The sequence below is a fragment of the Sinorhizobium medicae genome (genome assembly GCF_007827695.1).
In the GTDB taxonomy this organism is placed as follows: Bacteria; Pseudomonadota; Alphaproteobacteria; order Rhizobiales; family Rhizobiaceae; genus Sinorhizobium; species Sinorhizobium medicae.
The window spans coordinates 1-114,840 of sequence record NZ_VITA01000005.1; the positions used below are offsets into that span (position 1 = coordinate 1).

The 114,840-nt window shown below is 62.6% G+C and carries 101 protein-coding genes and 3 pseudogenes (1 of these 104 only partly in view); 56 read left to right on the plus strand and 48 right to left on the minus strand.

Annotated features, from left to right (window positions below; translation table 11 throughout):
* The 6 genes and pseudogenes from purU to FB009_RS09670 all read left to right on the plus strand — a co-directional run.
* Positions 1-93 (plus strand): annotated as a pseudogene (gene purU, locus FB009_RS09645) (formyltetrahydrofolate deformylase); the annotation flags it as partial.
* 193 nt (positions 94-286) lie between these two features.
* Positions 287-1,420, plus strand: coding sequence for an aminomethyltransferase family protein (locus FB009_RS09650; RefSeq protein ID WP_127580422.1), 1,134 nt, complete (start codon positions 287-289; stop codon positions 1,418-1,420).
* 11 nt (positions 1,421-1,431) lie between these two features.
* Positions 1,432-2,037 carry a dimethylamine monooxygenase subunit DmmA family protein gene (locus FB009_RS09655; protein WP_012067515.1) on the plus strand — a complete coding sequence of 202 codons (606 nt, stop codon included), beginning with the start codon at positions 1,432-1,434 and terminating at the stop codon, positions 2,035-2,037.
* Positions 2,034-2,999 (plus strand): PDR/VanB family oxidoreductase, encoded by a 966-nt coding sequence (locus FB009_RS09660; protein WP_012067516.1) that lies wholly within the window; start codon positions 2,034-2,036, stop codon positions 2,997-2,999. The genes FB009_RS09655 and FB009_RS09660 overlap by 4 nt, the downstream gene beginning before the upstream one ends.
* Before the next feature lie 110 nt (positions 3,000-3,109).
* Complete coding sequence (locus FB009_RS09665; RefSeq protein ID WP_012067517.1) at positions 3,110-4,150, plus strand: heme-dependent oxidative N-demethylase family protein; 1,041 nt, start codon at positions 3,110-3,112, stop codon at positions 4,148-4,150.
* 69 nt (positions 4,151-4,219) lie between these two features.
* Positions 4,220-5,557 (plus strand): NAD(P)-binding domain-containing protein, encoded by a 1,338-nt coding sequence (locus tag FB009_RS09670; protein ID WP_012067518.1) that lies wholly within the window; start codon positions 4,220-4,222, stop codon positions 5,555-5,557.
* 117 nt (positions 5,558-5,674) lie between these two features.
* Here FB009_RS09670 and FB009_RS09675 read toward each other — a convergent pair whose 3' ends face one another.
* The gene (locus tag FB009_RS09675) at positions 5,675-8,044 is read right to left on the minus strand and encodes a DUF1989 domain-containing protein (RefSeq protein ID WP_145161573.1); all 2,370 of its coding nucleotides are present in this window, start codon (positions 8,042-8,044) and stop codon (positions 5,675-5,677) included.
* A gap of 229 nt (positions 8,045-8,273) precedes the next feature.
* On the opposite strand from FB009_RS09675, the gene FB009_RS09680 reads away from it, so the two are divergent.
* A complete protein-coding gene (locus FB009_RS09680; protein ID WP_018209160.1) occupies positions 8,274-10,058 on the plus strand; it encodes an APC family permease in 1,785 nt (594 codons plus the stop codon).
* Positions 10,059-10,135: 77 nt separating this feature from the next.
* Here the strand turns inward: FB009_RS09680 and FB009_RS33900 are convergent, their stop codons facing one another.
* The 5 genes and pseudogenes from FB009_RS33900 to araD all read right to left on the minus strand — a co-directional run bounded on the left by FB009_RS33900 (position 10,136) and on the right by araD (position 14,208).
* Complete coding sequence (locus FB009_RS33900; protein WP_408021736.1) at positions 10,136-10,348, minus strand: phosphoketolase family protein; 213 nt, start codon at positions 10,346-10,348, stop codon at positions 10,136-10,138.
* A pseudogene (locus tag FB009_RS33905) lies at positions 10,320-10,385 on the minus strand (hypothetical protein); the annotation flags it as partial. The pseudogene FB009_RS33905 and the gene FB009_RS33900, both read right to left, overlap by 29 nt.
* 88 nt (positions 10,386-10,473) lie before the next feature.
* A pseudogene (locus FB009_RS33660) lies at positions 10,474-11,377 on the minus strand (phosphoketolase family protein); the annotation flags it as partial.
* A gap of 260 nt (positions 11,378-11,637) precedes the next feature.
* Complete coding sequence (locus FB009_RS09690; protein WP_102045013.1) at positions 11,638-12,423, minus strand: NAD-dependent epimerase/dehydratase family protein; 786 nt, start codon at positions 12,421-12,423, stop codon at positions 11,638-11,640.
* A 60-nt stretch (positions 12,424-12,483) separates the two neighbouring features.
* A complete protein-coding gene (gene araD / locus FB009_RS09695; protein ID WP_012067522.1) occupies positions 12,484-14,208 on the minus strand; it encodes an L-arabinonate dehydratase in 1,725 nt (574 codons plus the stop codon).
* 77 nt (positions 14,209-14,285) lie between these two features.
* Between araD and FB009_RS09700 the strand changes: the two genes are divergently transcribed.
* Together FB009_RS09700 and FB009_RS09705 are read left to right on the plus strand one after the other, a co-directional pair.
* Positions 14,286-15,008, plus strand: coding sequence for a FadR/GntR family transcriptional regulator (locus tag FB009_RS09700; RefSeq protein WP_102045012.1), 723 nt, complete (start codon positions 14,286-14,288; stop codon positions 15,006-15,008).
* 232 nt (positions 15,009-15,240) lie between these two features.
* Positions 15,241-16,125 (plus strand): SMP-30/gluconolactonase/LRE family protein, encoded by an 885-nt coding sequence (locus tag FB009_RS09705; RefSeq protein WP_012067524.1) that lies wholly within the window; start codon positions 15,241-15,243, stop codon positions 16,123-16,125.
* 20 nt (positions 16,126-16,145) lie between these two features.
* Here FB009_RS09705 and FB009_RS09710 read toward each other — a convergent pair whose 3' ends face one another.
* The 7 genes from FB009_RS09710 to FB009_RS09740 are packed head-to-tail and all read right to left on the minus strand — an operon-like array spanning position 16,146 to position 23,152.
* Positions 16,146-16,787, minus strand: a complete 642-nt coding sequence (locus FB009_RS09710) for a glutathione S-transferase family protein (RefSeq protein ID WP_012067525.1) — start codon at positions 16,785-16,787, stop codon at positions 16,146-16,148.
* A 24-nt stretch (positions 16,788-16,811) separates the two neighbouring features.
* Positions 16,812-17,891 carry an ABC transporter ATP-binding protein gene (locus FB009_RS09715; RefSeq protein WP_012067526.1) on the minus strand — a complete coding sequence of 360 codons (1,080 nt, stop codon included), beginning with the start codon at positions 17,889-17,891 and terminating at the stop codon, positions 16,812-16,814.
* Between the two features lie 22 nt (positions 17,892-17,913).
* The gene (locus FB009_RS09720) at positions 17,914-18,987 is read right to left on the minus strand and encodes a Gfo/Idh/MocA family protein (protein ID WP_012067527.1); all 1,074 of its coding nucleotides are present in this window, start codon (positions 18,985-18,987) and stop codon (positions 17,914-17,916) included.
* 1 nt (position 18,988) lies between these two features.
* On the minus strand, positions 18,989-20,005 hold the full coding sequence (locus FB009_RS09725) for a Gfo/Idh/MocA family protein (protein WP_018209159.1): 1,017 nt from the start codon (positions 20,003-20,005) through the stop codon (positions 18,989-18,991).
* A 19-nt stretch (positions 20,006-20,024) separates the two neighbouring features.
* Positions 20,025-20,912: a carbohydrate ABC transporter permease gene (locus FB009_RS09730; RefSeq protein WP_012067529.1), complete on the minus strand. Its 888-nt coding sequence runs from the start codon at positions 20,910-20,912 to the stop codon at positions 20,025-20,027.
* Positions 20,905-21,861, minus strand: a complete 957-nt coding sequence (locus FB009_RS09735) for a carbohydrate ABC transporter permease (RefSeq protein WP_012067530.1) — start codon at positions 21,859-21,861, stop codon at positions 20,905-20,907. Before FB009_RS09735 ends, FB009_RS09730 begins: the two co-directional genes overlap by 8 nt.
* A 4-nt stretch (positions 21,862-21,865) precedes the next feature.
* Positions 21,866-23,152, minus strand: coding sequence for an ABC transporter substrate-binding protein (locus FB009_RS09740; protein ID WP_012067531.1), 1,287 nt, complete (start codon positions 23,150-23,152; stop codon positions 21,866-21,868).
* Between the two features lie 188 nt (positions 23,153-23,340).
* Here FB009_RS09740 and FB009_RS09745 point away from each other — a divergent pair, with 188 nt between their 5' ends.
* From FB009_RS09745 to deoA, 13 genes are all read left to right on the plus strand, one after another.
* The gene (locus tag FB009_RS09745; protein WP_012067532.1) at positions 23,341-24,018 is read left to right on the plus strand and encodes a TetR/AcrR family transcriptional regulator; all 678 of its coding nucleotides are present in this window, start codon (positions 23,341-23,343) and stop codon (positions 24,016-24,018) included.
* 123 nt (positions 24,019-24,141) lie between these two features.
* Positions 24,142-25,290 (plus strand): Gfo/Idh/MocA family protein, encoded by a 1,149-nt coding sequence (locus tag FB009_RS09750; RefSeq protein WP_012067533.1) that lies wholly within the window; start codon positions 24,142-24,144, stop codon positions 25,288-25,290.
* 3 nt (positions 25,291-25,293) lie between these two features.
* Positions 25,294-26,457 (plus strand): dihydrodipicolinate synthase family protein, encoded by a 1,164-nt coding sequence (locus FB009_RS09755; RefSeq protein WP_012067534.1) that lies wholly within the window; start codon positions 25,294-25,296, stop codon positions 26,455-26,457.
* A 9-nt stretch (positions 26,458-26,466) separates the two neighbouring features.
* On the plus strand, positions 26,467-27,888 hold the full coding sequence (locus FB009_RS09760) for an enolase C-terminal domain-like protein (RefSeq protein ID WP_012067535.1): 1,422 nt from the start codon (positions 26,467-26,469) through the stop codon (positions 27,886-27,888).
* Between the two features lie 19 nt (positions 27,889-27,907).
* A complete protein-coding gene (locus tag FB009_RS09765; RefSeq protein ID WP_012067536.1) occupies positions 27,908-28,741 on the plus strand; it encodes a sugar phosphate isomerase/epimerase family protein in 834 nt (277 codons plus the stop codon).
* A 155-nt stretch (positions 28,742-28,896) separates the two neighbouring features.
* A complete protein-coding gene (locus FB009_RS09770; RefSeq protein ID WP_012067537.1) occupies positions 28,897-30,186 on the plus strand; it encodes a Gfo/Idh/MocA family protein in 1,290 nt (429 codons plus the stop codon).
* Between the two features lie 79 nt (positions 30,187-30,265).
* Entirely contained in the window at positions 30,266-32,500 is a 2,235-nt protein-coding gene (locus tag FB009_RS09775) for a heavy metal translocating P-type ATPase (RefSeq protein WP_012067538.1), read from the plus strand.
* 271 nt (positions 32,501-32,771) lie between these two features.
* Positions 32,772-34,307: an ABC transporter ATP-binding protein gene (locus FB009_RS09780; RefSeq protein ID WP_012067539.1), complete on the plus strand. Its 1,536-nt coding sequence runs from the start codon at positions 32,772-32,774 to the stop codon at positions 34,305-34,307.
* Positions 34,304-35,437, plus strand: a complete 1,134-nt coding sequence (locus tag FB009_RS09785) for an ABC transporter permease (RefSeq protein ID WP_012067540.1) — start codon at positions 34,304-34,306, stop codon at positions 35,435-35,437. The genes FB009_RS09780 and FB009_RS09785 overlap by 4 nt, the downstream gene beginning before the upstream one ends.
* Before the next feature lie 2 nt (positions 35,438-35,439).
* Positions 35,440-36,411, plus strand: coding sequence for an ABC transporter permease (locus tag FB009_RS09790; protein ID WP_012067541.1), 972 nt, complete (start codon positions 35,440-35,442; stop codon positions 36,409-36,411).
* A 66-nt stretch (positions 36,412-36,477) separates the two neighbouring features.
* Positions 36,478-36,873 (plus strand): cytidine deaminase, encoded by a 396-nt coding sequence (locus FB009_RS09795; protein ID WP_311319485.1) that lies wholly within the window; start codon positions 36,478-36,480, stop codon positions 36,871-36,873.
* Entirely contained in the window at positions 36,870-37,667 is a 798-nt protein-coding gene (locus FB009_RS09800; RefSeq protein ID WP_012067543.1) for a purine-nucleoside phosphorylase, read from the plus strand. The genes FB009_RS09795 and FB009_RS09800 overlap by 4 nt, the downstream gene beginning before the upstream one ends.
* On the plus strand, positions 37,668-38,984 hold the full coding sequence (gene deoA / locus FB009_RS09805) for a thymidine phosphorylase (protein WP_012067544.1): 1,317 nt from the start codon (positions 37,668-37,670) through the stop codon (positions 38,982-38,984). It begins immediately after the preceding gene.
* A gap of 30 nt (positions 38,985-39,014) precedes the next feature.
* Here the strand turns inward: deoA and upp are convergent, their stop codons facing one another.
* The 6 genes from upp to FB009_RS09835 all read right to left on the minus strand — a co-directional run bounded on the left by upp (position 39,015) and on the right by FB009_RS09835 (position 43,967).
* Positions 39,015-39,644: a uracil phosphoribosyltransferase gene (gene upp, locus FB009_RS09810; protein WP_012067545.1), complete on the minus strand. Its 630-nt coding sequence runs from the start codon at positions 39,642-39,644 to the stop codon at positions 39,015-39,017.
* 162 nt (positions 39,645-39,806) lie between these two features.
* Positions 39,807-40,781, minus strand: coding sequence for an adenosine deaminase (locus FB009_RS09815; protein WP_012067546.1), 975 nt, complete (start codon positions 40,779-40,781; stop codon positions 39,807-39,809).
* Positions 40,778-41,998 (minus strand): phosphopentomutase, encoded by a 1,221-nt coding sequence (locus FB009_RS09820; RefSeq protein WP_012067547.1) that lies wholly within the window; start codon positions 41,996-41,998, stop codon positions 40,778-40,780. The genes FB009_RS09815 and FB009_RS09820 overlap by 4 nt, the downstream gene beginning before the upstream one ends.
* Before the next feature lie 171 nt (positions 41,999-42,169).
* Complete coding sequence (locus FB009_RS09825) at positions 42,170-42,754, minus strand: TadE/TadG family type IV pilus assembly protein (RefSeq protein WP_012067548.1); 585 nt, start codon at positions 42,752-42,754, stop codon at positions 42,170-42,172.
* A gap of 7 nt (positions 42,755-42,761) precedes the next feature.
* Positions 42,762-43,376: a TadE/TadG family type IV pilus assembly protein gene (locus FB009_RS09830; RefSeq protein ID WP_024311313.1), complete on the minus strand. Its 615-nt coding sequence runs from the start codon at positions 43,374-43,376 to the stop codon at positions 42,762-42,764.
* Between the two features lie 168 nt (positions 43,377-43,544).
* Positions 43,545-43,967 (minus strand): pilus assembly protein N-terminal domain-containing protein, encoded by a 423-nt coding sequence (locus tag FB009_RS09835; RefSeq protein ID WP_012067550.1) that lies wholly within the window; start codon positions 43,965-43,967, stop codon positions 43,545-43,547.
* A gap of 251 nt (positions 43,968-44,218) precedes the next feature.
* On the opposite strand from FB009_RS09835, the gene FB009_RS09840 reads away from it, so the two are divergent.
* From FB009_RS09840 to FB009_RS09880, 9 genes are all read left to right on the plus strand, one after another.
* On the plus strand, positions 44,219-44,404 hold the full coding sequence (locus FB009_RS09840) for a Flp family type IVb pilin (protein ID WP_012067551.1): 186 nt from the start codon (positions 44,219-44,221) through the stop codon (positions 44,402-44,404).
* Positions 44,405-44,491: 87 nt separating this feature from the next.
* On the plus strand, positions 44,492-45,004 hold the full coding sequence (locus FB009_RS09845; protein ID WP_012067552.1) for an A24 family peptidase: 513 nt from the start codon (positions 44,492-44,494) through the stop codon (positions 45,002-45,004).
* A gap of 149 nt (positions 45,005-45,153) precedes the next feature.
* Complete coding sequence (cpaB, locus tag FB009_RS09850) at positions 45,154-45,963, plus strand: Flp pilus assembly protein CpaB (RefSeq protein WP_012067553.1); 810 nt, start codon at positions 45,154-45,156, stop codon at positions 45,961-45,963.
* A 13-nt stretch (positions 45,964-45,976) separates the two neighbouring features.
* Positions 45,977-47,512, plus strand: coding sequence for a type II and III secretion system protein family protein (locus tag FB009_RS09855; protein ID WP_024311312.1), 1,536 nt, complete (start codon positions 45,977-45,979; stop codon positions 47,510-47,512).
* Positions 47,513-47,568: 56 nt separating this feature from the next.
* Complete coding sequence (locus FB009_RS09860; RefSeq protein WP_024311311.1) at positions 47,569-48,249, plus strand: CpaD family pilus assembly protein; 681 nt, start codon at positions 47,569-47,571, stop codon at positions 48,247-48,249.
* A gap of 24 nt (positions 48,250-48,273) precedes the next feature.
* Positions 48,274-49,560, plus strand: coding sequence for an AAA family ATPase (locus tag FB009_RS09865; RefSeq protein ID WP_012067556.1), 1,287 nt, complete (start codon positions 48,274-48,276; stop codon positions 49,558-49,560).
* Positions 49,561-49,621: 61 nt separating this feature from the next.
* Positions 49,622-51,088, plus strand: coding sequence for a CpaF family protein (locus FB009_RS09870; protein ID WP_153423480.1), 1,467 nt, complete (start codon positions 49,622-49,624; stop codon positions 51,086-51,088).
* Positions 51,089-51,149: 61 nt separating this feature from the next.
* Entirely contained in the window at positions 51,150-52,160 is a 1,011-nt protein-coding gene (locus FB009_RS09875; protein WP_012067558.1) for a type II secretion system F family protein, read from the plus strand.
* Positions 52,161-52,173: 13 nt separating this feature from the next.
* Positions 52,174-53,157 carry a type II secretion system F family protein gene (locus tag FB009_RS09880; RefSeq protein WP_012067559.1) on the plus strand — a complete coding sequence of 328 codons (984 nt, stop codon included), beginning with the start codon at positions 52,174-52,176 and terminating at the stop codon, positions 53,155-53,157.
* Between the two features lie 278 nt (positions 53,158-53,435).
* On the opposite strand, the gene FB009_RS09885 is transcribed toward FB009_RS09880, so the two are convergent.
* Complete coding sequence (locus FB009_RS09885) at positions 53,436-54,251, minus strand: tetratricopeptide repeat protein (RefSeq protein ID WP_012067560.1); 816 nt, start codon at positions 54,249-54,251, stop codon at positions 53,436-53,438.
* Positions 54,252-54,387: 136 nt separating this feature from the next.
* Here FB009_RS09885 and FB009_RS09890 point away from each other — a divergent pair, with 136 nt between their 5' ends.
* The 3 genes from FB009_RS09890 to FB009_RS09900 all read left to right on the plus strand — a co-directional run bounded on the left by FB009_RS09890 (position 54,388) and on the right by FB009_RS09900 (position 57,065).
* On the plus strand, positions 54,388-55,785 hold the full coding sequence (locus FB009_RS09890) for a leucyl aminopeptidase family protein (protein ID WP_012067561.1): 1,398 nt from the start codon (positions 54,388-54,390) through the stop codon (positions 55,783-55,785).
* A 72-nt stretch (positions 55,786-55,857) separates the two neighbouring features.
* A complete protein-coding gene (locus tag FB009_RS09895) occupies positions 55,858-56,202 on the plus strand; it encodes a MarR family transcriptional regulator (protein WP_012067562.1) in 345 nt (114 codons plus the stop codon).
* 8 nt (positions 56,203-56,210) lie between these two features.
* Positions 56,211-57,065 (plus strand): C40 family peptidase, encoded by an 855-nt coding sequence (locus FB009_RS09900; protein WP_024311310.1) that lies wholly within the window; start codon positions 56,211-56,213, stop codon positions 57,063-57,065.
* A 109-nt stretch (positions 57,066-57,174) separates the two neighbouring features.
* Here FB009_RS09900 and FB009_RS09905 read toward each other — a convergent pair whose 3' ends face one another.
* From FB009_RS09905 to FB009_RS09925, 5 genes are all read right to left on the minus strand, one after another.
* Positions 57,175-58,134: a 2-hydroxyacid dehydrogenase gene (locus FB009_RS09905; protein ID WP_012067564.1), complete on the minus strand. Its 960-nt coding sequence runs from the start codon at positions 58,132-58,134 to the stop codon at positions 57,175-57,177.
* A gap of 11 nt (positions 58,135-58,145) precedes the next feature.
* Positions 58,146-59,774 carry an ABC transporter ATP-binding protein gene (locus FB009_RS09910; RefSeq protein WP_012067565.1) on the minus strand — a complete coding sequence of 543 codons (1,629 nt, stop codon included), beginning with the start codon at positions 59,772-59,774 and terminating at the stop codon, positions 58,146-58,148.
* 8 nt (positions 59,775-59,782) lie between these two features.
* The gene (locus FB009_RS09915) at positions 59,783-60,913 is read right to left on the minus strand and encodes an ABC transporter permease (RefSeq protein ID WP_012067566.1); all 1,131 of its coding nucleotides are present in this window, start codon (positions 60,911-60,913) and stop codon (positions 59,783-59,785) included.
* The gene (locus FB009_RS09920) at positions 60,913-61,995 is read right to left on the minus strand and encodes a microcin C ABC transporter permease YejB (protein ID WP_012067567.1); all 1,083 of its coding nucleotides are present in this window, start codon (positions 61,993-61,995) and stop codon (positions 60,913-60,915) included. Before FB009_RS09920 ends, FB009_RS09915 begins: the two co-directional genes overlap by 1 nt.
* 180 nt (positions 61,996-62,175) lie before the next feature.
* The gene (locus FB009_RS09925; RefSeq protein ID WP_012067568.1) at positions 62,176-64,035 is read right to left on the minus strand and encodes an extracellular solute-binding protein; all 1,860 of its coding nucleotides are present in this window, start codon (positions 64,033-64,035) and stop codon (positions 62,176-62,178) included.
* A 244-nt stretch (positions 64,036-64,279) separates the two neighbouring features.
* Between FB009_RS09925 and mepA the strand changes: the two genes are divergently transcribed.
* From mepA to FB009_RS09955, 6 genes are all read left to right on the plus strand, one after another.
* Positions 64,280-65,347: a penicillin-insensitive murein endopeptidase gene (mepA, locus tag FB009_RS09930; protein WP_012067569.1), complete on the plus strand. Its 1,068-nt coding sequence runs from the start codon at positions 64,280-64,282 to the stop codon at positions 65,345-65,347.
* 244 nt (positions 65,348-65,591) lie between these two features.
* On the plus strand, positions 65,592-65,972 hold the full coding sequence (locus FB009_RS09935; RefSeq protein ID WP_012067570.1) for a methylglyoxal synthase: 381 nt from the start codon (positions 65,592-65,594) through the stop codon (positions 65,970-65,972).
* Between the two features lie 252 nt (positions 65,973-66,224).
* On the plus strand, positions 66,225-67,244 hold the full coding sequence (locus FB009_RS09940) for a glucokinase (RefSeq protein WP_012067571.1): 1,020 nt from the start codon (positions 66,225-66,227) through the stop codon (positions 67,242-67,244).
* Between the two features lie 108 nt (positions 67,245-67,352).
* A complete protein-coding gene (locus FB009_RS09945) occupies positions 67,353-69,158 on the plus strand; it encodes an ABC transporter ATP-binding protein (RefSeq protein ID WP_012067572.1) in 1,806 nt (601 codons plus the stop codon).
* A gap of 34 nt (positions 69,159-69,192) precedes the next feature.
* On the plus strand, positions 69,193-70,011 hold the full coding sequence (gene dapB / locus FB009_RS09950) for a 4-hydroxy-tetrahydrodipicolinate reductase (RefSeq protein WP_012067573.1): 819 nt from the start codon (positions 69,193-69,195) through the stop codon (positions 70,009-70,011).
* A 27-nt stretch (positions 70,012-70,038) separates the two neighbouring features.
* A complete protein-coding gene (locus FB009_RS09955; protein ID WP_012067574.1) occupies positions 70,039-70,674 on the plus strand; it encodes a 2,3-bisphosphoglycerate-dependent phosphoglycerate mutase in 636 nt (211 codons plus the stop codon).
* Between the two features lie 146 nt (positions 70,675-70,820).
* Here FB009_RS09955 and FB009_RS09960 read toward each other — a convergent pair whose 3' ends face one another.
* Positions 70,821-71,693: a methylated-DNA--[protein]-cysteine S-methyltransferase gene (locus FB009_RS09960; protein ID WP_012067575.1), complete on the minus strand. Its 873-nt coding sequence runs from the start codon at positions 71,691-71,693 to the stop codon at positions 70,821-70,823.
* Positions 71,694-71,772: 79 nt separating this feature from the next.
* The gene (locus FB009_RS09965) at positions 71,773-72,270 is read right to left on the minus strand and encodes a DUF2244 domain-containing protein (protein WP_012067576.1); all 498 of its coding nucleotides are present in this window, start codon (positions 72,268-72,270) and stop codon (positions 71,773-71,775) included.
* A gap of 22 nt (positions 72,271-72,292) precedes the next feature.
* Between FB009_RS09965 and nth the strand changes: the two genes are divergently transcribed.
* The gene (gene nth, locus FB009_RS09970; protein WP_024311308.1) at positions 72,293-73,093 is read left to right on the plus strand and encodes an endonuclease III; all 801 of its coding nucleotides are present in this window, start codon (positions 72,293-72,295) and stop codon (positions 73,091-73,093) included.
* Positions 73,094-73,153: 60 nt separating this feature from the next.
* Here nth and FB009_RS09975 read toward each other — a convergent pair whose 3' ends face one another.
* A complete protein-coding gene (locus FB009_RS09975; RefSeq protein WP_145161576.1) occupies positions 73,154-73,747 on the minus strand; it encodes a TetR/AcrR family transcriptional regulator in 594 nt (197 codons plus the stop codon).
* Positions 73,748-73,815: 68 nt separating this feature from the next.
* Between FB009_RS09975 and FB009_RS09980 the strand changes: the two genes are divergently transcribed.
* Positions 73,816-74,241, plus strand: coding sequence for a VOC family protein (locus FB009_RS09980; protein WP_012067579.1), 426 nt, complete (start codon positions 73,816-73,818; stop codon positions 74,239-74,241).
* A 126-nt stretch (positions 74,242-74,367) separates the two neighbouring features.
* Positions 74,368-75,360, plus strand: coding sequence for an adenosine kinase (locus tag FB009_RS09985; RefSeq protein ID WP_012067580.1), 993 nt, complete (start codon positions 74,368-74,370; stop codon positions 75,358-75,360).
* 147 nt (positions 75,361-75,507) lie between these two features.
* Here FB009_RS09985 and FB009_RS09990 read toward each other — a convergent pair whose 3' ends face one another.
* On the minus strand, positions 75,508-76,011 hold the full coding sequence (locus FB009_RS09990; RefSeq protein ID WP_050563409.1) for an SH3 domain-containing protein: 504 nt from the start codon (positions 76,009-76,011) through the stop codon (positions 75,508-75,510).
* 251 nt (positions 76,012-76,262) lie between these two features.
* Here FB009_RS09990 and FB009_RS09995 point away from each other — a divergent pair, with 251 nt between their 5' ends.
* On the plus strand, positions 76,263-77,267 hold the full coding sequence (locus FB009_RS09995) for a 2-hydroxyacid dehydrogenase (RefSeq protein WP_024311306.1): 1,005 nt from the start codon (positions 76,263-76,265) through the stop codon (positions 77,265-77,267).
* A gap of 227 nt (positions 77,268-77,494) precedes the next feature.
* On the opposite strand, the gene polA is transcribed toward FB009_RS09995, so the two are convergent.
* Positions 77,495-80,509, minus strand: a complete 3,015-nt coding sequence (gene polA / locus FB009_RS10000; RefSeq protein WP_028054327.1) for a DNA polymerase I — start codon at positions 80,507-80,509, stop codon at positions 77,495-77,497.
* Between the two features lie 453 nt (positions 80,510-80,962).
* On the opposite strand from polA, the gene FB009_RS10005 reads away from it, so the two are divergent.
* The 3 genes from FB009_RS10005 to FB009_RS10015 all read left to right on the plus strand — a co-directional run bounded on the left by FB009_RS10005 (position 80,963) and on the right by FB009_RS10015 (position 84,193).
* Positions 80,963-81,406, plus strand: a complete 444-nt coding sequence (locus tag FB009_RS10005; protein WP_012067584.1) for a MarR family winged helix-turn-helix transcriptional regulator — start codon at positions 80,963-80,965, stop codon at positions 81,404-81,406.
* Between the two features lie 82 nt (positions 81,407-81,488).
* A complete protein-coding gene (locus FB009_RS10010) occupies positions 81,489-82,880 on the plus strand; it encodes a M20/M25/M40 family metallo-hydrolase (RefSeq protein WP_012067585.1) in 1,392 nt (463 codons plus the stop codon).
* A gap of 365 nt (positions 82,881-83,245) precedes the next feature.
* Complete coding sequence (locus FB009_RS10015; protein ID WP_012067586.1) at positions 83,246-84,193, plus strand: lysylphosphatidylglycerol synthase transmembrane domain-containing protein; 948 nt, start codon at positions 83,246-83,248, stop codon at positions 84,191-84,193.
* Between the two features lie 51 nt (positions 84,194-84,244).
* On the opposite strand, the gene FB009_RS10020 is transcribed toward FB009_RS10015, so the two are convergent.
* The 3 genes from FB009_RS10020 to FB009_RS10030 all read right to left on the minus strand — a co-directional run bounded on the left by FB009_RS10020 (position 84,245) and on the right by FB009_RS10030 (position 86,458).
* Positions 84,245-84,736 (minus strand): hypothetical protein, encoded by a 492-nt coding sequence (locus FB009_RS10020; protein WP_012067587.1) that lies wholly within the window; start codon positions 84,734-84,736, stop codon positions 84,245-84,247.
* Between the two features lie 114 nt (positions 84,737-84,850).
* Positions 84,851-85,738 carry a DMT family transporter gene (locus FB009_RS10025; protein ID WP_012067588.1) on the minus strand — a complete coding sequence of 296 codons (888 nt, stop codon included), beginning with the start codon at positions 85,736-85,738 and terminating at the stop codon, positions 84,851-84,853.
* A gap of 288 nt (positions 85,739-86,026) precedes the next feature.
* Positions 86,027-86,458 carry a pyrimidine dimer DNA glycosylase/endonuclease V gene (locus FB009_RS10030; RefSeq protein ID WP_102045011.1) on the minus strand — a complete coding sequence of 144 codons (432 nt, stop codon included), beginning with the start codon at positions 86,456-86,458 and terminating at the stop codon, positions 86,027-86,029.
* A gap of 279 nt (positions 86,459-86,737) precedes the next feature.
* Between FB009_RS10030 and FB009_RS10035 the strand changes: the two genes are divergently transcribed.
* The 3 genes from FB009_RS10035 (at position 86,738) to dnaJ (ending at position 92,539) form a co-directional block, all read left to right on the plus strand.
* The gene (locus FB009_RS10035) at positions 86,738-88,990 is read left to right on the plus strand and encodes a transglycosylase domain-containing protein (protein ID WP_012067590.1); all 2,253 of its coding nucleotides are present in this window, start codon (positions 86,738-86,740) and stop codon (positions 88,988-88,990) included.
* A 232-nt stretch (positions 88,991-89,222) separates the two neighbouring features.
* Positions 89,223-91,148: a molecular chaperone DnaK gene (gene dnaK, locus FB009_RS10040; protein ID WP_012067591.1), complete on the plus strand. Its 1,926-nt coding sequence runs from the start codon at positions 89,223-89,225 to the stop codon at positions 91,146-91,148.
* Between the two features lie 263 nt (positions 91,149-91,411).
* Positions 91,412-92,539, plus strand: coding sequence for a molecular chaperone DnaJ (gene dnaJ, locus FB009_RS10045; RefSeq protein WP_012067592.1), 1,128 nt, complete (start codon positions 91,412-91,414; stop codon positions 92,537-92,539).
* 173 nt (positions 92,540-92,712) lie between these two features.
* Here the strand turns inward: dnaJ and FB009_RS10050 are convergent, their stop codons facing one another.
* From FB009_RS10050 to FB009_RS10065, 4 genes are all read right to left on the minus strand, one after another.
* On the minus strand, positions 92,713-93,579 hold the full coding sequence (locus FB009_RS10050; RefSeq protein WP_012067593.1) for a DUF2182 domain-containing protein: 867 nt from the start codon (positions 93,577-93,579) through the stop codon (positions 92,713-92,715).
* Between the two features lie 3 nt (positions 93,580-93,582).
* Positions 93,583-94,218, minus strand: a complete 636-nt coding sequence (locus FB009_RS10055; RefSeq protein WP_012067594.1) for a DUF1326 domain-containing protein — start codon at positions 94,216-94,218, stop codon at positions 93,583-93,585.
* Between the two features lie 115 nt (positions 94,219-94,333).
* A complete protein-coding gene (locus tag FB009_RS10060) occupies positions 94,334-95,338 on the minus strand; it encodes an inorganic phosphate transporter (RefSeq protein WP_012067595.1) in 1,005 nt (334 codons plus the stop codon).
* Positions 95,338-95,982 carry a DUF47 domain-containing protein gene (locus tag FB009_RS10065; RefSeq protein WP_012067596.1) on the minus strand — a complete coding sequence of 215 codons (645 nt, stop codon included), beginning with the start codon at positions 95,980-95,982 and terminating at the stop codon, positions 95,338-95,340. Before FB009_RS10065 ends, FB009_RS10060 begins: the two co-directional genes overlap by 1 nt.
* A gap of 226 nt (positions 95,983-96,208) precedes the next feature.
* Here FB009_RS10065 and recF point away from each other — a divergent pair, with 226 nt between their 5' ends.
* Both recF and FB009_RS10075 read left to right on the plus strand, forming a co-directional pair.
* Positions 96,209-97,333: a DNA replication/repair protein RecF gene (recF, locus tag FB009_RS10070; RefSeq protein ID WP_028054329.1), complete on the plus strand. Its 1,125-nt coding sequence runs from the start codon at positions 96,209-96,211 to the stop codon at positions 97,331-97,333.
* A gap of 39 nt (positions 97,334-97,372) precedes the next feature.
* Positions 97,373-98,149 (plus strand): molybdopterin-synthase adenylyltransferase MoeB, encoded by a 777-nt coding sequence (locus FB009_RS10075; RefSeq protein WP_186447664.1) that lies wholly within the window; start codon positions 97,373-97,375, stop codon positions 98,147-98,149.
* Between the two features lie 45 nt (positions 98,150-98,194).
* Here the strand turns inward: FB009_RS10075 and FB009_RS10080 are convergent, their stop codons facing one another.
* From FB009_RS10080 to FB009_RS10125, 10 genes are all read right to left on the minus strand, one after another.
* Positions 98,195-98,863: a TetR family transcriptional regulator gene (locus FB009_RS10080; protein ID WP_012067599.1), complete on the minus strand. Its 669-nt coding sequence runs from the start codon at positions 98,861-98,863 to the stop codon at positions 98,195-98,197.
* Positions 98,864-98,924: 61 nt separating this feature from the next.
* Entirely contained in the window at positions 98,925-102,071 is a 3,147-nt protein-coding gene (locus tag FB009_RS10085) for an efflux RND transporter permease subunit (RefSeq protein WP_012067600.1), read from the minus strand.
* 10 nt (positions 102,072-102,081) lie between these two features.
* Complete coding sequence (locus FB009_RS10090; protein WP_012067601.1) at positions 102,082-103,302, minus strand: efflux RND transporter periplasmic adaptor subunit; 1,221 nt, start codon at positions 103,300-103,302, stop codon at positions 102,082-102,084.
* Positions 103,303-103,672: 370 nt separating this feature from the next.
* A complete protein-coding gene (locus tag FB009_RS10095) occupies positions 103,673-104,683 on the minus strand; it encodes an ABC transporter ATP-binding protein (RefSeq protein WP_012067602.1) in 1,011 nt (336 codons plus the stop codon).
* A 16-nt stretch (positions 104,684-104,699) separates the two neighbouring features.
* A complete protein-coding gene (locus FB009_RS10100) occupies positions 104,700-105,764 on the minus strand; it encodes a Gfo/Idh/MocA family protein (protein ID WP_012067603.1) in 1,065 nt (354 codons plus the stop codon).
* Positions 105,761-106,600 (minus strand): carbohydrate ABC transporter permease, encoded by an 840-nt coding sequence (locus FB009_RS10105; protein WP_012067604.1) that lies wholly within the window; start codon positions 106,598-106,600, stop codon positions 105,761-105,763. The genes FB009_RS10100 and FB009_RS10105 overlap by 4 nt, the downstream gene beginning before the upstream one ends.
* Before the next feature lie 12 nt (positions 106,601-106,612).
* On the minus strand, positions 106,613-107,560 hold the full coding sequence (locus FB009_RS10110) for a carbohydrate ABC transporter permease (RefSeq protein ID WP_012067605.1): 948 nt from the start codon (positions 107,558-107,560) through the stop codon (positions 106,613-106,615).
* 17 nt (positions 107,561-107,577) lie between these two features.
* On the minus strand, positions 107,578-107,739 hold the full coding sequence (locus tag FB009_RS10115) for a hypothetical protein (protein ID WP_225996767.1): 162 nt from the start codon (positions 107,737-107,739) through the stop codon (positions 107,578-107,580).
* Positions 107,740-107,797: 58 nt separating this feature from the next.
* Positions 107,798-109,057, minus strand: a complete 1,260-nt coding sequence (locus FB009_RS10120; RefSeq protein ID WP_012067607.1) for an ABC transporter substrate-binding protein — start codon at positions 109,055-109,057, stop codon at positions 107,798-107,800.
* A gap of 57 nt (positions 109,058-109,114) precedes the next feature.
* Positions 109,115-110,011, minus strand: coding sequence for an N-acetylmuramic acid 6-phosphate etherase (locus FB009_RS10125; RefSeq protein WP_012067608.1), 897 nt, complete (start codon positions 110,009-110,011; stop codon positions 109,115-109,117).
* A gap of 197 nt (positions 110,012-110,208) precedes the next feature.
* On the opposite strand from FB009_RS10125, the gene FB009_RS10130 reads away from it, so the two are divergent.
* Genes FB009_RS10130 through nagA form a run of 4 tightly spaced genes read left to right on the plus strand, consistent with a single transcriptional unit; the run spans position 110,209 to position 114,076 of the window.
* Positions 110,209-111,093 carry an N-acetylglucosamine kinase gene (locus tag FB009_RS10130; RefSeq protein WP_018013283.1) on the plus strand — a complete coding sequence of 295 codons (885 nt, stop codon included), beginning with the start codon at positions 110,209-110,211 and terminating at the stop codon, positions 111,091-111,093.
* The gene (locus tag FB009_RS10135) at positions 111,090-111,854 is read left to right on the plus strand and encodes a GntR family transcriptional regulator (RefSeq protein WP_012067610.1); all 765 of its coding nucleotides are present in this window, start codon (positions 111,090-111,092) and stop codon (positions 111,852-111,854) included. Before FB009_RS10130 ends, FB009_RS10135 begins: the two co-directional genes overlap by 4 nt.
* A 42-nt stretch (positions 111,855-111,896) precedes the next feature.
* Positions 111,897-112,919: an SIS domain-containing protein gene (locus FB009_RS10140; protein ID WP_026183532.1), complete on the plus strand. Its 1,023-nt coding sequence runs from the start codon at positions 111,897-111,899 to the stop codon at positions 112,917-112,919.
* The gene (gene nagA / locus FB009_RS10145) at positions 112,916-114,076 is read left to right on the plus strand and encodes an N-acetylglucosamine-6-phosphate deacetylase (protein WP_012067612.1); all 1,161 of its coding nucleotides are present in this window, start codon (positions 112,916-112,918) and stop codon (positions 114,074-114,076) included. The genes FB009_RS10140 and nagA overlap by 4 nt, the downstream gene beginning before the upstream one ends.
* Before the next feature lie 102 nt (positions 114,077-114,178).
* On the opposite strand, the gene FB009_RS10150 is transcribed toward nagA, so the two are convergent.
* Positions 114,179-114,840: the 3' portion of a copper homeostasis protein CutC gene (locus FB009_RS10150; RefSeq protein WP_012067613.1), read on the minus strand. Its footprint extends 76 nt past the window's final position; the window shows 662 of its 738 coding nt (coding positions 77-738); its start codon lies off the right edge, out of view; its stop codon occupies positions 114,179-114,181.

A 114,840-nucleotide genomic window follows, 5' to 3' on the forward strand; every position in this document is an offset into this window, starting at 1 on the left:
GCCCATATCCACCACCGCTGCTTCATCAACGGCAACCGCGTCGTCGTCTTCCCGCCGAGCCCGGGAAGCTACGCCTCCGAACGGATGGGCTGAGGCTGGTTCAGGTCGCGGCCCGCCGGATCGGCTGTCTCGTGGCGCCCGTCGCCCCGAGCTCGAAGCCGTCGAAACCGTTGAGAAGCGGTGCCGCGCCGGGCCGGGAAAAATAATCGGGCTGGCTTGCCTCCACGTGGAATTCTGAATATATTCAGGAAATAAATATTCCGTATGGGAAAAAAGAGGGAACGAAATGGCTTTATCCTGGCGTTTCTCCGCCTTGGCGGATCGACATCGCGCTCTCGGATCGAAACTGGAGGACTGGAGCGGCATGGGGACCGCCTGGACCTATGAAAAGGACATGTCCGAAGAGCATGTCGCGATCCGTACGAAAGCCGGGATCATGGATGTTTCCGGCCTGAAGAAAGTGCATCTGGTCGGTCCGCATGCCATTGCCGTGCTCGATTACATCACCACCCGCGACATGACGAAAATTTATCCCGGCCGCTCCGTCTATGCCTGCATGCTGAACGACCGTGGGCATTTCACCGACGACTGCATCGTCTACCGCACCGGCCCCAATTCCTGGATGCTGGTCCACGGCTCCGGTTCCGGCTACGAGGAGATCGTGAAGCAGGCTGCGGGCCGTAACTGCGCAGTGCTGTTCGACGACGATCTGCATGATCTGTCGCTGCAGGGGCCGCTTGCGGTCGACTATCTCGACAAACACGTACCGGGCATCCGCGACCTCAAATATTTCCATCACATGCAGACGACGCTCTTTGGCGCTCCGGTCATGATTTCGCGCACCGGCTATACCGGAGAGCGCGGTTATGAAATCTTCGTGCGCGGCCAGGATGCGGTCATGGTCTGGGACCGTATCCTCTCGGAAGGCAAGGAGATGGGCATCATCCCCTGCTGTTTCAGCGTGCTCGACATGCTGCGGGTGGAAAGCTACCTGCTCTTTTATCCCTACGACAATTCGCAGATGTACCCCTTCGCCGACCAGCCGCCGGGCGACAGCCTATGGGAACTCGGCCTCGATTTCACCGTCAGTCCCGGCAAGGCGGGCTTCCGTGGCGCCGAGGAACATGCGCGGCTGAAAGGCAAGGAGCGCTTCAAGATTTTCGGCATGCTGATCGACGCCGATGGCCCGGCCGATCTCGGGGACGAGGTCTATGCCGAAGACAGGAAGGTCGGCGTAATCACCTGTCCGAGCTATTCGACACTGACGAAGAAGTCCATGGCGATCGCCCGTTTGGACGTCGACAAGGCCGTCCAGGGCGCGAAGCTGGAGGTGCGCGGCAAGAACCTCGACGCTAGAGCGATCGCCCACACGCTGACATTCGACGATCCGGAGAAGAAGAAGAGAACGGCCGTCAGTTAGGAGAGGCGGCCATGCTTGTCGAAGGCATTAAGAGCCGTCCGGTCTATATGGGACTTTCCATCCAGCCGCGCGCCCGGCGGCACATCTTCGCACTGGAAGGGGAGGGCGCCCATGCCCTTCTCGATCGTAAGGCGGCACTCGACAGCACGGCGCTATCCCGCAGTGAGATCCTCTATGCCCCGCGCGGCTCGCAGGGCAAGGGAAATGACGAGGCGCTGCGCGCGCTTGGCGCCGACATGTTTTTCGCAGCCCCGACAATCGCGACGCTGCTCTTCCGCCTCAGGGGGACGTTGACGACCGCTCATATGGGAACACGGCTTTATATCGCCGGCACTGAGGGCTTCATCGGCCAGGCGATGATCGTGGCACTCGATCACGGCATGGATCATGCCTCGGTCATCACCGAACATCGTGGCTCATTGGCGCGCCGCGTGCAATGCGTCCACTGCAAAGGCGTCACCGAGGACGTCACTCACAGCCCCTTTCCCTGCGGCCATTGCGGTCTGCCGCTTCTCGTACGCGACCATTACTCGCGGCGCCTCGGCGCCTTTCAGGGCGTCAATATCGATGCGGAAGAACCCGGCAGCGCACCTGACCCGGAGGAGTTGTTCCTGTGAGCGGTGGTACCGAAATTCCCGTCCGCGTGACCAAGGTGACGCCCGTTGCGCATCGCATCAAGCGCTTCCGCTTCGAGCGCCTGGATGGCCGGCCGATGCCGTACTTCTCCGGTGGCGCTCACGTCATCGTTTCGATGAACGACAATGGCCACCTCCGGCGCAACGCCTACTCGCTGATGTCGCCGCCATATGATTGCTCGGCCTACGAGATCAGCGTTCTGCATGTCGATGATTCGCGTGGCGGCTCGTCCTTCATGCACGAGAAGGTGCGCGAAGGCGACGAGATGAGGGTCTCCCATCCGGTCAATCTGTTCCAGCCGGATTGGCGCGGCCGCAAACATCTGCTGATTGCCGGCGGCATCGGGATCACGCCCTTCATCGCCATGATGGAGCAGTTTTCCCGCGAGGGTGCCCAGTTCGAATTGCATTATGCCATTCGGTCGCGCGACCGCGGCGCATATTGCGAGGACCTCGTCGCCCACTACGGACGGCATCGGGTGAAGATCTATTGCGATGCCGAAGACAATCGCATTCCGGTCGCCCGCTTGCTCGACAGCCAACCGCTCGGCACGCATCTCTATGTCTGCGGTCCCGCGGGCCTGATCGACGGCGTACTCAAGTCCGGGCTGGAGTCTGGCTGGCCGGAGCAGAACCTGCATTCCGAGCGCTTTCTGTCCTCCCAGCCCGGCAAGCCCTTTTCGATCGAGCTGACGCGCTCCGGCAAGACCGTCCATGTCGGTCATCATGAGAGCATGCTGGAGGCGATTGAGTCGGCCGGCGTCGATGCGCCCTTTCTCTGTCGCGGCGGTGCCTGCGGGCAATGCGAAACAAGGGTCGCACTCTGCGACGGCAAGCTGCTGCACAACGACGTCTATCTGACCGACGAAGAAAAGGCTTCCGGCCGAAAGGTGATGCTCTGCGTCTCTCGATTCGAGGGAAAGGCCTTGCATCTCGACCTCTAGAGCCGTTCCGGGAAAACCGTCCAACAGTTTTCCGCCCAGAAATGTGTAGCTTCAAAGACTTGGATTGTTCGACGAAACAATCCATCGGGCCGACGAGGAGGAGAACGGGCATGGCAATCGCCTTCAAGCAGGAAACATTCCGGGATGATTTCAGCTATCGCAACAGTGCGGAAAACATTCGGCGCTTCCCGTTTCCGTTCGACCGCGACGAGTACATGTACGCAGTCAACATGGAACCGCATGTGAAGGGGCAGAAGGGCACCGCCTTCGAAAACCTGATCGACATCGATGAGCATTACGTCGCCGAGATGCGAGACCGGGCTCTGGTTCTCAAAGAGGACCCGCTGCGCTATCAGGCCCTGCCTCATATGATGGCCGCGCAATGGGATACGCTCGAACTTCTGATGGAGGAGCAGGCCGTCGGATTTCCCGAGCATTTCACGCTCGCCAGGAACGGCGATCAATGGCGCTGGATCAACCGGCCGCTCGGCATCGACGACACCTTCACCTTCGGCGATCGCTCGACGCTTCCCTGTGAGCCGCTCGAATACATCACCCGCCAAGCCCAGGGGGACTTCTGCATCGTCGATCAGCGCGACGGCAATCTCTGGATGGATGCCGGCATGGTCACGACCCAGGCGGACTGGTCGCTCGATTTCGATATCGGCATGAATTTCATGGAATGGCACGGACCGGTGCCGCTCGCCCATCAGATGGGGGTCTTCGACCGCGCGCTGAAATTTCTCCTGAACCTGCAGCAGGGCAAGCCTACGCGCCGCTTCAACTGGACGATGACGATCAATCCGCGCCTCGATACCAGTCCGGAAAACTATCATAAATGGGGTCCGGACCGTGCCACCGTCACGACGGGAAATGTCGGCGACAAGGTGCATCTGCGCGTCGAGGTGCAGAGCCTCTGGCGCCTTCCGCGCTCGAACGCCATCCTCTTCGTCATCCGCTGTTATCTGATGAATATGAATGAGCTCGTGACGGTACCGAAATGGGCGCGCCGCTTTCCGCGCGTGCTCAGAACGCTGCCGCCGGAGCTTATCGATTACAAGGGCCTTACGCGCTATCGCCAGACCACGATCGACTGGCTTTCGAAATTCGACGACGGCGAGCCGACCAGTCCCGGCACCTTTCCGGATTGACGCCCTATCCAGCGCCAAGACGACTGCATGCAACAGCAACTTCCACCAAAATCAAAAGGGGAATGCTTCATGACAAGAGTTGCCGTCATCGGTGCCGGTCCATCGGGCCTTGCTCAATTGCGGGCCTTTCAGTCGGCCGCCCAGAAGGGCGCCGAGATTCCGGAAGTCGTATGCTATGAAAAGCAGGCCGACTGGGGAGGACTTTGGAATTATACCTGGCGTACCGGACTGGACGAATATGGCGAGCCCGTGCATGGCAGCATGTATCGCTACCTCTGGTCGAACGGCCCCAAGGAGTGCCTCGAGTTCGCGGACTATACCTTCGAGGAGCATTTCGGCAAACCGATCGCTTCCTATCCGCCGCGCGCGGTGCTGTGGGATTATATAAAGGGTCGCGTGGAGAAGGCGAATGTGCGCCACTGGGTGCGTTTCCACACGCCGGTTCGCATGGTGCGCTTCGACGGAGAGACGAAGAAGTTCACGGTGACCGCTCACAATCGTCTCGAAGACCGCATGTATGACGAAGAGTTCGACTATGTCGTCGTTGCGAGCGGTCACTTCTCTACACCGCAGGTCCCCTATTTCGAAGGCGTGAAGACCTTCAACGGCCGGGTGCTGCATGCGCATGACTTCCGCGATGCGCTGGAGTTCAAGGGCAAGGACGTTCTCATCGTCGGCCGCAGCTATTCGGCCGAGGATATCGGCTCGCAATGCTGGAAGTATGGGGCGAAATCGGTGACGACGAGCTATCGCTCCAAGCCGATGGGCTTCAACTGGCCGGAAAATTTCGAGGAACGGCCACTGCTGACGAAGCTCGAAAACACGACGGCTCATTTCGCGGACGGCTCGACAAAGGAAGTGGACGCGCTGATCCTGTGCACCGGCTACCAGCACCACTTTCCCTTCCTGCCCGACGAACTCAGACTCAAGACCGCAAACCGCCTTTGGGCCGACCATCTCTACAAGGGCGTGGTCTTCGATGGGAATCCGCAGCTCTTCTACATCGGCATGCAGGATCAGTTCTATACCTTCAACATGTTCGACGTGCAGGCCTGGTGGGCGCGCGATGTCATGATGGGCCGCATCGAGCTGCCGCCGGAAGAGGAACTGAAGGCGAATTTCGACATGTGGCGTGCCCGCGAGGAAACGCTCGAGCATGCCGAGGAGATGATCTGGTACCAGGGCGACTATGTGAAGGAACTGCTCGCTGAAACCGATTATCCGAGCTTCGATATCGAAGGGGTCAACCGGACCTTCATGAAATGGGAGCACCACAAGGCTGAAAACATCATGGGTTTTCGCAACCATGCCTATAGGTCGCTGATGACGGGCAACATGTCGCCCGAACACCACACTCCCTGGGTCGAAGCGCTTGACGATTCGCTCGAGGAATATCTGCGCGAGTGACGCTCTCCGATAATCCCGCGAAATCGCTTCGCCCTTCATCCGTATGCCGGATGAAGGGCGAAATTGTTTAGATCACGTTCATGTTTTTAGATCGATCCCACGTGAAAACGTCGCGGTCTACGAGCGCGGCCGCTTCTTCTGGGGATCGTAATGCGACAGCGGCACGACAGCCGCCGGCAGGCGTTTTTGCTGGCCGTCGAGTTTGCCGATCTCGACCTGCGTACCGACCGTCGCATGCGTGACGTCGATCCGGGCGAGTGCGATCGTCTTGCCGAGGACCGGCGAACGGGTTGCACTGGTGACAACGCCGATCTGCGCGCGTCCGACATGCACGCAATCGCCATGGCCGATCGCCTCGTTCGCCAGAACGTCGAGCCCGACCATCAGCTGGCGTGGGCTTTCCTTGCGGCGCATCAGCGCTTCGCGGCCTATGAAATCGTCCGGCTTTGATTTCAGCGGCACCGTGAAGCCGATACCGGCCTCGAACGGGTCGGTCTGATCGTCGAAGTCGTAATGGGCGAAGATCAGGCCCGCCTCGATGCGAACCATGTCGAGCGCTTCCAACCCCATCGGCTTCATCCCATGCGGCTCTCCAGCCTGCCAGACCGCGTCGAATACGGTCAGTGCATCTTTCGGATGACAGAATATTTCGTAGCCGAGTTCGCCGGTATACCCGGTGCGGGAGACGACGACAGGTGCGCCTTCGAACCCCCCGATGCGACCGACCGCAAAGCGGAACCATTCGAGCTCGCTGATCGTGGACTGACGGGGTGCTGTCCAGATGATCTCCCTGAGGATATCGCGGCTCTTCGGCCCCTGAACGGCAATATTATGCATCTGGTCGGTCGATGAGCGCACCCAGGCCCTGAAGCCCTTCTTCTCCGCCTGCTCTCGCAGCCAGATGCCGCTGTAATCGTCGCCGCCGATCCAGCGGAAGTTCTTATCACCGAGGCGGAAGAGGGTTCCGTCGTCGATCATGCCGCCATGCTCGTAGCACATTGCGGAATAGACGACCTGGCCCGTGGAAAGCTTGCGTACGTCGCGCGTCAGGCAATATTGCAGCAATTCCTCGGCATCCGGGCCCGTGACCTCGAACTTCCGCAGCGGCGAGAGGTCGATGACTGCGGCTCTCTCGCGGCAGGCCCAGTATTCCTCGATCGGTCCTTCCGACGAAAACCGGTTCGGCAGCCAATAGCCGCGATACTCGGCGTAGTCCCGCGTGAGCGCCGAGAAGCGGGGATGGAAGGCTGTTTCGCGCGTCATTTCGGGATCGGCATCGGGTGTCATGCGATAGGCTACCGCTCGTGAGAATTGCTCGTTTCCGGAAAAGGTCCGGACGTGAATGTCGGTCGGATCCCAGCCGTTTGCCGCATCGATGTCGTCTGGGCAGGAGGACGAGACGCAGATCAGGTCCGTCACGGCTCGCATCAGCACATAGTCGCCCGGACGAGACCAGGGCTCATCGAGATAGAGCTGGTTGTTGTGATCGGTACTGGTGTTGTAGAAATAATTGAGCGCTTCCCAGCCCTTCCGGCCGGAAATTCCGTAAGGAGCAAGCGCCGCATTGAAATTGTCCGTACAATTGACGTGGCCGGGATAGCCCATATCGTCGTAGTACCGCGCATTGCAGGCGGTGGCGAAGGCGTCATGGCGGCCGACCGTGTCCTGTACGATCTCCACAAGCGGCTCGAAATCGCGATCGAAAGCCTTGGACGGCAGGCCCGGCGCCGGGTAGCTGCGTCCCAGCAGGGTACGCGTGACGGTCGAATCGAGCGCCCGGTCGAGGCCCTTGTCGACCTTGCGGGCGGCAAAGGCCTGGAAGTCCGTGCACTGGCGGCCGTATACGTCGATGATTTGTATGAATTCTCCGGCCCGTACGAAATATGCTGACGCAGTGGCGGCCTTGATGCGGATGTCGTGGATCGGATCGGCCAGCGGTTCCGGCAGGGCGGAGGTATAGTCGCGGATCGGCCTGCTGCGGCGGATCATGGTCTCGATGGGCGTTGCCGTGTCCTGTGCCTCTGGCGCCATCGCCTTTCCGGGAGCGGCAACGATCAGCAGTCCCTTCATCGTGGTCGTGAATTCCGCCTTGCTGCCCGGCGTGGACCGCTCCCCGAAGACACGCAGAGCGCCGGCCGTGGAGAGATCCGCGCCGCGACGCCGGAGGGCGTTTCGAGTGCGAAGCGAGCTCTCCTCTTCGAGGGACAGAATGGTCTTCAGTCCCTCCGCGTCATTGGTGAAAGCGGTGCCAAGTCCTGCCGACTGGAAGCGGCCGTCTTCGTCGAGGAAGGAAAGCTCGCATGCCTGGCAACCTTCGATATCGGTGACCGTCACGTGGTCTCCCGCTTCGACGCGAACGACCAGCGAGCCGCCACCCTTGCATCGATACCGTTCCCTGTCCTTTGGCAGCGCAGGAATGCCCGGATAGCGGATGATGCTCGCCGAAACGGGCCTCCCTCCAAGCATTCCGGGATGGCGATCTTCCATAACAACCCTCGCGTAGGAATGTCCCCTGGCCCGATCATGCTGGCAAAGTACCAGGCGGAAGTAAAGGGGATATTGACTAAGAAGAAACTTTCTTCACTATGCATAAACGGCCGGACCCGAGTTCAAAGCATCGACGGGTCATCCAATAACGGTCCGACCGCCACGGGGAGGCGCGTTCAGGGAGACGTAGGAAAAATACGTCCGGAACAAATCAAAGGGGAATTCACTGATGACAGATATGGTGGACGCCGGCATTTCCGCCGGCACCGAGGGCAAGCTCATACGCGCTCTCGATTGGAAGGGCGCCTTCTGGGTAGCAGCCGGCGTGCCGCCGCTTGTGCTCTTCTCCATCGGCGGCATTGCCGGTACGACCGGCAAACTGGCCTTTGCGGTCTGGATCATCTCGATGATCATGGGCTTCCTGCAATCCTTCACCTATGCGGAAATCGCCGGAATGTTCGCCAACAAGTCGGGCGGCGCCTCGATCTATGGAGCGACCGCATGGCTGCGCTATTCGAAGTTCATCGCGCCGCTTTCCGTCTGGTGCAACTGGTTCGCGTGGTCGCCTGTGCTCTCGCTCGGTTGCGTCATTGCCGCCGGCTATATTCTCAACGCCCTCTTCCCCATTCCGGCAGCGGATTCGCAAGCCGTCCTCGACTGGATCGGCGCCCATGCCGCCTCCGTCACCGTTGATAGCCCCCGCGTCGCCGAGTATATTGCCGCCCATGCCGGAACCGCGCCGGCAGACGCCGTCAAGGCGCTGCTCGGGGCCGACGGGGTAGCGGCGCTGACCCCGGCGATCCGCAACTGGTCGCTGGCCAGCTTCAGCATTCCCTTTCTTGCCACGGCGAACATCAACGCCACCTTCGTGATCGGCGGCATTCTGATGCTGATCATCTTCGCGATTCAGCATCGCGGCATTGCCGGGACCGCAAGCGTCCAGAAGTGGCTGGCGATGATCGTCCTTATTCCCTTGCTGATCATCGGCATCTATCCGATCGTCAGCGGTCACATCGTTTCCTCCAACGTCACCGGCCTGGTGCCTCCGACGGCCGCTTACTCGGGCGAGGACGGCGCCTGGAGCAATGGCGGCTGGACGCTCTTTCTCGGCGGCCTCTACATCGCCGCCTGGTCGACCTACGGCTTCGAAACAGCCGTCTGCTATACGCGCGAACTGAAGAACCCCCGTACCGACACCTTCAAGGCCATCTTCTATTCCGGCCTTGTCTGCTGTCTCTTCTTCTTCCTCGTGCCCTTCGCTTTCCAGGGCGTACTCGGCCATGGCGGCATGCTGGCCCCCGGCATCATCGACGGCACGGGCGTGGCCGAGGCGCTCGGCGGCCTGATCGGCGCCGGCCGTATCGTCACACAGCTTCTCGTCGTCCTGATGATTCTTGCGCTTTTCCTCGCGATCATGACGGCTATGGCAGGCTCTTCGCGCACGCTTTATCAGGGCTCGAAGGATGGCTGGCTGCCGAAGTATCTCGACCATGTGAATGAGAACGGCGCGCCGACCCGGGCCATGTGGACCGACTTCGCTTTCAATCTCTTCCTGCTTGCCATCGCATCGGATGCCGGCGGCTATTTTTTCGTGCTCGCCGTCTCCAATGTCGGCTACATCATCTTCAACTTCCTGAACCTCAACTCTGGCTGGATCCACCGCATCGACTCCGGCCATATCGAACGGCCCTGGCGGGCGCCGACCTGGCTGATCGGCCTGAACACCGTGCTTGCCTTCGTGAACGCGCTCTTCCTCGGCGCCGGCGCCAAGGTCTGGGGTTATTCCAATGCGCTCTGGATCGGCTTCGCCTTCGCCGCGCTCATCCTGCCGGTCTTCGCCTATCGGCATTATTTTCAAGACCGGGGCAGATTCCCGCCCGAAGCCATGGATGATCTCGGCCTCGCCGGACAGGATCTCGGCGTTAGGAAAGCGGGCATGCTGCCTTATCTGGCCCTCGGCGCAGGCCTCTCCATCGTGCTGTTCGCGAACTGGTTCTTCCAGCTGCCGGCCTGAACCTGCCCGAACGCGCAAAAAGGCCCGCTTCGGCGGGCCTTTTCATTCAGGGATTCGGACGCGGAAGCGCGGCCGCCTCAGACATTGTCGCCTTCAGTCGATGTCCCCTGCGCGTTGCCGGCCCTGCCGGCGCCCCATTTCCAGCCGCTGATCGCCGGCATGTCCTCTCCGTGTTTTTCGATATGGTGTCGGTGGTCGATCAGCCGTTCGTGGATCGCCTGTTTGAAATAGGCGGCGCGGGCTCCCAGTTGCGGCAGCCGGTCAATGACGTCCTCGACCAGGTGAACGATCCAGATGGTTGAGCGCCACCATGTCCAAAGGGGTGGTCGTCGTTCCTTCTTCCTTGTAGCCGCGGACATGTGAGGCGGTGGATCAGCCAGGGATAGCCGTGAAAGGCGGAGATGATCGGCTTGCCTCCCATCGGCACCTGATGCGATCCCCAGTAGTCCTCGCATTTCTTGCCGTCGATCTCGGCCGGGCAGGTCCAGCCCTTGGGGGTGCGGAAAACGATCGTCGGTCAGGCCGGTCGTTTCAGATTGCCGTTGAGGCGGGCGTCGGTCTGAATGCGTCTGACATCGGCAAGCGCTGCGTCGAGCGCGCCCGCGAGTTGCCGATGTATGCCGGCGGGATCATGGCCTTCCACGAAAAGCGCGCAGAACCCATGCCCTCGAAGAGCTTCTGCAGCTCTTCCTTCGCAACGCGCGCGAGAAAACAGGGATTGGCGATCTTGTACCCGTTAAGGTGCAGGATCGGCAGGAAGCAGCCGTCCCGCGCGGGGTTCAGGAACTTGTTGCCGTGCCAGCCGGTTGCGAGCGGTCCGGTTTCGGCTTCCCCGTCGCCCACCACGCAGGCGATGATCAGTTCCGGATTGTCGAAGGCGGCCCGTAGGCATGGCTCAGCGCATAGCCGAGCTCGCCGCCCTCGTGAATGCTGCCCGGCGTTTCCGGCGCGACATGGCTCGGGATACGGCCGGAAAGCTGAACTGCTTGAAGAGCTTGCGCATGCCTTCCGCGTCCTGGCTGATGTCCGGATAGACCTCGCTATAGGTGCCTTCCAGAAAGGCGTGGGCGACAAGCGAGGGACCGCCATGCCCAGGGTCGATGACATACATCATCTCGAGGCCGTCTCGCTTGATCACCCGGTTAAGATGGACATAGAGCATGTTCATGCCGGACGCCCAAATGACCAGGAAGCCGCGGCTTGATATGCTCCCGCTTGAGCGGCTCCCTCAGCAGAGGGTTGTCGAGAAGATAGATCTGGCCGACCGAAAGATAGTTCGACGCCCGCCAATAGGGGTTCATCCGCTGAAGCTCATCCATGGGCAGCGGGCTCCCGGATGGCCGATTCTGGTCCGAAGCGTCGCCTCCCGTCCTGGGGGAAGTCATGGGGTCCCTCCTGAAGCGAGAACTCAGACCGTGAGGATGCGCGGCCTGTCGAAGTTGCCGAGGCAGAATCTATGGCGGTGATCCGTCAAGGCAATGCCGAGGGTGGAAACGGGCGCCCTTTCGATCTGCGGCAGCAGAAGAGCCTCCGCCTGCAGGCACCTTCGGCCCGCAAGCGGCGGCGCCGTCAGAGAGCCTCAATCCGAAAGCTTCAGGGCCGCATGCCGGCCGCCCTGATAGCGAACGCCTTTCGCGGGTTCCTCTTCGCGTGCTTCGATCGCTGGCCGGTAGGCTTCGCTGCTGTCCTGCGGGCGCCAGCCGAGAAAGTCCGCATGTGCGTTCGACCACCAGACGTCGCGGTTCGCGGAGACGCCGTAGAGCACCAGATGACCGATTTCCGAAGCGGCGAGAAGCTGGCGTATCAGCGTCCGGAAGTCACCGGGGCTCAGCCAGGTGGAGAGCATGCGCCGGTTCGTGGGCTCGGCGAAGCAGCTGCCGATCCTCAGACACGCGGTCTCGAGTCCGTATTTGTCGAAATAGAGGCGGGAGAGATCCTCCCCGAAGCACTTGCTGACGCCGTAAAGGCTGTCGGGACGCCGCGGCGACAGGTGGTCGAGCCTTTCGCCGACAGGGTGAAAACCGGTCACATGGTTGGTGCTGGCGAAAAGGATCCGGCTTACGCCGGCTCTGCGCGCCGCCTCGTAGAGGTTGTAGGTGCCGAGAATATTGGCCTGGAGAAGAGCGTCGAACTCGGCTTCTGCCGAAATAGCGCCAAGATGCAGGATCGCATCGCAATCGTGCACGAGTTCGTCGACGGCCTCGCGCTCGGCAAGATCGCAACGGACCACCTCTTCGCCCTTTCCGGCAGGAGAAAGCTCGGCCACGTCGGAAAGGCGCAAAATCTGTGCGCAGTCCTTCAATCCCTCGCGCGCATAGCCGCCGAGGCTGCCTGCGGCTCCGGTTATAAGCAGTCGCGTCATCATTCGTTTCGACCTGTCCGCGAAGAGGCACGTCTCCTGCCGGCTTGCCCGGTCCGTATCCGTTCAATGAATCTCCGGCTCGGGCAGTTTATGCGGCGATTGCAGGAAGGTGAAGTCGCAGCCTTCCGGCGCCTGCTGGATATTCTCCGCATGCATTTTCAGGTAGCCGCGCGAGTAATCCCGCTCCGGCGGGCGCCACTCGGCGAGCCGCCGCTCGATCTCCGCCGCGTCGACTTCGAGGGTGATCGTGCGGCGGGCGACGTCGAGGGCGATGATATCGCCGTTGCGCACCGCCGCCAGCGGTCCGCCGACATAGGCTTCGGGCGCAACGTGAAGGACACAGGCACCGTAGCTGGTGCCGCTCATGCGGGCGTCGGAAATGCGCACCATGTCGCGTACGCCCTCTTTCAGCAGTTTTTTCGGGATCGGCAGCATGCCCCATTCCGGCATGCCCGGTCCGCCGACCGGGCCCGCATTGCGCAGAATCATGACCGTGTCGGCGGTGACGTCGAGATCCTCGTCGTTCACCGCTTTCATCATCGTTTCGTAATTGTCGAAGACGAGTGCCGGCCCGCGGTGTTCCAGTAGGTGAGGGTCGGCCGCCGCGGGTTTCATGACGCAGCCTTGCGGCGCAAGATTTCCCTTGAGGATAGCCGTGCCGCCGCGCGCGGCAACCGGCCTGTCGAGTGGACGGATCACCTCGGGCAGATGGACTTCGGCCTCGTCGAGAGCACCGCCGATCGTGCCGATCACATTGCGTTCCGCGGTATGCAGGAGCGGCTTCAATTGTTTCCAAAGCGCGATCAGACCGCCGGCATAGTAGAAATCCTCCATCAGGTACTCGCCGGTCGGCCGGATGTTGCAGAGGACCGGGACCTCGGCCGAAACGCGGTCGAAATCGTCGAGCGTCAGCGCAACACCGCAGCGTCGCGCGATCGCGATCAGGTGGATCATCGCATTGGTCGAGCCGGCCATTGCCATGTGCACGGCGAGCGCGTTTTCGAATGCTTTCGCTGTTAGGATGCCGGACGGCTTCAGGTCCTCGAAGACCATTTCGACGATGCGCGCGCCGGAAAGCGCGGCCATGCGCGCGTGGCCGGCATCGGCGGCGGGAATAGCCGAGGCGCCGGGCAGCGAGAGCCCCAGCGTGTCGGCGAGCGCCGTCATGGTCGAGGCGGTGCCCATGGTCATGCAGGTGCCGAAGGAGCGGGCGATACCGCGCTCCATTTCGCTCCATTCATTGTCGGTGACGCGGCCGGCTTCCTTTTCCGCCCAGTATTTCCAGACGTCCGATCCGGAGCCCAGCATCCGGCCGCGATAATTGCCGCGCAGCATCGGCCCTGCAGGCACGAAGATCGTCGGCAGGTCGACCTGGATCGCTCCCATGATCGTTCCCGGCGTGGTCTTGTCGCAGCCGGCAAGCAGCACCACACCGTCGACGGGATGCGAACGGATGAGCTCTTCCACCTCCATTGCAAGGAAGTTGCGGTAGAGCATTGTCGTGGGCTTCACATAGGTCTCGGCCAGCGACATGGCCGGCAGCTCGATCGGGAAGCCGCCCGCCTGCCACACGCCGCGCTTGACTTCCTCGGCTCGGGCTCTCAGATGCGCGTGGCATGGATTGATGTCGCTCCAGGTATTGATGATGGCAATGACGGGCTTGTTTGCGAGTTCCGCATGGTCATAGCCCATCTGATAGAGTCGGGACCGATGGCCGAAGGAGCGAAGGTCCTTGACGCCGAACCAGCGAAAGCTGCGAAATTGCTCCGGATTCTTGCGTCTGCTCATTGGCGGCCTCCTTTGCATTTCCAGGCGGGTCGGCTAGATTGCGCCTGTACAGAAAAATGACAGGTGAAGGCAGACCCTTGAACGACGTAACATTGAAACTGAAACCGGCGCGGCGGGAGAGGCTCGCAGACGTTCTCTACGGACAGATCCTCGAACAGATCGTAAGCGGCCAGATGGCCGAAGGCGCGAAACTGCCGTCGGAAGCGCATATCTGCCGCGACTTTCAAGTTTCCCGTCCGGTCGTGCGAGAGGCGCTGATGCGGTTGCAGGCCGACGGGCTGGTCGTGTCGCGCCAGGGGATCGGCACCTTCGTCAAATCGCGTCCGTCCGACAAGCTCACCAGTCTCGCCGCCTCGGCCGAGATCGCGAGCTATCTCAGGGCTTTCGAGCCCCGGCTCGCGCTCGAGACGGAGTGTGCGGGACTTGCCGCGATGCGCCGTACAAAGGCCCAGCTCAACCAGATAGGCGAGGCGCTGTCGGCCTTGGAAGGCGCTTTTGCGCGCGGCGAAACCGGATGGGAAGAGGACTTCGCCTTTCACCACGCCGTGGCTGAGGCTGCGGGAAACGAACTTTTTCCGCGACTTCTGGAGGATTTGCGTGAAATTCTTAGCGGCTCGATGCGCATGGCGCTCGGTCTGACGCGGCAGGGCTCCGATGACCGCCGCCGCCGTGTCCTGGAAGAGCACCGCAAGATCTACTCTGCCATTTCCGGCCAGAACCGGGATCTCGCCCGCCTTTACATGCGCTACCATCTGACGGAATCGCGCGCCCGTATCACCGGGTCCCATGGCGATCTCTGATCCGGTCATGCTTCGACCCATTTTACGCGCTCACCGATAGCTCGATTCGACCATGTCGGACGGCGTTTTCATGCAACCCTCCCAGCCGATTTCCTGTATAGTTATTTTACAAGTTAAGCGAGAGCAAACGCAATGATAGACCAAATAACTGCGGCAAAGAACTCAAGAATGGACCTTAAGCGCAGTCCGGAGGCATTCAGCGGCGAACATAGTCCGCTTTAGGGTGTGAGACATGTCTTTTGATTTAACATTCGAATGTCTTCTCGACGCGCGCTGCCATGTCGCCGAAAGCCCGGTTTTCGATGAGCGCCGGAATTGCCTTTTCTTCGTCGACATCGGCCGCAGCACCCTTCATCGCGTCGAGCTTTCGGGCGCCGGCCATGTCGAATGGACCCTCGAGGGCGGCGCCTGCAGCATCGGCCTTGCGCAATCCGGACGCCTCGTGCTGGCGCAGCGCGACCGCGTCGTACTCTTTGATCCCGCCAAGGGCGCGATCACCACCGAGATTGCTGCGATCGAGCCGGACAGACCGGACACGCGTCTGAACGATGGCAAGGTGGGGCCGGACGGCGCCTTCTGGGTGGGCACGATGCACGACGTCGCCGACCGCCGGCCCGTCGCGTCGCTTTACCGTGTGACGCGGGACGGCACGGTCGAACGTAAGGTCGAAGAGATCGTCTGCTCGAATGGCCTCGCCTGGAGCGGCGATGGTTCCCTGCTGTTTCACTCCGACTCGCGCGGACCCTGGATCAACCGCTGGCGGTTCGATCCGTCGACGGGGGCGCTTTCGGCGTGCCGGCGGCTGGTCGACCTTGACGAAGCGAGCGGCCGTCCCGACGGAGCAGCCACCGATGCGGAGGGGAGTTACTGGAGCGCCGGCGTCTCGGCGAGCGTCATAAACCGCTTCTCGCCCGAAGGCCGGCTTATCCAGGCGCATCGCTTCCCGGTACCCGCGCCAACGATGCCGTGTTTCGCCGGGCCGGACCTGAAAACGCTCGTCGTGACATCGCTGCGGCCGGCGGCCACCGGCGAAGAATGCCGGTCGGGGGGGATATTTGCAGCACAAAGTCCGGTGGCAGGCGTCGCAGTGCGCCGCTTCGACGATCGCGGTCTTTGAACCTCGTGTCTGCGGCGGCTTCAGCGCTCCGGGACAGGGGGCAGTTCCGGCGCATCCAAACCCTTGAAGGGATCGCGCCAGGCATCGATCTCCTCGAGCCGGCCATACCAGCGGCAGACGGAAGGGTAATCGCCAAGCGGCAATCCGGCCACATCGTTGAAGGGCAGGAAGGTCGCCATCCGGAAGTCCGCATAGGAAAGCCGATCTCCGGCAAGCCATCTTCGATCGGAAAGCGCGGCGTCCAGTATCGCGGCCGCCGTGCGGAAATTGTTCAGCCCCTCCTCGACCATTCGCGGGTCGGTGGACCCAAGTCCATAGCGCAGCTTCGTGCCCCGCTCGAACTGCACCACGTCGCATGCTCTCACGAAATTCTCCTTGCCCCAGCTGAGCCAACGGATCATCTCGGGTTCATTGTCGCCGGTGCGCCAGAAATCCGAGCCCACCGCGCGTGAAAGCCGGCAAGCGATCGCGTCGGCCTCCCAGAGGCTTTCCCCCGACCAGACAAGTATGGGCAGCGAAAGATTCGGATTGAGTGGCCGAAAACGCTCCGCCTGCCCCGTTGAAAAGGGCGAGGCGAACTCGTATTCGACGCCAGCCCCTAGATGGCGTGCCACCGCTACGGCGAGGCGCGGATTGGGATTGCGACTGTAGAACAGTTTCATTCTCAATCTCTCCAAACGCCGGCTCTACATCGCCCTGCCATCGGAACCGAAGACGTGGCAGCGCGAAGGGTCGAAGTGGACGGCGAGGTTGGAGCCCCGCTCGACCTTCTGTTGTCCCTCCAGCGCGACGGTCAGTTGCTGGCGATCCGGTGTAATCCCGTAGAGCATGGTTTCGCCACCGAGATTTTCGACGATCTCGACATTGATCTGAGCGAGTGCGATGCCGCCCTCATGCGCCGAAAGATGCTCCGGCCGGATGCCGAAAGTGACCTCCTGTCCCTGTGTCGCCCCCTCCAGGCGCCGGGGCAGTCGCAGCGCCCCGCCGCACACCTGCACAGCGGTTTCATTGCCGCCGACCTCCTCGATCCGCGCCTTCAGGAAGTTCATCTTCGGGCTGCCGATGAAGCCCGCGACGAAGCGGTTGACGGGATTGTTGTAGAGGTCGAGCGGTGCGCCCACCTGCTCGATGCGGCCGGAGTTCAAGACGACGATCTTGTCCGCCATGGTCATGGCCTCCACCTGATCGTGCGTCACATAGATCATGGTGTTTCCGAGGTCCCGATGAAGCCTCGATATCTCGACGCGCATCTGTACGCGCAGTTCCGCGTCCAGATTGGACAGCGGCTCATCGAAGAGGAAGATGCGGGGTTCGCGCACGATTGCGCGGCCGATCGCCACGCGCTGCCGCTGGCCGCCGGAAAGCGCCTTCGGTTTGCGGTCGAGCAGCTTCTCGATCTGCAGGATTTCTGCAGCGCGGCGTACCTTCGGCTCGATCTCGGCTTTCCGGTAGCCGGCTGTTTCCAGGCCGAAGGCGAGATTCTTGTAGACCGACATGTGCGGATAAAGCGCATAGGACTGAAACACCATGGCGATTCCGCGTTTGGCGGGCGCCACTTCGTTCATCCGGTCGCTATCGAGCAGAAGCGTTCCGCCGGTAATCTCTTCGAGCCCTGCGATCATGCGCAGCAAGGTCGATTTGCCGCAACCGGACGGACCGACGAAGACGGCGAACTCGCCGGGATCGATGGTCAGGTCGATGCCGTGGATCACGTCGAACGCGCCGTAACGCTTTTCGACCTTTTGAAGAACGACGCTCGTCGCCATGTCAAACTCCTCCCCTGCGGCCCTATCGGGTAATCGCTCGCCAATCGGCATATTTCGGACTTTCCGGCCCAAGCGGTAGTTCTATTTCTCGACCGGTATCTGCGGACTGATAGATCGCCGTCACCAGTTCCAGCGCGCGACGCGCATCCTGCGTCGTCACCGGCAGCGGCGCTTTTCCGCCCAGGAAATCGTGGAAATGTGCCATCTGCGTCGTGAATCGCGGCGAGACCGGACGCCAGTCGCCGATCACATCGTCGATCCGGGCCTGGACTTCGCTATTGGCCGCGATGATCTTCCACGGGTCTTTACCGGGCGCGTAGGGTTCGTGGCTGCTTTCGAAAGTCACGTTTTCGAAATGCAGCCTGAGCCGGCTGATCTGTTCCTGCGAGCCGAGCGTGCAGGAGAGTGAAACGAAGGCGCCGTTCTTCATCAGCAGGCTCGCGGAGGCGCAATCCTCGACTTCTATGTCGTTGACGCGCGTCGCGACCCGGCCGAACACGCGCGCCACCGGGCCGAGAAGGTGCAGCATCATGTCATGCAGGTGCAGCGCATGGGTGACGAGCACACCGCCGAGCTCCGTTGCCCATTTGCCCCGCCAGGGCACGGAATAATATTCCGGCGTGCGCAGCCAGAAAGTTTCGACCGAGCCGACATAGGGCTTTCCGGCAATGCCCGCATCGATGATGCGTTTTGCTTTCTCGATGCCGTCGCCGTAGCGATACTGGAAAATCGGCATCAGCACGCCGCTTGCCTGCTTCTCGGCTTCCATGATCGCATCGACGCCCTTGAGCGATCCGGTCAGCGGCTTCTCGCAGATCACGTGCTTGCCGGCGGCGAGAGCCGCGAGCACCTGTTCGAGGTGGATGCCGGGTGGGGTGCAGATGTCGATGATGTCGATGCCGTCGTCGGCAAGCAGTTCGTCGAAGGACCGCGTCCGCTGTTCGATGCCGAATTCGTCGCCGACCTCGTTCATCCGTTCCTCGTTGAGATCGCAAAGTGCCTGGACGCGGAACCTGTCCGGGTGCGGCTGATAGCCCTCGACAATGTGCGAACGCCCGATGCCGCAGCCGATGATGGCAACTGTCTTCACGCTCATGTCAGTTCCTGCCTCCGTTCAGCTCGGCGATCGCCTGCGCTTGAAGCGCGAGTTCCATGGCTTTGAAGCAGCGCTCCTGCTGCATCGCGGTTTCGGTACGGTCCCTGAGGTCGGCCAGGAAGAGGCGGCCGAACGGCAGGTCGACGCCGGAGCAATCGATATGTTCGACGCCCTTGCGGTCGGCGATAAGCAGGTGGTTGCCGCCCTGGCGTCCGGCGAGATCGACCGTCTTGCGCACCTCGATCGTACCTGACGTGCCGACGATGAAGAGGCGGCCGTCGCCCCAGGTCGGCATTCCATCCGGGGTCAGCCAGTTTACATGGATCATGCCGGTCGCCTGCCCGGTCGTAAGATGGATGCTCCCCGTATCCTGCAGTTCCGGAGCGTCGGGAACGCTCCGATTGCCGACACTTGCCGAAAGAACCGTGGCGTCGCTCGCGCCGGTGAAGAACAGAAACTGCTCGCACTGGTGCGAGGCGATATCGGTCAGGATGCCGCCGTAATCGGCGCGCCGGAAAAACCAGCCGGGCCGCGACTCGCGCCGCAGCCGGTGCGGCCCGAGACCGACGACGTGCACCACATCGCCGATCGCGCCTTCAGCGACGAGCTCGCCGGCCTTGACCGTTGCCGGGCTTTCGAAATGCTCCGAATAAAGAATGGAGAAGATGCGGCCCGTATCGGCCTGGACCCGGCGCAGTTTCGCGAGCTGGTCGAAGCTTGTCATGCCCGGCTTGTCGGTGAGCACATCCTTGCCGTTTTGCATGGCGCGGATCGCCAGTTCTGCGCGCTGGCTCGAAACGGCGGCGGTGACGATGAGGCCGATGCTCTCGTCTTCAAGGATTTCCTCCAGCGTCGCGATGCGCGGCGCATCCCCGTAGGCGCCGGAGAATTCCGCGGCGAGCGCATTGTCCTCTTCGTGGTAGCCGGCGAGGCGGGCGCCCGCTCGCAGCAGGCAATTGACCTGGCCGTAGATATGGTTGTGATTGAGCCCAACGGCGGCGAAGCGCAGTTCGTCCATGATGATTTGGCTCCGTCGCTCAGCGCTTCATGCCGGTGGTGGCGATGCCCTCGATCAGAAGGCGCTGGAAGAACAGGAAGAAAAAGAACACCGGTACCAGCGAGAGCGTCGACATCGCGAAGAGCCCGCCCCAGTCGGAGGTGCTGCTCGAGTCGACGAAGGTCCGCAGGCCAAGCTGGATCGTGTAGCTGTTCATGTCGTTCAGGTAGATCAGCGGGCCGAAGAAATCGTCCCAGGTCCAGATGAAGGAGAAGATCGCGGCTGTCGCCAGGACAGGAAGCGACAGCGGCAGCATGATCTTCCAGTAGATGCGCCAGGCGCCGCAACCGTCCATCATCGCCGCCTCGTCGAGTTCGCGCGGGATTCCGCGGAAGAACTGCACCATCAGGAAGATGAAGAAGGCGTCGCTGGCGAGGAACTTCGGCACGACCAGCGGCAGGAAGGTGTTCACCCAGCCGAGATCGAGGAAGAGCACATATTGGGGAATGAGCGTCACATGATAGGGGACCATCATCGTGCCGAGCATGATCGCGAACCAGAAATTTCGCCCGGCAAAGCGCAGCCGCGCGAAGGCATAGGCCGCGAGCGAGCAGGCGACGACATTGCCGATGACGGTCAGGACGGCAATGACGAGCGAGTTCCAGAAGAACCGGCCGAAGCTGACGTCCAACCCGAACCAGCCGCGCAGATAGGAGGAGAAATCGACCGATGAAGGCGAGAGCGAGGTCGAGGCGAAGATCTCGTCCTCCGGCCGCACCGAGGCCGAAATCATCCAGAGCAGCGGATAGATCATGGCGATGGAGGCGGCGATCAGGGCGGCGTGAACGAGAGCCGATCCGATAGGGCCGCGGCGACCGGGCGGGGCCGGTGGCGGGGCGGTTACCAAGCTCATGGTCGCGTCAGTCATCGTAATGCACCCAGTAGCGGGAGGTGAGGAACGAGAAGGCCGTGAACAGGCCGATGATCAGCACGAGAATCCAGGCAAGCGCTGAGGCGTAGCCCATGCGGAAATTACCGAAGGCTTCCTGGTAGAGATAAAGCGTGTAGAACAGAGTCGAATTGATCGGTCCGCCGGTGCCGCCGGAAATGATGAAGGCGGGTGTGAAAGCCTTGAAGGCGTCGATCGTCTGGACAACCGCGTTGAAGAAGATGACCGGTGTGAGAAGCGGCAGCGTGATCTTGTAGAATTGACGGAACTTCGACGCTCCATCGAGGCTCGCCGCCTCGTACATGTCCGTCGGGATCTGCCGAAGACCCGCTAGGAAGATGATCATCGGCGACCCGAATTGCCAGACGCTCAAGACCACGAGTGTCCATATCGAGTAGTCCGGATGCGAGATCCAGCTCGGCCCCTCGATGCCGAACCGTGCGAGCAGGCTGTTGATCAGGCCGTCGCCGGCGAAGAGCTGCCGCCAGAGCACGGCGATCGCGACGCTGCCTCCAAGCAGCGAAGGCAGGTAGAAGATCGCCCGATAGACGGTGAGCCCTCGGACGCCGCGGTCGAGAAGGATCGCGACGAGCAGCGCAAAAGCGAGCTTGAAGGGCACCGAAAGGACCACATAGAGGAAGGTCACCTTGACGGCGGCGGCGAATTTTGGGTCGGCCGTCGCGATGCGCGCGTAATTGGCCGTGCCGACCCATTCCGGCGCCCGTATCAGGTCGAAATTGGTGAAGGAGAGATAGAGCGAGGCGATGGCAGGCCCGAGCGTCAGGCCGAAGAAGCCTATGAGCCACGGCAACAGGAACATGTAGCCGGCGCCGTGCCTGGCCCAGATTCTTGCCAGGCGGCCCTGTGCGGCCGGGCGCGAAGGAGCGCCCGTGCCGACGGTGACAGCGGTGTCCTGCACGGCCGCCATCCTCCTAACCCCGCGCGAGAATTTGGCTGACTTCGTTCACCAGCGTCTCGCCGCCCTGCTTGGCATCGAGCTGACCGAAGCCCACCTGTTCGGCGACGTTGCGCAGTGCGAATTCCGCCTCGCCGGCACCGCTCGGCGGGGGTGGCGGCAGTTCGCCGGCAAGGGGACCGAGGCCGGAGACATAGTCGAGCATGGCGCGGCCGAGCTCGTCGAGCGTCGGCGCGAGAGCCTCGCGCACGGCGGACGATTCCGGTACGCCGCGCTCGACGCCGAGGATTTCTGCGGCCTTCGGATCCTTGACGAAGAAGTTGACATATTTGGCGCCGAGTTCCGGGTCCTTCGTCTGAGCCGCGACCGAGAAGAACATCGACGGCTTGCGGTAATGGCCGCCCTTCGAATCCTTGCTGATCAACGGGTGGCTGCGGAGCGCCAGCTTGTCCTTGCTGACGCCCTGATAGGCGACGAACTGGTTGGAATGCGCAAAGGAGGCGGCCGACTTGCCGAGCGACAGCGGGCTCGTCTCCACGGTGTACTGGTCGAGCGCCTGCACGTCCGGCGGAACGCACGCCTTGGCCTCGCGCATGTTCTGCCACATGGTAAACCATTCTGCCGCATCATTGGCATCGTAACCGATCTTGCCTTCGGCGGTGAAGAGCGCCTTGCCGCGCTGGCGAAGCCAGTTTTCGAGCAGCGGCTCGACGGCACTGCCATCGGAAAGGCCGTAGAACCCCTTGCGCTTGCCCGCCTGGGTGATCTCAGCGCCGATCTTTGCCATCTCTTCCCAGGTGGTGGATGGGCTCGGCAGGTCGACTCCGGCTTCCTCGAAAGCGGCGGCGTTGACCATCATCGCTGCCGAGTTGGCGCCGAGGCTGATGCCGTAGAGCTTGCCGTCGACGCTGCCGCCCTTGATCTGCACCTGGTCGAAATCCTCGACCTTGAGCACGGAGCCGAGATAGTCGTCGAGCGGCGCGAGCGCGCCGCGCCGGGCATATTCGACGATGTAGCGATAGTCCATCTGTATGATGTCGGGTGCGTTACGGCCGGCGACCTGCGTCGCGAGCCGAGGCCAGTAATCGCTCCAGCCGAGAAATTCGCCGTTGATGGCGACACCCGCATTCTGCTCCTGGAAGAGCTGGTTGACCTTGTTGGTCCGGTCGGCCCGGGCCTGAGAGCCCCACCAGAGCACGCGCAGCCGCGCCTCCTGCGCAAGGGCGCTCCTTGCCATCGCCGACATCGAAAGAAGTGCCGCCCCACCCGCGAGTACACTTCGCCTGCTGATTTTATGCGTCATCTGTTCCTCCTCCCTTCGGAACGCCTCCACAACGTTCCGGCTTGCAACAAATAACTATTTGGTTACAAGTTATGGACAAGCAATGATCCTGTCAAGCAGTTGTGTGCGGAACTATCATTGACTTGTAAAATATTTTAACAAAGTTGCACCGAGTGCCGTCTGAGGCAAGAGGTTCCGGAGGCTGCGTGATGGAGAAGATGCAAGGCGGGGCGAAAGGCAGAAACGGGGCTGCAGGCCGTGCGGAGCGGCCTCTGCAGCGCGATCCCGAGCGCACGCGCGCCTCGATCCTCGCCGCCGCGACCCAGGAGTTTGCCGAAAATGGCATAGGTGGCGCGCGTGTGGACGCCATTGCCGAGCGTGCGGGCATCAACAAGCGGATGCTCTATCACTACTTCGGCGACAAGGAGCAGCTTTACCTTGCGGTCCTGGAAGAGGCTTACGTGGGCATCAGAACGGCCGAGAAATCCCTTAACCTCAGTGACTTGGAGCCTGAGCAGGGAATTGCCGAGCTCGCCATGTTCACCTGGGGCTACTTCCTGGAGCATCCGGAATTTCTCAGTCTTCTCGGCACCGAGAACCTGCATCGGGCGCGCTGGCTGCGCCAATCGACGCGCCTCAAGGAATTGCATTCGAGCTTTATCGACAAGCTGTCCGACCTTCTCCAGCGCGGCAGGAAGGAGGGGCTCTTCCGGCCGGATGTCGACCCGCTGAACCTTTATCTGACGATCGCCGCCCTGGGCTATTTCTACCTTTCCAATCAGTACACGCTGTCGACGATCTTTGGCCGCGACCTCATGGACAAGAGCAATCTCGACGTCTGGAAGCGCCATATCGTCCACGTCACGCTGGCGTCCATCCGAGGCTGATCCAAGCGCTTGTCGTTTTTTTTGTTGACAAGTGCGATTCTCCTCTGCCACAAAGTAACCGATTAGTTACTGGCTTGGGAGGGCTGGTTCTCTCCCCTCACGGGCACCTCAGGGAGGAAGCGCATGCCGCGTTTGGGAATCATTCTGCACGGCGTTACCGGCCGGATGGGTTACAATCAGCATCTGGTGCGATCGGTTCTGGCCATCCGCGATCAAGGCGGGATAATGCTCAAATCCGGCGGACGGCTGGAGATCGATCCGATTATCGTCGGGCGCAATCGCGACAAGATCGAGCAACTGGCGAAGCGGCATGATATCGCGCGCTGGTCGACGGACCTCGATGCGGCACTTGCCGATCCGAACGATCAGATCTTCTTCGATGCGGGCACGACGCTGATGCGCGCAGAACTCATCGGCCGCGCTCTCGACGCAGGCAAGCATGTCTATTGCGAGAAGCCGGTCTCCGACGATCTCAGGACCGCCGTCAAACTGGCGCGCAAGGCACGCGCCTCCGGCCTCAAGCACGGCGTCGTGCAGGACAAGCTGTTTCTGCCGGGCCTTCAGAAGTTGGCTCTGCTCAGGGATTCAGGCTTCTTCGGCAAGATCCTCTCGGTGCGCGGGGAGTTCGGCTATTGGGTGTTCGAAGGCGATTGGGGCGTTCCGGCCCAGCGGCCTTCCTGGAACTACCGAAAGAAGGACGGCGGCGGCATCATCCTCGACATGCTCTGCCACTGGCGCTACGTGCTCGACAATCTTTTCGGCGAGGTGAAGGCGGTCTCATGCCTCGGCGCCACCCATATCTCAAGCCGCATCGACGAGCAGGGCCGCGCCTATGACTGCGACACTGACGATGCGGCCTATGCCACTTTCGAACTCGAAGGCGGCGTGATCGCGCAGATCAATTCCTCCTGGACGGTCCGGGTGCGCCGTGACGATCTCGTCACCTTCCAGGTCGATGGAACGCACGGTTCCGCCGTGGCGGGGCTGACGAAGTGCTGGACGCAGCACCGCGTCAATACGCCGAAGCCGGTCTGGAACCCGGATCAGCCGCAGACGATCGATTTCTACGAGACCTGGGACGAAGTTCCGGACACGCAAGCCTTCGACAACGGCTTCAAGGCGCAATGGGAAATGTTCCTGCGCCACGTAGCCGAGGACAGCCCATGGCCCTACGGGCTGGAGGCTGGCGCCAAGGGCGTGCAGCTCGCCGAACTGGGCTTGAAATCCTGGGCGGAGCGCCGCTGGCTCGACGTTCCGGAACTGGAGTTCTGAGAGATGGCAAGCATCAGTCTTCCCGTCGGCGGTCGGCTCCTTCCCTACGAACTCACCGGCCGGCCGGTGCCGTTGAAGGGGCGCGATGCGGCTGCCTTTCCGAGGGTCGCTTTCGCCGCCGCCCATGTCGTCGCCGACCCGCTTGCCGACAATGATCCCTGGGTGACGCCGGCAATCGACTGGGAGCGTACGCTTGCCTTTCGCCATCGCCTCTGGGATCTCGGGCTCGGTGTCGCCGAATCGATGGACACGGCCCAGCGCGGCATGGGTCTCGGCTGGCCTGAGGCACGCGAACTCATCGGCCGCTCGCTCAGCGAGGCGCGCGGCCGTTCCGGCGCGCTGATAGCCTGCGGCGCGGGAACCGATCATCTGGTCCCGGGGCCCAACGTCACGATCGACGAAATCCTCAGGGCTTATGAGAGTCAGATCGAGACGATCGAGGCCGAAGGCGGCCGCATCATCCTGATGGCGAGCCGGGCGCTTGCTGCCGCGGCAAAGGGGCCGGAGGACTATTTCCGGGTCTACGACCGCATTCTCTCGCAGGTGAAGGAGCCGGTGATCATCCACTGGCTCGGTGAGATGTTCGATCCGGCGCTCGAAGGCTATTGGGGCAATGCCGACCATATGGCGGCGATGAAGACCTGCCTCGACGTCATCGAGGCGCATGCCGCCAAGGTCGACGGCATCAAGATTTCACTCCTTTCCAAGAAGAAGGAGATCGTGATGCGACGGCAATTGCCGAAGGGCGTGCGCATGTACACCGGGGACGATTTCAACTATGCCGAGCTGATTTCCGGCGACGAGGAAGGGTATTCGGACGCACTGCTCGGCATCTTCGATGCGATCGCGCCGGTTGCTTCGGCTGCGCTGGAAGCGCTGGGCGGCGGGCGAAATGGGGAATTCTTCGAATTGCTGGATCCGACGGTGCCGCTCTCGCGCCACATCTTCAAGGCACCGACGCGCTTCTACAAGACCGGTGTCGTGTTTCTGGCCTATCTCAACGGCCTTCAGGACCATTTCGCCATGATCGGCGGACAGCAGAGCGCCCGGTCGCTCGTCCATCTCGCCGAGCTTTTCCGTCTGGCGGACAGAGCCGGCGTTCTCCAGGATCCGGAGCTGGCCGCCGGGCGCATGCGGCGCGTCCTCGCCGTCAACGGCGTCGCGTGAGGCCCCGGCATGACGGAAGCCCCGCGCGTCCGGCTTGTCGGCGCTGAGATTTTCGAGCGGCCGGTCGAGTTCCGTTTCCCTTTCCGCTTCGGGGCGGCGCGCGTTACGAACGCGCCGCAGGCCTTCGTTCGGGTGCGGGTGGAGGATGCGAGCGGCCGATCCACCATCGGTAGGTCCGCCGAGATGATGATGCCGAAATGGTTCGACAAGAATCCGAGCCTTTCGCCGGAAGATAATGTCGGGCAGCTTCGCGCGTCTTTGCGTCTGGCCGCCGAAGGGTTGAAATCCTTGCAGGCGGAGACCGCTTTCGGCCTGCATGTTGCCGCAGAGACCGAACACCACCAGGCGGCGGCAACGCATGGCCTGCCGCCTCTCGTCGCATCCTACGGCCTGGCGCTCCTTGACCGCGCCATCCTTGATGCGGTGTGCCGCATGATGGGAGCATGCGCCGCCGAAGCGGTCAGAAACAACCTGCTCGGCGTCAGCGGCGTCGCCGCGCCGGATCTCGCCGGTTTCGACCTCACGCGCTTCCTCTCGCGTCTAAACGTTTCGTCGCGGCTCGCCGTGCGGCACACGATCGGACTTGCGGACGTTCTGACTGTGGCCGATCTCGGCGCGATGCAGCGGCCGGCGGACGGTCTTCCTCAAACGCTCGAAGATGTGATCGCCGCCTATGGTCACAGGTATTTCAAGATCAAGGTTTCCGGCAGGCCGGCAGAAGATATCGAGCGCCTCGTCGCCATCGCGGCCATACTCGATGACCGTGTCGGCGATTACAGGGCGACACTCGACGGCAATGAACAGTTCGAGAATATCGACCTGGTCTGCGATCTTCTCGATCGGATCGAAGAAGAGCCGCGTCTCAAGCGACTCCGGGCGTCGATGCTCTTTTTTGAACAGCCGATCGCGCGTGCAGAGGCGCTGTCGAAGCCGGTCGTCGCCGCCGCGCAACGGATGCCCCTGGAAATCGACGAGTCCGACGGCGACATGGGTGCGTTTCTCCGGGCTCGTGAGCTTGGTTATGCCGGCATCTCCTCGAAGTCATGCAAGGGCTTCTATCGGGCACTCATCAATCGCGCCCGGGTGGAAAAGTGGAACGCCGAGGCGGGCTCATCCCATTATTTCATGTCCGCCGAGGACCTGACGACGCAAGCGGGTTTGGCCCTGCAGCAGGATCTGGTGCTGGCATCACTTGTCGGCGCCGGTCACGTCGAGCGCAACGGTCACCATTATGTCGACGGAATGGCGGGGGCACCCGAGGGCGAGCAATTGGCCTATCTGTCGCATCACGGCGATCTATACGAAGGCGCCGCCGGGCAGACGCGGCTCGCCATACAGGCGGGTGAAATCACCTTTGCAACAGCCTTGCGATCCGTCGGCCTCGGCTCATCCGTCGACCCGGACTGGGCCGCGATGAGGCCCGTTTCGTGAAGAATGCGAGGAGAGTACCATGCAGGTCGAAGGCCTTTCCATCAATCTGGCGACCATCCGGGAGCAATGCGGCTTCGCCGAAGCCGTGGATGTCTGTCTGAAGCATGGCATCACGGCCATTGCTCCCTGGCGCGACCAGGTGGCGGCGATCGGCCTTGAAGAGGCCTCGCGCATCGTCCGCTCCAACGGGCTGAAGCTGACGGGGCTCTGCCGCGGAGGCTTTTTTCCGGCGCCGGATGCGGCGGGCCGGGAGAAGGCGATCGACGACAACAAGCGCGCAGTCGACGAGGCAGCGGAGCTCGGCGCCGATTGCCTGGTGCTGGTCGTCGGCGGGCTGCCGGGCGGCTCGAAGAACATCGACGCGGCCCGCAGCATGGTTCTGGAAGGGATTGCTGCGGTGCTGCCGCATGCCCGCGCGGCCGGCGTGCCGCTGGCGATCGAGCCGCTGCATCCGATGTATGCTGCCGACCGCGCCTGCGTGAACACGCTCGGCCAGGCGCTCGACATCTGCGAGGCCCTTGGCCCCGGCGTCGGCGCTGCGATCGACGTCTATCACGTCTGGTGGGATCCTGATCTGAACGAACAGATAGCGCGGGCAGGCCGAATGAAGGCGATACTCGCTCACCACATCTGCGATTGGCTGGTTCCGACGAAGGACATGCTTACCGATCGCGGGATGATGGGCGACGGCGTCATCGACCTTAAGGCGATCCGCCGGGAGGTCGAGGCGGCCGGCTTCCACGGGGCGCAGGAGGTCGAGATTTTCTCCGCCGACAACTGGTGGAAACGCCCGGCCGAAGAGGTGATCGCGACTTGTGTGGAACGTTATCGGAGCTGCTGCCGAGATGATTGACCTCGCCTGTTGTTCTTACAAGTCGGCAGCAGTTCACCCGGCAATCGCATTGACTTTCGCCAAGTCCGATCTCAAACATGTATGATAAATTTACATGTAAGTACCGCTGCCGCGGAGAGCGGCGTCACCCCGAAACAGAATTGCACGAGGGAATGATGGACAACAAGCGTCGCTTTGCGCTGGTCGGCACCGGCAATCGCGGAACCACCATGTGGGGCAAGGATCTTCTCGCCGGATGGCGCGGACTTGTCGACCTCGTCGCCATTGCGGACACCAACTCGCTCAGGGCCGAGCGCGCCCGGACGATGATCGCAACCAATGCGCCGATCTATGACAGTGTCGATTCGATGCTTGCCGAAACGCGCCCCGATCTCGTCATAGTCTGTACGCCTGACGATACGCATGACGACATCGTCGTGCGTGCGCTCGAATCGGGTGCCGACGTCATCACCGAAAAACCGATGTCGACCACGGTTGAGAAGATCCGGCGGATTCTCGAAGCCGAGAAGCGCACCGGCCGACGGGTGGATGTGTCCTTCAACTACCGTTTTGCGCCGACGGCGGCACGCATAAAGGAACTCCTGAACGCCGGTGAGATCGGCCGCATCACCTCCGTAGACTTCCATTGGTATCTGGATACAAGGCACGGCGCCGATTATTTCCGCCGCTGGCATGCCTATGCGGAACGCTCGGGAAGCCTTTTCGTGCACAAGGCGACCCACCATTTCGACCTCCTGAACTGGTATCTGGACAGCGATCCGGACTCCGTCGGTGCCTTTGCCGACCTGCAGATGTACGGCCGCAAGGGACCGTTTCGCGGGCCGCGCTGCAAGCTCTGTCCCCACAAGAGCGAGTGCGACTTCTATCTCGACCTCGAAGCCGATCCGTTTCTCGACGCGCTCTACGAGGAACCCTCCGAAATCGACGGCTATTTCCGCGACGGTTGCGTCTTTCGAGAGGACATCGACATACCGGACACGATGGTTGCGAATATCCGGTATCGCAACGACGTCCACGTTTCCTATTCGCTCAACACCTTCCAGCCGATCGAGGGCCACCACATCGCCTTCAACGGAACGAAGGGCAGGATAGAGCTTCGCCAGTACGAAGATCAGCCGTGGGAGGCGCCGCCGGAAGACGTAATCCTGCTCGTCCGCAATTTCCCCAAGGGCAAGGCTGCGGTGGAGCGCATCACGGTTCCGCATTCCGCCGGCGGCCACTACGGCGGCGACGATAGACTTCGAAATACGCTCTTCAAGCCGGGCGCGACCGATCCTTTGGGGCAGCGCGCAGGGGCCCGGGCGGGTGCCATGTCCGTGCTTTGCGGCATTGCCGCTCTGGAGAGCGCCCGCAAGGGCAAGGTTGTGCGGCTTGCCGATTTAATGCCGGAATTGTTCGTGGAGGAGACGCAGGCGGTAAGCAGGCTTGCGGCGAATGGCGCATAGAACGCCAGCAAACTTTTTTCCTCTTGAACCTCTAGTCGCTAGAGGAGTTAGCCTGCTCTTGGTTTCGAAGGAGCAGATAATGACAGGCATATTTCGGGAAACGAGATTCCGGGTCGAGGGAATGGATTGCGCATCCTGCGCGGCGAAGATCGACACGGCCGTCAGGCGGGTGTCTGGCGTCGAGGACGTCAACGTGTCGGTGGCTGCGGGAACGATGACGGTACGGCATGCGGCGCGCGACGATGTCGGTGCGCAGGTGATGCGCAAAGTCGGCGGTCTCGGCTACAGGCTGTCGCCGCTTCGCGGCGAGAGGGACCGGCAGGATGCCGGCGAGGGTGTTTGCTGCGGGCACGACCATTCGGTGAACGAAGCTTCGCACCGCCACGATCATGGCGATGATAAGGTTCTGCCGGCAGCCGCCAGGACTGCCGGTGCCACAGCGCCATTGCAGTGGTGGCAGACGGCAAAAGGCAAGCTCACGCTCGCCTGCGGCCTGAGCCTCGCTGCGGCCTATGTTATCGGCACATTCGTTCCTGCCAGCGATCCCTGGATTTTCACGCTTGCGATGCTTGTCGGCCTGATGCCGATCGCAAGACGGGCATTCATGGCTGCGATCTCCGGCACTCCTTTCTCGATCGAGATGCTGATGACCATTGCGGCTGCCGGTGCCGTTTTCATCGGTGCCGGCGAGGAAGCGGCCATGGTCGTCTTTCTCTTCCTGATAGGTGAACTGCTCGAGGGCGTTGCCGCGGGCAAGGCGCGGGCGAGCATCCAGTCGCTTTCGGCACTGGTGCCGAAATCGGCGCTTCTCGAGGAGAACGGCCGGACGGTTGAGGTTCCCGCAGAGAGCCTGGCGCCTGGCGCTGTCGTTCTCGTCCGCCCTGGCGACCGGCTACCCGCCGATGGCGTCATCGTCGCCGGCGAGAGCAGCGTCGACGAGGCGCCGGTCACCGGCGAAAGCACGCCTGTCCTCAAGGGAGCCGGGGCGGATGTCTTTGCCGGAACGGTCAACGGCGATGGGGCGCTTCGCGTGTGTGTCACCGCCGCCGCGGCCGATAATACCATCGCGCGCGTCATTCGGCTGGTGGAGGAGGCGCAGGAGAAGAAGGCCCCGACGGAACGTTTCATCGATCGCTTCTCGCGCTACTACACGCCTGCCGTCGTGCTGGTTGCGGCCCTGGTTGCGATCGTGCCGCCGCTCTTCTTCGGCGGTCTGTGGCAGGAGTGGATCTATAAGGGCCTCGCGCTTCTCCTGATAGGCTGCCCCTGCGCGCTCGTCATTTCGACGCCGGCCGCCATTGCAGCGAGCCTCTCGGCGGGCGCGCGCCGGGGCCTTCTGATCAAGGGCGGCGCGGTCCTCGAAACCCTCGGCGGGATCACGGCCGTCGCCTTCGACAAGACCGGGACACTTACCGAAGGCAAGCCTAAGCTGACCGACATCGTCGGTTTCGGCAGATCGGAGGCAGAGGTCCTCGGCTATGCCGCTGCGCTCGAACAGGGCTCCAGCCATCCGCTGGCACGAGCCGTCCTTTGGCGGGCTGAGGCCGATGGATTAACGCCCGCTCCTGTCGAAGATGCCAGGGCCATCGGGGGCAAGGGCGTTGCCGCGTTCGCAAACGGCGTCGAGCTTTTTCTGGGCTCGCCCGAGGCGGCCGGGGAGCGGGCGCCACTGGACGCCGGGGAGAAGGCGGAGATAGAGGCATTGCAGCGGGCGGGTAAAACTGTCTCCGTTCTGATTGTCGGCGGCAAGGCGGCCGGGGCGCTTGCCATGCGCGATGAACCGCGTGCGGATGCCGCAGCGGGCCTCAGAGCGCTCGCCGAAGCCGGCCTGCGCGTGGTGATGCTTACCGGCGACAACCGTGCGACCGCCGAGGCGATTGCAGGGCGTCTCGGCGGCATAGAGGCGCATGCCGGGCTTCTTCCCGAGGACAAACAGCGCATCGTCAACAGGCTCAAGACGGAAGGATTCGTCGTGGCCAAGGTCGGCGACGGGATCAACGATGCGCCGGCGCTCGCTGCAGCGGATGTCGGGATCGCCGTCGGCGGCGGCACCGATGTTGCGCTCGAAACGGCCGACGCCGCCAGCCTCCATGCCCGCGTCTCCGACATTGCGGCAATGGTGAGGCTTTCGCGGGTGACGATGCGCAACATCCACCAGAACATCGCGATCGCACTCGGCCTGAAGGCCGTGTTCCTGGTCACGACGATCGCGGGCATAACGGGCCTCTGGCCGGCGATCCTCGCCGATACCGGGGCGACGGTGCTGGTGACGATGAATGCGCTGAGATTGCTCGCTTCGCCGGTCAAGCGTTGAAGAGGTTAAGCGTCCCCCCGACCTCCCGCGAAGAGGCCGGGGGCAGGTCCCGGCACATGCAACCCGCACGGAATTCGCTCAGCCGCTGCAATCTCCCCTGTGTATATTCGCGCTGGACTCTCACCGGCGATCCTATGAGAGTATAAGCAGATCTTCATCGCCGAGGCTTTCGCGCCTGAAAAACGATGCTAAACTTATACCAAACGGTAAAAAATTGCCGGCACGGTTTCTGGGTGAACCGAAGCGGGCAAATAGGGGATCGCAGGCCAATATGGACAATATTGCCATCGAACTGCGTGGAATAGACAAGAGCTTCGGCCTGGTCCACGCCAACAGAAACATCAATCTTAAGGTTGGCAAGGGCACGATACACGGCATCATCGGTGAAAACGGTGCAGGAAAGTCGACGCTGATGTCGATCCTCTACGGCTTTTACCAGGCCGACCGTGGCGAGATCCTGGTCGACGGCAAGGCCGTTTCCATCCGCGACCCGAATGCCGCGATCTCCGTCGGCATCGGCATGGTCCATCAGCACTTCATGCTGGTCGAGAATTTCACCGTTCTCGAAAACGTCATGCTCGGCGCCGAGGACAGCCAGATCCTCAACAAGGGCATCGCCAAGGCGAGGCAGGAGCTGAAGCGGCTCGAGAAGGAATATGCGCTCGAGGTCAACCCGGACGCCGTGATCGAAGAACTGCCGGTCGGTCTCCAGCAGCGTGTGGAAATCCTGAAGGCGCTTTATCGCAGGGCCGATATCCTTATCCTCGACGAGCCGACCGGCGTGCTGACGCCGCCGGAGGCCGACCACCTGTTCCGAATCCTCGACCAGCTCAAGGCGCAGGGTAAAACGATCATCCTCATAACCCATAAGCTGCGTGAGATCATGGCGGTCACCGACGAGGTTTCCGTCATGCGCCGCGGCGAGATGGTGGCGACACGGACGACCCGCGAAACCTCGGTCGAGGAACTTGCCGAGCTGATGGTCGGCCGCCGCGTACTGCTTCGCGTCGAAAAAGGCGAGAGCAAACCCGGCGACGTGAAGCTCGCCGTCAAGGGGCTGACGGTCAGGGACAGCCGCGGCGTGACGATGGTGGACGACGTCTCCCTGGAGGTCCGGGCGGGCGAAATCGTCGGCATCGCCGGTGTGGCCGGCAACGGCCAGTCGGAACTGCTCGAAGCGATCGCCGGCATCCGCAAGGCGGCCTTCGGAGCGGTTCTCCTGAACGGCGAGCCGGTAGACGTCAGGGGCCATGCGGACCCGGCCGAACTCAGGGAGCGCGGACTGGCGCATGTGCCGGAGGACCGGCATCACGTCGGGCTCGTGCTCAAATTCGAGGAGTGCGAGAACGCGATCCTCGGTTACCATCATGATCCGCGCTTCGCGAAGGGCATGTTCCTCGACGTCGACGCGATCCGCAAGGATGCCGAGGAGAAGATTGCCAAATACGACATTCGCCCGCCGAATGCGCGGCTGAGGACGGCCAACTTTTCCGGCGGCAACCAGCAGAAGGTCGTTCTTGCGCGAGAGATGGAACAGGATCCCGACGTCCTGATCATCGGTCAGCCGACCCGCGGCGTCGATGTCGGCGCGATTGAATTCATTCACAAGCGGATCATCGAGATGCGCGACCAGGGCAAGGCCGTTCTGCTGGTGTCGGTCGAGCTCGACGAGATACGTTCTCTGTCCGACCGCATCCTGGTGATGTTTTCCGGGCGTGTCGTCGGCGAGCGCAGCCCCGAGGCGACCGAGGGCGAGCTCGGCCTGCTGATGGCCGGCGTCGAAGGCCGCAAGGAGGCTGCAGAATGAGCACCCCTTATGCGAAACTCCCGGGATGGGTGGAATATGGCCTCATCCCGCTGATCAACCTTGCCGTCGCTTTTCTCGTCGCCGGTCTCGTCGTTCTTCTCGTCGGCGAAAACCCGCTTGAAGCCGCCTATCATCTCATCAATGGTGCTTTCGGCCGCGGCGAATATATCGGATTCACGCTCTATTACGCAACGACCTTCATCTTCACCGGTCTCGCGGTGGCAGTCGCCTTTCATTCAGGGCTTTTCAATATAGGCGGCGAGGGTCAGGCCTATGTCGGGGGCATCGGTGTGGCGCTCGCTTGCCTCTGGCTCGATCAAATGATGCCCTGGTATGTGGTCTTTCCGCTGGCCATCGTCGGCTCCGTCTTCTTCGGCGCGCTCTGGGCGTTCCTGCCGGGCTGGCTGCAGGCCAGGCGCGGCAGCCATATCGTCATCACCACCATCATGTTCAATTTCATTGCATCGAGCCTGATGGTCTACCTTCTGACGCGGGTGCTGAAACCACTTGGCTCTATGGCGCCGCAGACGCGGACGTTCGCCGAGGGAGGGCAATTGCCGAAGCTCGACTGGCTGTTGTCGATCTTCGGGCTGAATATCGGTACGGCACCGTTCAACATCTCCTTCCTGCTGGCGCTGGCCGCAGCCTTCGCCGTATGGGTGCTGATCTGGCGCACCAGGCTCGGCTACGAAATGCGCACCATGGGGCACAGCCCGTCGGCAGCACGTTACGCCGGTATCAGCGAAAGCCGCATCACCGTCGTCGCCATGATGATGTCCGGCGGCCTCGCCGGCATGATGGCGCTGAACCCGATCATGGGCGAGCAGTTCCGCATGCAGCTCGACTTCGTGCAAGGCGCGGGCTTCGTCGGCATCGCGGTGGCGCTGATGGGACGCTCGCATCCGGGCGGCATCATCCCCGCCGCGATCCTCTTCGGCGTTCTCTATCAGGGCGGCGCCGAGATCGCCTTCGAGATGCCTTCGATCTCGAGGGACATGATCGTGATCATCCAGGGTCTCGTCATTCTCTTTGCCGGCGCGCTCGAGAACATGTTCCGGCCGGCGATCACGCGCGTTTTCGCGGCGCGCGGCCAGCGCGCGGCTGCGCTCGTGCAGACCAAGGGAGCCTGATCATGGATTTTCTTCACGTTCTCTTCGTGCTCCTGGAATCGACGATCCGCGTCTCCGTGCCTCTGGTGTTCGCGGCGCTTGCCGGCCTCTTCACCGAGCGCGCCGGCGTCTTCGACATCGGGCTGGAAGGCAAGATGCTTGGTGCGGCCTTTGCCGCCGGTGCGGCGGCGGCAGTCACGCAATCGGTTTGGGTCGGGCTCGTTGCGGCCGTCCTCGTTTCGGTGGCTCTGTCGCTGGTCCATGGCTATGCTTCGATCACCCAGCGCGGCAACCAGATCGTTTCCGGCGTCGCGATCAACTTCATCGTCGCCGGGTCCACCGTTATCCTGGGCGAAGCCTGGTTCCGGCAGGGCGGCCGGACGCCGGCCCTTGCCGAAGGGGCGCGATTCCAGACGATCAATTTTCCGGGTGCCGACGCGGTCCGCGAAATTCCGGTCCTCGGACCTGTCTATGCGGACCTCCTGTCCGGCCATTTCCTGCTCACCTATCTGGCCTTCGCAATGGTGCCGTTCAGCTGGTGGATTCTCTATCGCACCCGTTTCGGCCTGAGACTGCGTGCCGTCGGCGAGAATCCGGGCGCCGTCGACACCGCCGGAATCTCGGTGATCTGGCTCAGATATCGCGCTGTCATCTGCTGCGGCATTCTCTGCGGCTTTGCCGGCGCCTATCTCTCGCTTGCGATGACGGCGGGCTTCGTCAAGGGCATGACGGCGGGCAAGGGCTATATCGCGCTCGCGGCGCTCATCTTCGCAAAATGGCGCCCGCTCAACATAATGTTCGCCTGCCTGCTCTTCGGCTTCCTCGACGCGCTCGCCATCCGTCTGCAAGGCACGCCCCTGCCGCTTATCGGCCAGGTTCCGGTACAGCTCATGCAGGCACTGCCCTATATCCTCACCGTCGTTCTGCTTGCCGGATTTATCGGCAAGGCCATTCCGCCCAAGGCGGGCGGCGTACCCTATGTGAAGGAGCGCTAATGCATGTCGCCCGGAAGTGTGCAGCGGTTCCGGGATGACGACATGCACAACAATAAGGAATGCCCCATGTCGAAGGACGAACTCTTTGTCGCGGCGCGCGAAGCCATGGCAAAGGCGCATGCGCCCTATTCGAAGTTTCCGGTCGGCGCCGCCATTCGCGCCGAGGACGGCAAGATCTATACGGGCGCGAACATCGAGAACCTGTCCTTTCCGGAAGGCTGGTGCGCCGAGACCACCGCGATCAGCCACATGGTGATGGCCGGCCAGCGCAAGATCACGGAAGTGGCAGTGGTTGCCGAGAAGCTCGCGCTCTGCCCGCCCTGCGGCGGCTGCCGCCAGCGCCTGGCGGAATTTTCCGGCGCCAGCACCCGCATCTATCTCTGTGACGAGACGGGGATCAGGAAGACGCTGGCGCTCTCCGATCTTCTGCCGCACAGCTTCGAGACGGAGATCCTCGGATGACGGCGGCGGCAGAGTTCCTCAAGGGTAAACTCGGAGCGCTTGCGCCCCGCTACGCAATCGTGCTCGGTTCCGGTCTCGGTGCGCTCGTCGACGCAGTGGCCGACCCGCTGCGTATTCCCTATGCGGAGATACCGGGCTTCCCGGTGAGTGGCGTTTCCGGCCATGCCGGCACGTTCGTCGCGGGCAGGATCGGCGGTACTCCGGTCGCTGTGCTTTCCGGCCGGGCGCACTATTACGAGCGCGGCGACGCAAACGCCATGCGCGTGCCGATAGAGACGCTGAAGCGGATCGGCGTCGACAACTTGATCCTTACCAATTCGGCCGGGTCGCTGCGCGAAGACATGCCGCCGGGCTCCGTGATGCGGATCGCCGATCACATCGCCTTTGCCGGTGCCAATCCGCTGATCGGCGTGGAGAGCGACGCGCGTTTCGTGGGCATGACCAATGCATACGACGCGGCGCTGGCTGTCGGGATGGAGGAGACCGCCGAGCGCCTCGGCATTCCGCTCGCGCGCGGCGTCTATATGTGGTTCTCCGGGCCAAGCTTCGAAACGCCGGCCGAAATCCGCATGGCACGTATTTTAGGCGCCGATGCTGTCGGCATGTCCACGGTGCCGGAGGTCATTCTCGCCCGGTTTTTCGGCATCAGGGTTGCCGCCGCCTCCGTCATCACCAATTTCGCTGCCGGAATGACCGGGGCCGAGCTCAGCCATGAAGAAACCAAGGAAATGGCGCCGCTTGGCGGCACGCGCCTGGCGGCCATCCTGAAGGAAATGGTCGCGAGCGAAGGCTGAATGGCGATGCTCCCGCAGGAAGTCATACGTAAGAAAAGGGATGGCGGCAGGCTCGTTCCGGCGGAGATCGCCGGTTTCATCGAGGGTCTGGCCGATGGCTCGATCTCGGAAGGTCAGGCCGCCGCTTTCGCCATGGCGGTCTGGTTCTCCGGCATGAGCCGGGACGAATGTGTGGCGCTGACGCTGGCGATGCGCGATTCCGGGGAGACGCTCGACTGGGGCGAGTTCGGGCGCCCGGTTGTCGACAAGCACTCGACCGGCGGCGTCGGCGATAATGTCTCTCTGATGCTGGCGCCGATTGTCGCCGCCTGCGGACCTGTGGTCCCGATGATCTCAGGTCGTGGGCTCGGCCATACCGGCGGCACGCTCGACAAGCTCGAGTCTATCCCGGGCTACAATATCCAGCCCTCGCCAGAGCTGTTTCGCCGCGTGGTCGACGAGGTCGGCTGCGCCATCATCGGCCAGACGGCCAATCTCGCCCCCGCCGACAAGCGCCTCTATGCAATCCGCGACGTGACGGCGACGGTCGACTCCGTGCCACTGATCACCGCATCGATCCTGTCGAAAAAGCTCGCCGCGGGGCTTCAGTCACTGGTACTCGACGTCAAGCTCGGCAATGGCTCCTTCATGACGGATCCAGCCGAGACCGAAATTCTGGCCCGTTCGCTTGTCGAGGTCGCCAATGGCGCGGGCGTGCGCACCTCGGCGCTGATCACCGACATGAACGAGCCATTGGCGGACGCGGCCGGCAACGCGCTCGAAGTCGAGAACTGCCTTGCTTATCTCAGCGGCAAGAAGGCGGGAACCCGCCTCGATCGGGTGGTCATGGCCTTTGCGGCGGAAATGCTCGCCGCAGCGGGCGTGTCGGCGCACAAGGCTGAAGGCGAGGCCATGGCCCGCCGTGCCCTGGAGAGCGGCGAGGCTTTGGAACGCTTCGGCCTCATGGTGCATCGGCTCGGCGGCCCCGCCGATTTCGTGGAACGGCCCGAGGCCTATCTCGAACGGGCGCCGGCGATCGTGCCGGTCGCGGCGGCCCGCGACGGCTATCTGGCCGCCTGCGAGACGCGCGAACTCGGAATGGCGGTCATCGCGCTCGGCGGCGGGCGCCGGCGGCCGGACGACCGAATCGATCATCGCGTCGGCCTTGCCGGATTGAGACCGCTCCGGACGAAGGTGGAAAAGGGTGAGCCGATCGCTTTTGTCCATGGCGCCGACCGCGACCAGGCCGAGGCGGTCGCAAAGCGGGTGGCAACGCTCTACGCGATCGCGGAGGAGGCGCCCGCGCAACGCCCGGTGATCGCGTCAAGGCTCGTTTGACCGGATGAAGCGCGCCGTTATCCGGCAGCGCTACTTCGTTCCGTACATGCGGTCGCCGGCATCCCCAAGACCTGGAACGATATAGCCCAACTCGTTGAGGTGGCTGTCGATCGAGGCCGTGAAGATCGGCACGTCCGGATGTACGCCCTGGAAGTTGCGGATGCCCTCGGGAGCCGCAAGGAGGCAGAGGAAACGGATGTTCCGCGCACCACGCTCTTTGAGTTTCTCGACCGCTGCGATCGAAGAGTTGCCGGTGGCGAGCATCGGGTCGACGACGATGACGAGGCGTTCGTTGATGTTGTCCGGCGCCTTGAAAAAATATTCGACCGCCTGCAGCGTCTCGTGGTCCCTGTAGACGCCGATATGCGCAACGCGTGCCGAGGGGACCAGTTCGAGCATGCCCTCGAGCAGGCCGTTGCCGGCGCGCAGGATCGAAGCGAAGACAAGCTTCTTGCCCTCGAGCACCGGCGCGTCCGTTTCCTCCAGAGGCGTCTCGATCCGCTCCGTCGTCAATTCCAGATCGCGTGTGACCTCGTAACAGAGCAGCGTCGATATTTCCTTGAGCAGCCGGCGGAAGCCCGCAGTCGACGTTTCCTTCTTGCGCATGATGGTCAGCTTGTGCTGCACCAGCGGATGACCGATCACCGTTACGCCGTCCATGGCTCACCTTCTCCGCGAAAATTGGCTATCCACCCTCTTTTCCATGGAAAGGGCGGGGGCTGCAAGGGTGTAGGTGGAAGTTGATGGCAGATGGCGCTCCTATTCCCCCGCCGACACCTTCTTCCGTTTTGAGCGGCGAGGGCGAGGCCAATCGCCCGGCAATCAGATGTGCAACGCAGCCAGCAGCCTCTCTCGCGTCGGCTCGTCCACGAAGGCGGCTTCGAGCGCCGTTCTCGTCATCCGGTCGATCTCGCCGTCGGAGAATCCCATGGCGTGGGCGGCGATCTCGTATTCCTGCGCCAGCGAGGTATGGAAGAAGGGGGGATCGTCGGAGTTGAGCGTCACGCGGACGCCGGCGTCGTAAAGCCGCCGCAGCGGATGCGAGGGGAAATCCGGAAACACCTTCAACGCGATATTCGAGCCGGGGCAGACTTCGAGCACCACGCCCTCATCGGCAAGCCGCCTGACGAGGTCCGTGTCCTCGATCGCCCGGACACCGTGACTGATCCGGGCGGGGCGGACGTGGTCCAGAGCGTCGCGCACGCTGAAGGCGCCGGAAAGCTCGCCGGCGTGAATGGTCAGGCCGAGACCGGCATCGCGGACGATGTCGAAGGCACGGGAAAATTCAGCCACGCTATGCATGCGCTCCTCGCCGGCCAGGTTGAAACCGGTGACGAGCGGATGCCGATGCGAGGCTGCATATTCCGCGGTCCTGACGACTGCTTCCGGGCCGAGGTGCCGGATGCCGGTGATCAGCATGCGGGATTCGATCCCCTTTCTGGCCTTCGCGGCTTCCATGCCGGCGGCCAGCCCCTCGAGATATGCATCTGCCCCGAGGCCGACCGTGTTGCCGTGGTCGGGCGAGACGATGATCTCGCTATAGATCGTGCCGGCTTCTGCAAGCTCCGTCAGATAGGCCTCGGCGAGAAGCGCATAATCCCCCTCGGTGCGAAACAGCGAAGCCACGGCATCGTAGCACTTCACGAAGCTGGTGAAATCCTCCCAGACATAGGCACCGTCCCGGATGATTGTGCCGGTATCGACGCCGTATTTCCGAGCCTGTCTCACCGCCAGTTCCGGCGGCGTCGCGCCTTCGATGTGGCAGTGCAGCTCTGCCTTCTTCAGATGAGCGGTCAAATGAGGCTCCTCCCATGCGGGCCGGGGTCAATTCCGAGATGACTTGCAACGGTTTCACCGATATGTGCGAAGCTCCCGACAATACCGACGGAGCGGCTCCGAAGCGTCGGTCCGAACATCAGAACGGGCACGCGCTCGCGGGTGTGGTCGGTGCCGCGCCAGGTCGGGTCGCAGCCATGGTCGGCAGTCAGGATGACCATGTCGCCGGGCTTCAGGCGGCGGTCGAGATCGGGAAGGCGTGCATCGAAGGCTTCGAGCGCTGCGGCATAGCCGGCCACGTCGCGGCGATGACCGTAGAGCATATCGAAATCGACGAAATTGGTGAAGATGAGCGCGCCGTCCTCGGCCTCGTCGATCGCCGCCAGGCTTGCGTCGAACAGAGCCATGTTGCCGTTGGCCTTGGTAAGCCTGGTTACACCCTGATGCGCGAAGATGTCGGCGATCTTGCCGATTGCGTGCACTGTTCGCCCGGCCTCCTTCAGTCGGTCGAGAACGGTCGGTGCCGGCGGCAGCACCGAATAATCCCGCCGATTGCCGGTGCGCGTGAAGCTGCCCGGATCGCTGCCGACGAACGGGCGAGCGATCACACGGCCGATATTGTACTCGTCGACGAGCCGGCGGACGACCGCGCAAAGGTCCTGCAGACGCTCCAGACCGAAGGTCTGTTCGTGTGCGGCAATCTGAAAGACCGAGTCCGACGAGGTATAGCAGATCGGCTTGCCGGTCCGCATATGCTCTTCGCCGAGACGCGCGATGATATCGGTGCCCGAGGCATGGCAATTGCCGAGAATGCCGGGCACGTCGCCCTCGCGACAGATCGCCTCGACGAGTTCGGGAGGGAAGGCGTCGCCGTCCGCGGGGAAATAGCCCCAGTCGAAGGTCACCGGCGTGCCGGCGATTTCCCAATGGCCGGACGGCGTGTCCTTGCCGCGCGAGACTTCACTGGCGGCGCCGTAGACGCCGTAAACGCGCTCCGGCAGCGCCATGCCGGCGGGCAGCCGACCGGTCGCCAGCCGCGCCGCATGCATGAGGCCCAGCGCTGACATGTTTGGCAGATTGAGCGGCCCTTCCCTGAGGCCCGCCCGGTCGGCGGCCCCGGCCGCGCAGAATTCCGCTATGTGTCCGAGCGTATCGGCGCCGAGATCGCCGAAAGCCCCCGCGTCCGGCGCATTGCCGATGCCGAAGGAATCGAGGACGAAAAGGAAGGCGCGCGCCATGAAACACCTTGTCCGACCCGGCGCGCGCGTGGGGAACGGCGAGCCGGCGCTATTAAGATTTTCGCGGCCGTCGCCGCACAATCCGGCAGGAATAGCGCGCCGTTTTATCCATTGCAATTGATGTATGTCGCCCGGCAGTGTGCAGCAGGTGCGAGGGCCCCGGGAAGGGCCTCAGCAGTCCGTGCATTTGATGGTCGTGCCGAAGCGCTGACGATAGTAGGAGGTCCGGGAAAGGGGGATCATGGCGCCGGCGTCCGAGCCGAACAGGGAAAGCTGATGGTTCACGACGAGTTCCGTTCGCACGACGAAGGCATTCACCGCGTCGAGATCGGCCGGAACGCTGACGACCGAATTGAGTGCGTAGGGAACCGTGGCGCTATTGCTCGCATCCGACCAGGCCCGGGACCAGGCGACCCTGCCTTCCGTCGTACCGTCCACCTGTATGCCGGTGATTTTGAGCTCGTAGTCGGAGCTGTCATAGGGCACCAACATGTTTTTAGCGACGTTCCGCATATCGTCCAGAAAGGCCTTGTTCACCTGCTGCCCGGTGGTGACGATATCGCTCACCGCACTCGAGGCGCGCGACACCTTTCTCGCGACGGTGAAGCCGAGCGAAAGCTCGAAGGCGCCGATATAGGCGGCAATCAGAAGCGGCGCGACAATGGCGAATTCCACGGCACCGGCGCCGCGCCGATCCCGCAGCAGACGGCGAAGGGTACGGAACGGCGACTGTCTACGCGCATGCATGCACCCCATGGCGACCTCAATAGTTTTCATTGCGGAACGTCGCCGTTGCGACCATCAGATAATCGCGCGGCATGCTCTCGCCGGCCGATCTCAGCTTGGTCACCAGGGGACGCACGAGATCGGTGATCACCGTCCAGCGGTAATAGGCGCGCACCATGGTGTAGTCGTTCGGTCCTCCGGGTGCGAAGGTGAAGCCGCTGGTGTCGAGATCGGAACCTATTCGCGGAACTGCCTGCGGAAAGGCGCCGAGGTCCTCGGGGAGTTCTCGGACGTCGAGATAGAGCTTCGAAGGTTGCGTCGCCTCGGTCGCCGAGCAGGTCATCATGACCGCGATTTCCTCGCAGAAGGCCTGGCGGAACTGAGCCTCGGTCATGAAGCCGTCCTTGCCTGCCTCGGTGGTGATGTCGCCAGTGCGGATCCTGCGCGCCAGCGTATCCGTCGCATTGGCGAGCAACTGCTCTCCGGCAAAGGCGACGAATGTTTCGATCGAGGCGAAGACGACGATGAAGAAGGGGAGCGCCAGAATGGCGAATTCGATCGCGGTCGCACCTTCACGATCGCCGATCAGGCGCCGAAAGGGGCCGCGCGGCGAGCGCGTCGGGGAGGTGGATGCTGTCTTTCCGATCGACATCGCGCCGTTCCGTCATATCACTGGTTGGCGCAATGTAAGCAGTGACTGTTGAAGAATTGTTTTCAACAACCCAAAAAATCTTAGTGGTTTGGATCGACCCTTGGGCCTCGGACGAAGCTCCTATCCGGCTGCCGATGCCCGCAAGCGGAGACGGGGTAGACAGGCGCCTCAGTTGCTATTCGCGGCTGAAGCCTGCCGCTCCGCGCGCTCGCAATTGGGCGTGCAGGAAAGAACGGTGCGGACGGTCTGCTTATAGACGCGCACGGTGTTGCCCTCGTCGATAGAGACGAGGATCCGCTCGTCCACCATGGCATTGCCGTCCTGGTCGAGGATGACGAGATTGGTGGTGCCGAAATTGCGTCCGGTCAGCACGATCGTCTTCGCATCGGCGACCGTCGCGTCGGCAACGTCCGAATTGCCTATGATCACCTTGCTGACGGGCCGGTCGAGCTTCAACACGCGCGCGTGATCCATATAGACGCGCATCATTTCTTCAGCCGCGCGGGCACCACTCGGGGCGTGCCCCCCCGAAAGCGCAGTCGTGAGAAATGCAAGCATGGCGACCCGCTTGGTCGCTGAGAGCGTGTTCATGGCGCGTCCTGACGGTGTAACTGCCGCATCTTGGCGCTTTTTGGTGAATGAATGGTTACGCCGGCCGAACGCAGTTTAACGCATCCGTTTTCCGCACATTTACCCAAGAAAAAGCGAGCTGGCCTTAACGTCACGGTAACCGGATTCCTTAAGCGGAAAGCAATTAGACCCCGCTAATTTCAGGGCATCCGATCAACGGCAACAGTTTGACGGACGTGCTGAACAACAAGCGAAGTCTGAGGAGAATCGTCATGAAGACCATTTTTACACGCCTGATGAAGGACGAGTCCGGCGCAACCGCAATTGAATACGGCCTGATCGCAGCGTTGATTTCTGTGGCGCTGATTGGTGGCGCGCAGACGCTCGGCGGCGCCCTGGATACCCAGTTTAACAACCTGAGCACCTTCCTCAGCGTTGGAGAAGCTCCAGCGCCGTGATCGCTGGCTTTTTTCCGAAAGGCCGCCTTTTCGAGGCGGCCTTTCGGTGTTGCAGGTGACGTCAGCTGTTTCAGATTGGTAGCCCAGGTGACTATCGCAGCGATCTTTGTAGTTTTCCCATTTTGCCTGGCATTTGCAGCGTTCTCGGACCTGTTCACAATGACAATTCCGAACCGCATATCGGCAATCGTGCTTGTTTCTTTCGTCGTTATCTCACCTTTAGCCGGCCTCGACGCATCCAAGGCATGCTTGCATGTGGCAGCTGCTGTGCTGGTATTTGGAGCTTGCTTCTGCCTTTTCGCAGTGAATGTCATGGGAGGCGGTGACGCAAAACTCCTTACGGCAAGTGCGATTTGGTTCGGTTTCGAGGCGTCCCTGATTGATTTTCTCTTGTATGTCTCCGCCTTCGGCGGTCTGTTGACGATCGCCGTTCTTCTCCTGCGCAGCCAGGAAAACCTGATCCTTGCCGCGCGCATCCCGGTTCCGCGCTTGCTGCTGACGGCGAAGAAAATCCCATACGGCATCGCCATAGCGCTGGGCGGGTTCGCCGCCTATCCTTCTTCGCCGCTGATGAAGCTGGCCCTCACACAGTTCTCCTGAAGCGCATTCCGCCTCTCGGCCGCGCCACAGCCTTCTGTTAATCATCTTCATAAGCAAGTTAACCATATCCATAAGCAGACCGTTAACCATAACTACACCAATTCCTGATCAACCTGATCCCGGGCAATTTTCTGGGGTTCGGGGCGATCATGAAACCGGTGCGCATTATCATTCTGGCCGTGGCGGTCGGCTCGGCTGCCATGGCCGGGCTGCTGGCGATGAAGCTTACCCGCGCGCCCGCCGCCCGAATGGCGGAACCGGTCATCGAGCAGGCGCCGACGATCAACGTGCTCGTTGCCGGCAAGAGCCTGCCCGTCGGCTCCCGTCTCGGCGCCGATTCCATTCACTGGAAAGCCTGGCCGAAGGACGGCATCGCCGAAGGCATGATTACAGAGGAAACACGTCCCTCTGCCGTCGACGACCTTGCCGGCGCGGTCGTCCGCCTGCCGATCTTCACCGGGGAGCCGGTCCGTCAGGAAAAGATCGCCGATGCATCGAACCGGATCATGTCGTCGCTGTTGCCGGCCGGAAAGCGGGCGGTGGCGACGGAAATCACGGTCGCGACCGGTGCGGGCGGATTCATCCTGCCGAACGATCGCGTCGACGTCATCATGGTGCGCAAGTCCGACGGCGATCTCTATCTGACGGAAACCGTCCTCAGCAATGTGCGCGTGCTCGCGATCGACCAGCAGATCGAGGAGAAGGAGGACGGCACAAAGGCCGTCGTCGGCACGACTGCGACGCTGGAACTCACGCCGGATCAGTCGAAAGTCATGACGGTGACGCAGCAGATGGCGGACCGCATCTCGCTGGCGCTCCGCAGCGTCGCCGACGCGCAGGAGCCGGACACCACGGCTGCCGACCACCTTCTCAACGGCGACGGCCAACCAAGCATTCAGGTCATCAAGTCGGGCTCCATCGTCAAGGGCGACGGTGTGGCTCTCCAGAATCAGAAGTAGGACGGGGCGCAAGGTGAAACGGATCGAAAACAGGTTTCGGGCGTCTCTCGCAGCCGGCTTCTCCTTCTGGCTGATTTTCTCGGGCATGGCGCTGCCGACGGCTGCTCCGGCCGAGGCCGCGTCCTCCTCGGTCGTGCGGATCGTCAATAGTGGCCCGGGCGCCCGCAAGACCATCAACCTCGGCCTCAACAAGGCGGTCGTCGTCGATCTGCCGAGCGACGCCCATGACATTCTCGTCGCCGATCCGTCGCTCGCCGACGCGATCACCCGCACCTCCCGCCGCATCTATCTCTTCGGCAAGTCCGTCGGCCAGACGAATATCTTCGTCTTCGGTCCGGGAGGCGAGGAGATCGTCAGCCTTGAGGTTGCCGTGGAGCGTGACGTCGCGGGCCTGGAGTCGAACCTCCGCCGCTTCATTCCCGATGCCGACATCAAGGTCGAGATCATCTCGGACAACGTGGTGTTGACGGGCACGGTGCGCACGCCGCTCGACTCGACCAGGGCTGTCGATCTTGCGCGCGCTTTCCTCAAGGGCGGCGAAGCGACCACACGCAATATCACGGCTCAGGGCAATAACGGTGATGCGGATATCTTCGCCGAAGACCGCCAGAGCTCGCAGATCGTCAATCTCCTGACCATCGAGGGCGACGATCAGGTGACGCTGAAGGTGACTGTGGCAGAGGTCAGCCGGCAGGTGCTGAAGCAGCTCGGATTCAACGGCCGCGTATCGGACGGCGAAAGCGGCATCAGCTTCCGCAACCCGGCAAATCTGGGCGATATGATCGGCATCGGCACGAACGCCCTCATCAAGGGTTCGATCGGCGGCACCACCATTTCGAGCTACATCAACGCGATGGAGCAGGCGGGCGTCATGCGCACGCTCGCCGAGCCGAGCCTCACGGCTATTTCCGGCCAGGAGGCGAAGTTCTATGTCGGCGGCGAATTCCGGCTGGCCGGCGTGCAGGAAGTTTCAACTGACGACGACAGCGGCGAAACCACGGTCGAGCGGGAGGTGAACGACGTCGAGTATGGTATCAGGCTGAACTTCAAGCCGGTCGTCCTCGGCCCCGGCCGCATCAGCCTGCAGATCGAGACCGATGTTTCCGAGCCGACCTATGAGGGTTCGGTCGTCACCGGCAACGGTACGGTCAATATTCCGGGCAATACCTTCCTCGGCATTCGCCGGCGCGAGGCCTCTACCAGCGTCGAACTTCCGTCCGGCGGTTCGATCGTCATCGCCGGTCTCGTGCAGGACAATATCCGCCAGGCGATGTCGGGTCTGCCCGCCGCCTCGAAGATCCCGATCCTCGGCACGCTCTTCCGCAGCAAGGATTTCCAGCGAAGCGAGACGGAGCTCGTCATCATCGCCACACCCTATCTCGTGCGGCCGGTGGCCCGCAGCGCGATCTCGCGTCCGGACGACAATTTCAATCCGGCCAACGATCTCGAAAGCTTTTTCCTGGGCCGCGTCAACCGGATCTATGGGCGCGCCGAGGCACAGCCGCCCGCCGGCCGTTACCACGGCAATGTCGGCTTCATCTACAAATAGGTCCGGCCATGAAGAAGCGATGCGCAACACGCAACAGACTTGAAAGGCAGCCCTTGATGGCCCCCACCCGCTTTCCGCATCGTGCGGTCCTGTGCGCGATCGCCTTCGCCTTGCTGGCAGGCTGCGCCAACAAGGACAGGCTCGCAACCGGCGCCCTGCCGGACGACTACCGGACGCGCCACCCGATCGTGCTCACGGAAGGCGAGCGAACCATCGACATTCCCGTCGCCTCGGGCGACACGCGGCTTACTCAGGGGACGCGCGACGTCATCCGCGGCTTTGCCGCCGAGTATCGCAACGCATCGAGCGGCGTCGTCCAGATCATGCTGCCGCGCGGCTCGGTCAACGGCCGTGCCGCCCAGATCCTCCGCAAGGAAATTCGTCGCCTGCTGGCAGGGAGCGGTGTGTCGCCGAAGAAGATAATCGAGACGAGCTACGACGCGTCGGTCACGGGCGACGCCGCTCCCATCCGGCTCAGCTATGTCGCCATTACCGCGCAGACAGCGCCCTGCGGCGCTTGGCCGGAAGACCTGGCGCTGAACACGCTGGAGAACCGCAATTACTATAATTTCGGCTGCGCCACCCAGTCCAACCTTGCCGCGCAGATCGCCAATCCAACGGATCTCGTCGGTCCGCGCCGTATGTCGCCGATCGATGCGGAGCAGCGCGGGCAGGTGATCGATAGCTGGCGCGGCACGGAAAAGGGCGACGGCGGAACCACGATCGTCTTCAACTGACATGGAGCCATCCAGGGAAAAGCGATGAACGCGATTGAATATACGATCGACAGCGGCGCAGCCGGAGATTGGCCTTTCGAGGGGACGCGATCGGGCGATCTCGAGCAGCTTCGGCCTCTGCCGCGCATCTCGATTCATGCCTTTTGCGAGAGCGAAGCCGTCCAGCGGCTGATGGAGCGCTGCGGCCAGGATCGCCGGATGGCGAAAGTGAGCCTGCGCGTTACCGGCGGCGGCATCGCAGCCGCCGCGACCACCTTTGCGAGCGTCTCGACCCCCAACCTGATCATTCTTGAAACCGCGACCGAGCCGCGCTCGCTGCTTTCGGAACTTGCGCCGCTTGCCGAAGTCTGCGATCCGAGCACCAGGGTCATCGTCATCGGTCGTCACAACGACATCGCGCTCTACCGCGAGCTTCTCCGCAACGGCATCTCCGAATACATGGTCGCGCCCGTCGGCATGGCCGATATGCTGAGCGCTGTCTCGGCGATCTTCGTGGACCCGGAGGCCGAGCCGCTCGGGCGCAGCCTTGCCTTCATCGGCGCGAAGGGCGGCTGCGGCTCGTCGGGCATCGCCCACAATTGCGCCTGGGGCATTTCAAATCTGTTTTCGACCGAGACGATCCTTGCCGATCTCGACCTGCCTTATGGCACCGCCAATATCGACTTCGACCAGGACCCGCCGCAGGGGATTGCCGAGGCGGTTTTCGCACCGGAGCGGTTGGACGAGGTCTTCCTCGATCGGCTCCTGACCAGATGCTCGGAGCATCTGTCGCTGCTCGCTGCTCCCTCCATGCTCGACCGCGCCTATGATTTCGAGACAGCCGCCTTTCAGCCGATCCTCGAGATCCTTCAGCGTAGCGCACCCGTATCCGTTCTGGATCTGCCGCACAGCTGGTCAGACTGGACCCGATCGGTGCTGTCGGCCGCCGACGAGGTCGTCATCACCGCCGCTCCGGACCTTGCGAGCCTCAGGAACGCGAAGAACCTGCTCGATGCCATGAAGAAGCTGAGGCCGAACGACAAGCCGCCGCATCTCGTGCTCAACCAGGTTGGCCTGCCGAAGCGTCCGGAGATTGCGCCCGACGAGTTCTGCGCATCACTGGAGGTCGAGGCCGCAGCAATCATTCCGTTCGATGCGGTCCTCTTCGGTAACGCCTCCAACAGCGGCCGCATGATCGCGGAGATCGACAGGAAATCGCCGGCCGCCGAGACCTTTTCGCAGCTGTCCCACCTTTTGACCGGGCGAACCGCCGCCAAGAAAGCCCGTCGGGGCGGCCTCGGCAAGGTTCTGGCAAAGCTCGGAAAGCGGTAGCGGCAATATTATCGATCCTGCATCCGCAGGTAACGAGTGCTGAAGCAATTGGAATGAAGTCATGTTTGGCAAACGCGGAAATGAAGGTCCTGGCAAGGGTGGTGCACGCGGTTTCACACCTGCGCCTTCAATACCCGCGGTCGAGCTGGCGGTTGTCGAGCGTCCCTCGGCCCCTGATTATGGAGAGCCGGCCGCTCCGCCATCCCGGCCGCAGGCGGCAGCGCCCCCTCAGCGCCGGCGCCCGGCGCGGGCAGAGGATTACTACGACACGAAATCGCAGGTCTTCTCCGCGCTGATCGCCACGATCGACCTGTCGCAGCTCTCCAAGCTCGATATCGAGAGCGCGCGCGAGGAAATTCGCGACATCGTCAACGACATCATCACCATCAAGAATTTCGCGATGTCGATCTCGGAGCAGGAGGAACTGCTCGACGACATCTGCAACGACGTGCTCGGCTACGGACCGCTGGAGCCGCTGCTCGCGCGCGACGATATCGCCGACATCATGGTCAACGGCGCCGGGCAAACCTTCATCGAAGTGGGCGGGAAGGTCGAAGAATCGGAGATACGGTTCCGCGACAACGGGCAACTCCTGTCGATCTGCCAGCGCATCGTCAGTCAGGTGGGCCGCCGCGTAGACGAGTCCAGCCCGATCTGCGACGCGCGTCTGCCGGATGGCTCGCGTGTCAACGTCATCGCCCCGCCGCTCGCGATCGACGGCACGGCACTCACGATCCGCAAGTTCAAAAAGGACAAGCTGACGCTCGAGCAGCTGGTACGTTTCGGCTCGGTCACACCGGAGGCCGCGGTGCTGCTGCAGATCATCGGCCGCGTCCGCTGCAACATCGTCATCTCCGGCGGTACCGGCTCCGGCAAGACGACGCTGCTCAACTGCCTGACGCGCTATATAGACAGCAACGAGCGCATCATCACCTGCGAAGACTCCGCCGAACTGCAATTGCAGCAGCCGCATGTGGTCCGTCTCGAGACTCGCCCGCCGAACATCGAGGGCGAGGGCGAGATCACCATGCGCGACCTGGTGAAGAACTGCCTGCGCATGCGCCCGGAGCGCATCATCGTCGGCGAGGTGCGCGGCCCGGAAGTCTTCGATCTGCTGCAGGCGATGAACACCGGCCATGACGGATCGATGGGAACCATCCACGCGAACACGCCGCGCGAATGCCTGAGCCGAATGGAATCGATGATCGCCATGGGCGGTTACACCCTGCCTGCCAGGACCGTGCGCGAAATCATCTCCGGCTCGGTGGACGTCATCATCCAGGCATCGCGCCTGCGCGACGGTTCGCGCCGGATCACCCACATCACCGAGGTCGTCGGCATGGAAGGCGACGTAATCATCACACAGGATCTGATGCGCTACGAGATCGACGGCGAGGATGCCAATGGCCGGATTGTCGGCCGCCACGTTTCGACCGGGATAGGCCGGCCGCATTTCTGGGACCGGGCCCGCTACTTCAACGAGGACAAGCGGCTCGCCGCGACACTCGATGCGATGGAAAAGCAATAGAGCGGGATGAGGCCGCTGCTCTAGCGCAGCATACTTCTGACGCGAGGGGACAGACCGAGCGATGTTCGGCATAGACATCACCGTCCTGGGATTGGCCGGCCTCGTCGCCTTGGCGGCGGCGGCGCTCGCCTATGGTTTGCTCTATCCCCGGATCGAGACCGAAAAGAAAACCGAAGGCCGCCTGCTCCGGGTCAGCGCCGCCGAGACGGACCGAACCAAGATCAAGGCCGCGCGGGACCGCGTCAACGAGATGTCGAAGCGCCGCAAGTCCGTTCAGGATTCGCTGAAGGAACTCGAGAAGAAGCAACAGGAAAAATCTGCCAATTCGGCACCTTCGATGAAGAAACGCCTGCTGCAGGCCAACCTTTCGATATCGGTCGCGCAGTTCTATCTGTTCAGCGCGCTTTTCGGATTGTTCACCTTTGTCGTCGTCTTCCTGGCGGGCGCGGGGGCGCTCATTGCCGCGGGTGTTGGGCTGACCGCCGCCGCCGGGCTGCCGCGCTGGATCGTCGGCTCCAGGATCAAACGCCGCTGCAGGAAGTTCCTGGACGAGTTTCCGAACGCGCTCGATGTGATGGTCCGATCGATCAAGTCGGGGCTACCTCTGAACGACGCGCTGCGACTGATCGCAAGCGACGGACAGGAGCCGGTCAGGACGGAATTCCGGCGCGTTGTCGAGTCCCAGCAGGTGGGCCTCAACGTTCCCGAAGCCTGCGCCCGCATGATCCACAGCATCCCGCTGCCGGAAGTGAATTTCTTCGCGATCGTCATCGCCATTCAGGCGCAGGCGGGCGGCAATCTCTCCGAGGCGCTCGGCAACCTTTCCAAGGTGCTGCGCGAGCGCAGGAAGATGAAGGCGAAGGTCAATGCGCTGTCCATGGAAGCCAAGGCATCCGCCTGCATTATCGGAGCACTGCCCTTCATCGTGGCAACGCTCGTCTATCTGACGTCGCCCGCCTACATGGCCATTCTTTTCACCGATCCGCGCGGTCACCTCATAATGGGCGCCTCCGCCGTGTGGATGAGCATCGGTATCTGGATGATGCGCAACATGATCAATTTCGATATTTGAGGGCCAGACTGACGTGGACGGCTGGATAGAGACGCTTACCGATCCGAATATCATCGTCGCGGTGCTGGTTTCGATGGCCGTGCTCGCTACCTTCTATTCGCTCGTGGCCCCCCTGCTCGAACGGGGAGACCTCGCGAAACGGATGAAATCGGTCGCAACCGAGCGCGAGCAGATTCGTGCCCGCGAACGCGCCCGTCTCAATACCGAGGCGCCGACCGGCAGAGCGAGCCTGAGAACACAGCACAACAGCTCGGTACGCGAGGTCGTCGAGCGGTTGAACCTCCGCAAGGCCCTGGTGGACGACAATACCGTCAACCGCCTCAAGACGGCCGGCTTCCGCTCTCAGAACGCGCTAAACACTTTTCTCTTCGCCCGCTTCTGCCTGCCGTTCCTGTTTCTGACCGTTTCGGTCCTCTACATCTTTGTGCTCGGGAATTTTGCCGACAAGCCGGTCATGGTCAGGGTGTCTTTCGCCATCGGTTTTGCCTATGTCGGTTTCTACGCCCCCAACATCTTCATCGCCAATGCGATCTCAAAGCGGCAGCACTCCATTCGCCGCGCCTGGCCGGACGCCCTCGATCTCCTGCTTATCTGCGTCGAATCGGGTGTCTCCATGGAACTTGCCATGCGCCGCGTGGCCGACGAAATCGCCGTCCAGTCGCAGCCGCTGGCGGAGGAACTGGTGCTGACGACGGCGGAGCTCTCTTTTCTGCCCGAAAGGCGCGTCGCGCTCGAAAATCTGGGACGACGCACGGGCCTCGAAGAGGTGAAATCAGTCATGCAGGCCTTGATACAGGCCGATCGCTACGGCACGCCCGTGGCCCAGGCGTTGCGCGTGCTGGCACAGGAAAGCCGCGATCAGCGCATGACCGCCGCGGAGAAGAAGGCCGCCGCCTTGCCTCCGAAGCTGACGGTGCCGATGATCCTGTTCTTCCTGCCGGTCCTCGTCGCCGTCATCCTGGGTCCCGCGGGGATACAGGTGGCGGATAAGTTTTAGCCTCTCAGCGCTTCAGGGTCTTGCGTGGATCCTCGGGTCAAGCCCGAGGATGACGAATGGAAAAGTGTTGAAAACAGGGCGGCCGTTCTGCCGGGAGCCACATTGGTCACAAGCACGTTGGCGCGCCGACACCGTCATCCTCGGGCTTGACCCCATGACGACGAATGGGGCGCTCACACCACCGTCATCGCGCTTGACCCGAGGATCCATGCACAAGCATCATCGATTATATGCCCGGGGATGGCAGATCTGGTCAGGCCCGAGGATGGCGATGCGTGTCAATCCGCCTTCGCGTCCGCCTGTGCGAGCTGTTTCCAGGCGCCCTGCTGCGATAGCATCGAGCGCAGATAGGCGACGTTGGCTTCCGCCTGCTCCGATGTCAGTTCCTGCCGGGCGATCGTCTCGGCTTCCTGGAAGCGTCCCTGCAGACCGACGGCCAAAGCGAGGTTCTGGCGCACGCTGCTGCCGGCATCCGGCTGGCTCGCTGCAGATTTGAGGTAGGTCTCGGCTGTCCGCAAATCCTTCGTCAGCAGGTATGACATGCCGAGATTGGACAGGACAGATGGTTCGTTGGGCTTGAGGTCCAGCGCTTCGCGGTAGCGCAGCCGCGCCTCGGTGGAGCGGCCAAGCTGGTCGAGAATGGCGCCTTCCGCGGATTTCAGCTTCCAGTCGGGCCGGTCAGGGGTCTGCGCGCGGCCGATCGTCGTGAGCGCCTGTTCGAGCTGTCCCGCGGCGGCCTGGGCCTTTCCGTAGGCGCCGAGGACCTCCCGGTCGGCCGGGTGGTAGATTGCCACCTGCTGCATGACGGCAAGCGCTTGCTCGTTGCGGCCCGTCATGCGCAGGAGATTGGCATAGTTCAGACCCGCCTCCCGGTCCTTCGGGTTGCGCTCATAGGCCTGGCCGATGCGCTCGGCCGCGGCGGCCAGCTCCGTCGCGTTCATCGACTGCACCGGCCTGGAGAGTTTCGGGATCGAGCCGGTCGTCAGCTCTTCCCTGCCCTGTTGGCCGGCGCAGGAGGCCAGCGCCAGAGCGACCATCACCGCGGCGGCTCCCGCCGCGCGGCGCCGCAAGGAAGAGGAGGAAGTGTGTTGCATCGTCTAAAGCCCCAGCATCAAGTGATGCACCGGAACTCCCGAACACCCAGCGGCGCAACTTTCACTCCAGCAATAATCTGTTAACCCTAACGGAGCGTTAATCGCGCTTGTTCTTATCCGTCAGTCGAGGATTTCCATGGCTCCCTACCAGTTCATCGAGCGGCCATCGCCGTTCAACACAAGCAACGGCAAGACGCTGCCGATCTTTGCGGTGACGCCGTCGCATATCGAGACGGGGAGCATCGACCCTATAGCGCTCGACTGGGCGAAGAAGGCCGGCTTCAAGGCGGAATCGGGCGCGGTGCTGCTTATCCCCTCGGCCGACGGCCAACTCGGCGGCGCGCTGTTCGGTCTGGGCGCCAACCCTTCCGAGGCACCATTCCTGACCGGCAAGCTCGCCCGGACGCTCCCTGCCGGCAAATGGCATGTCGAAACGGCGCCTCTCACGGCCAACCGGCTGGCGCTCGGCTACGGCCTCGGCTCCTATCGTTTCGAGCGCTACAAATCTGCAAAAGCCGAAGCGCCGACGCTGCTCGTTCCGGCCGATGCCGACGCGGCGGATATCAAGCGCCAGCTCGCTGGCGTCTTCCTCGCCCGCGACCTCATCAACACACCCACCAACGACATGGGGCCGGAAGCGTTGGAGGCCGCCTTCCGGGCACTGGCTGCCCATTACAAGGCCGAGGTTTCGGTGGTCTCGGGCGAAGCGCTGCTCGCGGAGAATTTTCCGCTCGTTCATACGGTCGGCCGCGCCAGTGCCGAAGCGCCGCGGCTTCTTGAAATGCGCTGGGGCAGGAAAGGGCACAAGAGGGTGACGCTCGTCGGCAAGGGCGTCTGCTTCGACACCGGCGGACTGGACATCAAGCCGGCCGCATCGATGCTGCTCATGAAGAAGGATATGGGCGGTGCTGCAAACGTCATGGGCCTCGCTCTGATGATCATGGATGCCAAACTCAAGGTGGATCTGCGCGTCCTCATCCCGGTGGTCGAGAACTCGATCTCGGCAAACGCCTTCCGCCCGGGCGACATCTACAAGAGCCGGAAGGGCCTGACCGTGCAGATCGACAACACGGACGCAGAGGGCCGACTGATCCTCGCCGATGCGCTCGCTTACGCGGACGAGGAGAAGACAGACCTCATTATCGACATGGCGACGCTGACCGGCGCCGCCCGAGTCGCGCTCGGTCCGGACCTGCCGCCCTTCTTCACCGACGACGAAGATCTCGCCCGCGATCTGGCTGAGGCGAGCCTTACCGTGGACGATCCGCTCTGGCGGATGCCGCTCTACAAGGGCTACGACAAAGATGTTTCCGCCCGCATCGCCGATCTGACCAACGCGCCTTCCGGCGGTATGGCCGGTTCGATCACAGCGGCGCTTTTCCTCAGACGCTTCGTAACGAATGCGAAAAGCTGGGTTCACTTCGACATTTTCGGCTGGGCACAAGCCGAGCGTCCGCATTCGCCGGTCGGCGGCGAGGCGCAGGCGATCCGGGCGCTTTATCATCATATCGGGAGGGGCGCGGCCCGCATTTGATTCACAAGAGAAACGCTTGCGTAACGATCGGCCGGCTATGCTCCCGCAGCCTTATCCATGCAGGAGTTTCCTTTGCCGGTCGAACTTACCCCTTCTCAGGCGCTGGGGCTCTGGCATACGGTGTCACTCGAACAGGTGCGCATCGACAGCCGCGATCTGACCTTGCGTCAGATGGCGATCCTGTTACAGATTTACCTGGTACCGCCGCCCCACACGGTGCGCGGCCTCGCCGCCGCCCTCGATGTGACGAAGCCGGTGATCACACGTGCGCTCGACACCATGGGCGCGCTTGGCCTCGTCGATCGCTCCCGCGACGAGCGCGACAGGCGCAATGTCATCATCAAGCGCACTTTGGAAGGTGCTCTCTATCTTGAAAAATTCGGCGATCTGATCATCAATCAAGGCCGGAAACTATGAGCTCGCCAATGCCAGAAGTTCTCGATCGCCGTCTCAATGCCTATCGCGAAGACCTCGCGGAGGAGCGTCTGCGCGGCATCGTCGAGGCGAAGCGCTTCGTGGAAGGCACGCCGGCGGCAGTGGCTGTGCCGGTGACGCCGCTCCGTCCGAGGCCGGAGGCCGATTGCGGCACCGATACCGAGCTGCTTTATGGCGAGACGCTGCGCATACTCGACGTCGCCGGCGGATGGGCGTGGGTCAAATCCGACCTCGACGGCTATGTCGGCTACGTACCGCAGGATCTGCTGAAGCCTGCGCACTCCGCGGCAACGCACATCGTCTCGGTGCCGCGGACATTCGTCTATCGCGGCGCGGATCTGCGTTTTCCCCAGGTCCATGCTCTTTCCATGGGGAGCCGGGTTGAGGTCGTCGGGGAGACCGAGACGCGCGGCACGCGCTATTTTCTGCTGGAAGGCGGGCTGGCGATCGTCGCCGATCATTGCATCCAGGCCGGCAATCCGCTCACGGACGACTACGTCGCGGTCGCGTCCCGCTTTATCGAGACGCCTTATCTTTGGGGCGGCCGCTCCGGGTTCGGCATCGACTGTTCGGGCCTTGTGCAACTCGCGATGCAGATGACCGGGCGCAATGCGCCGCGCGACTCCGATATGCAGGCAAGGGACCTCGGCCGCGTCATCGAGCGCGAGGGACTCACGCGCGGCGACCTCGTCTTCTGGAAGGGCCATGTGGCGATCATGGAAGACGAGAAGACGCTGATACATGCCAATGGCCACACGATGACGGTGGCGCGGGAAGGTCTCGAAGACGCCATCCGGCGCATCGGCTGGCTGTATGCGCAGCCGACGGGATACAGGCGGCCCTAGGGGCGCAGCAACGGTCAGGCTTTATTGCCGGCATGATCGCCCGCAGATTTGCCCCTTCAACCCTTGCCCTCTCCCCGTACGCGGGGGAGCGCGACCGGACACCGGCCAATCAGTAGCCGGCTACCTTATCCACCACATGTTCCAGGGGAAGCCCGCTCTCGAAGCGCGCGATCTGATGTTCTACATGGACGAAGAGGGCCCTGACGTCGGACGAGGCTGCGACATGCGGGGTCACGTAGACGTTCGGCAGGTCCCAGAAGCGGCTTTCCTGCGGGAGCGGCTCCCGTTCGAAGACGTCGAGCGAGGCGCCTGCGAGCATACTGGAATCGATGCATTCCAGGATATCGGCCTCGACCTGGCTGCCGCCCCGGCCTGCATTGATGAAAACAGGCGCGCCGAAAGGTCCTCGGCGGCTGAGCTTGGCAAAAAGGGCGCCGTTGAATATGCCTCTGGTCTCCGGCGTCAGCGGCAGCAGGCCGACGAGGAAATCCGTTTGGCCGAGAAATGCGTCCAGTCCGGCAGCGTCGTAGGTCTCTACACCCTCGATCACCCGCTTGCTTCGCGACCAGCCGATCACCTTGAAGCCCATGACGGCGAGCTTGCGGGCGGCGTCCTGGCCGAGCACGCCCATTCCCATGATGCCGACGGTCACGTCGGCTGCCTCTGGCTGACTGAGGTCGCGCCATTCGTGCCTGTTCGCAAGCGCCTCGTAGGCGTGGTGCTGGCGAAGATGCAGGAGGCACTGCATTACGACCCACTCGCTCATCCGCGTCGTCAACGTCCGATCGACGAAGCGCACCAGCGGCACGTCGGGCAGGCCGGGAAGCGTCAGCACGTGGTCGACGCCGGCGCCGCCGGAAAAGACCACTTTGAGGTCCGGTGCCCGCGAAAAGAGGTCGGGGGCGGATTTCCAGACCACGGCATAATCGATGCCGGACAGGTCACGCCCCCGATGCACCGGGTCAGCGAGATCGATGACCTCTCGGTCGGGAAAGGCCCCTGCAAGGGCCGCCTCCACCTCTTCGGGGATGAATTTCAGGTCGACGATCACCGGGCTTTTGGCGGACATGGACGAAAACTCTACTGATGAACGGCGGCGAGATTGACCGCTTCGAGATTGAAGGCGGCGGCCATCAGCGCCCGTGTATAGTCTTCCGCGGGCGCATCGAAGATGCGCTCGGCGGGTCCCTGCTCCACGACCTTGCCGAGCCGCATGACGATCACCTCGTTTGCGAGCGCGCGCACGACCCTGAGATCGTGGCTGATGAAAAGGTAAGCGAGATTGTGCTTGCGCTGAAGGTCGCGCAGGAGATCGACGACCTGGGCCTGCACGCTCATGTCGAGCGCGGAAGTGGGCTCGTCGAGCATGACGAATTGCGGTTTCAGCACCATCGCCCGGGCGATGGCAATGCGCTGGCGCTGGCCGCCGGAGAACTCGTGCGGATAGCGCCAGCGCGTCGCGGGATCGAGGCCGACCTCTTCCAAAGCGGCGGCGACGCGCCCGTCGCGTTCGTTATCCGTCAGTGCTTTCTCGTGGATTTTCAAGCCCTCGCCGATGATGTCGGCGATCGACATGCGCGGGCTGAGCGACCCGTAAGGGTCCTGGAACACCACCTGCATCCGATTTCGGAGCGGACGCATCTCGCGGAAACTATGGGCGTCGATGTTCTCCCCGACGAAGGCGATCCGGCCCTTGGACGAGATCAGCCGCGTCAGCGCCAGGCCCAGCGTCGTCTTGCCGGAACCCGACTCGCCGACCACGCCAAGCGTCTGGCCGGCACGGAGCGTCAGATCGATGCCGTCCACCGCCTTGACGTGATCGACCACGCGCCGCAGGAAACCCGCTTTGATCGGAAACCAGACCTTCATGCCGCTCGCTTCCACGACGATCGGGCTCGACGTGTCGGAGGGAGGCGGTTCGCCCCGGGGTTCGGAGGCAAGCAGATGCCGGGTATAGTCGTGCTGAGGATTGGCGAAAATCTCGGCAGTCGGTCCGGTTTCGACGATCTTGCCCTTGGTCATGACGCAGACCCGATCGGCGATCTTGCGGACGATGCCGAGGTCGTGGGTGATGAACAGCATGGACATGCCGTGCTCGTCCTTGAGCGACTTCAAAAGCTCGAGGATCTGCGCTTGCACCGTCACGTCGAGCGCCGTCGTCGGTTCGTCGGCGATCAAGAGCTCCGGCCGGTTGGCGAGCGCCATCGCGATCATCACGCGCTGGCGCTGACCGCCGGAGAGCTGGTGCGGATAGGCGCCGAGGCGCTTCTCCGCTTCGCGGATTCCGACCTGATCGAGGAGCTCCAGCGTTCTCGCGCGGGCGGCGGCACCCTTCAGGTTCTGGTGGATTTCCAGGATTTCGCCGATCTGCTGCTCGATCGTATGCAGCGGATTGAGCGATGTCATCGGCTCCTGGAAGATCATGGTCACGTCGTTGCCGCGGACGTGCCTGAGTTCGTCCTCGCCCACCTTCAGGAGATCTTTCCCGTTGAAGACGATCTCGCCGCTCGGATGGCTTGCAGCCGGATAGGGAAGCAGCCTCAGTATGGAGTTGGCCGAGACCGATTTCCCGGAACCCGACTCACCGACAAGAGCGACGGTCTCGCCTCGCTTGATGTCGAACGAGATACGATCGACGGCGAGCGAGGTTTCGCCGCCCTGGTGAAAGGCGACGGAGAGGTCGCGCACGGAGAGGATGGTGTCTGTCATCGTGGCGCTCACCGGAAGGTCTTTCTCGGATCAAAGGCGTCGCGCGTCGCCTCACCGACGAAGATCAGCAGCGACAGCATGATCGACATGGCAAAAAAGGCCGTCAATCCCAGCCAGGGCGCCTGCAGGTTGGATTTGCCCTGCGCGATCATCTCGCCGAGTGAAGGCGATCCGGGCGGCATGCCGAAGCCAAGGAAGTCGAGCGAGGTGAGGGTGGTGATCGACCCCGAAAGGATGAAGGGAAGGAAGGTGAGCGTTGCGACCATGGCGTTCGGCAGGAGATGCCGATACATGATGGTGCCATTGCCGACGCCGAGTGCCCGCGCCGCGTTCACATATTCGAAATTGCGCGCGCGCAGGAATTCGGCCCTGACGACGCCAACGAAGCCGACCCAGGAGAAAAGCAGCATGATGCCGAGCAGGATGAAGAAGCCGGGGGGCAGAATGGCGGCGATGATGAGCAGGATGTAGAGCACCGGCATCGACGACCAGATTTCGATGAAGCGCTGCATGAGCAGATCGGTCCAGCCGCCGAAATAACCCTGCACGGCGCCGGCCGAAACGCCGATGACGGCGGAAGCAATCGTCAGCGCCAGCCCGAAGAGCACCGAAATTCGGAAGCCGTAAATCATCCGCGCCATGACGTCGCGCGCCTGGTCGTCGGTGCCGAGCCAGTTGAGATTGCCGAGCATGCATCCGGGATCGGCCGCCCCTTGCGGATAGGCGGAGCAGCGCTCTTCCTCGCTCATCAGCCAGAATGGCGGCGTCGGCGCCGAATGCGGAATGTTGGAATTGACCGTCTGGTAGGAATAGCGGATCGGCGGCCAGATCGCCCAGCCATTCGCATCGATCTCGTCGCGAATGAAGTCGGACCGGAAGTCGGTCACGGCGAGAAAGCCGCCGAACTTCTCCTCCGGATAGTCGATCAGCACCGGAAACAGGATCTCGCCCTTGTAGGAGGCCACGATCGGCTTGTCGTTGGCGATGAACTCCGCACACAGGCTGAGGCCGAACAGGAGAAGGAAAAGCCAGAACGACCAGTAGCCGCGGCGGTTGGCCTTGAAATTCTGCCAGCGGCGGCGCCCGATCGGCGTGAGCCAGCCCTTTTCCGGCGCGGCATAGGCGGTGACGGCGCTCATCAGACGTCCCTCCGCTCGAAATCGATGCGTGGGTCGACCCAGGTGTAGATGAGATCCGAGACGAGGCTCACGACGAGTCCCATCAGCGAGTAGATGAAGAGAGTTGCGAAGACGATCGGATAGTCGCGCTTGACGACCGCGTCGTAGCCGAGCCGACCCAGCCCATCGAGTGAGAAGATGTATTCGATGAGGAGCGATCCCGTGAAGAAGGCGGAGATGAAGGCGCCGGGGAAGCCGGCGATGATGATCAGCATCGCATTACGGAAAACATGCCCGTAGAGGACGCGACGCTCGTTCAGGCCCTTTGCCCGCGCCGTCGTCACATATTGCTTCTTGATCTCGTCGATGAAGGAATTCTTCGTGAGCAGCGTCGTGGTCGCGAAGGCAGAGAGCAGAAGCGTGATCAGCGGCAGCGTCATATGCCAGAAATAATCGAGGATCTTCTCGTACCAGGTGAGCTCCTCGAAATTGTCCGAGACCAGGCCCCGCAAGGGGAACCAGTCGAAAAACGAACCGCCGGCGAAAAGCACGATCAGGAGAATGCCGAAGAGGAAGCTCGGCACCGCATAGCCGACGATGATGATGCCGGACGTCCAGACGTCGAAGGTCGAACCGTCGGAAACGGCCTTCTTGATGCCGAGAGGGATCGAAATGGCATAGGAGAATATGAGGATCCAGACACCGAGCGAGATGGAAACGGGCATTTTCTGGACGATCAGGTCGATGACCGGCGTATTGCGGAAAAAGCTCTCGCCGAAGTCGAATCGGGCATAGTCCCACATCATCGTGACGAAGCGCTCGAGCGGCGGCTTGTCGAAGCCGAACTGCTTTTCGAGCTTGGCGATGAAATCGGGATCGAGACCTTGAGCCCCGCGATACTGCCCGCCGTCGCCACCGCCTACAGGCGCGAGATCGCCGGAATTGCCGGAAAGCCTGTCTGAGCCGGCAGCATTGGTCAGGTCGGAGATCACCTGTTCGACCGGCCCGCCCGGCGCGAACTGTACCACTGCAAAGGAGATCGCCATGATCCCAACGATGGTCGGGATCATCAGCAGAAGCCGGCGCAGGATATAGGCACCCATCAGGCGAACCTCTGGATCGACGAATTGCTGGCTAGGCACACCGGCGCAGCGTCGACTGGAATTGCTCTAATGTGCGTCAAATCCTGCTTCTCCCAGCGGCTGCGGCCTCTGCGGAGCCGTTCGTGTTTCGTGATTCGTTTCCCGCATTTGGAATCGAGACGGCGCCCGAGCGCAAGGGCTTCATTTGGCAGCGGCGCTCTTCGACCACCACGCAGCCGGGAAATCCATCCCGTAATAGGGCAGCTCCTCCGGGCGGGCCAGGTGGCTCCAATAGGCGATGCGGTAGGCCTTCGAATAGAAAAGAGGCACGACGTAATGATGGGCGAGAAGGACGCGGTCGAGCGCCCGTGTCGTCGCGACGAGTTCCTCGCGGTTCGGCGCGAAGATGATTTTCCGGATGAGTTCGTCGATGGCCGGATCGGCGATACCGGCATAGTTCATGGATCCCGGCCGGTCAACCGACGCCGAGCCCCAGTAATCGCTCTGTTCGTTGCCGGGCACCAGAGTCTGCGCCCAGACGCCGTAGATCATGTCATAGTCGAAGCTTCTGACGCGATTTGTATATTGCGAGTCGTCGACCGTGCGAATGCGAGCATCTATGCCGATTTTCCTCACGCTGTTCACGAAGGGCGTAACCGTACGCTCGAGTGAGGGATTGGGCAGAAGGATCTCGAAGCGGAACGGCTCGCCGGTCTTCGAGTTCACCAATCGGCTGCCCTTGAGTTCGTAACCCGCTTCCTTGAAGAGAGAGAGCGACTTGCGCAAGTTATCGCGTACCTTCTGCGGATCGCCGTTGACGGGATTCTTGTAGGGCTTGTCGAAAACGGCGGCGGGGACCTTGTCCTTCAGTTCCTCGAGGATCTCCTTTTCGCGCCCCTCGGGCAGACCGGAAGAGGCAAGCTCGGTGCCCCAGAAATAACTGTCGACGCGCTGATACGCATTGTGGGCGAGGCTGCGATTCAGGTCTTCGAAGTCGAAGGCGTAGTTCAACGCTTCGCGTACCCGCTGATCCTTGAATTTTTCCCGACGCAGATTGGGTACGAAGGCCTGCATCACGCCGGTTGCGCGCAGCGGGTTCTCGATTTCCTCGCGGATCACCCGTCCGTCCTTCATTGCCGGAAAGTCGTAGGCCGTGGCCCAGTGGCTCGCGCTGTTGTCCCGGTAGAAATGGACATTGCCGGCACGGAAGGCTTCGAACTCCACGCTTCGGTCACTGAAGAAAACGTAGTTGATCGTGCGGAAATTGTACCTGCCGACATTCACATTGAGATCCTTGCCCCAATAGTCGTCGCGCAATTCGAAACGGATGGAGCCGCCAGGCTGGAAAGCGGCGATCTTGTAAGGACCGGAGCCCATGACCGGTTCCAGTGTCGTGCGTCCGATATCGCGCTTCTTGCCTTCTGCGTCCTGACCTTCCCACCAGTGCTTCGGCAGGATGGGAAACTGGCCGAGAATGTTCGGAAGTTCGAGATTGTTCTTCTCGTCGAACCGGAAGGTAACGTCCCGTTCGCCGGTCTTTTCCGCTGAAACCACGTGACGGTAGTAGTTGGAAAAGAGCGGATTGTGCTCCTTCACCCTATCGAAGGAGAAGATGACATCCTCCGGTCTCACCGGTCTGCCGTCGGCCCATCTGGCTTCTGCCCTCAGGCGAAAAGTGGCGGAGGAAATATCGGCCGGATAGGAAACGCCCTCTGCAAGCAGGCCGTAGGAGGTGGTGATCTCGTCCTCGGACGACATCAGGAGTGTGTCGAAGACCAGCGAAGAGACGCCCGTAGCCACCTCGCCCTTGGCGAGGATGGGATTGAAGGAGTCGAACGTCCCGTTCTCCGAAAGCTGTAGCTCTCCGCCTTTTGGCGCATCGGGATTGACGTAGTTGAAACGCGCAAAATCCGTCTTGTATTTGGGCTCGCCGATCGACGAGGTAGCGTGGCGCCAGGCGGGCTGTTCCTCGGCATTCGATGCAGCAGGGAGGAGGAGAAGCGCTGCTGTCAGAAGCGAGGCCGCAAGGCCTGGCTTCATGGTCCTGCAGAAGTTTGGCATCCGGCCGGTACCCCTTTTTGTTCCAATGTTCTTTTTTCATGAAGATAGGCGAAATCAGGGCAATTGACAGGACCTGCCCAAAATCAGGCGAAATTCTTCAGTCACATCCCGGTGAGTCGCAAGGTTGATGCAATCGCGGCGAAATCAGGATAGGAGAGGACGGCGGGCTGCGGCGCCGCGCGCCGTGTCAGAGGCGCAAAAATCGCCGTAGCTCCAAAGTTGCCGCATGCTCGTGGGGAATGGAATGAGATTTGATGCGCGTGCTGCGCTTAGGCGCTGCGGTTCGGCCGTCCTGGCTCTGATCATGGGGGCAAGCCTCGTCTCCGCGGAGGCGGCTGCGGACGACGCTCCGCCGGCCAAGGAACTCTTCGGCGCCAAAGGCCTGCCGATGCAGGCGGCGCCGGCCGCGTTCGGATTCTACTCCAAGGGCTGCCTCGCCGGTGGCGTGGCCATCCCGACCGACGGACCGACATGGCAGGCGATGCGCCTGTCGCGAAACCGCCGCTGGGGACATCCGGCGATGATCGCGCTGATCGAGCGCTTCTCCCATGATGCCGTCGACAAGATCGGCTGGCCTGGCCTCTTGCTCGGCGATATCTCGCAGCCGCGCGGCGGCCCGATGCTTTCGGGCCACGCATCGCACCAGATCGGGCTCGATGCCGACATTTGGCTGACTCCGATGCCGCGAAAGACGCTGAGCTACCAGGAGCGCGAGACGATTTCCGCGACGTCCATGCTCGATAAGAGCAAGTTCCTGACGGTCGATCCCTCCATCTGGACGCCATCGCACGCACGGCTGATCATGATGGCAGCCAGCTATCCGCAGGTCGAGCGGGTCTTCGTGAACCCCGCTATCAAAAAGAAGCTCTGCGACACCTGGAAAGGCGATCGTTCGGCGCTCGGCAAGGTGCGGCCGATCTATGGCCATGATTATCACTTCCACATCAGGATCAAATGCCCTCCGGGCTCCAAGGGCTGCAAGGACCAGGCCGCGGTTCCGGCGGGTGACGGCTGCGGCAAGTCGCTGGCGTGGTGGTTCACCGACGAGCCCTGGGCAAAGCCGAAGCAAAAGCCCGCTGCGAAGCCGCCGCGGCCGAAATTCGCGAAACTCTCCGATCTTCCGAAGGCCTGCGCCCTTGTGCTGAACGGCCCCGCTCCCTCTTCCGAACAGGAAGCGACCTACGGTACTGCCTATCGCGCTCCCGCCGCCATTCCTGCAGCGGCAACCAGCATCGAAGCGGTCATCGAAGCGGCAGGCGAGGCGCCGCTCGCGGATATTCCCGTGCCTTTGCCGCGGCCGGGCTTGGAATAGCCGCGGGCGCGCGAACAATAAGGTGCATGTTTTCAGGCCGATCGATCCCAAACATGCACGATACCGATTCCAGTAGGATAGAGCGGGATTTCGGCGGAAAACCGCACACGCTTTCCCTCATCCCGCTCTAGCACTTTGCAATTCCGCCGGGCTCATGTATAGGCGCTTCAAATCGATTTAAATCGGTTCGCAGAGCGCGCCTGCCCAGACGCGTCCGGCGAACATTCGCCGAGAGGGCTCTCGCATGGCAGATCGGAAATGTCTCGCCCTGATCGCCCATGATCAGAAGAAGGATGACCTTGCGGCGTTTGCCAAGGCGAATGAGGCGGTCCTCTCCAAGTGGAGGATCGTCGCCACAGGGACCACCGGCGGCCGTGTTCTCGACGTGTGCCCGGGGCTCGACATCGTCAGACTCAAGAGTGGTCCGCTCGGCGGCGACCAGCAGATCGGCGCGCTGATCGCCACGGGCGACGTGAACTGCCTGATTTTCTTCGTCGATCCGCTGACTGCCATGCCGCACGACGTCGACGTCAAGGCGCTGATGCGGCTTGCGATCGTCTACGACATTCCGATGGCGCTGAACCGCGCGACAGCCGAACAGTTGATCGATTTCAGGCGCAATTGATACAACTGCATGTCGCCCAAAAGTGCGCAGCGGTTTTGGGGCAACGACATGCACAAGCACGGAAGCATGTCGCCCAAAAGTGCGCAGCGGTTTTGGGGCAACGACATGCACAAGCAAGGAAACATGTCGCCCAAAAGTGCGCAGCGGTTTTGGGGCAACGACATGCACAAGCAAGGATATAAATCGGGCGCATGAAATGCGGCCCGCTTTACCCCGGACATCCACGCCCGCGATCAGGACGGAAATTCTGCCATGCCCAATGCGAGTGACCAAAGCTTCCCCTTTCCGATTTTGATCGGCGACATCGGCGGCACCAATGCCCGCTTCGCATTGCTTACCGACGCCTATGGCGAGCCGAGGCAGCTTGAGCCGATCAGGACGGGCGATTTCGCCACCATCGAAGAGGCAATGCAGAAAAGCATCCTCGACAAGACTTCCGTCCAGCCGCGCTCGGCGATTCTTGCCGTAGCGGGGCCGATCAAGGGCGACGAGATACCGCTGACGAATGCCCATTGGGTGATTCGCCCGAAGGATATGCTGGCGAGCCTCGGCCTCGAAGACGTGCTGATCATCAATGATTTCGAGGCGCAGGCGCTCGCCATTGCCGCCCCGGCCGACCAGGACGTCGTGCAGATCGGCGGCGGCGCGGTCCGGCCCTTCAATTCGCGCGTCGTCCTTGGTCCGGGTACCGGTCTGGGGGTCGCGGGCCTCGTCTATGCGCAGCACAGCTGGATACCCGTCCCCGGAGAAGGCGGGCATGTCGATTTAGGTCCGCGCACCGAGCGCGACTTTGAGATATGGCCGTTTCTGGAGCCGATCGAGGGGCGCATGGCCGGCGAGCAGATACTGTGCGGCCGCGGCATCATGAATCTCTATCGCGCGGTCTGCGCCGCCAATGGCGAAGCGGCGGTTCTCGCGGATCAGGCGGCGGTGACGACGAGTGCGTTGTCCGGTGCGGATGCCGCGGCGGTCGAAACCGTGTCGCTCTTTGCGACTTATCTCGGGCGCGTTGCCGGCGATATGGCGCTTATCTTCATGGCGCGGGGCGGGGTATTCCTTGCCGGCGGCATTTCGCAGAAGATCCTGCCGGCGCTGATGAAGCCTGAGTTCCGCGCCGCCTTCGAGGACAAGGCGCCACATTCGGCGCTGATGCGGACGATCCCGACCTTTGCCGTCATCCACCCGATGGCCGCGCTCTCCGGCCTCGCAGCCTTTGCCCGCACGCCGAGGGACTTCGGTGTTGCAATGGAGGGACGCCGCTGGAGAAGGTGACGCCGCGGCCGGCTCCGAGACTCGCCAAATCCGCAGCAAACCACTATAGAGCCCCGGAAAGCGATGCCGGTGTGCGGTACGCGAGCGGGCTCAGGGAAGACGGGCTTATTGAGCGACAGGGATAGAAACAAGCGCGCAGTCGATTCCGAGACGATCACCGGAATCCTCAAGCGCGTCATCGCCGAAAACGGCCGTGATCACATCCGGGGCTATGCCTTCGCAATCGCATGCCTGATCGTCGTGGCAGCAACGACGGGCTTCACCGCCTGGATCATGGAAGCCGTGGTCAACGAGGCTTTCGCCAACAGACGGGCCGATATCGTTCTCCTGATCTGCGGCGCGATCTTCGCCGCCTTCGTCCTCCGGGGCCTTGCGACCTACGGGCAGGCGGTCGCCCTTTCCAAGATCGGCAATAATATCGTCGCGCGCTATCAGCGCCGGCTCTACGCGCATCTGATGGCGCTCAGCGTCGGCTATTTCCACGAGCACCGCTCGGCCCAGCTCGCCGCCAAGGTGAGCCAGAACGTCAGCGGCATCCGCGACGTGCTCAACATGACGGTCACGTCGATCGCCCGTGACCTTCTGACACTGATCGGCCTGATCGTGGTCATGTTCAGCAAGGATTGGCTCCTCTCCCTGATCGTCTTCTTCGTCGCGCCGCCACTGCTCTTCGGCCTGCGTTACATTTCGCGGCGCCTGCGGTTGGCGACACGGGAGGCGGTCGAGGTCAACAGCCGGGTTCTCGGCGCGATGCAGGAGACCATCCAGGGCATCACCATCGTCAAAGCATTCACGATGGAGAACGAATTGCGGCGCAAAGTCGAGTCGATCATCGACCGCGCAGAGAACCGCGCCAACCGCATCGCGCGCCTGAGCGAACGCACCGCGCCGATGACGGAGACCTTCGCCGGCCTCGCAATATCCAGCGTGCTCGCCTATGCCGCATTCCGCACGATTTATCACAATGTCCCGCCCGGCGCGTTCTTCGCCTTCGTCACCGCTCTGCTGATGGCCTATGATCCGGCCCGGCGTCTCGCGCGTCTGCAGGTGTCCATGGAACGGGCCGCCGTCAATGCCCGTATGATCTACGAAATACTCGACACGGTGCCGCACCAGCGCGACCGTGCCGACGCGGGCGAACTGAAGCTGGGCGAGGCGGCCGTCGAACTGCGTGACGTGCGCTTCGCCTATGGCAATGGCGACGAAATCCTCAAAGGGGTCAGCTTCCGTGCCGAGGGCGGAAAGACGACCGCGCTGGTCGGCCCCTCAGGCGCCGGAAAATCGACGATCATCAGCTTGATCCCCCGCTTCTACGATCCGGTTGCGGGCGAGATCCTGATCGATGGGCAGAATATCGCCGGCGTCACCAAACAGTCGCTCCGCCGCGGCCTCGCCTACGTCTCTCAGCAGCCCTATCTCTTCGAAGGCTCCATTCGCGACAACATCCGCTATGGCCGGCCCGATGCGACCGATGCGGAAATCGAGGAAGCGGCACGGCTTGCCTATGCGCATGATTTTATCATGGCGCAGCCCCAGGGCTACGACACACCGGTCGGCGAGCATGGCGTGACGCTTTCCGGCGGTCAGCGCCAACGCCTGTCGATCGCCCGCGCGCTCGTGCGCAACGCGCCCGTCCTGCTTCTGGACGAGGCCACATCGGCGCTCGACACCGAATCGGAAGCGGCCGTCCAGAAGGCACTCGAAGAGGCGATGAGCGGCCGGACCGTCATCGTCATCGCGCATAGGCTCTCCACCGTCGTCAATGCCGACAAGATCGTCGTGATGAAGGACGGCACGGTCGTGGAAGAGGGCACCCATGAGGAGCTTGCGCGGCGTCCGGACGGCCTTTACGCTCGCCTCCACAATCTCCAGGGCAGCGGAGCGGATACGGCAGCCGAGGCCCGGATCCTCTAGAGCCCGGACCTGTAAGCATGAAGGGAAATTGACGATGAGCGAAACGGACATGAGGCTCGTGGTGGTCGGTGCGGCCGGCCGTATGGGCCAGACGCTGATCCGGATCGTTCACGAGACGCCCGGCGTGCGCCTTCATGCCGCCATCGAACGGAGTGGATCGCCCTTCCTCGGACGCGATGCCGGAGAGCTGGCCGGCGTCGGCCAGATGGGGGTCGCCGTTTCCGACAAGCCGCTCGAAGCCTTCGTCGAGGCCGAGGGTGTGCTCGATTTCACGGCGCCCTCGGCCACGGTGGAATTCGCGGACCTTGCCGCGCAGGCGCGCATCGTCCATGTCGTCGGCACGACCGGCTGCTCGGCGGATGACGAGGCGAGGATCCGTGCCGCCGCCCGTCACGCCCGCGTCATCAAGTCAGGCAATATGAGCCTCGGCGTCAACCTGCTTGGCGTGCTCACGGAAAAGGCAGCGCGTGCGCTTCCGGCTCAGGGGTGGGACATAGAAATCCTCGAAATGCACCACAGGCACAAGGTCGATGCCCCTTCCGGCACGGCGCTGCTTCTCGGCGAGGCGGCAGCCAGAGGTCGCGGCATCAAACTTGCGGATCACTCCGTGCGGGTACGCGACGGTCACACCGGAGCGCGGGTCGAAGGGGCAATAGGCTTTGCCACATTGCGCGGCGGCTCCGTGATCGGCGAGCACTCGGTGGTGATCGCCGGAGAAGGCGAAATGGTCACGCTTTCCCACAGCGCGACCGACCGCTCGATCTTCGCTCGCGGCGCCGTATCTGCGGCGATCTGGGGGCGGAGCCAGAAGCCGGGCTTTTACTCCATGCTCGACGTTCTCGGGCTTGACTGACATCCTAATCACAAAGAGGAAATAGAAATGAGCGGCACACTCGTCCTTGTCCGGCACGGCCAGAGCGACTGGAACCTGAAGAACCTCTTCACCGGCTGGCGCGATCCCGACCTGACCGAGCTCGGCATCGAGGAGGCAATGGCCGGCGGCAAGGCGCTTGCCGACTACGGCATCAAATTCGACATCGCCTTCACCTCGGATCTCATCCGTGCCCAGCGCACCTGCCAACTGGTGCTGGACGCTGTCGATCAGTCATCGCTCGAAACGATCCGCGACCAGGCTTTGAACGAGCGCGACTACGGTGATCTTTCCGGCCTCAACAAAGACGATGCACGGGCGAAATGGGGCGAGGAACAGGTCCACATCTGGCGCCGATCCTACGACGTGCCGCCGCCGGGCGGCGAGAGCCTGCGCGACACCGGCGCTCGCGTCTGGCCTTACTATCTCACCGACATCCTGCCTCGCGTGCTTTCCGGTGAAAAGGTTCTGGTCGCCGCCCACGGCAACTCGCTGCGCTCGCTGGTGATGGTGCTCGACGGCTTGACCAAGGAGCAGATCCTCAAGCTCAACCTCGCGACCGGGGTGCCAATGGTCTACAAGCTCAACGCGGATTCCACCGTCGCATCGAAGGAAGTGCTCGGAGATATGTCAGCGGCGCATTGAGAGGGCGGTTGCCCCCTCGTCCCGCTCGCGTCGAGCAGGACTCGAGCGCTCGCTCGCCGCTTGTCCCTTCCCCCGCTTGCGGGAAGAAGGTGCCGGCAGGCGGATGAGGGGGCGTTCGCTGCCCGGCTCCAGCCACACCCCGGCCATCAGGCCTTCCCCGCCTCCCAGCCGAGGATCGCGCGCTTGCGCGTCAGCCCCCAATGGTAGCCGGTGAGATCGCCGGCCTTGCCGAGCGCCCGGTGGCAGGGCACGACGAAGGAGATCGGATTGCGCCCCACCGCGGCGCCGACGGCGCGCGAAGCGGTTGGCTGGCCGATATTCTCCGCGATTTTCGAATAGGTCGTTGCCTTACCGAGCGGAATCTTGAGAAGCGTCTGCCATACGCGGACCTGAAAATCGGAGCCGATCAGAAAAATCCTCAGCGGCTCCTCCGCGGACCACCGATCGGGGTCGAAAATGCGCGCCGCATAGCGCGCCGTTGCAGCGCTGTCTTCAAGGTAGATTGCGTTCGGCCAGCGGGAGGCCATGTCCTCGAAGCTCGCGTGCTCCTCGCCTGAATCGGCGAAGGCCAGTCCGGCGAGACCGCGCTCGGTCACCATGACCAGCGCCGTCCCGAAGGGTGAAGGGTGAAACCCGTAGCGGATGGTAAGGCCCGCGCCGCGCGCTTTCCATTCACCGGGGGACATCGCCTCATGCGTTACGAAGAGATCGTGCAGCCGGCTCGGCCCGGACAGGCCGATCTCAATGCTGGTCTCCAGCAACGGCAGGTCTTCCTGGCGCAGGAGCCGTTTGGCGTGATCGAGAGTGATTGCCTGCAGAAAGGCCTTGGGTGAGAGCCCCGCCCAACGGGTGAAAACTTTCTGAAGTTGCGTCGGCGACTGCCCGAGGCGACGGGCGAGCGACTCGAGCGACGGCTGCTCGCGATAGTCTTCGGTCAGCATCGCGATGACACGAGTCACCGTGTCGTAGTCGGTGCCTTCCGGAGTGATGTCGGTGGGAATGGATGTAGCAACGTTCATGATCATCTCCTTGAGCTTCAGATAATCATGCGCGCGAGCCTGGAACCACCCGATTCTTGTCGGGCTCGATCGCAGGCATTCATCGGGACCTGGCGGTCGCCAGTGCCCGCGAGAAGGCGACGGCGAAGGTTTCCCGGTCGTCGCGGTTGAGGAAGGAACCGACATCCGTCTGACGTCCGCCGCCGCTGATATTCATCGACACGATGCCGATCTCCTGATGGCGCTTGATGCTGAAGCGCGTCCAGAAAGTGTTGAAGCGATGCTCGACCATCCTTCCGGAGGGCGCAAATTTCCTGACGGACACGTCCGTGCGGGACACGCTGACTTCCTCGCGGGCGCGTGCCGCATGGTAGTTCAGCCGGAAAGCGCCGGCGAGCAGGATGAAATCGAGGCCGAAGAAAAAGACGATCGGCCAGGCGCCGATGAGCAGGAACACGGCTATGTGGATCAGGCTCATGATGCCGGCGATCAACAGGAAAACCTTGAACCCTTTCGATCCGAGGGAGCGGTAAGGGGTCAGTTCGGCCGCAAAGATCGGCTCGTCGTTGAAGTTTTGCGCGGCGTTGCCTTCGATCATAACCCATGACTATAGATGCAGCATGAAAAACGTGAAGCTCAAATCGCCATCACAGCAGCCAAAGCCGGCGAAAGCGTCAACGGGACGCATGGCGGGCCGCACGGGTGGCCGCATGAGCGCGCGGCAGCGCAGTGCCTACAGCACCGAGGAAGTGGAGGAGATCTTTCGCCGCTTTTCCGTTCAGCGCCCGGAGCCGAAGGGCGAACTCGAACATGTCAATCCGTTCACACTGGTGGTGGCGGTCGCGCTTTCGGCGCAGGCGACCGACGCAGGCGTCAACAAGGCGACGCGGGCGCTCTTCGCCGTCGCGGATACGCCCGAGAAGATGCTGGCGCTCGGGGAGGAGCGCGTTCGCGACTATATCAAGACGATCGGTCTCTACCGCAACAAGGCGAAAAACGTCATTGCCCTGTCCCGCAAGCTGATCACCGACTTCGGGGGCGAGGTGCCGCGCACGCGCGAAGAGCTCGTGACGCTGCCGGGCGTCGGGCGAAAGACAGCGAATGTGGTGCTCTCGATGGCCTTCGGCGAGGCGACCATCGCGGTCGACACCCATATCTTCCGTATCGCCCACCGTATCCGCATTGCACCCGGCAAGACACCGGATGAGGTAGAGGCGCATCTTCTGCGGGTCATCCCCGAACACCGTCTGTACCACGCTCATCATTGGCTGATCCTGCACGGCCGATACGTGTGCAAGGCGCGCCGGCCGGAATGCGAGCGCTGCGTCATTGCCGACATCTGCAAGTCGCCGGAGAAGACCTCGGATATCCCGGCGCCGCTCGTCGAATTGCCGCCGCAGGCAATTGCCGCCGTCGGCTGATAGAACCCGAAGAAGGAGAGCGGGCGACAGGTTTCCCGATCCCGCTCGGCGCCATCGTCGTTACGGGGTGATCAGGCGATCGATGAGCCGGTCGATGGCGTAGGCATAGTCGGTGCGCGCCGCGCCGGCATCGATCTCCAGCGCGGCCCGGTCGAAGGCGGCCGACAACAGGAACGCCATCGCCTTCACCGTCTTTTCCTCCAGGCGGTGCGGAGCCATGGCGGCTGCCAGCCCTTCTTCGAGTGTCCTGCCGCCATGAGCGGCATCAAGGGCGGCCATTTCCGTGACGCCAAGCACAGCAGGTCCGTCGAGCAGCAGCAGTCGTACCCTTCCGGGCATCGCCATTGCGTCGAAATAGGCGGCAGCTCCGGCCAGCAGTGCCTCGCGCGGAGCGAGGAGCGCGCCGGCCAGCTGCTCGATCGTTGCCGCGACGTCGAGCGCCTCCCGTTCTATGACGGCCCGAAAAAGTGCCTTCTTGTCCTCGAAGTGATGGTAGAGCGCGCCACGGGTGAGCCCGGCCGCGGCAACGATGTCCGGCGTCGCAGTGTCGGCATAGCCTCGGGACACGAACAGCGCGCGGGCGGCATTGAGGATAGAAGATCGGGTCGCATTGGAGCGCTCCCGATTGGATCGCCTTGGTTCTTTCTGTTGCATACATGCAGCCTGTATGTTAACAATGAGTACATGCAGATTGTATGTTAATATTCGACGGAGGAAAAGGAATGAAATCGACAAGCTATTACCCGGTCATCATGACGGAGGACGTGCAGCAGACGGCAGATTTCTACGTCAGGCACCTGCGCTTCGAGCCGCTCTTCACCAGCGACTGGTACGTTCACCTCCAGTCGAAAGAGGACGAGCATGTAACGCTCGCAGTTCTCGACTGCCGTCACGAGACGGTACCGGAACGGCATCGCGCGCCCGTGCGTGGCCTTCTCCTGAATTTCGAGGTGGAAGATCCCGACCGTCTTTATGCCGAAATGCAGGATGCCGGCCTGCCCATTCTCAAGCCGATCTGCGACGAGGAATTCGGTCAGCGTCATTTCATCACCGCTGATCCGAACGGCGTGATGATCGACATCATCAAGCCGATCCCCCCGAGCGCCGGCTTTGCCGATGCCTATGATGAAAGGGCGCTGCCAACGTGAGGGTGGAGACGCCAACTGCCCGGTCTACCTGTCCCGAACACGCGAAAAAGGCTGAAGGCGTCTTCCAAATGCCCGGAAAACCGCTATTAACGAACACCGGTCACCAAGGAAACCCGGACGGAGTTCATGGCAAAATACGACGTGCTGACGATCGGTAACGCGATCGTCGATATCATTGCGCGCTGCGATGACAGCTTTCTCGAAGAAAACGGCATCATCAAGGGCGCGATGAACCTCATCAATGCCGATCGTGCCGAGTTGCTCTATTCGCGGATGGGACCGGCGGTCGAAGCCTCGGGAGGAAGCGCGGGAAATACCGCGGCTGGTGTCGCCAGCCTCGGCGGACGGGCTGCGTATTTCGGGAAGGTCGCCGACGACCAGCTCGGTGAGATCTTCACACACGACATCCGCGCGCAGGGCGTCCACTTTCAGACGAAGCCTCTTGACGGACAGCCGCCGACGGCGCGTTCGATGATCTTCGTCACCGAGGATGGCGAGCGATCCATGAACACCTATCTCGGCGCCTGCGTCGAGCTCGGCCCGGAGGATGTCGAAGACGACGTCGTCGCCCATTCGAAAGTCACCTATTTCGAGGGCTATCTCTGGGACCCGCCGCGCGCCAAGGACGCGATCCGCGAAGCGGCGCGCATCGCCCACGCGCATGGACGGGAGACCGCGATGACTCTGTCCGACAGTTTCTGCGTGCATCGCTACCGGGGCGAGTTTCTCGAGCTCATGCGCTCCGGCACCGTCGATATCGTCTTCGCCAACCGGCAGGAGGCACTCGCGCTTTACGAAACAGAGGATTTCGACCGCGCGCTCGAGCTGTTGTCCAAGGACTGCAAGCTCGCGGCTGTCACGCTCAGCGAGGAAGGTTCCGTCGTCGTACGCGGGGCTGAGCGCATATACGTCGGTGCAAGCGTTCTGGAGCAGGTGGTCGACACCACCGGCGCCGGTGATCTCTACGCCGCGGGTTTCCTCTTCGGCTATACTGCTGGCCGTTCCCTCGACAGTTGCAGCAAGCTCGGCAATCTGGCCGCAGGCATCGTCATCGGCCAAATCGGCCCGCGGCCGCTGATCTCGCTTGCCTCCGCTGCCCGCCAGGCTGGCCTCGTTTAGGACCGCGCCGGTTCCGGGGAACCGGCGAGCCGCGCGGATCAGGGGGGGCGGTACGAGATAAATCCGCACAAGGATCGTCATCTGACACAAGGTCAGATCGCGGCTGTGGCGTGGCTGATCGGGGTGCCGACCGCGATGGTTCGCGGCTTACTTGAAGGCCTCGCCCGGATAGGCCCCCCATATCTCGCTCTGGGCGATCCAGCCCTCGACGCCCTGTGTCTCGGCATGGCACCAGTCGCCGTTGCATTCGCCGATATGCAGCATCACGCCCGGTTCGATGCGGGCGACGATCGGCGCCGTCCCTTGCGGATCCCGGCGCATATTGACGAAAACACCTTCGCCTTTGCTGCGCATCCAGGGGGCTGCCATCGCCGTGCGGTCGCCGGAGAGGAGCGCCTGGTTCACCCAGCCTTCGGTACCGTCGGCGTCGCGGATGCGGCGCCAATTGTCATATTCCTGGATGATCTCGACGGGCACGCCGGACTTGAGATAGCGGAAGGCGACGGCGTAATCGACGCTGGGGCCGATGCGCAGGTTCACGCTTTTCGCCTTCAGGCTGACGAAACGGGGGAGGGGAAGCCCGCTCGGACCCTTCGCCGCCTGGGCATGGGCGGTGGAGGCCGTCAAAACCGCTCCAAGCAGGGCTGCCATGGTGAGGGCGGAAATTCTGGAAATGACGTGACGCATGACGAAGCTCATCTTCCGAACGTAAGCAGAACTTTTCTTAAGCCCTTTGGTGCTGACCGGCCAGCCGCTCGCAAATCCCCGCAGCTTTCAAATCCCGCATGGGGGCGGCGACTTTCAATTGTGTTCCCCACCGGGTCTGGTAGAAATTGCGGCTGTGGGGAGAACTATCACCCGACTTGGTTAAGGACCCGTCAACGGGGGCGCCGCTCATAGCAATGACAAGCAAGAAAAAGCCAACGGTCTACATCACCCGGAAACTGCCGGATGTCGTCGAAACAAGGATGCGCGAACTTTTCGATGCGGAATTGAACATCGATGACACGCCGCGCAGCCAACCGGAGCTGGTTGCCGCGCTCAAGCGCGCGGACGTGCTCGTGCCGACGGTGACGGATCGGATCGACGCCGCGCTGATCGAGCAGGCTGGGCCGCAACTGAAGCTCATTGCCGCCTTTTCGAATGGCGTCGACAACATCGATGTGGATGCAGCAGCGCGCAAGGGCATCACCGTTACCAATACGCCTAACGTTCTGACCGAGGACACGGCCGATATGACCATGGCGCTGATCCTCGCGGTGCCGCGCCGCCTTGCCGAGGGAGCGCAGGTGCTGACCGATCGCAAGGGCGAATGGGCGGGCTGGTCTCCAACCTGGATGCTCGGCCGGCGCATTGCCGGCAAGCGCATCGGCATCGTCGGCATGGGGCGCATCGGCACGGCCGTTGCCCGCCGCGCCAAGGCCTTCGGGCTTTCGATCCACTACCATAATCGCCATAGGGTCAAGCCGGAAACCGAGGAGATGCTGGAGGCGACCTATTGGGACAGCCTCGACCAGATGCTCGCCCGCGTCGATATCGTCTCCGTCAACTGCCCCTCGACCCCGGCGACCTATCATCTGCTCTCGGCCCGGCGGCTGGCGCTGATGCGGCCCGAGAGCTACATCGTCAACACCGCGCGCGGCGGCATTATCGACGAGACGGCGCTTATCAAGAGCCTTCGCGAAGGGAAGATCGCCGGTGCAGGGCTCGACGTTTTCGAGAACGAACCGTCCGTCAATCCGAAGCTCATCAAACTTGCCGGTGAGGGAAAGGTCGTGCTCCTGCCGCATATGAGCTCGGCGACGCTGGAAGGCCGTATCGACATGGGCGAGAAGGTGGTGATCAACATCCGCACCTTCTTCGACGGCCACCGTCCGCCCGACCGGGTGCTGCCGGGGCGGGATTGAACCTCTGCGCGTCTGATAAGGCGCGCGGCGCTGCAGGAAACGTATCGGAGCCCTGCAATCACTCCTCTTCTCCTCGCCTCTGCGCTTGTGTCACGGTGATCGAGTGGCGCCGCGCTTGCGGCGAGGGAAGAATTGTTTCAGCCCGAGGACTTGGTCTGGCCGGATTCCGGTGAAAAGCACGAGGTGAGGAAATCTAACAAGCCGCGGCGCGTCCAAATATCAAGAGCTTAATGCGCCTCGTCCCAATTGTGCGCCGCCCGCGCATCGACCTTCAACGGCACTCTCATATCGAGGGCGGGCATTGCGGCATTCTCCATCACGGACACGATGACGGGAATAGTCCGTTCGATCTCGCCCTCCTCCACCTCGAAGATCAGTTCGTCGTGAACCTGAAGGAGCATTCGCGCGGATAGCTTGGCGGCTTCGAGCGCGGGCTCCATCTTGACCATTGCGCGACGGATGATGTCGGCGGCCGATCCCTGGATCGGGGCGTTGATCGAGGCGCGTTCGTTGAAGGCGCGCATCGACGGGTTGGACGAACGAATGTCCGGGTAATGGGCACGGCGACCGAAGATCGTTTCGACATAGCCGTTCTCGCGGGCAAAGGTCTTGGTGTTTTCCATATAGTCGCGAATGCCGGGAAAGCGCTCGAAATATCGCTTGATGTAGTCCCCGGCCTCGGACCGCTCGATGGAAAGCTGGTTGGCAAGGCCGAAGGCGGAAATACCGTAGATGATGCCGAAGTTGATCGCCTTGGCGCGGCGGCGGATTTCGCCAGGCATGCCGTCGACCGGCACGCCGAACATTTCGGAAGCGGTCATCGCATGGATGTCGACGCCATCCGCAAACGCCTGGCGCAGCTGCGGGATGTCGGCGACATGGGCAAGCACCCGGAGTTCGATCTGGCTGTAGTCCGCCGAGACCAGCTTGTGTCCCGGCGTGGCCACGAAGGCAGTGCGGATCTTGCGACCCTCGCCAGTCCGTATCGGAATGTTCTGCAGGTTCGGGTCGGACGAGGAAAGCCGTCCGGTTGTCGTCGCGGCCAGTGCAAAACAGGTGTGAACGCGCTTGGTTTCCGGGTGCACGAAGCCGGGGAGAGCGTCGGTATAGGTCGATTTGAGCTTGGTCAGCTGCCGCCAGTCGACGATCTTGCGGGGCAGGTCGTGTCCAGCGGCCGCAAGGTCCTCGAGAACCTGCGCGGAGGTCGACCATTGCCCGGTCTTGGTTTTGGAACCGCCCGGAAGGCCCAACTTGCCGAAGAGAATGTCGCCAAGCTGCTTCGGCGAGCCGATGGTGAAGGTTTCGCCGGCAAGGCGATATATCTCGTCTTCCAGCGCCGCCGCTCCCTGCGCCAGTTCGCCGGAGAGGCGCGATAGGATCTGCCTGTCGACGGGGATGCCGCGTTCCTCCATTCCGGCAAGCACCGAAATCAGCGGCCGCTCCAGCCGCTCGTAGACACGCGTCAGACCCCTGGCAGTAAGGCGGGGCTTCAGCACATGCCAAAGCCTCAGCGCAATATCCGCATCTTCCGCCGAGTAGGCCGCTGCCTTGTCGATATCGACGAAGTCGATGGTGAGCGACGACCTGCCACTGCCGGTGATGCCCTTGGAGGCGATCGGCGTGTGGCCAAGCCATCGCTCGGCGAGCGACTCCATGCCGTGGGCTCCGTTGCCGGCATCGAGCACATAGGATATCAGCATCGTGTCGTCGAAGCCCTGCATGGTAACCCCATGGCGCTTCATCACCAGATAGCCGTATTTCAGGTTCTGTGCGACTTTGAGGATGGACGGGTCCTCCAGCAACTCCTTTAGCCGGCTCAGCGCCTCGCGAGCCGGGATCTGGTTGTCGATGTGTCCGCCTCCCAGCAGATCGCCGGTGCCGTTCTTGTGCGCGAGCGGCACATAGGCAGCCCGGATCCTCGAGCCCGACGGGTCGTTCGCGTAATCGGCTATCGCCAGCGAAAAGCCGACGAGATCGGCGCGCATGGCGTCGGACGATGTCGCCTGGGTGCCGAAACCGACAAGCCCGGCCTCGCGCGCGTCGGCGATCCAGCGTTCGAGCGATGCGAGATCGCGTATGGTGATATAGGCGGAATGGTCGAAAGGAGCGCTGGCGAAATAGGCGGCACGCGCCTCGGCAAGGTCGGCCGGCGTTGCGCCGGTCGCATCGGCATCCTGGCCGGGGGAGAGGAATGAAACCGCAGCCCTTGCCGCATTTCCGCGCGGCGGCGCCGCGCTTGAGGATTGCGGCGACGGCGGAGGTCCGCCAGCCTCTCCGACGTCGAGATCCGGTCCATGCGCCTCGGTTCCCCATTCAACCGGAACATGAGCGGGCTCTATCGATTCGGCGTCCGTGTCCGTCGCCGCCGCGACGCGGCGCGTGAGCGTTGTGAATTCCATCGCCTTCAGAAAGGCGATGAGCTTCGGGCCATCCTGAGAATCGAGCATGAAGTCGTCGAGCGGCACGTCGAGCGGCGTGTCTTTCTTCAGCGTCACGAGCTCACGCGAAAGGCGCGCCAGATCGGCATTGGCGATGATGGACTCGCGCCGCTTCTGCTGTTTGATCTCGCCAGCCCGTGCAAGCAGCGTGTCGAGATCGCCATACTCCTCGAGGAGTTGGGCCGCGGTCTTTGGTCCTATCCCTGGGATTCCAGGCACGTTGTCGGTCGAATCGCCGGTCATCGCCTGGAGATCGATCATCTTTTCCGGCGGCACGCCCCATTTTTCGATTACGTCCGGAACGGTGATCTGCTTGTCCTTCATGCTGTCATACATCGACACCTTCGGCGTGACGAGCTGCATGAGGTCCTTGTCCGACGAGACGATGGTCACGTCGGCGCCTGCCTCTTCGGCAAGCCGCGCATAGGTCGCAATGAGGTCGTCCGCCTCGTAGCCTTCCTTCTCGATGCAGGGCAGATTGAATGCGCGGGTGGCATGGCGGATCAGCCCGAACTGTGGGATCAGGTCTTCCGGCGGGGCGGTCCTATTCGCCTTGTACTGGTCGTAGAGCCCGTTGCGGAAAGTCTTGGAGGAATAATCGAAGATCACCGCGAAATGCGTCGGCGTCACGCCCACGGAGGTATCGCGCGCGTCGGTCAACAGCTTCCAGAGCATGTTGCAGAAACCTGCCACCGCATTCACCGGAAGTCCGTCCGACTTGCGGTTGAGCGGGGGGATGGCGTGGAACGCCCGGAAGATGAAGCCCGAGCCGTCGACGAGGAAGAGATGATCACCGTTTTTCATGCGGCCATGGATAGCGCGAGGCAAAGGAAAGGTCCATTGCGCTTTTCCGTTTGCCGCACGACTTAACAGGATGGCGCAGGAGGCTCCGGACACTCACGCAAACGTTACGCATTTGTAATGCGCGATTCAGTCTGCCAATCCTTGAAATGCCACATTTGGCACCACAAATCATGTCGAGCGGCAGTCATAAAATGCCGTGTGTCTGGTGATTGGCCTGTCCCCCGCCCGCACCAGATAAGGACAAAGGCCTCATCCCCCTCTCCGGGCCTTTGTCCCGCTTTCAAAAAAACCGTCACGGCGCCGCCTCCGCGCCGTGACGGTTTTTTATTGCCGGTAACAGCGCGCAGGGGCGGCTACCAGCGCGATCTCAAATCCCCGTGAACTCGGCACAGATAGGCTTCATCGCAAGCATTGTAACTTGTCATCGCGCCCCTTCCCGCGTAGGCATAAGGCATGGCCTTCAATCGTATGGAATCTGCGACTTATCTGGCCAGCCTGTTGGCGAGAGGCTTCTCGCGCGCCCTGCAGGAGCGCGGCCAGAAGCTCGGCTTCGCTCCCGGGCAGTTCCCGGTTCTCCTGGAATTATGGTCTGAGGAAGGGCTGACGCAAAGACAGCTTCTCGACAGGCTCGACATCGAGCAGGCAACCATGGCCAATACGCTTGCGCGCATGGAGCGTGATGGCCTTATCATCCGCCGCAAGCATCCGAACGACAAGCGCTCGCAACAGATATTCCTGACGGATCGAGCCCGCAAGATGGAGACGGCTGCGAAGGAGGCCGCAGCGGCGGCGGAGCAGTCGTTGCTGTCCGGCTTTCACCGCTTCGAGAAGGAGCTGATGCTCGAATATATGCGCATGGCCCTCGCAAACTCGGCCCGCCAGGGGGAGACTTCCTGACGCGTGGCCCACCGGCAATTTAACCGGTTACGGTTTAAGCAAACATGCATTAGTTTTGCCGCGAAACCATACAAGGATTCGCATGATGGCAGATATCACCCCGGTTCTCGAGCGCGCCGACGCCAATCTCCCGGCTAGCCTCAATCGGCTCTTCGACCTCGTTCGCATCAAGTCCATTTCCACCGATCTTGCCTTCAAGGCTGAGTGCCGCAAGGCGGCCGAATGGTTGGTGGCGGAGCTCGAAACTCTTGGATTCGAGGCCTCGCTGCGCGACACGCCTGGCCATCCGATGGTCGTAGCACACCACACAGCCGAGAAGGCGGACGCTCCGCACCTGCTCTTCTACGGCCATTACGATGTGCAGCCGGTCGATCCCCTCAATCTCTGGGAGGCGCCGCCCTTCGAGCCCTCCATCAAGGAGATCGAGCCCGGGCGCAAGGTCATCACCGGCCGGGGCACGGCCGACGATAAGGGCCAGTTGATGACTTTCGTCGAAGCGGTGCGGGCCTATAAGGAAACCCGTGCTGCGCTGCCCTGCCGCATCACCATCCTCTTCGAGGGCGAGGAGGAATCCGGCTCTCCGTCGCTCAAGCCCTTCCTGGAAGCCAATGCCGGGGAACTCAAGGCCGACTACGCGCTCGTCTGCGACACCAGTATGTGGGACCGGGAGACGCCCGCGATTTCGGCCGGCCTGCGCGGCCTTGTCGGCGAGGAGGTCACGATCAGGGCGGCGGATCGCGACCTGCACTCCGGCTATTTCGGCGGTGCGGCCGCCAACCCGATCCACATTCTGTCCGGAATTCTTGCCGGTCTTCACGACGAGACCGGCCGCGTGACCCTCGAGGGTTTCTATGATGGCGTCGAGGAGACGCCGCCCGCGATCAAGGCTGCGTGGGAAACGCTCGGGCAGTCCGCCGAGAAATTTCTCGGCGAGATCGGCCTCTCGATTCCCTCGGGTGAAAAGGGCCGCTCCGTGCTCGAACTCACCTGGGCGCGGCCGACGGCGGAGGTCAACGGTATCGCCGGGGGCTACACCGGCGAAGGTTTCAAAACGGTGATCGCCGCCGAAGCCTCCGCGAAGGTATCGTTCCGTCTCGTCGGAAAGCAGGACCCGGACAGGATACGCGAGAGCTTCCGCGCCTATGTTCGCTCGAAGATCCCGGATGACTGCTCCGTCGAGTTTCAACCGCACGGTGGTTCGCCGGCTATCCAGCTGCCCTATGATTCGGCGCTTCTGACGACAGCGAAAACAGCACTTTCGGATGAGTGGCCGAAGCCTGCCGTAGTCATTGGCATGGGCGGCTCCATTCCGATCGTCGGCGATTTCCAGCGCATGCTCGGCATGGAATCGCTGCTCGTCGGCTTCGGCCTTTCCGACGACCGCATCCACTCGCCGAACGAGAAGTACGAACTGGCGTCCTTCCACAAGGGCATCCGCTCTTGGATACGCATCCTCGACGCAATCGGCGCCTGACGAACAGCCTTCGGCGCCGTGGGCGTTATCACAGGGATGAGAGCCCTGCAGCGTCTGCGGCGCGGAGTCGACAATTCGCGCCGGCGGGTCGTATAACCGGCCGACTTTGCTTGACCTGCCAGCCGTGGGATGCTTCCCTTTTCGAAAACGATTAAAGTGGGAAACGGGCTGTTGGCAATTGCTGGGATCGGGACGCCGCGTTCCGGACATGGTTCTTTCAATAGACAGGATGGGCATCGTTACTGCGGTAGACCTGCGGGGTGGCCGGCATGCCCACAAACGGCTGCTGCCGTCGGGCATTTGCGCCGCAAGGCTCCTACCTTCGTGATTAGATTTCCGAGAGGGAATCACGCAGAAGCGCCGGCATGAATCGGTTCAAAGCATATTTCTGGCCCATTGTCGGGCTTATGGCCATCGTGATTTCGGTGCGCGCCCTTATCGATGAACTACGCGGCCTGTCGCTCAACGAATTCCTGGCAAGCTTCCAGGCCATATCGCTTGAAAGCTGGCTGCTCGCAATCGGTTCGACGCTTCTGGCCTATGCGGCTCTTGCCGCTTACGACAAGCTGGCGCTCGACCACCTCGGCCATCGAATCTCGCTCTGGTTCATCACGCTCTGCTCGTTCACCACCTATGCATTGTCGCATAATCTCGGCGCCTCGGTTTTTTCCGGCGCCGTGGTGCGTTATCGCGCCTACCGGTCGAAAGGCCTGACGGCCGGAGAGGTGGGCGTTCTCGTTGCCTTCTGCTCCTTCACCTTCACGCTCGGCACGCTGGTGCTCTCGGCAATCGTTCTGATTCTGAAGCCCAACATAATCGAGAGATTTTCGGAGTTCCTGCCGCTCGAAATGTCGTTGACGACAGGCGGGCTCATTCTGGCGCTCATAGCGCTTTACGTGCTCGGCAGCCTGGTCGGGCTCAGACCTCTGCACACACGCTGGTTCCAGCTGCACTATCCGCGGCCCTCCATCGTGCTGAGGCAGTTGATCATCGGCCCTCTGGAGCTTCTGGGTGCTGCCGGCATCATCTATTTCGCGCTGCCGGAAGCCGGCAATCCCGGCTACGTCGTCATTCTCGGCATTTTCCTGGCATCCTTTTCCGCCGCGCTTCTCTCCCATGCGCCCGGCGGACTCGGCGTGCTCGAACTCGTCTTCATCGCTGCGCTTCCGGAAATGGATCCGGCCGACGTTCTGGCTGCACTGGCAATTTTCCGGCTGCTCTATCTCCTCATCCCCTTCGTTATGGCTCTGGTTGTTATCCTCGCCTTCGAGCATTCCCGCTTTGTGGAGGAGCGGAGCGAGAAGGAGCCATAGCGAAGGGACGCGAGATGCGAGCGGAAAACCGCATCTCAGGCGCCTGGAAATTCAAGGAATGTTGCAGGTGGCGGGGAGCGCCTTCTCTATCGGCCCTTCGACCTTGTCGAGCCGGGCCGTCTCGATCTGGTAGGGGGTAAAGGGCGGAACCTGCAGTGACGGATTGATGATCCTCGTGACGTAGCAGCCGGAGAAGAAGTGGATCTTACTGCCTTCCTCGACGGATTTGATCGCGACGGGCACCGCCGAATAGATGCTGCCTGCAGCGCCTTCCGTCGTTACCTTGCCGATCTTCACCTCGACGGACGCCGTTTTCGCGTAACCTTCGGCAAAGGCCTTGAACTCGCCAACCGGCTTCGCTGCACCGAAATAGCCGTAGGCTCTGGCATATTCCTTGCGATTGATTGCATTGTAGAGCGAGCGGACCAGCGTCCCGCCATCGGATCGGTCGTCGACATAGGCTATGGCTTCCTGCGCCCCGACGGTGGTGACCTGCGTCGTGAGCGCCGCAAGGACGAACAGGGCTGTGTGGCGTAACCTCATGATCTCTCCTCTCGAACGGACAGTTCCGCTTTTTGCGAACGGCATCGGAGTTTGAAGGCGCACCCTCGGGGCTTGTATCGGCGAGGATCCCGACGATTTTGAGTCGGGAAAGCCTTACTGCGGCGGCAGTCCGGATTTTCGCCGGCTGACGACATGTTCGCGCCAGATGGTGAAGATGCCGGCGGCAACCACCAGCACCGAACCGAAGACCATGTTCGTCGTCAGCGTCTCGCCGAAGATCGTCACGCCCATGACCGAGGCGAAGACGAGCTGCAGGTAGGTCAGCGGCTGGACCGCGGCCGCATCGAGCATGTCATAGGCGCGGATCAGAAAATAATGGCTCGACGTGCCGGTGATGCAGAGCAGCACCATCCAGACCCAGTCCGTGCCGGAAAGCGTTGCCCAGAAGAAGGGGCCGACGAGAGTGATCGCGAAGGCGCCGACGACGCCGGTATAGAAGAAGCTGGTCACCGCAGAGTCGCCGCGGCTGGCAAGCCTGGTGGTGATGACATAGAAGGCGAACATCACCGCCGCCGCCAGCGGCAGCAGAAAATTCACGTTGAACGAGCCGTCTTCCGGCCGAAGGATCAGGAGAACGCCGAGAAGACCAACGGAAATCGCCGACCAGCGCCGCCATCCCACCCGTTCGCCGAGCAGCGGCATCGACAGAAGCGCCACGAAGAGCGGCGTGGCTGCGAGGATCGCCTGCGACTGCGCCAGCCCGACGATGGTGAATGACGTGATCACCAGGACGATCTGCACCGGCAGCAGCACGCCGCGCAGGAGCTGAATGAGCGGTTTTTTCGTCACCATTGTCGCGGCAAACCCGCCCGGTGCCCGCGCCGCGAGCACCGCGGCAAAGCCGGCAAAGGCCCAATAGCGGATCATCGCGACGAAGACGGGCGGATAGAGAGCAGCCAGATGCTTCGAGATGCCGTCCTGCATCGCGAAGATGACGATCGCCAGCAGCGTGAAGACGTAACCGTTTGCCTTGGGTGTCATAGGGTATCTGTTACACGCGCTTTGCCGCCGCAACCATGGCCTTTTTGCATTCGGCGGCAGATTCGAGGCGCCGGGTTGCGGAGTGCCTGATACAGAAAGACCCCGAGCCGGGAGGAGGTGGCTCGGGGTCTTAAACCTGATCGGTTCTGGGAGGAGGAGTGAACCGATCGAATGCCGGGCGCCGTGGGAGGAGGTACAGCGCTTCGACAAGGAGGAGAATAAATCATTTTCGCTGAGGTAATAGTGCGAATGTTGCATTGCAGCATTGCGCCGGACGCAAGACGGCGTTCAGCCCTCTGCCCCTGGCAGGTCCCCAGCCGGCGCGGTGGTGATCCGCAGAGCCGCCTGGCTTACCCGTTCGCTGATGCGCTCCCGGTTGAGAGCCATCGCGTCCGGCGTCGGCTCCCATTCATTGCACCATTCCGGGGGAATCCCCTCGAGCAACCCGTTCGGATCCAGGAATGACGGCATATAGCCACGGCGCTGCATTTCCGCGATCAGCGCGGCCTGGCGCGCAGCCAGATAGCCGAGGCGGCTGTAGAAGAAGCGGACATGCCCCTTGCCGAGGGTATAGAACTCCGGATTGCGGCGGTCGTTCGGCTCCTCGCCGCGGGCGATTGCCCCGCGGACAAGCGCAAAGATGCGCGGCAGCTCGCGATATTCGGCGACGAGATGCGGGCCGCTCAGCTCCGAGGGCGGAATGCAATTGATTCTGGTCAAGCCTGGCACCCGATCGTGGACTGATGACTGCACCATAATAGTCGCGGCAGAGCGCGCAAGGGTCTCGACGCGACGACAGGTCCGATGATGCAAGGTTTTGAACAATCTGCCTTTTTCGCAAGAGAGCTCTTAACTTCCCCTTAAATTGCCGCATTTAGAGTACAACGGATCGGCACCAGCGGACGGGGCGGAGCCTCCCGCACGACAACGGCCCAGCCGGGAGCAGCTTGCGAGCGATGTTCACCCCGGTTCGGCCCTAAATGGGTATTTCCTTCCGGCATGGCGAGCGGCAAATCAGGACAGCGGATCGAGCCTTCCTTCGGCGGTAACGACGACGGCGGCGAGCTGCGGGTCGACGCGAGCGATCGCGTGGCGGGCGGCGGACGCAAGCCGAAGCGCGCCAAGCCGCCCGAACGCGGCGCCAAGGGAGAAAAACGCGCCAGGCGTGCCGGCGGGCGCGGCTCCGGCAAAAGCGGTTCCGGCGGGTTCTTCGGCCTCGCCCGGCGGTTCGCCTATTGGTGCGTCGTGCTCGGCATATGGGGTGCGATCGGCGTCGGCGGGCTCGTGCTCTATTACGGAGCGCGCATGCCGAGCGCGACGAGCTGGTCGATCCCAGAGCGGCCGCCCAACGTCAAGATTGTCGCTGCCAATGGCGAGATCATCGCCAACAGGGGCGCGACAGGCGGAGAGGCTGTCGCGCTCGAAGACATGTCGCCCTATATCCCTCAGGCGGTGATCGCCATCGAGGACCGCCGATTCCATTCGCATTTCGGCGTTGACCCGCTGGGGCTGGCGCGCGCCATGCTCACGAACGTCATGAGCGGCCGCATGGTCCAGGGCGGCTCCACGCTCACCCAGCAGCTTGCCAAAAACCTGTTCCTCTCGCCGGAGCGCACGCTCGAGCGAAAGGTGCAGGAGGTGCTGCTCGCTTTCTGGCTGGAGCAGAAATACACCAAGGACCAGATCCTGGCGATGTATCTCAACCGCGTCTTCTTCGGGTCGAACGCCTATGGCGTCGAGGCGGCTTCGCGGCGCTACTTCAACAAGTCGGCGCGCGACGTCAATCTCGGCGAGGCGGCATTGCTCGCGGGCCTTCTGAAAGCCCCTTCACGGCTGTCGCCGGCCCGGAACCCCGAAGCAGCGGAGGAGCGCGCGCAGCTCGTGCTTGGCGCCATGCGTGAGGAAGGCTTCATCAACGATGCCGAGATCAAGACGGCGATGTCGCAGGCGCCGACCCGGGCAAAGAGCTTCTGGTCCGGCGCCGAACACTACGTCGCGGATATGGTTATGGACCAGCTCCCCGGCATGATCGGCGAAGTTACACAAGACCTCGTCATCGACACGACCATCGACCTTGCGCTCGAGAAGAGGGCCGAAGAGATTCTCGCCGAAAGGCTTGAGACGGAGGGCGGCAAGGTCAACGCCTCGCAGGCGGCGCTCGTCTCCCTCGACGGCACCGGTGCCATCCGGGCACTGGTTGGCGGCAGGGACTATGCCGAAAGCCAGTTCGATCGCGCCTCCAAGGCCAAGCGGCAGCCAGGATCGGCCTTCAAGCCTTTCGTCTATGCAGCGGCACTCGAGATCGGCCGCACGCCGATGTCCGTTCGCAACGACGTGCCTGTCAGGATCGGCAACTGGACGCCTGAAAACTATGACCAGAAATATCGAGGCGAGGTGACGCTCGCCGATGCGCTCGCCAATTCGCTGAACACCATCGCCGCCCAGCTGGTGATGGAGGTCGGGCCGCAAAACGTGGTCAAGCTCGCGCACCGCCTCGGCATCGATTCCGAGATGCAGGCCAATGCATCGATCGCGCTCGGCACGTCGGAAGTGACGCTGGTGGAGCTGACGTCCTCCTATGCGCCTTTCATGAATGGCGGCTACAAGGCGACGCCGCACGTTATCCGGCGCATCTCTACCGCCGACGGCACCGTGCTTTACGAGAACACCTACGACAATCCGCCCCGGGTGCTCGATCCGGCGGTCGTCAGCGAGATGAACCGGATGATGGTGCGCGTGCTGACTGACGGCACCGGCAAGAATGCACGTCTGCCGGGCTGGGAGGCAGCGGGAAAGACCGGAACGACGCAATCATTCCGCGACGCGCTCTTCGTCGGCTACACCTCCAGCCTCGCGACCGGTATCTGGTTCGGCAATGACGACGGCAAGTTCATGAAGAAGGTCACCGGCGGCGGCCTTCCCGCCCGTGCCTGGCATGATTTCATGACGGCGGCGCATGAGGGCCTCTCGCCCTCGCCGCTCTTCGGCACGACGGGCGTACAGCCGGTTTTCGACCAAGGCATCGCGGCTGCGGAGGAGATGCCGGTTGACGGTTTCGATACCGGTAGCCCGGATGTTTTTCCTGAGCGCCCGGCAGGTATGGATGGCATGGAAAGCATGGACGGCATGGCCGCCGCCGATCAGATCCGGCCGGCAGAACAGGCGGGAGGGCCGATTCCGCCGGCGGGCGTCGGCGAGACCACCGGAGGCACCCGCCGCACGACGCTTTTCGATCTGCTGACCGGAGGCTGAGGCAGCCGTCTGCGATGGCAGCCGGCGCGCGTCGGGCGTTTGCGAAAATGCGGCTTGCATTTGCCGCTGATAGCCCCGCAGAATGCCTTGCAGTCCGAAACGCCGGTCCTTATATACGCCGCATCGCCGCAGCCACGGCTGCGAAGAGACAAGATGCAAAGACCATCCCGTTAGGGGCTGTCCCACGAATGCCTGACCGGGTTCCGACAGTCCGCTGCAAGGAGAGAACGACATGGCTAAAGTTATTGGTATTGACCTGGGAACGACCAACTCCTGCGTCTCCGTCATGGACGGAAAGGACGCGAAGGTAATCGAGAACGCCGAGGGCGCGCGCACGACCCCCTCGATGGTGGCATTCACCGAAGACGGCGAACGTCTCGTCGGACAGCCGGCCAAGCGCCAGGCCGTGACCAATCCCGAGAACACGCTTTTTGCGATCAAGCGCCTGATCGGCCGCACCTTCGAGGATCCGACGACCCAGAAGGACAAGGGGATGGTCCCCTATAAGATCGTCAAGGCCGATAATGGCGACGCCTGGGTCGAAGCCCATGACAAGAGCTATTCTCCCTCGCAGATTTCCGCGATGATCCTTCAGAAAATGAAGGAAACGGCCGAGTCCTATCTCGGTGAAAAGGTTGAGAAAGCGGTTATCACCGTTCCGGCCTACTTCAACGACGCCCAACGACAGGCCACCAAGGACGCCGGCAAGATCGCCGGCCTGGACGTGTTGCGCATCATCAACGAGCCGACCGCGGCCGCGCTTGCCTATGGCCTCGACAAGAAGGAAGGCAAGACGATCGCCGTTTACGACCTTGGCGGCGGCACCTTCGATATTTCGGTTCTCGAAATCGGCGACGGCGTCTTTGAAGTGAAGTCGACCAATGGCGACACCTTCCTTGGCGGCGAAGACTTCGACATGCGTCTGGTCGAATATCTTGCATCCGAGTTCAAGAAGGAGCAGGGAATCGACCTGAAGAACGATAAGCTCGCTTTGCAGCGCCTGAAGGAAGCTGCCGAAAAGGCGAAGATCGAGCTTTCGTCCTCGCAGCAGACCGAAATCAACCTGCCGTTCATCACCGCGGACGCTTCCGGTCCGAAGCACCTGACGATGAAGCTGTCACGCGCCAAATTCGAGAGCCTCGTCGACGACCTGATCCAGAAGACCATCGCGCCGTGCAAGGCCGCGCTCAAGGATGCAGGCGTTTCGGCTGCCGAGATCGACGAAGTCGTTCTCGTCGGCGGCATGACCCGCATGCCGAAGGTCCAGGAAACGGTGAAGCAACTTTTCGGCAAGGAGCCACATAAGGGCGTCAACCCGGATGAGGTCGTCGCCATGGGCGCCGCCATCCAGGCCGGCGTTCTGCAGGGCGACGTCAAGGACGTGCTGCTGCTGGACGTTACCCCGCTCTCGCTCGGCATCGAAACGCTGGGCGGCGTCTTCACCCGCCTGATCGAGCGCAACACCACGATCCCGACCAAGAAGAGCCAGGTCTTCTCGACGGCCGACGACAACCAGTCCGCCGTGACGATCCGCGTTTCCCAGGGCGAACGTGAAATGGCGGCCGACAACAAGCTGCTCGGCCAGTTCGATCTCGTCGGCATTCCGCCGGCGCCTCGCGGCGTGCCGCAGATCGAAGTCACCTTCGACATCGATGCGAACGGCATCGTGCAGGTGTCTGCCAAGGACAAGGGCACGGGCAAGGAGCACCAGATCCGCATTCAGGCCTCTGGTGGTCTTTCCGACGCCGAGATCGAGAAGATGGTCAAGGATGCCGAGGCCAATGCGGAAGCCGACAAGAAGCGCCGCGAAGGCGTAGAGGCCAAGAACCAGGCCGAAAGCCTGGTTCATTCCTCGGAGAAATCGCTACAGGAACATGGCGACAAGGTTTCCGAGACGGACCGGAAGGCCATCGAGGATGCGATTGCAGCGCTGAAGAGCGCCGTCGAAGCTTCCGAGCCGGACGCCGAGGACATCAAGGCCAAGACCAATACGCTCATGGAAGTCTCCATGAAGCTCGGTCAGGCGATCTATGAGGCTCAGCAGACGGAATCCGCCCATGCTGATGCCGCCGCCGACGCTAAGCGCTCCGGGGACGACGTGGTCGACGCCGACTACGAGGAAGTCAAGGACGAGGACGACCGTAAGCGGTCGGCGTAAAAGACTTCGCGTTTCGTCGAACAGGCCCGGGAGCGATCCCGGGCTTTTTCATAGGTGGCTCAAGGCTGCCGGGAAGAACTGCCGGCGGGCGGAGGAAAGTGGCCGCAAAACCGCCATTTTCCGACAAAAAACCGCTTCCGTTCCGGTTTGGCTATGGTATCGCGCTTAAAGGTTTACTAAATCCTGTGGCAAGATAATCAGGCAGCCGTCGGATTCCTCGCGCTGGCAAGCCCTGTCGCTGACAACAGGACGATCTTTGAAGCATGAAACGTGATCTTTACGAAACGCTTGGCGTTCAGAAAAGCGCGGACGAAAAGGAGCTGAAGAGCGCCTTTCGCAAGCTCGCGATGAAATATCATCCGGACAGGAATCCCGGAGACAATGAAGCGGAAAAGTCATTCAAGGAAATCAACGAAGCCTACGAGACGCTGAAGGATCCGCAGAAACGCGCGGCCTATGACCGCTATGGCCATGCGGCCTTCGAGCAGGGCGGCATGGGCAACGGCTTCGCCGGTGGTGGCGCGCACGGCTTCTCCGATATTTTCGAGGACATCTTCGGCGAGATGATGGGTGGCCGGCAGCGCCGCTCGTCCGGTGGACGCGAGCGCGGCGCGGACCTGCGTTACAACATGGAAATCTCGCTCGAGGAGGCCTATTCCGGCAAGACGGCGCAGATCCGCGTGCCTACGTCGATCACCTGCGACGTCTGCACCGGTACGGGCGCCAAGCCGGGGACCAGCCCGAAGACCTGCGGCACCTGCCAAGGCACCGGCCGCGTCCGCGCCGCCCAAGGCTTCTTCTCGATCGAGCGAACCTGCCCGACCTGCGGCGGCCGCGGACAGACGATCACCGACCCGTGCACCAAGTGCCATGGTCAGGGCCGCGTCGTGGAGGAGCGGACGCTCTCGGTCAACATTCCGGCCGGTATCGAGGACGGCACGCGCATCCGGCTTTCCGGCGAGGGCGAGGCTGGCCTTCGCGGCGGCCCGGCTGGCGACCTCTACATCTTTCTCTCGGTCAAGCCGCACGAATTCTACCAGCGTGACGGCGCGGATCTCTACTGCGCCGTGCCGATCTCGATGACGACGGCAACGCTCGGCGGCAAGTTCGACGTCACGACGCTCGACGGAACCAAATCTCGCGTCACGGTGCCTGAAGGCACACAGGCCGGCAAGCAGTTCCGCCTCAAGGGCAAGGGCATGCCGGTGCTGCGTTCCAGCCAGATGGGCGATCTCTATATTCAGATCCAGATCGAGACACCGCAGAAGCTCACGAAGCGGCAACGTGAGTTGCTGCAGGAGTTCGAGCAGATCTCCTCCAAGGAGAACAATCCCGAATCGGCAGGCTTCTTCTCCCGCATGAAGGGTTTCTTCGACACGTTGAGCGAGTAGGGCAGTCTCTCAGCCTGCCCGCACATCCCAGTCCTATCACCATTTACGGAGGAACTTGGGAGGGTTTCCGTGCCCGTTCGCTTTTTCGATCGGGCGGTGAGGTGGGTTCAGGTGGCGCCGCGAGTCCCCTTCGCCCCGCTTGCGGCAGTCGGCCGTGCAGCGCACCCGTCCGCCTATATTGCCGCCGCAGCCAATTGCCAGCCACCTAACGCCAGGAGCACGGTGCCCGCGAGGCGGGAGAGGGTCCGGTTCGGGAAAAACACCTTTTCTGCCAGCACGAATATGGCAATGGCTGCAATCCAAAGCACATTCATGATGCCGCCGACGAAAAGAAGCGCCATCAGCGCCCAGCAGCAGCCGACGCAATAAAGCCCATGGCGAAAGCCAAGTCTCGTGGCTCCCCCGGGGTCCCGGCGGAAACCGCCGTTGCGATGCAGGAACACGATAGGCGTCTGGCACTGGCTGAGGCAGGCATCCTTGAGCGGCGTCCACTGGTAAAGACCTGCAGTCACCAGTACCACGCCGCTGAAGACGCCACTGGCGCTTGCCAGCGCCGGCGTCAGCAAGGTCCCCTCCAGGAGCCACTGTCCGAGCGTTGCAACGAGCGCAAACCCCGCCCAGGCCAGGAGATAGCCCCCGGCAAAGAAACCTGTCGCGGCGAAAGGCTTGTCCTCCTTTCGGCTTTGCCGGCCGACCCGGGCATAGAGCAGGATCATCGGCGTTGCCGAAGGCAGCATCATGCCGACCATCATAACGGTCCACATGGTGAAGGTGACGCCAGCTTCGATAAAGCTCCAGGGACGCGGCGAGATGCCCAAAACGGCGTCGAGCGGATCGGTCCCGCCGTGCCCCATCCCGTCCATTTTCAGGGCGGGGTTCATCTCCATGCCCGACCCGGACACGCTCATGCCGTCTGTATCCATGGCTGCGGCCAGCCAAAGAGTGTAGATCCAGGCGATCACCGCCAATGCGGCGATAGATGCTGCCACGATCGCGCGGTCCCGTCGCAGCAGGCTTTCGAGCGCGGTTCCGGCCGGCATGGGTCAGTGAACCACGCCGCTTCCGGTTATGTGCAGGCTGGCGAAATGGGCGTGAGAATCGGCGAGTGAGAGTGCGAGCGGTCCGCTTGTCTCGGCCCAGCCGCGCCCGACCTCGCAATGGTCATATTCGAAGCCGTTCGGAAGGTTGATGCGGGCGCGATGCTGTTCTCCCGTGACCGGATTGACGATGGGCTCGCCGCGGGCTTCGATCCAGCCGGGTATGTTGACGCGTGCCGCGCGCCCTTGGACGTCGATCTCGAAATCGATCGGCGCGAAAACCGGATCATGAAAGGTCTCGAAAGTCGTCGCGAAGACCTGGAAGAAGGTGGCGCCGGGCTCGGTATCCTGACCGCTCATGATCCGCAGCAGCGCCTCCCGCTGCTCGTCCGAGGCGCGTTCGTCGATAATGGGAACCACAGCACCCCTGCCCTCGTGAATCGCACCGGGCCAGGAGATGATCATGCCGCACCTCAGGCCGTCGAGCCGGGTGTCGCCATGGTTTCCCTCATCGATATCGATCAGGCCGATCGCGCTGCAATGCCCCTCGGTCGGCAGGGCATTGAACTGGCACGGGCAGCCATAGGCGCAGTTGCAATGGATGAATTCCCGACCCTTGATCGTCCACTCGACGTCCGTCATCGTCTCCTCCCCAGATACGATGGAGTTCATTTTCCTTCGGATGCGATTCTATTAGGTGGTGAAAATATACTCCCTACCGCCGGCGATGCCAACGGGCCACCTGACGAAGGAAGGATCAGCCGACCAGACCGACGGCGAAATAGCAAAGGGCGGAGATCAGGGCGGCGGCGGGAAGCGTAATCACCCAGGCGACGACGATGTTGCCGGCAAGGCCCCAGCGCACCGCCGACACGCGCCGCGCCGCGCCGACGCCGATGATCGCGCCGGTGATCGTGTGGGTTGTCGAGACCGGAATTCCGAGCCAGGTCGCGGCGAACAGGGTAATGGCACCGCCCGTCTCGGCGCAGAAACCCTGCATCGGATTGAGCTTGGTTATCTTCGAGCCCATCGTGTGTACGATCCTCCAGCCGCCGAAGAGCGTGCCGAGTGCGATCGCCGCCTGGCAGGTGATGACCACCCAGAAAGGCACGTAGAAATCCGAACCGAGATAGCCTTGCGAGAAAAGAAGCACGGCAATGATGCCCATGGTTTTCTGTGCATCATTGCCGCCGTGGCCGAGCGAGTAAAATGAAGCGGAAACGAACTGCAGCACCCGGAAGGTGCTGTCGACGGCGAAAGGTGTCTGGCGAACGAAGAGCCAGGAGACGATCAGCACCAGGAGCAGCGCCAGAACGAAGCCGATTCCCGGCGACATGACGATGGCCCCGGCCGTCTTCAGGAGGCCCTGCCAGACGATCGAACTGAAGCCCGTCTTGGCGAGGCCGGCGCCGACGAGGCCGCCGATCAGAGCGTGTGAGGAACTCGACGGAATTCCGAAAATCCAGGTAACGATGTTCCAGATGATCGCGCCCATCAAGGCCGCGAAAATGACCTGTGGCGTAACGATACCCGGATCGATGATGCCGGTGCCAAGCGTTTCGGCAACGTGAAGCCCGAAGAAGAGGAAGGCGATGAAGTTGAAGAACGCCGCCCATAAGACGGCATATTGCGGCCGGAGCACGCGGGTCGAAACGATGGTCGCGATCGAATTGGCCGCGTCGTGCAATCCGTTGAGGAAATCGAAGAACAGCGCGACGGCGATGAGCCCCACAAGCAGGGGGAAGGCGAGCGTCGCATCCATCAGACGTTCTCGATCACGATGCCGCTGATTTCGTTTGCAACGTCCTCAAAGCGGTCGACGACCTTTTCCAGTTCGCCATAGATCTCGCTGCCGATGATATAGGCCATCGGGTTGGAAGCGCCGTGGCGCTGGAAGAGATCCTTCAGACCCTGCTCGTGCAACTCGTCGGAGCGGCCCTCGACGCGCGTTACCTCCTCGGCGATGGTGCTGAGGCGCTGGGCGTTGGCACCGATACGGTTGAGGAGCGGAATGGCCTCGGCGACGAGATGGGCGGCCTCGACGACCGCAGCGCCCATGGCCTGCATGCCGGGGTCGAAGCTCTTCTGTTCGTAAAGCCGTATGGTCTTCACCGTCTTGTGCATCATGTCGATGGCGTCGTCCATCGATTGAATGAGATCCTTGATGTCACCGCGGTCGAAGGGCGTGATGAAGCTGCGGCGCACCGCGAGAAGGACCGCGCGGGTGATGTCGTCGGCCTCGTTCTCGAGCGTGACGATCCGTTCGCAATGGCTCTCGATGTCCGGTCCGCCGGCGAGCAGCGCATTCAATGATTCCGCTGCACTCATGACGGTGCGCGAATGTTCGGCGAAGAGGTCGAAGAAACGATCTTCCCGGGGGAGGAGCTTGCGAAACAGGCCGAGCATCACCAATCCATCCAACTGTCGATTGTCACGCAGTTGTCATATTGTACTTGCACGCTCGGGGAAAGTTCCGATGCGGTCGAAAATAACGGCTTTCCCACAGCGGATTGGGCGCAAACGGGCCGTGCGATCCGCTACACGCACAAGGGCGGTCAGCGCCGGATGCCCTTCCGCTTGCCTTGAGGCTGCTTTCGTCCTACCTGACAGCAACGTCGAATTCGGACCCGCAATGCCCCACAAGGTCTTTCTCACACGCCTGAAACTGAGCGATTTCCGCAACTATGCAACGGCGGCGCTCGACCTCGACCAGCGCCATGTGGTGCTGACCGGCGAGAACGGCGCTGGCAAGACCAACCTGATGGAGGCGATCTCTTTTCTGTCTCCCGGGCGAGGCTTGAGGCGCGCTGCGTATGCCGATGTCGTCCGCGTCGGCGCCGCTGACGGCTTCTCGGTCTTCGCCGCTGTCGATGGGATGGAGGGGCCGGTGGAGATCGGCACGGGGACTCAGGGATCCGAGGAGGGTCATTCGCGCCGCCTCAGAATCAACGGCACTGCGGCGCGCACCGTCGACGAACTCAACGACCACCTCCGGGTGCTCTGGCTGACCCCCGCGATGGATGGCCTTTTTACCGGCCCTTCCGCCGACCGCAGGCGCTTTCTCGACCGGCTGGTGCTTTCGCTCGATCCCGAGCACGGCCGCCGCGCCAGCGAGTTCGACCGCGCCATGCGCAGCCGCAACAGGCTTCTTTCGGAGTTCCGCCCCGATCCCGCCTGGGTATCGGCCATCGAACGCGAAATGGCCGGCCTCGGCATTTCCATGGCGCTTGCCCGCCAGGAGATGCTCGGCCTGCTTTCCGCTCTCGTCGACCGTAGCAGGACCGACGGGACCTTTCCGTCCGCACGTCTTTCGCTTGCCGGCTTCCTCGATGACTGCGCCGGTATTCCGGCCTTTGAACTCGAAGAGCGCTATCTCGCAATGCTCGCTGATGGCCGGGCGCGCGATGCCGCCGCCGGCCGCACGCTCGACGGGCCGCACCGCAGTGATCTCCTGATCCGCCACCGGGAAAAGGACATCGAAGCCGAGCGTTGCTCGACCGGCGAACAGAAGGCGCTGCTCGTCGGCCTGGTGCTCGCGCATGCACGCCTCGTCGGCGACATGACGGGCCACGCCCCGGTGCTGCTGCTCGACGAAATCGCCGCCCATCTCGACCAGGGACGCCGTGCCGCCCTCTTCGACCTCGTCGATGGGCTCGGCGGCCAGGCCTTCATGACGGGCACCGACCAAACCATGTTCGAGGCGCTCGGGGAGCGCGCGCATTATCTGGCCGTTGCAAACGGCCGCGTTTCAGGATGACATGGAGCGAGCGCCGTCCTCACAGGATAACGAAATGAGATGGAGACGCATATGACGACGGGTGCGACACTCGCTCCTTCGGAGATTACGCGCTATGCACGCCACATCGTGCTGCCGGAAATCGGCGGCCCCGGGCAGCAGAAGCTCAAAGCGGCGCGCGTGCTCGTCATCGGCGCGGGCGGTCTAGGCGCGCCGGTGCTGCAGTATCTTGCGGCCGCCGGCGTGGGTACGCTGGGGATCGTCGACGACGATGTCGTCTCGTTGTCGAACCTTCAGCGGCAGGTCATCCACGCCACCGAGGATATCGGCCGGGCCAAGGTCGAGAGCGCTGCCGCGGCGATCGACGCTCTAAACCCGCATGTGAAGGTAATAACGCACGCGCTGAGGCTCGGTGCCGAAAACGCCAGGGAACTCTTCGATGCATATGATCTCGTCGTCGACGGATCGGACAATTTCGACACGCGCTATCTCGCCGCCGATACAGCCGAGGCCGCAGCCGTGGCGCTCGTCACCGGCGCCGTCGGCCGCTTCGACGGCTCCGTCACGGTGCTGAAGCCCTACGAGACCGACGCGGACGGGCATCCGAACCCCTCCTATCGCGACCTCTTCCCGGAGCCGCCGCCGCCCGGCGCAGTGCCAAGCTGCGCCGAAGCCGGTGTTCTCGGCGCGCTCACCGGCGTCATCGGCACATTGCAGGCGATGGAGGCGATCAAGCTTGTCACCGGCATTGGCGAGCCGCTGATCGGCCGGCTGCTGCTTTACGATGCGCTTGCCGCGCAGTTCAACACGATCCGCTACCGGCGCGGTAAGCGTTGAGGTTTGATGCGCGTGGCGTCCCGGCCGCATCCCGCAAAGTTATCCTCATCTCCGGTGAGGGGCACTCTCATCGCCGATGGTTGCGAGGTTTTGTGGTGCCGCCGCCTCCTGCCGGAAGCTGGCAAAGAGGCGGTGGAGCGCCTCGCGCCCTTCGATCACCAGATCGAATCTGCGGCCGAAGAGAAGCCATTCGGTACACAGCCCCATCATCATCCAGCGCAGGGCCCGCGTTGCCGACGGAGGCGTCCAGTGTTCCTGCATCTGGCCGCGGGCGAGCGCGCGGGCGAAGGCAAGTTCGAGCAACGCATCATGGCGCTCCTCGATTTCGCGCTGGCGGACGAGCACGGCGGACATGTCATTGTCGTAGTCGCAGCGCAGCATGATCGCGAGAATGCGCTGCCGCTGCTCGTCTGCGGCCAGCGTCGTCAGCCAGTCGCTGGTCGCGCTTTCGACGATGGCGAGCGTGTCGAAGGCTTCCGTTTCGATCTCGCGCGCGATCATGTCTTCGTGGGGCAGCGGCACGGCCTCGTAAAGGGCGAGGAAGAGATCCGTCTTGTTGGCGAAATGCCAGTATATGGCGCCGCGGGTGACGCCCGCCTCCTTGGCCACTTCCTCAAGCGTCGTGTTGGGGACGCCCTTTTTAAAGAACATGCGTTCGGCGGCGCACAGGATCTTCTGTCTTGTAGCCTCGGCGTCGGCCTTGGTTCGGCGCATTTATTCCAATTCTCCTTAACAGATGGCCCGCCGCTGTAAGCCGGCGGGCCATCTTCTCCGATCACTCGGCGGGGCTGACGGTTTCGGATGCCTGCTTGGCCGGCTCGGGCGCCGCTCTTCCGCGTTCGAAGATCTTCATGACGAACACGAAGAAGACGGGGACGAAGAATATCGCCAGTACCGTCGCCGAGATCATGCCGCCCATGACGCCGGTGCCAATGGCGCGCTGGCTGCCGGAACTTGCGCCTGTCGCGATCGCCAGCGGCAGAACGCCGAGGGTGAAGGCGAGCGAGGTCATCAGGATCGGCCGGAAGCGCAGATGTGCAGCTTCCAGTGTCGCATCGATAAGCGATTTACCCTGGTCGCGGAGTTCCTTGGCGAATTCGATGATCAGGATCGCGTTCTTCGCCGAAAGCCCGATGATCGCGATCAGGCCGACCTTGAAGTAGACGTCGTTCGGCATGTCGCGCATCGTCACGGCGAGCACGGCGCCGATGACGCCGAGCGGCACGACCATGATGACCGAGACTGGAATGGACCAGCTCTCATAGAGCGCGGCCAGGCACAGGAAGACGAGCAGGCAGGAGAGCGCGATAAGGAGCGGCGCCTGCGTCCCCGACTGGATTTCCTGTAGCGACTGCCCCGTCCATTCATAGCCGAAACCAGCCGGAAGCTGGGCTACCAGACGCTCCATCTCGGCAATGGCATCGCCGGAGGAATAGCCCGGAGCGGCCTCGCCGCTGATGCGCACTGCCGGATAGCCGTTGTAGCCGACCGTCTGCGTCGGCGCCTTGACCCATTCCACATTCGCGAAGGCCGAGAGCGGAACCATGCCGCCGTTGGAATTGCGGACGTTCAGGTTCAGGAGGTCCGCCGGCTGCATGCGCTTCGTTTCGTCCGCCTGCACCGTCACGCGTTGCATGCGGCCGGCATTCGGGAAGTCGTTGACGTAGGACGAGCCGAGATTGGTCGAGATGGTCGAGTTGATATCGGCAAAGGTCACGCCGAAGGTATTGGCCTTCTCGCGGTCGATATCGACGCTGACCTGCGCCGCATCGGGCATGCCCTCGAAACGGACGCCGGTCAGGATCTTGCTCTGGGAGGCGAGGCCGAGAAGCTGGTCGCGCGCTTCTGCCAGCGCCGCTTCGCCGAGACCCGCACGGTCCTGAAGGCGGAAGGAAAACCCGCCTGTCGTTCCGAGGCCCTGGATCGCCGGAGGCGACAGCGCGAAGCTGATCGCATCCTTGATCTGGCTCATGGCCATCGTCGCGCGGCCGGCGATCGACTGCGCTGCATTGTCGGCGTCGCGTTCGCTCCAGTCCTTCAGCGTCACGAATGCAAGACCCGCATTCTGCCCGCTGCCGAAGAAGGAGAAACCGTTGATCGCCACGATCGTGTCGACCGCCGGTTCCTGGCCGAAGATCTTCTCGGTCTGCTCGATCACCTCCGTGGTGCGGTTTGCCGTCGCTTCCGACGGCAATTGCATCATGACGATGACAAAGCCCTGGTCCTCGTCCGGCAGGAAGGACGAGGGCAGCCGGATAAATGCCCAGGCCATTGCTGCAAGCAGGATCAGATAGATGATCATGAAGCGGCCCGTGCGCCTGATGACGCTTCCGACGAAACGCGTGTAGCCGTGCGACGTCCGGTCGAAACCGCGGTTGAACCAACCGAAGAAGCCGCGCTTGGCATGATGGTGCCCCTTCGGTACCTGCTTGAGGAAGCTCGCGCAGAGTGCCGGTGTCAGCGACAATGCGAGGAGCGCCGAAAACAGGATCGAGACGACCATCGTCAGGCTGAACTGGCGATAGATCACGCCCACGGCGCCGGGGAAGAAGGCCATCGGAATGAACACCGAAGCCAGAACCAGCGTGATGCCGATCACCGCTCCGGTGATCTGCTTCATCGCCTTCCGGGTTGCATCCTTCGGCGTCAGCCCTTCCTCCGACATGATGCGTTCGACGTTCTCGACCACGATGATCGCATCGTCGACGAGGATACCGATCGCCAGCACCATGCCGAACATCGTGAGCACGTTGATGGAGAAGCCCATCGCCAGCATGACCGCGCAGGTGCCGAGCAGGGCGACCGGCACCACGATGGTGGGGATGAGCGTATAGCGGACGTTCTGCAGGAAGAGGAACATCACCAGGAATACGAGGCCGACGGCCTCGACAAGGGTGTGCAGCACCTTCTCAATCGACACCGCGACGAAGGGCGAGGTGTCATAGGGGATCGAGTATTCGAGCCCTTGGGGGAAAAACGCCGCGAGCTCGTCCATGCGTGTCTTGATCGCCGCCGAGGTCGACATCGCATTGCCGCTCGGCGAGAGCTGCACGGCGATGGCCGCCGAGGGGCTGCCGTTGAGGCGGGTCGAGAAGGTGTAGCTTTCGCCGCCGATCTCGAGACGCGCAACGTCGCGCAGCCGCACGGCGGAGCCGTCGGCATTCGCCCGGAGTACGATCGCACCGAATTCCTCGGGGCTCGAAAGCTGGCCCTTGATGACGACCGGTGCGGTGACTTGCTGCGTGATCGGATTCGGCTGGGCGCCGATCGAGCCGGAGGCGATCTGGGCGTTCTGAGCCTGGATCGCCGCGGTGACGTCAGCCGCGGTCAGATTGAGGCCGAGCATCTTGTCGGGATCGAGCCAGACGCGCATCGAGCGCTCGGTCGCAAAGAGCTGGGCGCGTCCGACGCCGGGCACGCGCTGGATCTCGCTGAGCACATTGCGGCTGAGGTAATCGCCAAGCCCGATGGCGTCCATCGAGCCGTCGGTCGAAGTCAGCGAGATGATCAGCAGGAAGCCGGCGCCGGCCTCGTCCACCTGTACGCCTTGCTGCCTGACGGGGTCAGGCAGGCGCGGCTCGACGCGCTGCACCCGGTTCTGGATGTCCACCGAAGCCTGGCTCGGATCGGTGCCGGGCTGGAAGGTGGCGTCGATCGAGACCGAGCCGGAGGCACTGGTCGAAGACTCGAAGTAAAGCAGCCCCTCGACGCCGTTCAGCTCGTCCTCGATCAGACGGGTCACGCTCTGATAGGTGTCCTGCGACGAGGCGCCGGGATAGTTCGTGTTGATCGATATCTGCGGGGGCGCGACATCCGGATACTGCGACACCGGCAATAGCGGGATCGCGATGATGCCGGCGATCATGATGAAGATCGCCACCACCCAGGCAAAGATAGGCCTGTCTATGAAAAAACTGGGCATGATAAAATTCTCACTTCGCGTCGGTGGCGGGCTTTTTGCCGGCATCTGCCGACGCGCTGGCCTGTTCGGGCGCAGGCTTGGCGTTCGGATCCCAATCCGAAGGCTGCACGGGTGCGCCCGGGCCGATCTTCTGGAAGCCCTCGACGATGACCTTTTCGCCGGGCTTCAGGCCCGACGTCACCTGCCAGCGCTGGCTGACAATGCGTCCGAGAGTGACGTTGCGGAACTCCACCTTGTTGTCGGCAGTCACGACATAGACCTGCGACTGGCCGGCATTGTTGCGCTGGACCGCCTGTTGCGGAACGGTGATCGCGTCCTCTTCGAGACCTTGCTGGATTTGTACGCGGACATACATGCCGGGCAGCAGGTCATTGTTCGGATTGGGGAATTCGCCGCGCAGCGTCACCTGACCGGTCGTCGCATCGACGGCGGCTTCGGAAAAGAGCAGCTTGCCCTTGAGGGCATAGGGCGTGCCGTCATCGAGGATCAGCTGCACCTCGGCTTCGTTTTTGGAGCTCATCCACTTGCCGTCCTTGAGCGCCTTGCGCAGGCGGATCAGGTCGGTCGCGGACTGGGTGAAGTCGGCATAGATCGGGTCCAGCTGTTGGATCGTCGCGAGGTTCTGCGTATCGTTGGTGTTGACGAGGGCGCCTTCGGTGATCAGCGCCCGGCCGATCCGGCCGCTGATCGGAGCCGTGACGTTCGTATATTGCAGATTGAGCCTGGCCTCCGCGAGACCAGCCTCGGCGATGCCGACATCGGCCTCTGCCTGGGCAAGGGTCGCTATGGCGTCGTCGTATTGCTGCACCGCTGTAACCTGCGCTTCCTTCAGCCGCGATTGGCGGTCGGCCGTTCGCCTGGCCTGATCGACCAGGGACTTGGCGCGCTTCAGCGTAGCCTCGGCGCTGTCGACCTTTACCTGGAACGGCGCCGGGTCGATGCGGTAGAGCACATCGCCTTCCTTCACCATGGTGCCCTGTTCGAACACCCGCTCGACGACGATACCTGAGATGCGCGGGCGGACCTCGGCAATCCGGGTAGCGGTGATGCGACCCGGGAGTTCGTTGGTGATCGGAAGTGGTTCGGCCTTCGTCGTGAAGACGGCGACCGGCGACGGGGGAGGGGCGGGAGCCGCGGCCTGTTCTTCATTCTTCTGGCACCCCGCGAGAAAAATCACGGTTGCCAGCGAGGCGGCCAAAATCGGTCGGTTCATGCGCATCGCAATGTCCATATTGTCAAAGGACCGGCCGCAGCCGCGGCTTGTCGCAGCGCTGCGCGGTCCGAAAGTGAGGTGAAGCGGAGCCGGTATCGGCGTGAAAATACCGGAAAGCTAATATACAGACGCCAATGTATGTTAATTTCTGCCGCAGTGCAACAGAGTTTCTAAAGGCCGGTAGGAGAGCAAAAAATAGAAGAGCCGCAGCGCCTTCCGGCATTGCGCCCCGTGGGAGTCACGCAGGTGTGAATGCTGCGAAGGGGCAGCAAGGAGCGACTTTCCGCCTCACCCCGCTGCCGCGACCCCTCTCCCCACACGCGCGGGGGGGCGCAGGTGGGTGCCCGCTTGCACCACGCGCCTTTGGCGCGTTGAGCTCGGTCCTGAATTATTGTCCAGACCTGATTACCCGCCCTTCCGCATCGAAACGGTGCATACTGCCGATGACAGGCGTGGCGTAGACGGTGTCGTCGGCGGCGTAGCGGTGCTCGCCGAAGAGACGCACCGTCAGCAGACCGACAGTCTCCGATTCGATATAGATGATCGTGTCGGCTCCGAGATGCTCGACATGGATGACCTTGCCCTGCCAGTCGCCGGTTTCGCGGGAAAGGCCGATATGCTCCGGGCGGATGCCGATGGTCTTCGCATCTCTGTCGTCAAGCTTTGCGGCGTCGATGAGGTTCATCTGCGGCGAACCGATAAAGCCTGCCACGAAGAGGTTGGCCGGACGGTTGTAAAGCTCCATCGGCGATCCGACCTGCTCGATCCGGCCGGCATTCAGCACGACGATCTTGTCGGCAAGCGTCATCGCCTCGACCTGATCATGGGTGACGTAGATCATCGTCGCCTTCAGGCTGCGGTGGAGGCGAGCGATCTCGAGCCGTGTGTTGACGCGCAGCGCCGCGTCGAGATTCGACAGCGGCTCGTCGAAGAGGAAGAGTTTTGGCTCGCGCACGATCGCGCGGCCGATCGCCACGCGCTGGCGCTGGCCGCCGGAAAGTTCGGCCGGACGCCGGGCAAGGTAGGGATCGAGCGACAGCATGCCGGCAGCCTTGGCGACTTTCTCTTCGATCTCCGTCTTCGGCACACCTGCCTGCTTCAGCCCGAGGCCCATATTGTCCCTGACCGACAGGTGCGGATAGAGCGCATAGGACTGGAACACCATGGCGATACCACGCTTCGCCGGCGCCACATGGCCGACTTCGACGCCGTCGATCTGCACGCTTCCCGAGGTCGCGTCCTCAAGCCCGGCGATGGTGCGCAGGAGAGTCGATTTTCCGCAGCCGGAGGGACCGACGAAGATGACGAACTCGCCGTCCTTCACGTCGAGGTCGATTCCCTTCAGCACCTCATGGCTGCCGAAGGCCTTGCGGATGGATTTGAGTTGAAGTGATCCCACGTGTCGCCCTCTTGGGTTAAAGCTTGACCGGCTTGCCGGTGCGCACACTTTCATCCGCGGCGAGGCAGATCTTCAGCGACTGCACCGCATCGTCCATGTGCCGGTCGAGATCGATATCGCTCCGGATGGCCCTGAGCACGAAGTCCTGTTCGCGCTCGCAAAGCTCCTGGTGGCCCGGCTCGCCCTCCATCATCAGGTCTGCGTCGCGCTTCAGGAACCTGCCGTCCGGGCCCGTCGCGGCGCTGTGCACGCGGATGACGGAGGTTTTCGTGTGCACGTCGATGTCGTCTGACCTGGCGTTCTGATCCATGACGATGGACACCGAGCCGTTTGGGGACATTACGTCCTTCACGAAGAAGGCCGTCTCCGAGATCATCGGCCCCCAGCCCGCTTCGTACCAGCCGATCGAGCCATCGTCGAAGATCACCTGCAGATGCCCGTAATTATACATGTCGGCGGCGATCTCGTCCGTGAGCCTCAGGCCCATGCCTCTTACTTCCACAGGCTTTGCGTCCGTGATCTGGCACATCACGTCGACATAGTGCACGCCGCAGTCGACGATGGGCGACGTGGTCTGCATCAATGATTTGTGCGTTGCCCAGGTCTGCCCGCTCGATTGCTGGTTCAGATTCATCCGGAAGACGTAGGGGCCTCCGAGCTTGCGCCCTTCCGCGATCAGCCGCATCCAGGACGGATGGTGCCGCAGGATATAGCCGACGACCAGCTTACGGCCATTGGCCCGCGCGCAGGCGACGACGCGCTTGGCATCGGCGACCGTCGTTGCCAGCGGCTTCTCGACGAAGACATGCGCTCCCGCCTCCATAGCCATCACGGCATAATCGGCATGTGTGTCCGAATAGGTGTTGATCGAGCAGAGCTCCGGCTTCAGCGCAGCCAGCGCCTCCGGGAACGACGGCAGAATCTCGTATGCCGCAAGTTCCTCGGGCAGTGACACTTTCGAGCGGTTGACGAGCCCGGCGACTTCGAAGCCGGGGTTCTGATGATAGGCGAGCGCGTGGCTGCGGCCCATATTGCCGAGGCCGGCGCTGAGCACGCGAATCGGGGATGCGGATGGATTCACTTGACTGCTCCTGCCGTGATGCCGCGGATCAGTTGCCGCGAGAAGATGACGTAGAGGACGAGCACCGGGAAGATCGCCAGCGACAGTGCCGAGAGAACTGCGTTCCAGTTGGTGACGAACTGGCCGATGAAGATCTGCGAGCCGAGCGTGACGGTCTTGGTCGCCTCGGCCGGCGCGAGGATCAGCGGGAACCACAGGTCGTTCCAGATGGGGATCATGGTGAAGACGGCGACCGTCGCCATGGCCGGTCGGATCAGCGGCAGCACCAGCCGCAGGAAGATCGCATATTCGGACAACCCGTCGATGCGCCCTGCATTCTTCAGGTCGTCCGACACGGTGCGCATGAACTCCGACAGGATGAACACCGCGAGCGGCAGACCTTGCGCCGTATAGACGAGGATCAGCGCCGTCAGCGTATTGACGAGATCGGCCGCCACCATGCCCTGAAGGATGGCGACCGTGCCGAGCCGGATCGGGATCATGATGCCCAACGCGAGATAGAGCCCCATCAGCGTATTGCCGCGGAAGCGGTATTCGGAAAGGGCAAAGGCTGCCATGGCGCCGAAGAGCAGGACGAGCGCGATCGAGACCACGGTGACGATGATGCTGTTCTGGAAATAGCCGACGAAGTCACCCTGTTTCAGCACCGTTTCGTAGCCGATCAGGCTGAAGGTTTCGGGTGTCGGGATTGCCAGTGGCTCCCGGAAGATCGCGTTGCGGCTCTTGAACGAATTCGCGATCGTCAGGAAGACCGGAAACAGGGCGACGAGCGTATAGGCGATCAATGCCGCGTGAACGGCGCCGATACGGATGTAGGAGGCGCGTGCTTTCGACATCTTTTTCCCTCCCTAGAACTGATAGCGGCGCATGCGGCGCTGAATGCCGAAGAGATAAAGCGAAACGCCGGCGAGGATGATCAGGAACATGATCGCGGCGATCGTGGCGCCCATCGACCGGTCGCCGAGTTGGAGCTGGAAGCCGAAGAAAGTGCGATAAAGGAGGGTGCCCAGGATGTCGGTCGACTTATCCGGCCCGGCAAGTGCCCCTTGCACCGTGTAGATCAGGTCGAAGGCGTTGAAATTGCCGACGAAGGTGAGGATCGAGACGATGCCGATGGCCGGAAGGATCAAAGGCAGCTTGATCTTCCAGAACTGGCTCCAGCCGGTGACGCCGTCGAGCTCCGCTGCCTCGGTCACCTCGTCCGGAATATTGAGGAGTGCCGCGTAAATCAGCATCATCGGGATGCCGACATATTGCCAGACGGAAATCAGCGAAACGGCGATGAGCGCGGTGTCGGGTTTGCCGAGCCAGGGCGCGAATAGCGATCTCAGCCCGACCGAATCCAGAAGGAAAGGGGCGACGCCCCAGATAGGCGACAGGATCAGCTTCCAGATGAAGCCGACGATGACGAAGGAGAGCAGCGTGGGCAGGAAGATCGCCGTGCGGTAGAAAGCGCCGAACCGCAGCTTCGGAACGGACAGCATGGCGGCGAGAGCGATGCCGATCGGGTTCTGCACGGCCATGTGGATCAGGAAGAAGACGAAATTGTTCTTGAGCGCGTTCCAGAAATCCGCAGCCCAGCGCGGATCGCCGAAGAGCACCTTGAAATTGCCGAGGCCCACGAAGGTCAACTGGCCGTCGACCGTGTTGTACAAGGACTGACGCAGGGTCTCGACCAGCGGAAGGATCATCACCGCCGTGTAGACGACGAGCGCCGGCAACAGGAAGACGAGAATGTGCCAGCGCCGCGGGCGCTTGATCTCGCTGACGTCGGTCAGGTTTTCGCGTGGTTTCATCGGCCTCTGGCCCGTTCTCAAACCGGCTGGCCAACGGGCGCAGCCTCGATATCGAAATCAGGTGCGGGACCCCTGCCGCGCACCTCGATCGTCATGATGCCAGCGGGCTTCGCGGCTCCGCCGGGACGCGCGCCGTGTTGGAGCCGGATGCCCGACACGTTCATGACGGCATTGCCCATGCGGAAACCGTTCCGCATGGGAGGGGCGCGCAAAACGGAGGCGCGCCCGCTTTCGGCCTTATTTTACCGGCTTGAACCAGCTGTCGAGCCCGTCCTGGAGCTTCTTGGCGGCCGCCTCCGGCGTGTCTGTGCCGTTGATGACGTTGGCCGACATGACCCAGGTCTCATTCTCGAGGTTCGGGGTTCCGCGCGACAGGATCTGATAGGTCGAGCGGATGGTCGGCTTGCATTTCTCCCGCCAGGAGACGAATTCCTGGGCGAGCGGATCGGACATCTTTACCGCCGTCGAATTCAGGCTGAAGAAGCCGGGCAGGGCGTTCGCATAGATTTCCGCGAATTCCGGCGAGGCGACCCAGGTGAGGAAGGTTTTGGCGGCATCGGCATTCTTGCTCTTGGCATTGAGCCCGATGCCGATGTCGTTATGGTCGGAAATGTAGCAGGTGTCGCCGGCCTTCTTCACCGGCGGCGGAAAGGCCCCCATCTTGAATTCGGCCTGCGTGTTGAAGCCCGAGATTTCCCAGGAGCCGGCCGGATAGATGGCCGCACGGCCGAGCGTGAAGAGGTTCTGGCTGTCCGGATAGGTCTGTGCCTCGAAACCGTCGCCGAGATAATCCTTCCACTTTGCCAGTACGCGGAAAGGTTCCACCCATGGTTCGTCGGTGAGCTTCTGCTGGCCTTTCAGAAGAGCCAGACGGCCTTCCTCGCCCTTCCAGTAGGTCGGGCCGATGTTCTGGTAGCCCATCGTCGCGGCTTCCCAGAGATCCTTGGTGCCCATCGCCATTGGAATGTAGTTGCCGTCCGCCTTGATCTTTTCGAGAACCGCGAAGAATTCCTCTTCCGTCGCCGGAATGGCGAGCCCGAGCTGGTCGAAGGCATCCTTGTTGTAGATGAAGCCGTGGATGACGGAGGCCATCGGTACGCAGAAAGTCGCCTTGCCGTCGTCTGTCGTCCAGGCGGACTTGGCGACGTCCGAGAAGTTCTCCATGCCGGAAAGACCGGTCAGGTCGGCGAGATGTTTCTTATTGTAGAGTTCGAGTGAGGCATCGAAGGGCCGACATGTGATGAGGTCGCCCGCGGAACCGGCGTCGAGCTTGGCGTTGAGCGCGGCATTGTATTCAGTCGGGGCCGAGGGAGCGAACACCACCTTGATGCCGGGGTTCTTCGCCTCGAAGGCCGGGATCAGCTTTTCCTGCCAGATCGCCAGGTCGTCATTGCGCCAGCTTTCGATCGTCAGCGTTGCGTCCTGGGCTTGTACTAGCCCGGCCGATCCGAGAATGCTCGATGCAAGCAGTAGGCCTTTCATTGTCGTGCGGGTCATGCATTTTCTCCCCTTTTTTAGCGCTTGGTCGCGCTGTTCTGGTGCGCAGTCTATTCTTCAGGCCTGAACGATGGCGATCGCCCGGCGCAGATTGTGATCGGCACGCTCTAGGGCGTGTTCGGCATGGGCGGCATCCCTCGCTCCGGAGGCCAGCAGGATCGCCAGTTTGACCGAGCCGCCGGCAAGGTCGAGCAGCCTCTCCGCCTCGGCCGCGGTGACGCGGGTGATGTCGCAGACGATCCGGATTGCGCGGCCGCGCAGCTTTATGTTGTCGGCACGTAGATTGACCATGTGGCCATCGAGCACGTGGCCGAGATGGATGCCGATCATGGTCGAGAACATGTTAAAGGCGATTTTCTGAGCGGTTCCGGCGCCCATGCGCGTCGAACCGGATACGATCTCCGGCGGTGTCTCGATGAGAATTGCGACATCGGCGGCCTGGAGCAGCGGTGCGCCGGCATTGTTGGCCATGGCGATGATACGCGCGCCGCGTGTCCTGGCCTCTTCGGCAGCGGCGATTGCATAGGGCGTGAAGCCGCTGGCGGATACCGAAATCAAACAGTCGCCAGCCCCTATGCCGGCGCCCCGGACATCGAAGCGCGCAAGCTCCATATCGTCCTCGTAGCCGCCCGCAAGATCGGTAAGGCTTGCGGCCCCGCCGGCGATGAGAATGGCGATCTGTTCCCGGGCTATGCCGTAGGTGCCCGGCAGCTCGAGCGCATCCGCCATGGCCATCAGTCCGGAGCTTCCGGCGCCCGCATAGGCAAGCCGGCCGCCGGAGGCGAGGCTGTCGGCGGCAAGACGGGCCGCCGCCGAAATTGGCTCGATGGCCCGGTCCACGGCCTTCGCCGCTTCCTGTTGACCGGCTGCAAGCAATCGAAGAGCGATCTCCGGGCGCATGACGTCCAGACCCTTTGCATTGTCGTGGCGCTCTTCGGTCCTTGCTGGCTGCATGCATCGTTCTCCTCTTCTGGGATTAAGGCCAAAAAAATACCACTTGTCTAGGAAAATTTTAACTTACAAGCGAATAAACGACGATGGGTAGAATTATACATAATAAAATCAACTCGCTAGGTGGGGAGTTAACCGGGTGGTCGAAAACTGCTTGGTTAATGGTATTTTTTTGGTATCTTGTGGTGACGGAGGTCCCCATGGCGTTTTACCTGATCGGAATAGATGGCGGCGGAACGAGCTGCCGTGCGGCTGTTGCAGCCTTGGACGGCCGCGTTCTCGGCCGTGGCAAAGCGGGTGCCGCGAATATCCTCACCGATCCGGAAACCGCTCTGCAGAACATAACGGACGCGGCGCGCCGGGCCTTCGAGGATGCAGGGCTCGATCCGACGGGTATTGCGGCATCGCGGGCAATCGTAGGGGTCGCTGGCCACAATGTCGGCGACGCCGTCCATTACGTGAAGAGGCGGCTTCCCTTCGCTGCGGCTGATATCGAGTCCGATGGGCTGATCGCGCTTCAGGGCGCCCTCGGGAACGGTAACGGAGCCGTGGCAATTCTTGGGACGGGCACGATCTATATCGCGCGCCGGGGCGATGAGGTCAGCTATATCGGCGGCTGGGGGTTCACGATCGGAGATCACGGCAGCGGCGCGCGAATCGGCCACGCGCTCCTGCAGGAGAGCTTGCTTGCCTATGACGGCATACACGAAGGCTCCGCCCTGACGGATTCCGTTCTTGCCGAGTTCAATAATGACCCCCGTGATATCGTCGATTTCGCGCGGCTTGCGAAGCCGGGCGAGTTCGGCCGCTATGCGCCGCGCGTTTTCGAGTATGCGGACCGAGGCGATCCTGTGGCTCTCGTCCTCTTGAAGGCTGCCGCCGCTACGGTAGACGAGGCGCTCGACGTGGTCGTTTCGAGGGGAAGCAGGAAGCTGTGCCTGCTCGGAGGACTGGCACCGCTCTATCGCCGATGGCTGGCGGACCGACATCAGCCGTGTTTCGTCGAGGCTGAGGCGGACGCGTTGACGGGTGCCGTCGCGCTCGCCGCAGCCCGCTTCGGCTCCCATTCCGGGGTCCCGGCATGAACCAGCAGCTCGCCGCCATTTTGCCGCTCGAGACCCTGCAGTCGGGTGGCGCCGGGCCGCTTTACCTGAAGCTCAGGCAGTCGCTCGAAGAAGCGATCCTGTCGGGAAAGCTCAAACAAGGAGACGCGCTGCCGCCGGAGCGCGATCTTGCCGATTACGCCAATGTCAGCCGCGTCACCGTCCGCAAAGCGGTCGATGACCTCGTGCGCGACGGGCTTCTGGTGCGTCGCCACGGTTCCGGCACCTTCGTCGTTCGGCCCGTTTCTCGCGTCGAGCAGTCGCTCTCGCGCCTGACCTCCTTCACCGAGGACATGGTCAGGCGGGGACTCAACACACGCGCGGAATGGCTGGAGCGCGGCCTTTTTCAACCCTCGCCGGACGAGATGATGACCTTGGGGCTTGCGGCCGGCGCGCTTGTGGCGCGTCTCGGGCGGCTGCGAATTGCCGATGACATGCCGCTTGCGATCGAGCGTGCCTGTGTATCGGCGGAGTTCGTACCCGATCCGCTTGCCGTCACCTCGTCGCTCTATTCGGCGCTCGAGAAGAAGAACGCCCGGCCCGTGCGCGCTGTGCAGCGCATCTCCGCCTGCAATATAAAGGAACCGGATGCGGCAATGCTCGGCGTCTCCGTCGGCGCCGCCGGACTTTCGATCGAGCGCGTCTCCTATCTTTCTTCCGGACGCGTGGTCGAATTCACCCGGTCGCTCTATCGAGGCGACACCTATGATTTCGTGGCGGAGCTGACGATTCCGGAGCAGTGAGCCGGAATGGCGGCCCCCAGTTGATTATGGAAGGACATGATGATGCAGACCAACATGCGGCGAGAAATCGACGAGATTCCCGAGGCCGCCGCCCGGCTGCTGGAGCACTCGGCCGCGGCGCTGAGCGAAGCCGGAGCGGCTCTTCGTGCCAAGGATCCGGCCTTTCTGGTGACGATCGCCCGAGGATCCTCCGATCATGCCGCGCTGTTTTTGAAATACGCGATCGAGCTCACGACAGGACGGCCCGTCGCATCGCTCGGGCCGTCGCTGGCATCGATCTACGGCGCCGATCTGAAACTCGGCGGTGCGGCGGCGATTGCGATCTCGCAGTCCGGAAAGAGCCCGGACATCGTTGCCATGGCCGAAGCCGCGACGCGCGCAGGCGCCGTTTCGATCGCGCTGACGAACACGTTGCCTTCGCCGATCGCGGAAGCCTGCACTCACCCGCTCGACATTCTCGCAGGGCCCGAAATCGCCGTTGCGGCGACCAAGTCCTATGTCAACTCGATCGTCGCGGGTCTTGCGGTTCTCGGCGAATGGACCGGTGACGGGGCCCTGAAGCGCGCGGTCGCCGATCTCCCGAACCAGTTCGCCAAGGCGGTGAAGCTCGACTGGCAGGATTTTGCCCGAGACCTCGGAGAAGCCGAATCGCTCTATGTGCTGGGCCGCGGTCCGGCGCTCGCGATCGCCAGCGAAGCGGCGCTGAAGTTCAAGGAGACGTCCGGCATGCATGCCGAGGCCTATTCTGCCGCGGAAGTGTTGCACGGCCCGGTGGCGCTGGTCGGAGCCCGGTTCCCGGTTCTGGTGCTGGCTGCCCGCGACGCGGCAGAGACCTCGGTGGCGGGCATCGCCGACGGCATGAGTGCCAAGGGCGCGGTCGTACACGTGACGTCCGCCCGGGCACACGACGCCAAGCGCCTGCCCTTCGTCGAGACCGGGCACCCTCTGACCGACGCATTGGCACTGATCCTGCCGTTCTATGGCTTCGTCGAGGCCTGGTCCCGCTCTCGTGGCCTCGATCCCGACGCCCCGGAAAACCTCAAGAAGGTGACGGAAACACGATGAACGGGAACAAGACGATCACCGGAGCACGGGTTTTCGACGGCATCGACTGGCACGACGGCGCCGCCCTCGTGGTCGAGTCAGGGCACGTGAAGTCGATTGTGCCGGCGGGGAGCGTAGCCGTCGGTGGCGAGACCGTCGACGCCCATGGCCTGCTTCTCGTACCCGGCTTCATCGATCTTCAGGTGAATGGCGGCGGCGGCGCACTCCTGAACGAAGAACCTACCCTCGCAGGCATCCGGCAGATCTGCTCGGCGCATGCGACATTCGGTACGACGGCGCTGCTGCCGACGCTGATCACCGATACCCGCGCCGTCAGGACCGCGGCGATAGCGGCAGGCCTCGAGGCTAAAGGAGCCGCGGTGCCGGGCTTCCTCGGCCTGCATCTCGAAGGCCCTCATCTCTCGGTCGCGCGTAAGGGGGCGCACGATCCCGCGCTGATCCGCCGGATGGAGGACGACGATCTCGCCGAGATACTTGGCTGCGCAAAGGCGCTCGGCCGCCTGATGCTGACCGTGGCGCCGGAAAATGCCACAAAGGAGCAGGTTCGGGCGCTGGCCGATGCCGGGGTCGTGGTGAGCCTTGGCCATACCGATGTGGATTACGATACCGCCCGCGCCTATGCCAAAGCGGGAGCGAGAACCGTCACGCACCTCTTCAACGCCATGAGCGGGCCTGGTCACCGTGAGCCGGGCGTTGTCGGTGCCGCTCTGGCGACGGGCGCTCTCCATGCCGGCATGATCGCCGACGGCTATCATGTCCACCCGGCTTCCATGGGCATAGCATTGCGCGGCAAGAAGGGACCGGGGCAGATCTTTCTGGTCACCGACGCCATGTCGCCCCTCGGCACTGACCAGACGAGCTTCTTCCTCAACGGACGAAAAATCCTGCGGCAGGACGGCCGCCTGACTCTCGCCGACGGCACCCTCGCCGGCGCCGATATCGATATGTTGTCTTCTGTTCGTTTCGTCCACCAGAGGCTCGGCCTTCCGGTCGAGGAGGCGATCCGCATGGCGTCCGCCTATCCCGCCGACGCCATGGGAATAGCCTCGCACAAGGGCCGGCTCCTGCCGGGTGCGGATGCCGATTTCGTGCTGCTCACGCCGGAGCTCGGCATCAGATCGACCTGGATCGGCGGAGAAAGAGTCTTTGCCGCTTGAGGCACCTTGCCGGTGCGATGCGCTGCAAGATTGCACCGCAAGCGGAGAGAGGAGCTTTGAGCCGAGGGGGGCGGACGCCGCCGGAAGCGTCACAGCTCGTGCTCAAGCCTTCGCCGCCAGAGCATCGAGGCACGCCCGCATTGCCCTGATCTTTGCCGCGTCGGTGCGGCGACGCTCCGGCGCGGCGAATCCCATCTCCACGAGCCGCATGTCATTAGCCGGCTCAGAAGTCGAGCAGGACGAATGGACCTCGGCTATGGCGAGCCGCGGCAGGAGCGTTCCGGCCGTGTTGCTGGTGATGCCCGAACCCGGCATGATCGAGATCCGTCCTGACGCCGCCGCGATGAGCTTTTCCAGAATTTCGACCGCTTCTGGTGCCGTTTTCGCGCCCCCCGAAGTCAGGATGCGTTCGAAGCCGAGTTCGACGGCGATCTCCAGCGCCTCGGCGAAATCAGGCACCAGATCGAAGGCGCGGTGCAGCGTCAGCCCCATTCCCGCCGCGTGGCCGGCGAGCTTTGTCAGCATGCGGGCGTCGAGGCGGCCGTCGGCGCGCGACGCGCCGAGCACCACGCCCGCAAGCCCGGCAGCACGTGCCGCATCGATGTCCCGGCGCATCACCTCGAGATCGGCAGCGTCATAGACGAAATCGCCCGCCCGCGGCCGGATCATCGCATAGACAGGCACCGGCGGCATGCCGGCGGCGGACATCAGGCCGGGGCTGGGGGTCAACCCTCCGGCGCAAAGAGCCGAGCAGAGCTCGACGC

What these genes read in the sequence shown, in the direction of transcription:
- FB009_RS10090 (WP_012067601.1), bottom strand. Translation starts at nt 103,302, where the DNA reads ATGGACATTGCGATGCGCATGAACCGACCGATTTTGGCCGCCTCGCTG.
- FB009_RS10020 (WP_012067587.1), bottom strand. Translation starts at nt 84,736, where the DNA reads ATGAGGTTACGCCACACAGCCCTGTTCGTCCTTGCGGCGCTCACGACG.
- FB009_RS09870 (WP_153423480.1), top strand. Translation starts at nt 49,622, where the DNA reads ATGTTTGGCAAACGCGGAAATGAAGGTCCTGGCAAGGGTGGTGCACGC.
- recF (WP_028054329.1), top strand. Translation starts at nt 96,209, where the DNA reads ATGCCCCACAAGGTCTTTCTCACACGCCTGAAACTGAGCGATTTCCGC.
- FB009_RS09865 (WP_012067556.1), top strand. Translation starts at nt 48,274, where the DNA reads ATGAACGCGATTGAATATACGATCGACAGCGGCGCAGCCGGAGATTGG.
- FB009_RS09715 (WP_012067526.1), bottom strand. Translation starts at nt 17,891, where the DNA reads ATGGCGACGAGCGTCGTTCTTCAAAAGGTCGAAAAGCGTTACGGCGCG.
- FB009_RS09890 (WP_012067561.1), top strand. Translation starts at nt 54,388, where the DNA reads ATGGCTCCCTACCAGTTCATCGAGCGGCCATCGCCGTTCAACACAAGC.
- FB009_RS09830 (WP_024311313.1), bottom strand. Translation starts at nt 43,376, where the DNA reads ATGTCGATCGGAAAGACAGCATCCACCTCCCCGACGCGCTCGCCGCGC.
- FB009_RS09900 (WP_024311310.1), top strand. Translation starts at nt 56,211, where the DNA reads ATGCCAGAAGTTCTCGATCGCCGTCTCAATGCCTATCGCGAAGACCTC.
- nagA (WP_012067612.1), top strand. Translation starts at nt 112,916, where the DNA reads ATGAACGGGAACAAGACGATCACCGGAGCACGGGTTTTCGACGGCATC.
- FB009_RS10125 (WP_012067608.1), bottom strand. Translation starts at nt 110,011, where the DNA reads ATGCAGCCAGCAAGGACCGAAGAGCGCCACGACAATGCAAAGGGTCTG.
- FB009_RS09725 (WP_018209159.1), bottom strand. Translation starts at nt 20,005, where the DNA reads ATGGACGAACTGCGCTTCGCCGCCGTTGGGCTCAATCACAACCATATC.
- FB009_RS09720 (WP_012067527.1), bottom strand. Translation starts at nt 18,987, where the DNA reads ATGAGCGTGAAGACAGTTGCCATCATCGGCTGCGGCATCGGGCGTTCG.
- deoA (WP_012067544.1), top strand. Translation starts at nt 37,668, where the DNA reads ATGGCGATGCTCCCGCAGGAAGTCATACGTAAGAAAAGGGATGGCGGC.
- FB009_RS09670 (WP_012067518.1), top strand. Translation starts at nt 4,220, where the DNA reads ATGACAAGAGTTGCCGTCATCGGTGCCGGTCCATCGGGCCTTGCTCAA.
- nth (WP_024311308.1), top strand. Translation starts at nt 72,293, where the DNA reads ATGAAAAACGTGAAGCTCAAATCGCCATCACAGCAGCCAAAGCCGGCG.
- FB009_RS09765 (WP_012067536.1), top strand. Translation starts at nt 27,908, where the DNA reads ATGCAGGTCGAAGGCCTTTCCATCAATCTGGCGACCATCCGGGAGCAA.
- FB009_RS09825 (WP_012067548.1), bottom strand. Translation starts at nt 42,754, where the DNA reads ATGGGGTGCATGCATGCGCGTAGACAGTCGCCGTTCCGTACCCTTCGC.
- FB009_RS10110 (WP_012067605.1), bottom strand. Translation starts at nt 107,560, where the DNA reads ATGAAACCACGCGAAAACCTGACCGACGTCAGCGAGATCAAGCGCCCG.
- FB009_RS10120 (WP_012067607.1), bottom strand. Translation starts at nt 109,057, where the DNA reads ATGACCCGCACGACAATGAAAGGCCTACTGCTTGCATCGAGCATTCTC.
- FB009_RS09975 (WP_145161576.1), bottom strand. Translation starts at nt 73,747, where the DNA reads ATGCAACAGAAAGAACCAAGGCGATCCAATCGGGAGCGCTCCAATGCG.
- FB009_RS09770 (WP_012067537.1), top strand. Translation starts at nt 28,897, where the DNA reads ATGGACAACAAGCGTCGCTTTGCGCTGGTCGGCACCGGCAATCGCGGA.
- FB009_RS09740 (WP_012067531.1), bottom strand. Translation starts at nt 23,152, where the DNA reads ATGACGCATAAAATCAGCAGGCGAAGTGTACTCGCGGGTGGGGCGGCA.
- FB009_RS10085 (WP_012067600.1), bottom strand. Translation starts at nt 102,071, where the DNA reads ATGCCCAGTTTTTTCATAGACAGGCCTATCTTTGCCTGGGTGGTGGCG.
- FB009_RS09910 (WP_012067565.1), bottom strand. Translation starts at nt 59,774, where the DNA reads ATGACAGACACCATCCTCTCCGTGCGCGACCTCTCCGTCGCCTTTCAC.
- FB009_RS09780 (WP_012067539.1), top strand. Translation starts at nt 32,772, where the DNA reads ATGGACAATATTGCCATCGAACTGCGTGGAATAGACAAGAGCTTCGGC.
- FB009_RS10115 (WP_225996767.1), bottom strand. Translation starts at nt 107,739, where the DNA reads ATGGGCAATGCCGTCATGAACGTGTCGGGCATCCGGCTCCAACACGGC.
- FB009_RS09650 (WP_127580422.1), top strand. Translation starts at nt 287, where the DNA reads ATGGCTTTATCCTGGCGTTTCTCCGCCTTGGCGGATCGACATCGCGCT.
- FB009_RS10010 (WP_012067585.1), top strand. Translation starts at nt 81,489, where the DNA reads ATGATGGCAGATATCACCCCGGTTCTCGAGCGCGCCGACGCCAATCTC.
- FB009_RS09775 (WP_012067538.1), top strand. Translation starts at nt 30,266, where the DNA reads ATGACAGGCATATTTCGGGAAACGAGATTCCGGGTCGAGGGAATGGAT.
- FB009_RS10065 (WP_012067596.1), bottom strand. Translation starts at nt 95,982, where the DNA reads ATGCTCGGCCTGTTTCGCAAGCTCCTCCCCCGGGAAGATCGTTTCTTC.
- FB009_RS10130 (WP_018013283.1), top strand. Translation starts at nt 110,209, where the DNA reads ATGGCGTTTTACCTGATCGGAATAGATGGCGGCGGAACGAGCTGCCGT.
- cpaB (WP_012067553.1), top strand. Translation starts at nt 45,154, where the DNA reads ATGAAACCGGTGCGCATTATCATTCTGGCCGTGGCGGTCGGCTCGGCT.
- FB009_RS09960 (WP_012067575.1), bottom strand. Translation starts at nt 71,693, where the DNA reads ATGAACGTTGCTACATCCATTCCCACCGACATCACTCCGGAAGGCACC.
- FB009_RS10015 (WP_012067586.1), top strand. Translation starts at nt 83,246, where the DNA reads ATGAATCGGTTCAAAGCATATTTCTGGCCCATTGTCGGGCTTATGGCC.
- FB009_RS09980 (WP_012067579.1), top strand. Translation starts at nt 73,816, where the DNA reads ATGAAATCGACAAGCTATTACCCGGTCATCATGACGGAGGACGTGCAG.
- FB009_RS09760 (WP_012067535.1), top strand. Translation starts at nt 26,467, where the DNA reads ATGACGGAAGCCCCGCGCGTCCGGCTTGTCGGCGCTGAGATTTTCGAG.
- mepA (WP_012067569.1), top strand. Translation starts at nt 64,280, where the DNA reads ATGAGATTTGATGCGCGTGCTGCGCTTAGGCGCTGCGGTTCGGCCGTC.
- FB009_RS09935 (WP_012067570.1), top strand. Translation starts at nt 65,592, where the DNA reads ATGGCAGATCGGAAATGTCTCGCCCTGATCGCCCATGATCAGAAGAAG.
- FB009_RS09675 (WP_145161573.1), bottom strand. Translation starts at nt 8,044, where the DNA reads ATGGAAGATCGCCATCCCGGAATGCTTGGAGGGAGGCCCGTTTCGGCG.
- upp (WP_012067545.1), bottom strand. Translation starts at nt 39,644, where the DNA reads ATGGACGGCGTAACGGTGATCGGTCATCCGCTGGTGCAGCACAAGCTG.
- dnaJ (WP_012067592.1), top strand. Translation starts at nt 91,412, where the DNA reads ATGAAACGTGATCTTTACGAAACGCTTGGCGTTCAGAAAAGCGCGGAC.
- FB009_RS09925 (WP_012067568.1), bottom strand. Translation starts at nt 64,035, where the DNA reads ATGCCAAACTTCTGCAGGACCATGAAGCCAGGCCTTGCGGCCTCGCTT.
- FB009_RS09735 (WP_012067530.1), bottom strand. Translation starts at nt 21,861, where the DNA reads ATGGCGGCCGTGCAGGACACCGCTGTCACCGTCGGCACGGGCGCTCCT.
- FB009_RS10005 (WP_012067584.1), top strand. Translation starts at nt 80,963, where the DNA reads ATGGCCTTCAATCGTATGGAATCTGCGACTTATCTGGCCAGCCTGTTG.
- FB009_RS09705 (WP_012067524.1), top strand. Translation starts at nt 15,241, where the DNA reads ATGTCTTTTGATTTAACATTCGAATGTCTTCTCGACGCGCGCTGCCAT.
- FB009_RS09940 (WP_012067571.1), top strand. Translation starts at nt 66,225, where the DNA reads ATGCCCAATGCGAGTGACCAAAGCTTCCCCTTTCCGATTTTGATCGGC.
- FB009_RS09710 (WP_012067525.1), bottom strand. Translation starts at nt 16,787, where the DNA reads ATGAAACTGTTCTACAGTCGCAATCCCAATCCGCGCCTCGCCGTAGCG.
- FB009_RS09680 (WP_018209160.1), top strand. Translation starts at nt 8,274, where the DNA reads ATGACAGATATGGTGGACGCCGGCATTTCCGCCGGCACCGAGGGCAAG.
- FB009_RS10055 (WP_012067594.1), bottom strand. Translation starts at nt 94,218, where the DNA reads ATGACGGACGTCGAGTGGACGATCAAGGGTCGGGAATTCATCCATTGC.
- FB009_RS09655 (WP_012067515.1), top strand. Translation starts at nt 1,432, where the DNA reads ATGCTTGTCGAAGGCATTAAGAGCCGTCCGGTCTATATGGGACTTTCC.
- FB009_RS09965 (WP_012067576.1), bottom strand. Translation starts at nt 72,270, where the DNA reads ATGATCGAAGGCAACGCCGCGCAAAACTTCAACGACGAGCCGATCTTT.
- FB009_RS09860 (WP_024311311.1), top strand. Translation starts at nt 47,569, where the DNA reads ATGGCCCCCACCCGCTTTCCGCATCGTGCGGTCCTGTGCGCGATCGCC.
- FB009_RS10080 (WP_012067599.1), bottom strand. Translation starts at nt 98,863, where the DNA reads ATGCGCCGAACCAAGGCCGACGCCGAGGCTACAAGACAGAAGATCCTG.
- FB009_RS10140 (WP_026183532.1), top strand. Translation starts at nt 111,897, where the DNA reads ATGCAGACCAACATGCGGCGAGAAATCGACGAGATTCCCGAGGCCGCC.
- FB009_RS10035 (WP_012067590.1), top strand. Translation starts at nt 86,738, where the DNA reads ATGGCGAGCGGCAAATCAGGACAGCGGATCGAGCCTTCCTTCGGCGGT.
- polA (WP_028054327.1), bottom strand. Translation starts at nt 80,509, where the DNA reads ATGAAAAACGGTGATCATCTCTTCCTCGTCGACGGCTCGGGCTTCATC.
- FB009_RS09750 (WP_012067533.1), top strand. Translation starts at nt 24,142, where the DNA reads ATGCCGCGTTTGGGAATCATTCTGCACGGCGTTACCGGCCGGATGGGT.
- dapB (WP_012067573.1), top strand. Translation starts at nt 69,193, where the DNA reads ATGAGCGAAACGGACATGAGGCTCGTGGTGGTCGGTGCGGCCGGCCGT.
- FB009_RS10135 (WP_012067610.1), top strand. Translation starts at nt 111,090, where the DNA reads ATGAACCAGCAGCTCGCCGCCATTTTGCCGCTCGAGACCCTGCAGTCG.
- FB009_RS09995 (WP_024311306.1), top strand. Translation starts at nt 76,263, where the DNA reads ATGACAAGCAAGAAAAAGCCAACGGTCTACATCACCCGGAAACTGCCG.
- FB009_RS09820 (WP_012067547.1), bottom strand. Translation starts at nt 41,998, where the DNA reads ATGGCGCGCGCCTTCCTTTTCGTCCTCGATTCCTTCGGCATCGGCAAT.
- FB009_RS09785 (WP_012067540.1), top strand. Translation starts at nt 34,304, where the DNA reads ATGAGCACCCCTTATGCGAAACTCCCGGGATGGGTGGAATATGGCCTC.
- FB009_RS10075 (WP_186447664.1), top strand. Translation starts at nt 97,373, where the DNA reads ATGGAGACGCATATGACGACGGGTGCGACACTCGCTCCTTCGGAGATT.
- FB009_RS09835 (WP_012067550.1), bottom strand. Translation starts at nt 43,967, where the DNA reads ATGAACACGCTCTCAGCGACCAAGCGGGTCGCCATGCTTGCATTTCTC.
- dnaK (WP_012067591.1), top strand. Translation starts at nt 89,223, where the DNA reads ATGGCTAAAGTTATTGGTATTGACCTGGGAACGACCAACTCCTGCGTC.
- FB009_RS09665 (WP_012067517.1), top strand. Translation starts at nt 3,110, where the DNA reads ATGGCAATCGCCTTCAAGCAGGAAACATTCCGGGATGATTTCAGCTAT.
- FB009_RS09990 (WP_050563409.1), bottom strand. Translation starts at nt 76,011, where the DNA reads ATGGCAGCCCTGCTTGGAGCGGTTTTGACGGCCTCCACCGCCCATGCC.
- FB009_RS09885 (WP_012067560.1), bottom strand. Translation starts at nt 54,251, where the DNA reads ATGCAACACACTTCCTCCTCTTCCTTGCGGCGCCGCGCGGCGGGAGCC.
- FB009_RS10025 (WP_012067588.1), bottom strand. Translation starts at nt 85,738, where the DNA reads ATGACACCCAAGGCAAACGGTTACGTCTTCACGCTGCTGGCGATCGTC.
- FB009_RS09730 (WP_012067529.1), bottom strand. Translation starts at nt 20,912, where the DNA reads ATGACTGACGCGACCATGAGCTTGGTAACCGCCCCGCCACCGGCCCCG.
- FB009_RS10050 (WP_012067593.1), bottom strand. Translation starts at nt 93,579, where the DNA reads ATGCCGGCCGGAACCGCGCTCGAAAGCCTGCTGCGACGGGACCGCGCG.
- FB009_RS09795 (WP_311319485.1), top strand. Translation starts at nt 36,478, where the DNA reads ATGTCGAAGGACGAACTCTTTGTCGCGGCGCGCGAAGCCATGGCAAAG.
- FB009_RS10060 (WP_012067595.1), bottom strand. Translation starts at nt 95,338, where the DNA reads ATGGATGCGACGCTCGCCTTCCCCCTGCTTGTGGGGCTCATCGCCGTC.
- FB009_RS09755 (WP_012067534.1), top strand. Translation starts at nt 25,294, where the DNA reads ATGGCAAGCATCAGTCTTCCCGTCGGCGGTCGGCTCCTTCCCTACGAA.
- FB009_RS10105 (WP_012067604.1), bottom strand. Translation starts at nt 106,600, where the DNA reads ATGTCGAAAGCACGCGCCTCCTACATCCGTATCGGCGCCGTTCACGCG.
- FB009_RS09920 (WP_012067567.1), bottom strand. Translation starts at nt 61,995, where the DNA reads ATGGGTGCCTATATCCTGCGCCGGCTTCTGCTGATGATCCCGACCATC.
- FB009_RS09790 (WP_012067541.1), top strand. Translation starts at nt 35,440, where the DNA reads ATGGATTTTCTTCACGTTCTCTTCGTGCTCCTGGAATCGACGATCCGC.
- FB009_RS09690 (WP_102045013.1), bottom strand. Translation starts at nt 12,423, where the DNA reads ATGATGACGCGACTGCTTATAACCGGAGCCGCAGGCAGCCTCGGCGGC.
- FB009_RS09985 (WP_012067580.1), top strand. Translation starts at nt 74,368, where the DNA reads ATGGCAAAATACGACGTGCTGACGATCGGTAACGCGATCGTCGATATC.
- FB009_RS09800 (WP_012067543.1), top strand. Translation starts at nt 36,870, where the DNA reads ATGACGGCGGCGGCAGAGTTCCTCAAGGGTAAACTCGGAGCGCTTGCG.
- FB009_RS09915 (WP_012067566.1), bottom strand. Translation starts at nt 60,913, where the DNA reads ATGAGCGCCGTCACCGCCTATGCCGCGCCGGAAAAGGGCTGGCTCACG.
- FB009_RS09905 (WP_012067564.1), bottom strand. Translation starts at nt 58,134, where the DNA reads ATGTCCGCCAAAAGCCCGGTGATCGTCGACCTGAAATTCATCCCCGAA.
- FB009_RS09840 (WP_012067551.1), top strand. Translation starts at nt 44,219, where the DNA reads ATGAAGACCATTTTTACACGCCTGATGAAGGACGAGTCCGGCGCAACC.
- araD (WP_012067522.1), bottom strand. Translation starts at nt 14,208, where the DNA reads ATGAGCAGACGCAAGAATCCGGAGCAATTTCGCAGCTTTCGCTGGTTC.
- FB009_RS09955 (WP_012067574.1), top strand. Translation starts at nt 70,039, where the DNA reads ATGAGCGGCACACTCGTCCTTGTCCGGCACGGCCAGAGCGACTGGAAC.
- FB009_RS09745 (WP_012067532.1), top strand. Translation starts at nt 23,341, where the DNA reads ATGGAGAAGATGCAAGGCGGGGCGAAAGGCAGAAACGGGGCTGCAGGC.
- FB009_RS09875 (WP_012067558.1), top strand. Translation starts at nt 51,150, where the DNA reads ATGTTCGGCATAGACATCACCGTCCTGGGATTGGCCGGCCTCGTCGCC.